Raw genomic sequence first — 115,343 nt, forward strand, 5'->3', positions numbered from 1 at the left:
AAGGGCAGGAGTTTTCCACACTTTGGGTGTGAAATCCACAAAGAAAAAAGAAGCCAAAAAGAAATTACACATAATGATGATGGTCATATATGTATGTTTCTCTTTAAGGCAAGTCTAAAGGCCATCCGTGGTGAAACGTCTCGGACCGGAGGCCGCTCTAAATCCGTGAGCCATCCGTGGTGAAGCGTCTCGGACCGGAGGCCGCTCGACCTAAGAAGATCCTTGAGCCATCCGTGGTGAAACATCTCGGACCGGACGCCACTCGACCTCTTGCTCTGGTCGGCGTGCAACGCCTCGACCTTAGTGTAAGCGGCGGCACGGGTGCGCTTCTATATCCCGCAATTGTTTTACGGCTAAAAAAGGGGTAGTTTAAGTGAGTTAATGGGGTAGTCCGGGGGGGTTCGTGACCGGTAGTCGCGGTACGTGCGTGTAATAAACGGGGAGGATATCAGTACGCAACCGCTATCACAACGAACGAGCGATGATCAGATTCTTCAAAAGGCTACGCTTCCGGCTGGCGAAAAAAAGCAAATTCGGTAAGTACCTGAAGTACGCGGTCGGAGAGATCGTGCTCGTCGTGCTTGGTATTCTGATCGCCCTACAGGTGAACGACTGGAACGAGCGGAGCAAGACCGAAGCCTCGATCGACAACAACCTGGCCGTGCTGGAGCAGAACTTGCGGGAAGACCAGCGACAACTGCAGGACCTGCAACGGGAGATGATCACCAATATGCAAGCCGCGGACTCCACCCTGATGCAGCTGAAAACCCTCATTCCAGTAAATGATCGGATAAAAACGTACCTGATCACCCTGATCCGAGAATTTCAGTTCAGCCCGAATACGAATGCCGTGGAAACCATGACGCAGTCGAGCGAGATTCCTTCCCTGAGTCCTCGGTTGCGCACGGCAATTCTCGACTACTACGCCCTGATCGAAAGAGCCAAGGAGCGGGAGCACATCTCCAACTCCAATATCCAGAACGACTTCCAGCATTACGTGCTCGGTCAGTACCCGCACATCATACAGCGGGACAATCGGGAGGTTTTTATCGCTACGTATTACCAGGATGATCCCCGCCCCGTATCCCCGATAGATACCTCCGAATTCCTCCAGGATGCGAGGATCGAGGCGCTCACGCTCGTGCGCTATTACCAGGTCGTTCACCTCAAGGAGCTCTACGAAGGACTGATCCAGTCAGCAAGCGACATTCTGGATCTCATCGAAGAAAAGCGGAACTAACGCGTGGTAATTCCGGCATCTTCTCACCTGTGCGAAATTCCTTATTTTAGGACAACTGCGGCATACAGGGAGGCGATCGTTGGGATAGTGCAGCACGAGCAATCACGGACTCGGAAACTTACGGTACGGTCCAGTCCGGCCGTTGCGGTGGTGTTTGACGACTATCCGGATAGCGTTCGCCGGCGCATGCGGTCGCTGTGGGAGTTGGTGATCGAAACGGCACGGAAAGTCAAAGGCCTGAACATGCTCGAAGAAACCCTGAAGTGGGGAGAACCGAGTTACCTGACCCGGCGGGGCAGTACGCTACGGATGGACTGGAAGGCGCAGACTCCCCGGCACTACGCCCTGTACTTTAGGTTCACCAGTCGGCTGGTCGTAACCTTCAGAGCGGTTTTTGGAGATACGCTTAGTTTTGGAGGGAACCGTTCGAGCATCTTCCGGCTGGAGGAAAGCCTTCCGAAGGAGGAACTCAGGCATTGCATCCGGGCGGCCCTGACCTACCAAGAAATCAAGAAATTACCCATACTGGGAATGCCAAACCAACTACCATGAAAGCAAGCTCCGAACACCACGCACGCATGGCAAAGATGACCTTCGCCTCGGTGTACCCCCACTACGTCACGAAGGTCGAAAAGAAGGGCAGGACCCGGGAAGAACTGCACCGGGTGATCGAATGGCTCACGGGCTACGGGGAGGACCGGTTGCAAACGATCATCGCCGAGAAGCAAACTTTCGCCACCTTCTTCCGCGATGCCCGGCTGAACCCAAATGCCCACCTGATCCGGGGGGTGATCTGCGGCTACCGGATCGAGGAGATCGATAATCCGCTGACCCAACAAGTGAGGTATCTGGACAAGCTGGTGGACGAACTGGCCAGGGGGCGGAAGATGGACAAGATCCTGCGGGAGGATCCGACGGACGCCACCTGACGACGGAATGAACGGCCACAACAGCACGTACCGACCGGCCGTCCTGGCAGTAATCTTGCTGGGACTATCCGGCGTATGGTCTGTGCACACGAGCGCTCATCCAACGGGAAACCTGGTGGTACTGGGTGAGCACATCTACTGGTCGTACATCGACCCCATCGACGATCCCGATCATCTTGCGTGCATCATGACCTGGACCGAGGGCGCCCCACCCCGGATAATGCTGAGGTCGGAGTTTCCCGCCAGCGACTATCTCCTCGCCCCCCATAACGACGAGCTTTACATCATCGAACGCAGGTTCGTCCACACCGACGAAACTTTCTACTGCAGAATCCTAAAAATGAAGGCCGGGGAATCACCTACGGTACTCTGGGACTGGTTCGCGGACGAGTGGCGCATCGGGGAGGGAGGATTCTTTATGGCTTCCGATCGTCAGATCGTTTTTGCACGATATCCCGGGGTATACACTCTGGAAAAGGGAGGCACACCCGTTCCTTACCCCTTCATTGTGCCGCAACCGATACGGAAGTTGTGGCGGCTAGCGCGGGAGCAGACTTTGTTACTATCCGCAAACGCCTGCTGGTTGGTCGATGCGGAAGGAACCGTTCTCGAGCACTGGTCCGGCCTGGTAGACCCGACGGTAAGCGACGCCACCCTGAACCGCAACGATACCTTCGACGTCGACTATCGCGACGGGGTCCTGCTCCTCGCCTACTGGGGTAAACGGACGTTCGAGGTCATCTTCCCCGATGGACGGCGACGTACCCTTGCCGAAATGAAAGCACCCGACGTTCCCCACTGGGTAGCCTACCGGAGGGAAAGTATGCTGCTGTTTTCCTCCCGACTGGTATTCGACGGGAGCCCGCCCCGCCCCCGCCTGGTGCTCCGCACACCCGATGACGAACGGATCGAAGTGTGGAGGGAGTGAGCCCAGTACAACCGCTACGGATGCCCACCCGAAAAGACGGCTTTTATCCCGACTGACGGGGCACCCGCGACCCCGCAAACCTAATATCGGACCGGCACATTGGGCAGATGGGAGAATCCTTTGTGTTTGTTTAAACAAGTTTGTCCGCGAAAATCCCTACTTTAGGAACGACACCCCCATACAAGTTTAAACTTATTTGCTTTCTCCTGCCCGACTCCGGGTGCCGGGAAGCCCCTCACCGGTTATCCGCGCAGGCGGAACCACAATCACGCTATGATGAAACCGACCATTATTCTTTTATTGCTGTGCCTGCCGTTGCTGACCGCCGCGCAGACCGACGGCGAATACCTCGTATTCGAAAACGTACAGCTAACCCCCGATCCCGCTCACATTACCGAATTCGAGACGGGACTGGCGGCTCACAACAAAAAGTACCACGGTGAGGGTGCCTACGCCGCGCGTACTTACCTGATTGCCAACGGTCCGCGGAGCGCCAGCTACCTGTGGGTAATGGGTCCCTTCCCGTGGAGTTCGCTCGACGACCGGCCGGCCCAGCCGGAAGGCCACGATGCCGACTGGAACGAAAACGTACACGCCTACCTGATGGACGGGGGCGAAGCCAGCTACCTGAAGTTTAATGCTGACCTAAGTCACTTCCCCAAAGACTTCACGCTCAATAAGTTGCTCGTGGATTTCTATGACATCAAGCGTTTCAAATCACGAGACGCCCTGGAATTGATAAAACCCATTCAGCAGGTGATGAAGGAGAAATTTCCGGACGATGCTTACGGCATTTACACCAACGAATTTCCGAGCACTAAAGAGGGCCTGGACCTGGCCTATATCTCGTTCTTCGAAAAGTCGGCCTGGCTGGGCGAAGACCCGGATTTTGCCGCCAAGTACGACGAAGTCCACGGCGAAGGAAGTTTCGAGCAATTTCTGACGGACTGGGAAGCCGTAACCGTTGGCGGGCAGACGGAGCTCTGGACGTTCCTGCCCGAGCTGAGCGGCGTGAGTGGGGAGGTGCCCGCGGCGGAGCGGCAGTAGCAGTGTCCGTATCCCCCCGTCCGAATCCTTATCCGATGACGCCCCATCATCTACTCTTATTACTGTTCCCCCTCATTCTGGCGGGCTGTTCTGCTACATCATCGTCCGCCCCCGCAGTGGAAACCAACCGCGCTACCCCTGCGCCGCCCCTGCTGGTGTTAAGGGCGGACTCCAAACAGGAACAGGCCGCCCTGGGCGAAGCCTTCGTAGGCGTGACCAACGACGGATCGGTGGTCACGGACCTTTACGCCCTACAGACGACCGGAGTCAGCACCGCGCCATTGGTGGAAGCGGTGAAGAAATTTCGGGCCGCGCTGACCGATAAGCAGCGGGCCGCGAGCAGTTTTCCGTTGGAGGACGATGAGTGGCGTCGGTGGACTAACATCGACATAAACTACTACAAGCGCCAGGGCGTCAGCCTCTACGAACTTAGTCCAGCGCAGCGGGAACTGGGCCTGAACATCCTGCGTGCCGGACTGAGCCCGCAGGGCTACCGCAAGACCGAATTCATCCGTAAAATGGAGGGCTACCTTGCCCGCCTAACCGGAGAGTTCGGGATTGTGGGTCCCGATCTGTACTGGTTTACCTTCATGGGTGAACCCAGCGAGACGGAGCCCTGGGGGTGGCAGTTTGACGGTCATCACCTCATCATCAACTACTTCGTGGTCGGCGACCAGGTCGTGATGACGCCTACCTTCCTGGGTTCGGAGCCGAACTACATTGAAGATGGGGAGGGAGCCGGCACCCGCACCTTCGCCGGGGAGGAGGACCTGGGGGTAAAGCTGTATAAATCGCTGGACAAGCGACAACGTGCCGCCGCCACCCTGCACGATCGCAAGGAAGTCAACTACGCCCAGGCCAGCGCCTTTCGGGACAATGCCGTGGTGCCCTACGTGGGCGTGCGCGTATTGACCTTCACTTCCTCCCAGCGGGCTATTCTGGACGAACTGCTGGGGGAGTACATCAATAATATGGACGAGGGGCACGCCCGGGTAAAGATGGTCGAAGTGCAGCAGCACCTTCCTGACACCTGGTTTGCCTGGGTCGGCGACAGGGAAGCTACCGGACCTTTCTACTACCGCATTCAGAGTCCGGTGATCCTGATCGAGTTCGACCACCAACGCCCCATCTTCCTGGAGGGTGACCTGCCTACCCGGGCGCACGTACACACGCTGGTGCGTACGCCGAACGGGAACGATTACGGGAAGGATCTGCTGGGGCAGCATTTGGCGCGGCATCCGCATTAAGCTGTATGCCTTATGCTATCCCTCGATACGCTTGAGCGACGCTTCGCCAAAAACTTATGCCAACACGAGACCTGCAGTGGTCTGGGGAGTGCATTGTATAGGAACGTGTAGCGTCGACTTCAGTCGACCAGCTGCGGGGAAGATTGGGCGGCCCCGCTTCACGATTGACCGTTTCCTTCTGCATTTCTACCTTGTGTCATATTATATCCTAACGCGACGTGAATGATTAGATTGATCCTGATAATTTTGAGTTGTCTACCCGTCAGCGTATTCGCACAGAACCAGCAAATCAGTCACCAGGAGTTATTAGAGCGGTTGGCGATTTATCGGAGTGAACTGCTACGTACAAATAGTAAATCGGTCAGTGACCTAAAGCAGGTTGAAAGAGAATGGGAGGGGATCGGAATTGGCCCGAGAAAATTCGCTGTACTAGCCAGGGATATCGTCCATATGAAGGAGGCCTCTCGCTTGCCGAACTACTACGTGCTTAAAAATATAGTCAAAGTATACGGAAATTATATCCCCGCCGAGGAGATAACCGAAAGTGACGTGGAGGTCATTGCAGCCAATTACCAGCTAATAGATCTGATTACCGTAGACGTATTGGGCGAAAAGCCGCCGTACGTACTAAATAAAAATACGCAACTATACAAAGAGTTGGCCTTTTACGGGATTGAGGCATCCGAAAGAATAGCGGAAATCGGGGCGGGCAATGGGACATTTAGCCTAATCCTGGCTGTGCTCAATAAAGATTTACGGATAGCGGTAAACGAGCTGGATAAGAAGTACCTGGAGTACATAGACCGCAAATTGTCGGCATCCCGGGAGTCGCTCGCCAGGGAGAAAATAACTGTAGTCAGGGGGTCAAAGAAATCAGTCGAGCTGACGGAAGGATCCTACGACAAAATCATCGTCCGAAATTCTTTCCACCACTTTAAGCGGCAAGATGCAATGTTGCAGTCGATACAAGCTGCGCTGACGCCGGAAGGTCTTCTCTACGTAAACGAACCGGTGCAGGAAACGGATCCATACGGAGAAGTGTGTGATGAATTGATGAAGCGGCGCGAAGTTATTGCGGCCATAGAAGCAAATGGCTTTAGACTGGCCGGCGAAGAGCGGGTTGGGGATAGGGTCTTGATGAGGTATACAAAGTCGTAGTCAATAACCGGACTCCGCAGCTACCGGGACAATACTTCTAGTTGGCTGATGACGCCCGCCCCCGTCAGAAAGCTCGGCGATGCCCCATTCGGCGATCACCCATCCGGGCGGGTGTTCGTACTACGCGGCGTGAGTCTCTGGGGGAATGCTGCAGAGGTGAACGTGTAGCGTCGACTTCAGTCGACCAGCTGCGGGGGGCGTCACATTTCGCCCGTCAATAGTATTCTATCGTCCTGACGACCTTATAGAATCTCTTATCATTATAGTTTACGTACTGCTCTACCCAGTTCCCGTAGTCGTCGTAGGTGTATTTAGTACTTTCTTTGAATCGAATACTTTCATCGTCGTTATACTCGATGGTCTGCGTCTCGTCTCCCTGCTCGAACAGCTTCACAATCATACCGGTAACTACGCCTTGTTCCATAGATTGCCAGGTCTCTTTGACAATGATGGATTCGTCGTCGTATTCAGTAACCGTAATTTCACCCGAATTATTAAAGTCAAATTCACCAAGATATAGTGGCAAGCCGTATTCGTTACGTACGGACACTTCGACGCCCAGGGTATCACTTCCTGCTTGAACCACCTGGTACACCGTATCCCCTACGGTGTAGTACGTACCGGTATAGATGGTATCTCCGTCCTCTACTTCCAGTCGCGAGATCAAGTAGTCGTCCTCGTAGTTATAAATTTCGTGTGAGTACGGATTGCCTTCGAATACTAGTTGATTATCCGCATTGTATTTATAGACTATGTATTTAGTTGCACTGCTGTCCAGCAATGGTTCGCCGTACTCGTCAAACTTAAACAGACGTGTACTGCGTACATCATTATCACTCAACATGATATCATCCTCCACGACCTGGCCATCGTACGCAAATGTCCTGGTATAATCCTTGTCCCAGGAATATTTGTGTCCCGGCTGCTTAATGTTGTAGTCCTGATCCGTCTGATATGATTTGTAGACGATCGTCTTGATCGGGCCCTTTAAGTTTTCGTCAACGTGCAGGGATGTATATCCATATTCCTCATTCGTCGAGTTGCTCACATCAGATCGTTCGTCCTGACAGGCAGTGGTTCCAAATACGGATAATAGTACAAGGAGGGTAAAGGTGTTCTTGAGACTGTTCATTGAATGGGTGGGGTTCATTAGGTGAATTAGAGTAGATAGATTAGGCGGGCCGGTAAAGTGTTTTTTGGTTACGGCTCTAGCCAATACTTGATGCTGACACGACGCAAGCTAAAGCTTACTTTTTATTGACTTCAAGGTGATTCCGCTACACCTTCTCCGCACTGAACGGTCCGTATTCGCTTCTGTATATCCTTGCCCCTGTAATATGGCTCTATATATTCCCGAATCTGGTCCGGCATTTTTAATTCTTTTCAAACGCACCTCGGAAGTCGACGCCCCTTACGTTTTTCGCCGTGCTCCGGCACCTACCAGTTTGTCGCATACGGGCCGCTCCCACCCCGCCGCCGCCGAGAATTTTTCCATCTCCATTTTCCCTAAAAGTATCTTTGCGCACCAATCGCCCCCATGCCCCCAAACCGGCTCCTGTGGCTCCTGCCACTATTGCTGATCCTGCACCCCGCCCCCGCCCAGAAGACCGTCGATTCCCAGCAACTGCTCTGGCTGCGCTATAACCTGCGGGCACCCCTGAACGAAGCGTATGCCCTCCGGCTGGAGGTCGAGGAGCGCACCTACTGCTTCCCCTGGCGCCAGCACCAGCTGATCTCGCGCACCCTCCTGGAACGTAAACTCGGCAAGGGTTGGAACGCGGGCGTCGGTCTCACCGCCTTCCGACAATCGCTCCCCCACGACCCGCGGGTACCGGTAAGCAGCGTGCGCAACGAACTACGGCCCATGGTCGAAGTAGCCGGCTACCAGGCCTTCTCCGCGAAGGTTGGCCTCCACCACCGCTACTGGGGCGAACTGCGTTACTTCGAGGCCCCGGAGGGCGGCTTCGCCTTCGCGAACTACCGCTTCCGCTACCGGGCGGAACTGCGCTACCTGCCTACGACCAGGGTACAGGTTCGCGCCTTCGAGGAGATCCTACTCAACGCCGGTAAGCAGGTTGCCCAAAACGTCTTCGACCAGAACCGCTACGGGGCAAGCGTACAGTATTTCCCCACCAAGCGCGTGGGCTTCGAGCTGGGCTACCTCAACTGGTTCCAGCAACGGCCCTCGGGACGGGAATTCTACGACCGCCACATCGTCCGCTTCACCATTCACCACCAATTGCCCCAGAAGGGCGCTTAAGGCACCCCGTATGTCTGAGCTTTTTACCGGACTGACCATCCCCTTTCTCCTGGCCATGTTCCTAGCCGTCAATATGGGCGGCAGCGGCACGGCCCCGGCCTTTTCGGCCGCTTACGGGGCCAGCGTGATCAAGCGGTCCGTTATTCCCGGTCTCTTCGGCGTGATGGTGCTGGCCGGCGCCCTGCTCGCTGGTGAGGAAGTATCGCTCACCCTCGGCAAGGGACTGCTGGAACAGCGCTTCTTCACCCCCTTCATCACCTCCATCATGCTGTTCTCGATCGGCAGCACGCTGCTGGTGTCTAACCTGATCGGGGTGCCGCAGTCGACGAGCCAGTCTACGGTGCTCGCGATCGCCGGGGCCGCCACCGCCCTGGAGGGACTCAATACCCGCAAGCTCTTCTACGAGATCATCCCGATGTGGGTCGTACTGCCCGTCGTCGCCTTCGGTATCATGCTGGTCCTTTCGCTCTTCGTATTCCCCGTACTCAAACGGCGGGTATTCACGGACGACTACGCCCACCTGCGCAACCACCCCCTCCTCAAGGCCTTACTGATTTTCGCTTCGCTGTACGTAGCCTTTTCCATCGGCGCTAACAACGTAGCCAACGCCGCCGCCCCCATCGCCTCCCTTACGGCCAACGAGATCGGCGCGGAGGCCATCGGCAATTTTCTGCCCATCATTATCCTCTCGGTACTCATCGTTGCCCCCTGTTTCGCAATCGGCAGCTCGCTCCTCGGCCATAAGGTGACTCAGACCACGGGCAAGGAGATCGTGGAAGTTGGCCCCTTCGCCGCCACCGTCATTGCCCTTATCGTAGCCAGTTTGCTGCTGTACGCTTCCGTGACCCGGGGCATTCCCACCTCGCTGGTGCAGTTGAACGGAGCGGCCTTCATCGCACTGAGCATCAGCAAACAAGGGTGGCGAAAGACCTTCACTAACCGGACGGTGAAGCTGTTCTTCTCCGTATGGTGCGTAGCACCGGCCATCGCGTACGCCCTCACTTACCTGCTGATCAGCGTGTTAATGTAGTTCCTTACGGTAGCCACCCACTTCCCCCGCTGTTTGTGGGTCAGACTTGCACCTGCGTCCCCGCCAAAATGAAGCGAAGGATGCCTTTGGGCGGGTGCGCGGGTGCGATGCAACGCCATAAGAGCAAACGTCTTGGCACCACCACTCGATGTTTTAACAAGACATTTGCGCGTTTATCATCAGCCGCTACCTATATTAATCGCTGATGCATACGTACGCCGGCCGCCGGTACTCAGTAACCATACTCCTCTGTATAATTTCCTTCCTCCTTTCCGGGCGGGGGGGCACCGGGAGCGATAGCCCGGGCAGGATCTGCGTGTTCACCGAACCGAAGCACAACTACCGGCTGATCGACTACGTGGAGGTACTGCCCGACTCCGCCGGCGACCTGACGATCGATGAGGTGACGCGAGCAACCTTCATGCCCGCCGCCGCCACCGATCTCCCCCCACCGGTGGCGAACCGCTGGTACTGGGGGAAACTGCGCGTCAGCAACCACCTTCCCCGGGCCGAGCGGCAGACGGAATGGGTGCTCTTCTTTTCGGGTACCTGGACGCAACTGGAAGTGTACACCATGGATGCGGAGGGAACGTGGTCAATGGAGCGTAACGGCACCTTTCTCCCCCCGGCGGAAAAGCTCTTCGCGCCCACTACGAAGGGCAACCTGGTCAAACTTACCCTGCCCCCCGGTGAGGTGACCACCCTATACTTTCGGGGGCGGAGCGAGCGGGCCACCCTGGTGCCATCGTTTCATCTCTACCTCCAGACCACGGAGGTGTTTTACGATAAGCTTCTGAAACGTAAGGCCGCGGATGCCCTCTTTATGGGCTTCCTGGGGATGATGTTTCTGTACAATCTGATGCTGTACTTCTTCGGGCGCGACCGCAGCTTCGTGTACTACTCGGGTTACATCCTGATGATGATCGTGTACGCCGGCTACTTCAGCAACGACCTGACGGACTGGTTCGGCGACCACCTGTTTTCCCGGCGGCCGCAGTTCTACGGCTTTTTCAAGTTATCCATTTTTCTGGGACTGATGTGTTACCTGCTGTTCATCCGTACCTTCGTCCATCTGCCCCGCTTACTTCCGGGATGGGATCGTTACTTCCGGGGGCTTGTCTGGCTGGGGGCCCTCATGATGGGAGCGTACGTATGGGTGGCTATCGCCTCCAACTTCAGTTACGCCATGGAGGACCGCATCACGGTCGCCTACATCGTCATCGTTATCGGATCGTGCGTCGGACTGCTGTACCCCCTCTACCGCAAGTGGAACAAGAAGGGGGCCTTCGTTTTCTACGGGATCGCGGCGCTTAGCCTGGGCTGTCTGCTCTCCCTCCTTACGCGGGTGGCGGTGCCCCCCTTCACCCTCTTCTGGCTGAAGGCCGGGGTCATCGTGGAGGTGGCCGTCTTTTCCCTCGGACTGGCTTACCGACAACGCAAGCAGGTGCAGGCGCGCGAGAAGGCCGTGTTCGCTCTCCGGGAAAGCCAACTCATTCGGGAGAAGCAAGAGCTGGAAGCTAGTCGGTTACAGGAACTTACGGATTTCAAAAGTCGCTTCTACACCAACATTACCCATGAATTCCGGACTCCGCTGACCGTCATCATGGGCATCAGCGAACAGATCAGCGGACAGGAAAAGATTCGGGAACTGATCCGGCGTAACAGCAAAAGCCTGTTGAACCTGGTCAATCGTTTACTCGAACTGGGTCGCCTGGAGATGGGCGCGGCCCCCATCAACTGGGTACACGACGACATCATTGCTTACCTGAATTACCTGACGGAGTCTTTCTACTCGGCCGCGGAACAGAAGAATATTCGCTTCGTCTTCTACAGCGAAGTGCGGGAGCTGATGATGGATTTTGACGAGGAAAAGGTGCTACAGATCGTCAATAATCTGCTTTCGAACGCCCTAAAATTCACGCCGCCACGGGGTAAGGTCATCGTCCACGCCAGCACCACGGCCGACGATTCACAAACTTGGTTGAAGATCGTCGTGCGGGACACCGGAATCGGCATCAGCGCCCAGGACGCCGAACACATCTTCGATCGTTACTTCCAGGCAAGCCCGGCGGGATCTTCTTCTCATGCGGGCAGCGGAGTCGGGCTGGCCCTGACCCGTGAACTGGTGGGCGTGCTCGGAGGGACCATCACCGTGGATAGCGCCCCGGGCAGGGGCTCGGAATTTACGGTTCACCTTCCCGTCAACAACGCTCACCAAGCATTACCCGCCGTAGCTACTGCCGATGGCTCCGCCGCGGACCGGCCCGTCCTCCTCATTATTGAAGACAACCGCGACATCGTCACTTATCTGGAAACTATCCTGGGAGAGCGGTATAGTTGTCAGCACGCCGGCGACGGAGATACCGGCACCGAATTGGCCCTGAAACTGATCCCCGATCTGATCGTGTCGGACGTAATGATGCCCGGCAAAGACGGCTACGAAGTGTGTGAAACCCTGAAGGCCGACGAGCGCACCAGCCACATCCCGATAATTCTGCTGACGGCAAAAACGACGCCGGACGCCCGGATCCGGGGGCTCCGGCACGGCGCCGATGCCTACCTGACCAAGCCCTTCGATAAGGAGGAATTGAACATTCGCATCGAAAACCTTATCGAATCACGCCGCCGGTTGCGGGCACGCTACGCCGGTGCGGGCAGCGTGACGGAAGCGACTCCCGGCACCCCCGAATCCCGGGAGGACGTGTTCATCCGCAAGCTGCACGACCTCATTTGCGAGCGCCTGGACGAAGCGGATTTCGGAGTGTCGGAGCTGGCCGCCGCCGCGGGACTCAGCCAGATGCAGCTGTACCGCAAGATCAAAGCGATTACCGGAAAGACACCCTCCCGCTTCATCCGCAGTTTTCGCCTGACCAGGGGAATGGTTCTGTTACGAACCGGCGAGTACACGGTGTCGGAGATCGCTTACCGCGTCGGCTTCAGCGATCCGAGCTATTTTTCCCGGACCTTTCAGCAGGAGTATAAGCACCCGCCTAGCCACTATGCAACTAATTGAAAGTTAGTGCTTTAGCACATATCTTTCGTTTCAGATGTAGGATAACTACAAGACTTTTTCGCCGTAGTAACAAATATGTTCTACCATTTGTCCGAAACGTCGGGTCCTTCCGGCCGGCATAGTGCCAGTTTTGTAAATGCCAAAACGAGCCACTATGAACCACACGACACACATCCTCTTATGCCTCCTTTTCTGGGTTGCCGCCGGCCCGGTGAGCGGTCAAGATTTCTTCCTCCCGGTGTCCACCTCCTCCACACCCGCGCAGGAGGCCTACCGCACCGCCTCCCACCTCGCTTCTAACATTCACTTCGCCGACGCCCGGGAAAAGATTGACGAAGCCCTGGCCGCGGATCCCGACTACTTCATGGCCCTGGTCTACTCCATCCAGGTGCTGGCCGCCAAGAAGGACAAGCCGGCCCTGATCGAACGAGCTCTGGCGATAGACCCCGCCAAGTTCACGCCGGCCGAACGCATCATGCGTGAGTATCTGGTCGCCCTGCGGGACAAGCCGGACGCCAGCCCCGCCGCCAGTATGAAAAAACTGGTGCAGGAGTATCCCACCGTCCCGGAAGCCTTCGAATGGGCGTATCTCCACGCCGCCTATTCAGATAAGGACGATGAAGCCGCCGAACGGTATGCCCTCCGCCTCACCGAGCTGGCCCCCGACTTTCCCCCGGTCTATAACGGACTCGGCTACCTTAAAATGGGACAGGGACTTATGGCCGAGGCGAAGACGTACTTCGACAAGTACCTAGCCCTGGCTCCGGACGAGGCGAATGCCTACGACAGTATGGCGGAATATTACGCCGAAAACAAGGACTATGCCGCATCCGTCCGCTACTACAACCAGGCGGCGGCCATGGGCATGCCGGCGGCTTACGACCGGGTACAGCAGGTGTTTACCGACTGGTGCCAGGCCACCGGCGAATCCGGTGAGCCGGAACCGACCGGCGACCCCGCCCTCGCGCAGAAGCTCGAACACGTGGAGTCCGTCTGGGACCGCATCATTAACCAGGGTCAGATCGGGGAGATCAATCCGGCCAACTTCGCCTCCGACATTCGTATGGTGAGCGAAGCGGGGGACGTCGTCGGCATCGAGGACTTCCGCGCCCACTACCAACACTACCTGACCGGCTTTTCGGATATCGACTTCACGGTGGAGAGTGTCTTCGGTCAGGGGGACCGCCTCGTCAAGCACTGGCGGTTCGCCGGTAAGCACACGGGTGAGTTCTTCGGCGTCCCCCCTACGGGCAAATCGGTCGACGTGGAGGGCGTAACCCTTATCCGCATGCGGAACGGAAAGATCGCCCAGGAACAGGACTTCATGAACGACCTGATCTTCTACGAACAACTCGGCTTGCAACCGCAGACCGGTGACGTAGCCTTGATCCAGGGAGTCTACGACGCCTTCTCCGCGGGCGACATACCTACCGTGCTTCAGGCGCTGGATGCCAAGATCGTCTGGAACGAGGCCGAGGGCAATGCCCTGGCCGACGGCAATCCCTACGTCGGTCCCGATGCCGTACTCAACGGCGTTTTCGCCCGCCTGGGTGCCGAGCACGACTACTTCAAGCTGAAGGACATCAAGCTCCACGCAGTCGACGGCAACCGCGTGCTCGCCACCCTCCGCTACGATGCCCGCCGCAAGGACAGCGGCAAGGTGATCGACGCCCAGGTCGCCCACCTGTGGACGACCAAAAACGGCAAGGTGACCGCCTTCCAGCAGTACGCCGACACCCATCAACTGGCGGAGGCCGCCAAGAAATAAGGCGCGCCGCTCAGACGACCCGCGTGCCACACCCCGCTTTTTTCCTGTACACTATGACTTTTTGGCGAGGGCCCGGCGACCTATCGGTCGTCGGGCTACTCCTTTCCTGCCTACGCTATCGATCATGTACGGCACGTTTGCCGAACTATAACCGGATTGCTCCCGCGCGCCGCCGCCCGCCTACTCATAAAGTGCTAGCTTAGTGCCGCGGTTTCCCACCCAATTTGAACGCCGGCGCGGTACTATATGGATGCAAGTAAGGATTTTCCCCAATTAGAACACCTTAACGAAGAGCAGCTACCCGTACCCCCATGGAAGCTGCACGACTGGACGCACTTCGCGGGGCTCTACGCCGCGGAACACGTAGCGGCGACCGAGTTCGTTATCGGAGCGACCTTCGTCGCCCTCGGCGCCCGAACGATGGATATTTTGGTGGGCCTTCTCATCGGCAATATCCTGGCCGTACTGAGCTGGACCCTGATCACCTCCCCGATCGCCGTCGACACCCGCCTGAGCCTCTACACTTATCTCAACAAGATTGCCGGAGATTCCATGACCCAGCTGTACAACTGGGCCAACATCGTCATCTTCTCCGTCATTTCGGCCGCCATGATCACCGTGTCGGCTACGGCGGTGCGCTTCGCCTTCGACATACCCGCACAGCTCAACTGGTACCCCACCAACCTGTGGTTCGTGCTGATCGTATTCTGCGTGGGGGCCGTCGTGGTGTCGATCGCGATCTACGGTTTCAACGCGGTCTCCGAATTTTCGGGTGTCTGCGCCCCCTGGTTGTTCGTGATGTTCACCAGTGGTGCCATGGTGTTGCTGCCGGCGCTCTCGTTGTCCGTACTGGGCGACACGCTGCCCGGAAGCTTTGCCGACCTCATCACCCTGGGCAATGAATCCATCTGGACGGGGGTCGACAGCAGCGGAGAACCGGGGATCGGTCTGGTCGAGGTGATCGGCTTCGCGTGGGCGGCGAATACCATCACCCACTTCGGGCTGATCGACATGGCGCTCCTGCGCTTCGCCAAGAAGAAGATTTACGGCCTGGCTACCAGCACCGGTATGATGTTCGGGCACTACGTAGCCTGGATCGCGGCCGGCATCATGGGGGCGGGCGCCGCCGTCATTCTCGGCAAAACCATCGTGGAACTGGACCCCGGAGACGTGGCCTATTACGCCCTCGGCTGGTCGGGATTCGTGATCGTGATCGTAGCCGGCTGGACAACGGCCATCACCAATCTGTACCGGGCCGGACTGGCGGCCCAGGCCGTATTCAACCGCCATTCCCGCCGCCGGACCACGCTTACGGTCGGGCTGATCACGATCGGGATCGCCTGCTTTCCGTTCGTGTTCTCTCAGATCCTGCCCCTGCTTACTTACGCCGGCCTGCTGGTCGTACCCGTAGGCGCGATCGTGTTTGCCGAGCACCAGTTGTTTCCCCGCATCGGGATGACCCGTTACTGGCTGTCCTACCGGCAACTGAGCTGGAGCACCCCGGCCGTCGCCGCCTGGGCCCTCGGACTGGTATTCGGTTTCGGACTGAACGCCCTGAACGTGATGTCCTTCTTCTACCTCTTCCTGCCCACCTGGGTCTTCACCATCCTCGTCTACACCTTCCTGGCCGCCCGTTACGGGGCCCGGGAGCGGTATCCCGAAGCCGAAAGGCGGGAAGCCGTGCGCAACGAGAAGATCGCCACCTTCCAGCGGCAGAAAGCCGATCTTACGGCCGTGCCCGTCCGGGATGATTCCGGCCTGTCCAAAGTTCTACGGATCGTATCCCTGCTGGTGCTCCTCATCACCCTCGTGCTGGCCGGCATCGTGCTGTTCGGCAGTCCCACGGAGGGAGACTACGTAGCCAACCGGGATATCTTCTACCGGTACGCCTTCGTGTGTACCTTGGTCTACTTTATCACCGCCTACTGGGCCCTGCGCCGGGAAAAAGCCCTACAAACCCACGCCTGATGGAAACGATTTTCGTCAACCAAGCCAATCTTCCCCGCCTCGCCGAGCGGATCCCCTGCCCTGACTACGATCGCTCATCGCTCACCGCCGGCGTGGTCCACGTCGGCGTGGGAGGGTTTCACCGAGCCCACCAAGCTTACTACCTCCACCGCTTACTCGCGGAGGGAGGAGCCCGCGAATGGGGCATCTGCGGCATCGGACTACGCGGAGCCGACCGGAAGATCCACGATGTCCTCACGGAGCAGGACGGCCTCTACACCCTGATCGTAAAGCACCCCGACGGTAAGGTCGACAGCCAGATCATCGGTTCCGTAATCGACTTTCTGCTCGGCGCGGAAGACCCGGAGCCCGTGATCGCGAAGATGGCCGCCCCCGCTACCCGGATCGTCTCCCTTACGATCACCGAGGGGGGTTACAATTTCAATCCCGCGACCGGCGCCTTCGATTTCGACCATCCGGATATCCGTCACGAACTCGATCACCCCGACCAACCGAAGACCATCTACGGTTTCCTGACCGCCGCCCTCCGCCGGCGGCATGCGGCGGGGCTGCCGGCGTTCACGGTCATGTCCTGCGATAACCTTCAGCATAACGGCGACATCATCCGGGAGATGCTCCTCGCTTTCGCCCGCAGGCAGGATCCCGAACTGGCTACCTGGATCGACGGTGCGGTAAGCTTTCCGAATACCATGGTGGACCGCATCACCCCCGTCACGACCCCCGAAGACATCACATATCTGCAGGAAACTCACGGCATCGCGGACGGGTGGCCCGTCACCTGCGAGCCCTTCATTCAGTGGATCGTGGAGGATAAGTTCGCCAACGGCCGCCCCGCGCTGGAACAAGCGGGCGTGCAGATCGTACCGGACGTGAAGCCCTACGAAAAAATGAAGCTGCGGCTCCTCAACGCGGGGCATTCGGTACTGGGCATTCTGGGAGCCCTGCACGGGTACGCTACCATCAACGCCTGCATGGAGGACGAAACCTTCACCACCTACCTGAGGGCGTTTCTGGACGAGGAGGTTACCCCCGTCCTCGACGCTATTCCCGGCATCGACGTGGAAGAATACAAGGATACGCTGGAGGCCCGCTTCGCTAATCCGAACATCCGCGACAAGGTCAGCCGCATTTGCTCCGAAAGCTCGGCTAAGTTGCCCAAGTTCCTAATCCCGACCCTGGTCGATAATCTGGCGCGCGGCGGGAGTATCCGCTACGCTACCCTGGTACTGGCGGCGTGGTGCTATTACAGCGACCGGCGGGTCGACCAAGACGGCCAGCCCCTCGATATCATCGACGCCATGGAGCAAACGCTGCACGAGTCGGCCCGACGGACCACCACCGATCCCGTGTCCTTCCTCCGGCAGCAGGACCTGTTCGGTGACCTGCTCCACAACGAGCGCTTTGTGTGGGAGTACACCGCGCAGGTCAACGAACTGTACGCCGGAGCGGAGATCAAACAGCGGATGCGGCGGTTGCTAGACATGGGCTCCCGGTAGACGGGGAGCTTTACCTTTAAGCAAGCCCATGGATACCGACAAGAAAAGAACGGCGCGGCGTCGCGTAGACAGTCCGCTGGGACCGGTGGAGATCGCCGCTACGGAAAGTGGTTTGAGCCGTCTCCGCTTCCTGGATGCGGCAACGGACGAAGCGCCGATCGCCTCTCCTCCCCTGGATGATGAGCCGTCAGTGAAGCTAGTGGAACATCTTGATCGTACCGAACGGGAACTCGACGCCTACTTCGCCGGCACCCTTCGTTCCTTTACGGTGCCCCTCGCTCCGGAAGGCACGCCCTTTCAGTCCGCGGTTTGGCGGGCGCTCGGGGCCGTTCCCTTCGGCGGCGTTACGGTTTACGGAGAGATTGCCCGCACCATCGGCAAGCCCCGGGGTAGTCAGGCGGTAGGGCTGGCGAACGGCCGCAATCCCATTGCCATCATCATTCCCTGTCACCGGGTCGTTGGCAAGAACGGTAAGTTGACCGGCTACGCCGGCGGCATCGAGCGGAAGAAGTGGTTACTGCGGCACGAGTCCTCCACCCTCCTCTGAGGGAAGTCGGTAGCAAATTCCGCGTTGGGCGTCCCCTATCCCTGCGCCTCGATGGTTAGCAGATCCTGTGCCCGTGACGCCCGCTCCCGCGCTTCGGCGACGGTATCGCCCAGGGCGGTCAGGTGGCCCATTTTACGGAAGGGTCTTGTCTCGGCCTTGCCGTAGAGGTGAGGATATACTTCGGGGATGGCGAGTACGTCCGTCCAGCCGGCGTAGTGAGTGGGACCGGTGTGGCCGGCTTCTCCCAGCAGGTTGATCATGGCGGCGGGGCGCAGGAGCCGGGGGTCTCCGAGCGGCAAACCGAGGATGGCCCGCAGGTGCTGGGCGTACTGGCTCGTCGCGCAGGCTTCAATCGTGTGGTGACCGCTGTTGTGGGGCCGGGGGGCCACCTCGTTTACCAGCAGTCGTCCGTCCTTGGTCAGGAACAATTCTACGGCCAGCAGGCCGACGATCTCCATCTGTTGCACCACGTCCACGGCCAGTTTGGTAGCCCGGCCGTCCGTATCGCCATCGAGGGCGGCGGGGCAGACCACGAACTCCACCAAGTTGGCGGTCGGGTGAAACTCCATCTCCACGGTGTCGAAGACCTTCACTTCCCCGGTAGAGGAGCGGGCGACGATCACCGCTAATTCTTTATCGATGTCGGCGAGTTGCTCGATGAGGCAGGGTCCGTCGAGCAGTTCATCCTCCACGTTCTCCCGGTAGCGAATGATGCTGACCCCCTGACCGTCGTAGCCCCCGGTGCGGGACTTTTGTACGAAGGGGGGCTTTAAATCGCCCGAGGTCACCGCCCGGATCACCTCCTCCTTACCGCCGAACAGCTGGAAGTCAGTGGTGGGAATACCGTGGTCGGCGTAAAACTGCTTCTGCAGTCCCTTATCCTTGATGAGATCGACGAGGGCGGGTTGGGGGTAGACTTTGACGCCCGTTCGCTCCAGTTCGTGGAGGGCACGGGTATCGATGTGCTCGATCTCGATGGTTACTACGTCGAGGCCGCGGGCGAAGGCCATCACGTCGTCGTAGTCCCGGAAATTACCCCGTTGAAATACGGTGGCGTAGGGCGCGGCCGGATAGTCGGTTGACTGGTCAAGTACGTATACGGGCAGGTGCCAGTCGGCCGCGGCCTGGCAGAGCATCTTGCCCAGTTGGCCGCCGCCCAGGATGCCGAGTTTGGGGAATTTGGACATGGGGCGAAGGTAATACCCCTAGCCGTTAGCCGTTGGACGGTTTAAAACCGTCCAACGGCTAACGGCTAACGGCTAGGGGTAATAGAATTACAACAGCGGAGCGATCACCAGGGCGACCACGCTCATCAATTTCAGCAGGATATTGAGGGAGGGGCCCGACGTATCCTTGAAGGGGTCGCCGACGGTATCTCCGACGACGGCCGCCTTGTGGGGCTCCGAACCCTTGTAGTACAGGGTTCCCTGTACGGAAGCGCCTTCCTCGAACATCTTCTTGGCGTTGTCCCAGGCACCCCCGGCGTTGGACTGGAAGATAGCCATCATGACCCCCGCGGAGGTGACGCCGGCCAGCAGACCTCCCAGCATCTCGGCACCGACGTCGGCTCCGAACAGACGGGGCGCGAAGCCGACGATCACGGGAGTAAGGACGGCGATGAGGCCGGGAGCTACCATCTCCCGGATCGAAGCGGCGGTGGAGATCTCCACGCATTTGGCGTAGTCGGCCTTACCGTCGGCGGCGTCGAAGGTGGCCTTATCGGCGGGGCTCCACAGTTTCTCGTCGTGGCCCGCGCGCTTCATCACTTCGAGAGCGGCCTTGAGTTCGGGGATCTCGTGGAACTGCCGGCGTACTTCCTGGATCATGTCGTTGGCGGCGCGACCTACGGCTTCCATGGAGAAGGCACTGAACAGGAAGGGCAGCATGGCGCCCAGGAACAGGCCGGCCATAACGTAGGGGTTGGCGATGTCGATGGTCGTAATACCGGCCGTCTGCATAAAGGCCGCGAAGAGGGCCAGGGCGGTGAGGGCGGCGGAACCGATGGCGAATCCCTTACCGATGGCGGCGGTCGTATTGCCCACCGCATCGAGCTTATCGGTCCGTTCACGTACGGCGGGCTCCAGGGCGGCCATCTCGGCGATGCCGCCGGCGTTGTCGGAGATCGGTCCGTAAGCGTCGACCGCCAGCTGAATGCCCGTGTTCGACAGCATGCCCACGGCCGCAATGGCAATACCGTAGAGGCCGGCAAAGTAGTAAGCACCAATGATGGCGGTGGCCAGGATCAGAATCGGCACGGCGGTGGAGCGCATACCCACGGCCAGACCGGCAATAATGTTGGTCGCCGACCCGGTGAGGGACTGGTCCACGATGCCCTGTACCGGCTTGGTACCCGTACCGGTGTAGTATTCGGTGATGTAGCCGATGCCGAGGCCCGCGAGCAGGCCCAGGATGATGGCGTAGAACACGCCCATGGAAGTATACGTGAAGATGACTTCGTTACCCTTAGCGTCGACCAGTTGCTTGCCGAGGCCGTCGAAGCTGATCGTCCACTCCGCGGGGAGCATCGTGGTCACGGCGAAAAACGTCAGGACCAGCATGATGGCCGCCGCGATCAGTTCGCCCGTGTTCAGGGCTTTCTGGGGGTCGCCGCCCTCCTTTACGCGTACGAAGAAGGTGCCGATGATGGAAGCCACAATACCAATACCCGCGACTACGAGGGGAAGCAACACGGCATTCAGCCCGCCAATTTCGCTCGTCGAGAATTGCGGCAGGGTGATGAAGGCGGCACCGATTACCATGGTACCGATGATGGAACCGACGTAGGATTCGAAGAGGTCGGCGCCCATACCGGCGACGTCACCCACATTGTCACCCACATTGTCGGCGATGGTCGCCGGGTTGAGGGGGTGATCTTCGGGAATGCCGGCTTCTACCTTACCGACCAGGTCGGCACCGACGTCGGCGGCCTTCGTATAGATGCCACCGCCCACGCGGGCGAAGAGGGCTATGGAAGACGCCCCGAAGCTGAAGCCCGTAAGTACGGTGATGACCCGTACGATGGCAAACTGCGCCTCGACGGTGCCGGCTACCGTGTTCTCCGGTACGAACATCCCCTGGAAAAGGAGAAAAAGCGAACCCAGACCGAGGAGTCCCAGACCGACCACGCCGAGTCCCATGACCGAACCGCCCGCGAAGGCGACGCCGAGGGCCTTACCCAGGCTCTCCCGGGCGGCGTTGGTGGTGCGTACGTTGGCCTTGGTGGCTACCCGCATGCCGATGAACCCGGCCAGGGCGGAACAGACCGCGCCGAGAATAAAACTCACCCCGATCATGTAGCTGGACGTAGCGGCGTCGGCGGTGAACATCAGGATAGCGGCCACGACCACGACGAAGATGGCCAGTACGCGGTACTCGGCCCGCAGGAAAGCCATGGCACCGTCGGCAATGTTTTGTCCGATCCGGACCATGCGCTCGTTGCCCGGGTCCTGCTTACTGACCCAGCTGTACCGAATAGCCATGAAAATGAGGGCCAGGATACCCAGTACGGGTACTGCCGTAAGTATAGTTGAAACCATAAAAGTTTGGAGATTAACTTGTTGTTGAAGAAAGAAGGTTTCTGTCTCCGATGACAAGCGATCTAGATGGCCGCAGGGGGAAGATCAAATGGGCTAACCCTACGCTTCAAAAGTTCGATGATCGAAATGTGGCGCCAAAATAGCGATTATCCACACACTTTTCCTATTGCCCCGCCCGTCGCACAAAGGGTTGCACGATCCGACCGCCCGGCCCGGTGATTTCCAGAAAATAGGTTCCGGCCGGAATATTTCCGACCGACAAGTCAAAGGTGTACAGTCCCGGCGACTGCCGCTCGGTCCGCGGCCGACCGATGGCCCGGCCCGCCGCGTCCAGCAGTTGTAGCCGCATCTCGCCGCCGCGCGTCAGGCCGTACTGTACGTACAGATGCGCACCGGCGGGGTTGGGATATACGGACAGGAGCCGCAGCCCGCCGACCGACCCGACAGCCGTAGACAGTTGCGGCGGATCGGCGGGAGCCGGGGCATCCTGCCGCTGTTTCCGCGCCGCGGGAGCGGTGGCCGGTTGCAGCCGGTGGGTACCCCGGTCGTCGACCAGTCCCGCATCGAAGTGTTCGGGATCCCCCTCCCGCAGGATATCGCTATAGTAATAGTCGGCCTGTACCCGCTCGGGGGTCACGTCGAGCAGGAAGTAGCCGTGACTCATCAGGTCGACGTACTTCATGTGGGGGTTGGGGTTCCCCAAATCAACACCCGGGACGGGAACGAGCGGACGGTTGATCTGCGCGGAAAGCTGGGCGGCCTCCGCGCGACCGATGGTCTCGTCGAAATTGGCCGACGTAATACTCGGCGTCAGGAATTCTACGGCTACGGCGCCCTCCCCGCTCGCTGCATCGTAACCGTCATTGGGCCGGTACCGGGGAATGCTGTCGTAGCCCATCACGCTGGTAAAGGAGATATCGACCGGCGACTTGGTCACCTCGTAAGCTACGCTGGCGTGAAAACTGCCGGTGAGGATAACCACGTCGGCAATCTTTTCGGATGCCAGGAAGTCGATCATCTCCGCCCGCTCGGCCGGGTAGCCGGCCCAGGTGTCCAAAAACAGGCTCTCCGTATCGTTGTAGGACCGGTCCATGGCCACGCCCGCCCATCCGATGTTGAAGGGGGAGAACATGACCTGCTGGCCGATGATCTTCCAGCGGGCGGTGGACTGGCGGAGCTGTTCCTTCAGCCAGGCCTTCTGGGGCGGGCCGAGTAGGGTGCGATCACTGGCGTACAGCGCCGGACTGACCGAATTGTATATCTGCTGATCGCGGGCCTCGATGCGGGTGTCGAGCATGATCAGATCGACCAGGTTTCCGTACCGGATACTGCGGTAAATGCGTTTGCCGCCGGGATCGCGGATCGGTAACCACTCGAAGTAGGCTTGTTTGGCCGCCGCCTTGCGCGCCTGCCAGCTCCCTTCGTTCGGCTGGTGGCCGTGCGCACCGTCGCGGTAGCTGTTGTTGGCGTACTCGTGGTCGTCCCAGACGGTGATCAGGGGGTGCTGTTGGTGCACGCGCAAGGACTGGGGATCCAGACGGTAGGTGCTGTAACGGGCCCGGTACTCGAAGAGGGTGACGACCTCAATGGCCGGGTCCACGGGCCGCTCGTTGATGATGGAATCTCCGTCCACGCCCGGGTTAGCGGATTCGTAAATGTAGTCGCCCAGATGCAGGATCGCATCGAGATCGTTTCGATCAGCGAGATGGCCGTAGGCGTTGAAGTACCCGGCCTGGTAATTGCTGCAACTGACCACCCCGAATCTCAGGTGATTGACGGCACTGCCCGCGGGCGTGGTCTTCGTACGTCCCGTGAGGGAATGCGCCTCCAGCGCCGTAAACCCGTAGTAGTAAGTTGTACCCGGCGCGAGTCCGGTGACGTCGACTTTCACGGTGTAATCACGTTCCGCGGAGGTCGCAAAGGTGCCGGAGCGTACCACCTGCTTGAGCGCGGCATCGGTCGCAACGACCCACTCCACGTCAATGCTTTCCCCGTTCAGTGTTTCTGGAGTGACCCGTGTCCAGATGATCACGCGGTCGTCTAGGGGATCGCCCGAGGCCACCCCGTGGTAAAAGGGCTTCAGTCGCTCCTGCAATACGTCGACTTCGTCAAGGTCCGAGGGGCGGCTGTTGCGGTAGAGTACGGAGCCGTACTCAAAATCAGGGTTCCCTTCTTGTGCGCGTAGGGGCGCTACCGTACCCAGCACGTAAAAACAGCACAGGAGAAGGATATGTGTTTTCATACGTTCGGTATCGGTAAGGGGGAGCGGGTCCTCCGGAGGGCAAAATACGTCGCTTCCGGTCGGGTCATCGCTTAATCAGCGGTTGTACGCTGCTGCCCCCCGCGGAACGAATACGCACGTAGTACGTACCGGCCGGATATTCGTGCAGCCGCACCGCCAGCCCGTATACGCCGGCGATCTGATCGAGTTGCCGGAGCGTCCGCAGCTTTCTCCCCGCGGCATCGAGCAGGGTGATCTCCACCCGCCCGCTCCTGCGCAGGGCATACTGGAGTTGGGCTTCCGCGCCGACCGGGTTTGGCGACAGCGACAGTACGGTCACTTCGTCGGGATCGGTCACCGCGGTGGTCGTACCGGGCGGGTCGGCGGGGGCCGGTGCATCGGACCGGGACTTTGCAGCGGCGGGAGCGACTGCTGACTGCAGCCGGTGGGTGCCGCTGTCACTAAAGTACCCGGCGGCGAAGGATTCCTCGTTGCTCGGTTGCAGGATTGGCCCGTAGAAGTAGTCGGCCTGCACGCCCGTGGGTCGCACGTCGAGCACGTAGTAGCCGTGCTGCGTCAGGTCGGCGTACTTCAGGTGAGGATTGGGGTTTCCCGGCTCGAGCGTATCCACGCGGGGCAGGGGTTGGTTGACTCGCGCCTGTAGCGCCAGCGCGATGGGCAGAGAAACGTTCTCGTCAAAGTTGGCCGCCGAAATACTTGGGGTAGCGAATTCCACGGCCACCGCGCCGCTGCCGGTAGCGGGATCATAGTCGGTAGCCCCGTACACCGGCACCCGCTGGCCGTCCACTTCCCGAAAGGACAAAGCGACCGGCGGATCGGCCACCTCGAAGGCGAGGCTGACGTGAAAGTCTCCCGTAAGCAGGACGACGTTTTCGATCGGCTCGTTTTCAATAAACTGAGTGATTTGGGTCCGCTCCGCCGGATAGCCGTCCCAGATGTCGAGAAATCCGCTTTCCACGAATTCGTAGGGTTGTCCTACCAGGGCTCCGCTCCAGCCTACGTTGAATTCGGAGAAGATCACCTGGTTACCGATCAGTTTCCAGCGGGCGGTGGAGGTCCGCAGTTGGTCCAGTAACCAAGCCTTCTGGGCGGCTCCGAGCATGGTACGATCTTCGGCGTAGAGGGCCGGATCGGTGACGTCGTCCAGCTGGCGGTCGCGGCCCTCCAGGCGGGTATCGAGCATGACCAGGTCGGCGATGTCGCCGTAGGATATCTTGCGGTAGATACTGCGGTTGCCGGTATCCCGGATCGGCATCCACTCGAAGTAGGCCCGCCGGGAGCGGTCCTTACGGTCTTCCCAACTGCCTTCGCTTCCGGATTGGTGATTGCTGGCACCACCGGCATAACTGTCGTTAGCGGATTCGTGGTCGTCCCACACCGCGATGATGGGATGCTGCTGGTGCAGGCGGCGCAGATCGGGGTCGAGGCGGTAAGTCCCGTAGCGGGTACGGTAGTCGAACAGGCTCACGATCTCCCGGTCGGGGGCTACGGTGCGGTCATCCCATACCTCCGCGTTGCCGTACACGAAATTGGCGTACTCGTAGATGTAGTCGCCCAGATGAATCACGGCGTCCAGGTCGTTGCGTTCCGCTAGGCGGGCGTAAGCGTTGAAGTAGCCGGCCTGGTAGTTGCTGCAGCTTACGACCCCGAAGCGAAGATGGTCGGAAGTAGAACCGGTGGGCGTAGTCTTCGTGCGGCCCGTCAGGGAGGGGCGTCCGAGCGCGCGAAATCCGTAGTAGTAGGTGGTGCCGGCGGCCAGTCCGTCCACGTCGACCTTCACCGTGTAGTCGAGGTCGGCGTCGGTAGTAACGGTGCCTTCCCGTACGACTTGTTCCAGTTGGGGATCGGTGGCCATGGTCCAGGCCACTTCCAGGGGTTGGTTTCCGAGGCTGTCGGGGGTCACGCGGGTCCAGATGATCACGCGGTCCGCCAGGGGATCACCCGAGGCTACGCCGTGGTAAAAAGGATAGAGGGCTTCGTCCACCCCCTCTACCGCGGCGCCCCCCAGTTGGCGGTCGTGGGTATAAATCGTTTGGGCGGGTGCGCGGGAGCCGAGTAGAATACCGAGCAGCAAACCAACGTACACCGGGAGCCGCATAGAATAAGAGTTTATGTTCCCCGAAAAGGTACGGCTTCTCGGTCGGGACTCGTCGGGGACGTCGACCGACCCTTGCAAAATTACCGGGCCCCGCCTATATTTGCCGCCCGATACGCTTCGCGAGCGCGCGAAGATTTTTTATAACGAAGGGTGGAGAGATCAGGCTCTGTGAAACCCTGGCAACCACTTTCCCGATGGCTCGGGAAAAAAGGTGCCAAAGCCTGTCCCGCTGTGCGGGAGACTATAAAACCACCGTAATATGCCACATGCCACCTCCGGGAGCGTTCCCGGCACTTCCCCCCTCTTTGCTGACCGCGATAGCCTGCCTGACCTGCTGGCCGCCCTCGTCGAAGAAACCTCCCACTTTTTTACCACCCTCCCCCAGCGCCGCGCCGGTGCGATTCAGCCGTTCGCCGAGCGGCTGCCGCCCACCCAGTTTCGGGGCGGCTTCGCCCGCGCAACCGCCCTGGTCTACGACGAGGAGTTCGGGGAAGGCCGGGGGGCCATCGCCACCCTGCGCCACTGTATTCGCCGCTTCGATGAGTTGATCGTCGCATCCTCTTCCCCCCGCTACCTGGGCTACGCGACCGGCGGCGTCACCCCGGCCGCCCTGGCCGGCGACTGGCTTACCAGCGTGTACGACCAGGACCCCCGGGGACTTACGTGGTTCGGCGATGCCTCCGGCCGCATCGAGTACGATACGATCCTGCACTTGTTGAATTTGCTCGGCCTCTCCGCTAATTTCAACGGGGGGTTCGTCCCTGGGGCTACCACGAGTCATCTCACCGGTCTGGCCACCGCGCGGCAGTGGGCCGGGGCATTGGACAATCACAACGTTGCCCGGAACGGTAGCCGCAAGCCCGTTATCGTTTACGCCGCGACCCCCCATGCTACAGTATCCAAGGCACTCGGCCTGCTCGGACTCGGGACCCGGGCACTGCACCGCATCCCCTCCCTGCCCGGCCGGGAAGCCATCGACGTGACGGAGCTCGCCCGTACCCTGGAAGCCGCCCCCGCCGGACCGATGATCGTGGTCGCTACCGCGGGAACGAATACCGCGGACTTCGACGATATCTACGCGATTCTGGCTCTACGCGAGCGGTTTCGCTTCTGGCTACACGTCGATGCTACCGCCGGGTGCTTCGCCGCGCTGCTCTCGGATACCGACCGTCTGCGGGGCTGGGAGTCCGCCGACAGCATCGCGATCGACAATCACCACTGGTTGAACGTTCCCCACGACAGCGCGACCTGGTTCGTGCGAAAAGAGCACGAAGTGCACCAACTGGTCACCTTCCGTCACGAAGAGGCGCATCACGCACCCCGCTCGCAGGAACACTTCGATTACACTTCGCTGAGCCCGGACGACAGCCGGCGGCTCCGGGCCCTCCCCGTCTGGTTCACCCTGCGGGCGTACGGGCGGCAGGGATACGCGGACATTGCTTCCCGCTGTGTAGCGGCGGCGTCCGCCTTCGGCGAACAGGTGGCGGCTCACCCCCGCCTGCAATTACTGGCGCCGGTACGCCTCAACGTAGTGGCCTTCACCGTCCGAAATGCGGGCGCGAGCGTAATTGACCGCCTCCTGCAGACCATCAACGACAACGGCCGCTACTTCCTTTCCCGTACCGTGGTCGACGGACGGGTGGGCCTGCGGGCCGCCTTCTATCACTGGCAAACCTCCGAACGGGACGTCCGGTGGCTGTATTCGGAAATCCAGTCCACCTTGGCCTCCCTGACTTCCACCGCTCCCGCGCACCCGCCCAAATCATGAATGTACCGCCCCGGTGCCGCTGCCGGCATTCTTTTCTCATCTACTAATCTGACTACTTTATGCACTTCGAAACACTCCAACTACACGCCGGCCAGGAGGTCGACGAACACTCCCGTAGCCGCGCCTTGCCGCTGTACCAGACGTCCAGTTTCACCTTCCGCGACAGTGAGCACGGCGCCAAGCTCTTCGGCCTGCAGGAGTTCGGGAACATCTACACCCGCATCATGAACCCGACCACCGACGTCTTCGAAAAGCGCATTGCGGCGCTCGAGGGCGGCGCGATGGCCCTGGCAACGGCATCGGGACAGAGTGCGCAGTTCCTGGCTATCAACAACCTGGCCTCGGCCGGCGACAACATCGTCAGCAGCGCCCTGCTCTACGGCGGCACCTACAACCAGTTCAAGGTGGCCTTCCAGCGCATCGGCATTGAGGTGCGCTTCGCCGAAAGCACCGACCCGGCCGACTTCGAAAAGCTGATCGACGACCGTACGAAGGCGATCTACACCGAAACGCTGCCCAATCCCAGCTTCCTGGTACCCGACTTCGACGGGCTCAGCGCGCTGGCCGAAAAGCACGACCTGCCCCTGGTGGTCGACAACACCTTCGGCGCGGCCGGCTACCTCTGCCGCCCCATCGAGCACGGTGCCCACATCGTAGTCCAGTCGGCCACCAAATGGATCGGCGGCCACGGCACCAGCATCGGCGGAGTGATCGTCGACAGCGGTAGGTACGACTTCGGTAACGGCAAGTACCCCCAGTTCACCGACCCCAGCCCGGGCTACCACGGCATGGTTTTCAATGATGTCTTCGGCAAGGATGGCCCCTTCGGCAATATCGCCTTCGCGATCCGTGCCCGGGTAGAAGGACTGCGGGATTTCGGCCCGGCCGTGTCTCCCTTCAACGCCTGGATGTTCGTGCAGGGACTGGAGACCCTCAGCCTGCGGGTGGACCGCCACTGCGAAAATGCCCAGGCCCTGGCCGAATGGCTCAGCGGCCACGATAAGGTGGAGAGCGTGAGCTACGCCGGTCTGCCCGATCACCCCGGCCACGCCAACGCCAACAAATACCTGCGCAACGGCTTCGGTGGCGTACTGAATTTCAATGTACGGGGCGGCAAGGAAGACGCGACCAAGGTCGTCGATAACCTGAAGCTCATCAGTCACCTCGCCAATGTCGGAGACGCCAAGACGCTGATCATTCAGCCGGCGGCCACGACCCACCAGCAGCTCAACGAGCACGAGCAACGGGCAGCCGGCGTGGAACCCAACGCTCTACGCATCAGCGTCGGCATCGAGCACATCGACGACATCATGGCCGATCTGGAGCAGGCCCTGGCCCTCCTCTAATCATCGCCGGCGATCTTCCGGGGGGGCACGTCCCTTCCGGGAGATTGCCGGTCATTAAATTAAATAGCGTGACCGCTGCATACTACAAGGATCAGTACTGGGTACTCCACGGTAAGTTACCCATGTTCGGTAAGGGGATGGAGGAGAGCCTCGAGCCAGTGCCCGCCGCCGATTTTCACCGCCCCGTGGGCCACCGGACCATCGCCCAACTGATCGGACACATCGTCGCGTGGCGCAGGAATACCGCCCTGCGGCTGCAAAAGCTGCCCCGCCCGAAGATCGAACTGAACTCCCCCGAGGACTGGCCCGACTACTCCGGGAAATCCAAAACCGACATGCTCCGGGAGCTCGCGGAGACTCACCAACTCATGCGGCAGGCGATAGAAGCATTCGACTATACGACGCTGGAGCACACCCTGCACCCCGACTATTACTACCAAAACCGTCACCTCATCGACGGGGCCATACAACATGACATTTACCACCTCGGACAGATCAATCTGCTCGTCAGTATCCTGCAAGCGAAGTCGCCCGAATCCGCCTAACCATCCGATGCCCCTGACCAAATACCTCTACATCGATCACCCCTTCCGGCTGGAATCCGGGGTGACCCTGCCCTCCGTCACCGCCGCCTACCACACCTCCGGGGAGCTGAACGCGGCGCGGGACAACGTCATCTGGGTCTGCCATGCCCTGACGGCCAACAGCGACTGCCAGGACTGGTGGCCGGGCCTCGTCGGCCGCGGCTGCACCATCGATCCGGAGAAATACTTCATCGTGTGCGTCAACATGCTGGGAAGCAGCTACGGCAGCACCAGCCCCCTGAGCCATAACCCGGAGACAGGCCGCCGGTACGGTCTCGACTTTCCGCTCGTTACCACGAAAGACAACGCCCGCTTTTTCTCCCTCGTAGCCGATTACCTCGGCATTCGCAGGATCCGGTTGCTGATGGGCGGCAGTATGGGCGGACAACACAGTCTGGAGTGGGCCTGTGCCGAGCCTCACCGCTTCGACCTCCTGTGCGTACTGGCCACCAACGCCCGCCATTCGGCCTGGGGGATCGCCTTCAACGAAAGTCAGCGGATGGCACTGCGCGCCGACCCGACCCTCGGAACGGAGGCCCCGCAGGCGGGCAAGGCCGGTCTGGAAGCGGCCCGGGCAATCGCCATGCTTAGCTACCGCCATTACCGCACCTACGTGATGTCGCAATCGGAACCCGACGAGGAGATGTACGACGACTTCCGCGCCAGCAGCTACCAGCGGTACCAGGGCTACAAGTTGTGGAAGCGCTTCGATCCGGTTTGCTACTACGGCCTTTCCCGTGGCATGGATACCCACAACGTGGGTCGGGGCCGCGGCGGCGTAGCTAAGGCCCTGAGCGCGGTAAGCTCCCCCACCCTCGTCATCAGCATCGACACCGATCTCCTCTTCCCCATCGAGGAACAGGGCATCCTGAGCCGCTACATTCCCAACAGCCGGCTTGAGGTGATGCATTCCGACTTCGGCCACGACGGTTTCCTCACCGAATCGGTCAAGATCGGCGAGTTCCTGGCGGATTTCCTCAGCGATCAACTCCGGATCGACGCCACCACCAAGCGGGCCTTTACGGATGGCCTCACGGGCCGCAAGTTCGCGGTACCGGGATCGGAGGAAGTGTAAAGAATCCGGCCTTACTTAGCTACCAAAGTGTCCTCCCGCGGTCCGGGCACCGGAATGCACAGTGCATCGAGTTGTGCCAGCGTACCCAGGAACACGTTCTGGTCGACCCGGCCGACGATACCCGGGGAGCGGGCCCCGTCGGTGTACTGCCAGAATTGGTAGCCGCGTCCGCAGACGGTCACGGGTTCGCGCTCATCGTACCGGGCCAGCCACAGGGGGTAATCGTCGAATTGCCCGGCCAGGTGACGGTTATAGAAATTAAGTCCGGTATACAGAATGGGTTTAACCCCGTAGTGAGCCTCGGCCAGTTCCAGCCACTCCCGCACGTGACGGACCAGTTCGGGGCCGGTGAGGTTGCCCCGGCTTTCCACGTCGAGCACGGGGGGCAGATCGCCGGCCTGCAACTTGACCAGATCGATGTAATTACTCAGCTGGCGTTCGATGCTGGTGTGGGGCAGGAAGAAATGGTAGGCACCCCGGCGGAGTCCGACGCGGCCGGCTTCCATCCAGTTGGCGCGGAAGGCCAGATCGCGGTGGCTCCACCCCTCGGAGGCCTTGATGAAAGCAAAGTGATGGCCGGCACCGGCGACGCTGTCCCAGTCGATCACGCCCTGATAGCGGCTGACGTCGATGCCCTGGATCGGGTAGCGCTCACCGATCTCCTCCCGCTGGCAGGACACCACCAGCGCGGTGACTAAAATGCATAATATGGTGATCGGTCGGCGCAAAACGGAGGTGGGGCGGGGTGCAATGTATCTAAATTACGGAAAATACCGCAAAGCGGGTTTTATTCCGCCGCGAGCACGCCCCGGATGTTCCAGTTGACGCGTTCGCCGTTGATGTCCCGGAAGCCGGCCCACTGGGTAGCGTTCGAAAGCAGGAGCAGATCGCCGTTAGGACTGTAATTCCGGCCGGCGTCGCAACCGACCGAGAAGGGCTCGCCGTCGGCCAGCTCGACCTCCACGGCCAGCCAGATGCCCTCACCGGTGATTTCGATGCCGGGGATGAGGCGGTCTTCGATCCATTCGGTGTTGCTGATGCGGGCGGTGATGTCCTTTCGGTAGAGTTCGGGGCCGGGGGTACGATCGTCGGGCCCCTCCCCGAATACCACGACCCGGGTGGCCAGCGGTACCTGCGTAAGGTAGAAAGTGACCTTTTCCAGCGTGCGGCCGGTGTAGGGCTGGGTTTCGGACGGCGGGAAGTATGCGGCGAAGAGGTTCGTACCGGGCGGAAGCTGGGGCGCGGTCACGTTGGGACCGTCGTAGTTGAGGGTGGTCACTACGGCGGGGTCATCCTCCTTACACCCCAGCCACAGGAGGGGAACGAACAGGAGCAGAATGTACGGCAGGGCGGAAGGTTTCACGGGGCGGGAGTTTGTCCGGTAAGATCGGAGATAAGACGTGGCCGGGAAAGTTCCGGTTGCTTAAGGGGAGGTTAAAACAGTCGTGCGAAAGATGGAACACGGAATTGCGGTCGGCCAGTGTTGCGTTTGCCACCTTTGTGAAAACTCTTACCCCGTACCGTGAAGCTAAACCGGGAGATTCTTCGTCTTGCCCTTCCCAATATACTGAGCAACGTCTCCGTACCGCTCATCTCCAGTTTCGATACGGCGCTGATGGGCAGCCTGGGGGGTACGCACATCGCGGCCGTAGGCTTGGGAAGTATGGCCTTCAATTTCGTGTACTGGAACTTCGGCTTCCTGCGCATGGGCACTACCGGCATCACGGCCCAGGCGTACGGACGGAAGAGCGGTCCCGAGCAGTCCCAGGCCCTCGTGCGGGGGGCGCTGCTCGCGCTGGCGATCGGACTGAGCCTGGTGCTGCTTCAGCGGCCGCTGATCGTCTTCACCGAATGGCTGCTGAATATCCGGGCCGACCAGATCGTCCTGGTGGAAGAGTACTTCTTTATCCGCATCATCGCTGCTCCGGCAGCCCTGCTGCAGATGGTGCTGCTGGGCTGGTTCTTCGGTCGGCAGAACGCCGTGTGGCCGCTTATCCTGACGCTGGTGGTCAACGCGACCAACCTGGCCCTGAGTTACTACCTCGTCGCCGTCTCCGGATGGGGCATCGCCGGCGTCGCCTGGGGAACGGTGGCGGCCCAGTACGGTGGTCTGTTGCTGGGCGGCGGCTTTCTGCTGTATGGCCGCTACCGTGACCGGGATTGGCCGCTCCGCCGTAGCGCACCGCACCCGCGTCCCCGCCCGGATGGTGGTGTTAGTCTGGCCGCTTTCTTCCGCATCAACCGCGACATCTTCATTCGCACCGTCTGCCTCACACTCAGTTTCGCCTTTTTCTATAACCGGGCTAACGCCCTCGACGTAGGCACCGCCACCGTGGCCGCTAACGTCATATTACTTCAACTCGTGAACTGGCTCAGCTACGGCATCGACGGCTTCGCCTTCGCGGCCGAAAGTCTGGTGGGAAAGTACGCCGGTGCCGAACGGCCGGACCAACTGCGCCGCGTCATCCGCCTACTCTTCGCCTGGGGTATGGGCCTGGCCGGTGTATACGCCGCGGTTTACGGACTCGGGGGCTACGGCCTGCTCTCCCTCTTCGCGCCGGAAGCCAGTGCCGGAGACACCCTGGCGGCCGCCTACCATTACCTTCCGATCGTGGTCCTGTTCAGTCTGATGGCAACGCCCTGCTACCTCTTCGACGGTATCTTCGTGGGGCTCACCGCGGCCCGGGCCATGCGACAGACCATGCTCCTGGCCTTCGCCGGCTACCTGATCAGCTACTACCTCCTGGGACAGTACCTGGGCAACTGGGGCCTCTGGGGCAGCCTGCTGTTCTTCATGATACTAAGGGCGGTAATGCAATGGTGGTGGTGGAGGAGGGGGTTGGTATGGTAATCTGGTAGTCTGGTAGTTCGGTAGTTGCTGATGGATTACTACTGTACTACTGTACTATTCTACTAACGTACCAACTACCTTACACCCATGTTCTACTCCTCCATATCCGCTACCCAAACCGCGCTCGCCGCCGGAGAAGTGACGACCGTGCAACTCGTGGAGCGCTATCTGGCTAGTATCGGCGACCAGCGCTACCTGAACATTTACGTGGAAGTCTTCGCGGATGAAGCCCTACAGCAAGCAAAGGAACAAGACGGGCGGCGGCGCGCGGGAGCAAGGCTGGGACGACTGGCCGGCATCGTGCTCAGTATAAAGGACGTGATCTGCTATGTAGGCCACGGGGTCAGCGCGGGTTCCGCCATGCTCGAAGACTTCGTGTCGCCCTACACCGCTACGGCCCTGCAGCGCCTGCTGGACGAGGACGCCATCATCATCGGCCGCACCAACTGCGACGAATTCGCCATGGGCAGCGGCAACGAAAACAGCCACTACGGCCCCACGCGTAATGCCGCGGATCCGGCCCGGGTGCCCGGGGGCAGCAGCGGTGGGGCCGCCGTGTCGGTACAGGCCCGTACCTGCCTGATGGCCGTGGGTTCCAGTACGGGCGGATCGGTCCGGCAGCCGGCTTCTTTCTGCGGACTATACGGCTTCAAGCCCACCTACGGCCGCATCAGCCGCTACGGGCTTATTGCCTACGGAAGTAGCTTCGACCAACTCGGGTTACTCGCCCACGATCCCACTGACATCGCCCTCGGACTGGAAATCATGGCCGGCGCCGATAATTATGACGCCACCGCGCCGAATCGTCCCGTGCCCGCCTACACCCGGGCCGAGAGCGAAGGCAGCAAGCGCATCGCCTACTTTCCCGACGTGCTGAACAGCAAAAAACTGGACGGGTCCATCCGCAAGGCTACGGAGGATGCCCTGCAGGAATTCCGGGACGCTGGCCACACCGTAGAGCCGGTCACCTTTGACTACTTTGACTACGTCGTGCCGACCTATTACGTGCTCACGACGGCGGAGGCAAGCAGCAACCTCAGTCGCTACGACGGTATGCGCTACGGCTACCGCAGCCCGAATGCCGCAACGCTGGAAGAAACGTACAAGCAGAGCCGATCGGAGGGATTCGGCACGGAGGTGCAACGCCGTATTCTACTGGGCACCTTCGTCCTGAGCAGTGGCTACTACGACGCTTTTTACGGGAAGGCACAGCGGGCACGCCGCGTGATTCAGGAGCAGCTACGGGGGATTCTGGCCGACTACGACTTCATCCTGATGCCCGTCTCGCCCAGCCAACCCTGGCCGGTGGGCGAACAGACGGACGATCCCGTCGCCAACTATCTGGCGGATATTTATACCGTACTGGCTAACCTAGCGGGCCTACCGGCCATCGCCATTCCGACCGGAAACGCGGAAGGCAGTCACCTACCCGTCGGCTACCAATTGATGGCCGATCTATGGGAAGAAGAGGCCTTGCTGGCGTTTACCCGCCGCATAAAAAAATAGCGACGCACCCCGGGGGTACGCCGCTATTACAATCTAAGGTTTTAAATATCTACTCCGGAACGGTGAGGGTACCGTTTTCCGCTTTTTGCTGGAGCTGCTCCGTCGGGGTGATGGCAACTTCCACGCGCCGGTTGGCCTGCCGGCCGGCATCGGTATCATTGGTCTGTACGGGACGGGTCTCACCGAATCCTTCGGTGGTCATGCGGGTACGGTCGATGCCCAGGCTGCTCAGGTAGTCAGCTACGCTGGCGGCGCGCTGCTCGCTGAGGCGCTGATTGCTGTTGTCGCTGCCTACGTTATCGGTGTGACCGTCGATCTTGATGTTGGTATCGGGGTACTTTTTAAACACGTCGGCCATCTTCTGCAATTCGATGCGGCTGGCGTCGGTCAGGGAATACTTACCGAAGGCGAAAAGCACGCCGCTGTCGAATGTAATGGTGTAACCGGTAGTCACGGTTTCTCCATCTTCGGTGGTGCTTTCCACCCGGGCTACTTCGGCACCTTCGATCTGCTCGACCTCCTCGGCCTGCTTATCCATGTAGTCACCGATGACCGCTCCGGTCGCGCCGCCGATCACGGATCCGATGATGGCACCCTTCGTACCGCTGCCGTTGTTCTTGCCGATGGCTCCTCCGACAACGCCGCCGACGGCACCACCGATCGCGCCGCCCTTAACGGCTTTGCTTGAGTTACAGCCGGTGCCGAGCACGAGCAGGAGAGCGAGAAAAAGGAGGGGAAAGGATTTGGTTATAGCTTTCATATCAAGTGTGGTTAGGGGTTCTAATCTCCTGCTAAAACACACCGCGCTTACTCCATGTTTGGTCACCTTTCCTTAAGGGGAAGTTATCGTTCGTTGGCGGCCGACCAGATCGGCTACGATGCGGGCCGATAGTAAACATAGGGGCAAACCGCCCCCCGGATGGACGCTGCCACCCAGAAAGTAGAGTCCGGCGATCTCGCGACTGAAGTTGGGGTGCCGCAGAAATGCCGCCATCCGGTTGTTACTGCTGGTGCCGTAGAGGGCCCCCTGGTGGCTGCCGGTGAGTCGTTCGATGTCGGGAGGAGTGACCGTGCGCTCTGTCCTAATGTGTCGTTCAAGCCAAGCAGGCGGGGACGCGGGAGCAAGGTGTTTTCCAAGGGCAGCAACCACGCGCCTCCGCAGTCGGGCCGTCATCGCCTCCCAGTCCTGGCCGGTATCCGCGGGCGCATTGACCATTACGAACCAGTTCTCGTGACCGGGGGGTGCGTCCGCAGCTACCAATTTACTGCTGACGTTGACGTAGATGGTCACGTCGTCGCTCAGGCTGCCATCCTCGAGACGAGAGAATTCCCCGGCGTAGTCCTTGCTGAAAAAGATGTTGTGCAACCCCAGTTCCGGAAACGCTCGGTCGATGCCCCAGTAAAAGATGACGGCGCTGGTGCTTTTCTGTTGGTTCAGGGTGATCTTCGGTTGCCGGGCCCCGGGCAGGAGGCGATCGTAAGCGAGCCAGACGTCCATATTGCAGACGACGGTGTCGTACCGAATTTCCTTGCTATTTACCTGAATACCCCGCACCTGCGTCCCCGCCCGTTCTATCCTATCTACGCGTTGGTTGAAGTGGTAGCGGACGCCCAGCCGCCGTCCCAGTTCGTAGATGCTCGTTGCGATGTCGTACATCCCACCGGCCGGCAGGTAGGCCCCGAAATGGTGCTCGAAGTGGGGGATCATCGACAGGAGGCCGGGTGCCTTGTAGGGGTTGCTGCCGTTGTAGGTGGCGAAGCGATCGAAAAGCTGGACGAGGCGGGGGTCCTTTAGTGCCGCCTCGTGTACCTCGTGCATGCTTTTGAAGAGGTCGAGGCCCGGAATTTTGAGCATGGCGTAGGCCACCTGCGGGTCCAGCCAGGTACTCGCTTTGTGGAGGCTTTTTTCCAGGAAGGTGCGACCGGTGAGTTCGTACTTGCGGGCGGCGGTGTCCATGAACTCCCGCACGGCCCGTTCTGGTACGTCGAAGGTTTCCGCGGCGGAACGTACCAGGTCGGCGGTGGACGCGGGAGCGGTAAATCGGGTACCATCGGGCCACCAGTACCGGCACACCTCGGGCAGGCGGGTATAGTTGAAGTGGTCGCGGGGGTCTTCGCCGGCCAGCACGAAGAGCTCGTCTACGTACTGCGGCATCGTAAAGAGGGAGGGGCCGAAGTCGAAGCGGTAGCCACCGGGCAGGGAAAACTCGGAGAGTTTGCCGCCGGGTCCGTCGCTGGTTTCGTAAACGTCGACGGCGTGGCCGGCGGCGGCAAGCCGAACGGCGGCGGCGAGCCCGGCGATGCCGGCTCCGATAACGGCGGTTTTCATGCTGGGGGAAACCGTAGGGCGTCCAAAGGGTTTATCTTTCTTGCAGTGCGTCCACTCCACCGCTTGCCGCTTCGGCAGTAAGAGGAAAGTCCGGGCAACGTAGGGCACCACGCCGGCTAACGGCCGGGGCTCCTCCTTCGGGCGGGGTACGGAATAGTGCCACAGAAAACAAACCGCCACTCCCGATCCGTCGGGAAGGTAAGGGTGAAAACGTGGGGTAAGAGCCCACGCCGTGCGGCAGCAATGTCGCGTGGGGGTAAACCCCGTGGGTTGAAATACCAAACAGCGTTCCCTTCGCTTCGGCGAGGACGGCCGGCCCGGTCGGAAGCCAGGAACGCGGGTAGGTAGATCGAGCCGGTGAGCAATTGCCGGCCTAGATAAATGGTGGAGCGTCCCGACTTGGTCGGGGCCGACAGAACCCGGCTTACCGGAACGCCCTGCACGGACGGCTCTCTTCCTCGGAAGGGGGCCGTCCGTTTTTTGGGGCATAGAGTTAATCCAACTGTTGGACGATCATCATGCGGCACGGCCGGCCGTCGAGCACGCCGGAGCGGTGCCCCCGTTGGTCGGTGGTGCCCTGGTCCTCGCCGAAGCTCAGCTCCCCGGTCCGCATTTCCACGCGGGTGCCGTCCATGGTTTCGACCCACCAGCCTCCGGAGAGGGGGATGATCCACTGGGGGGCGGGGTTTTCGTGCCAGTCGCCGTCGAAGTCGGCGGGGAGTTCGGAAAAGATGATCCGCGTCTTGCCGGGGGGGAGGAGGTTGTTCCACTGCTCGCCGGAGCCGCCGCCCATGCTCTGGAGGTCGAAATCGGTGAGGTACTTACGTTGCTGGCGGCTGGTGCCCGTGGTGTCGGTGTAGACGTGCCAGTAGGGGATGGCGGGTTTTGGAGACATGGTGGTGGTGTTTTGATGGATGTCGCTGCTGGAAGCAGCGTTGTGCTGGCGCTGCTGGAAGCAGCATTGTACAGCGCTGCCGGAAGCAGCATTGTACGGCGCTGCCGGAAGCAGCATTGTACCAGCGCTGCCGGAGGCAGCATCGTACAGCGCTGCCAGAGGCAGCATCGTACGGGCGCTGCCGGAAGCAGCATCGTACGGCGCTGCTGGAAGCAGCATCGTACTAGAGGAGGGCGGCACCGAAGACGCCGGCCGAATCGCCGAGCTTGGGGCGGAGGAAGCGGGTATCCATGCGGGGGTTGAAGAGGTGATCGACGACCCGGGGTACGCCGAATTCGTAGAGTTCTTCGATGTTGCCGAGGCCGCCGCCGAGCACCACCGCGTCGGGGTCGAGGACGTTGATGATGTTCGCGATGCCCTTGGCGAAGTAGTGGAAGAAGCGCTCCAGGGTGCGGGTAGCGGCCGGGTCGGTACCGGCGCGGTAGCGGGGGACGATCTCGCGCATGGTCAGCGCCCGGCCACTCATACGGAGGTAATAGCGTTCGAGGGAGGGGCCAGCCAGAATTTGCTCGGTGCAGCCGACGCGGCCGCAGTAACAGTAGCCACCCGAAGCGTCGAGGTAGGTGTGGCCCCATTCCCCGCCGATGCCCTGGGCCCCGCCGATGATCTTGCCGTCGACCACCACGCCACCCCCGGTACCCGTGCCGAGGATCACGCCAAAGACGACCCGGGCGTCGGACACCTGTTTAGGAACGCATCCCAACAGGGCCTCGGCTACGGCGAAGCAATTGGCGTCGTTGGCCAGCTTCAGGGGCCGCCCGAGGAGGCGTTCGAGATCGCGGCCCAGGGGCCGGTCATTCAGGACGACGGTATTGCTGTTCTTCATTAGTCCCGTCGGAGGGTCGATGGTGCCGGGGGTACCGATGCCGACGGACTCGGCGGTTACGCCGGTGGCCTTTTCCAGTTCGTTGACGACCCGGGCGATGCGGTTCAGGATATGATCGTAGCCACCCTCCCGCTCGGTGGGGATGCGGAGGCGTTCATGTACGCGTCCGTCGTCGTCCAGGACTACGCCTTCGATCTTGGTTCCTCCCAGGTCGATGCCAAATTTCATTGCTTTCGTTTTTTCTCATTGCTCCCGCGACCCCGCCCCTACGTTCTGGGCAGAAAGCCCTTGCGGACGAGAAGGTAAAGTAAGGGACCGACGATGGGAAAAAGTAATACGGCGTACACTACGCCGTTGCCGAGCCCGGCCTGCTTGCGGACGGCCATGTCTTCCCGGGCAGTACGCAGAATGGGCCGGTAGATGAGCACGGCGAGAACAATGACGGCGAGGGCAACGAGGAGGGTCTTGACGGTCACGGCGGGCGGTTTGGCTATCTGAACCCCGTGGGGGGGTCCTTGTTTCATGTGGCATGACTACACTTAAAGCGGGCGATGTCGCCCCTTCTTTTTCCGGCACCATTCAGGATGGATCCACGCTTTCGCTGGCTGACTTTACGGGAAAACGCCTCGTACTTTTCTTTTATCCTAAGGACGACACTCCGGGCTGTACGGCGGCCGCCTGCAGCCTGCGTGATAGCTATGCCGAACTCCGCGAACGGGGATTCGAACTGCTCGGCGTGAGCCCCGACCCGGCGGAAAAGCACCGGAAATTTGCCGACAAGTACGATCTGCCCATGCCACTGGTGTCCGACGAGGACCACAAGATTATGGATGCCTACGGCGTTTGGGGACCGAAGAAGTTTATGGGGCGGGAGTACGATGGCGTGCACCGCACTACCTTCGTGGTGGACGGTGAGGGTAAGATCGAGCGCGTGATCACGAAGGTGAAAACGAAAACACACGCCGCTCAGCTAATGGAAACCGCTTAATTTGATCTGGTATATTTGGGAAGGTGTACGGGCCGGCTTGCTGCTATCGCTGCTCGTGGGTCCGCTGGTCGTACTCTTGATTCAGCTAAGTCTGCGGCGGGGTACGCTGGCGAGCTTTGCCGCCGCCGCCGGCATCTGGACGAGCGACCTGGCCTTTATCTCCGCCTCCCACTTCGGGCTGGGACGGCTGGAGCGCCTACTCGACTACCAGTACCTCAACGAAATCATCGGCACCGTCGGGGCCATCCTGCTGCTCGGCGTCGGGCTGATCATGTGGTACCGTAAGCCGCCGAGCATCAAGGGTAAGAAGATCCTGCCCGGCCGGCGCGGTTTGCTGAGTGCCTGGGCGCAGGGCTTCGCGGTCAACTCCCTCAATCCCTTTACGGCCTTTTTCTGGTCGACCTTCGTCGTAACCCAGGTCCATAATCGTGACCTGCTCTCCTCCGAGGCCCTGGCTATCTACGGCGGCATTATGGTGACGATCGTGATCGCCGACGCCTGCAAGGTACTGGGTGCCCGTAAGCTGCGGGCCTTCCTCAAGCCGGCCATGATGCTGCGGGCACAGCGGGCGGGTGCCGTGGCGCTCGGTTTGTTCGGGGTACTGCTGGCGGTGCGGGTTTGGTTCTAGCCTACCCGGTCGGCGTTCGCCTTCACGAAGCCCTCCCACCCCGAGAAACGCTTACCACCGCCGATCGCCGAGCGATTCTGGTAGTAGTGGCACATGGCGGCACCGAGCGCGTCGGTAGCATCGGCGAGGTAGCGGCTGGCGTCGAGGGAAAACTCGTTCTCGAGCATGGCGGCCACCTGTTCCTTACTGGCGTTGCCGTTGCCGGTGATGCTCTGTTTGATCTTGCGGGGGGCGTACTCGCTGACCTCGAGGCCCTGTCCGATGGCCGCCGCCATGCACACGCCCTGGGCCCGACCGAGCTTGAGCATGGACTGGGGGTTCTTACCGAAGAAGGGCGACTCGATGGCCATGATGGTGGGGGCGTGCTCGCGGATCACCTGGGTGAGCCGGCGGTGGATGGTCTCCAGCCGGCGGGCGTGATCGCGGAATTGCGCCAGCTTGAGCACGCCGAGTTCGACGACCCGGCGGCTCCGGGGGTGTACCTCGACTACGGCAAACCCGAGTACCACGGTGCCGGGGTCGACACCGATGATCCGGTACACGGACGGTTCGGGAGTGGTTTTAGCGCCCAATGCAAACAATGTTAGAGTGAGTAAATACGCAACGAGGCAACCGTTTGCCGTAGTCTGAAGTACACGAAACCGACCCGGGCATCCGGGCCGAGGCCGCGCCACAAGGTAACGGGAAAAATTCTTGGCCAACAAATTTTTTGGATAAGCCCGCCGGAAAAACGTTTTGGAGCTTATTCATAATCCGGCGTTCACGGTCGCCCGGGGGCCGGACGGAGCGTGGCGGGGAAGTACCTTCGTCGGATGCCTCGCTCTACGACCGTCCGGTGGCTGTTGCGACTGCTCGGTGCCGTCGTACTGGCCGTTTTCGCCTACCAGTTCGTTCGGGTGGGGAAGCAGCTCGACTGGCCGGCCTTTCTGCGGGCCCTGGGCCGGCCGGGCAACTGGCGCTTTCTGGCCGTAGCCGTCGCGTTTATGCCCCTCAACTGGTGGCTGGAGGCCAGGAAGTGGAACGCCTTGCTGCAGCCCTTCGCGGCGTGGCCTTTCGGTCGGGTACTGCGGGCTACCCTGGCGGGCGTAAGCGTAAGCGCGGCTACTCCCAACCGCATCGGGGAGATCGGCGGTCGGATGTTGCTGGCCCGCCGCGGCGAGTGGTCGGCCGTCATTGCCTCCACCCTACTCGGCGGCCTGTGCCAGTGGGTAGCCTTTCTGGGAATCGCCTGGCCCGCGCTCGTGCTGACCGTCTATGCGCTGCCCGGCGTGGCACCCGCCTGGCTCTCTCCGTACTGGTTGCTGCCGGTGGGACCACTGCTGATCCTGCTGGCCGTGGTGGGCGGCAAACCCTTCCTCGTGGGTTTGCTGGACTGGGGGGGGCGGCGCTTCCGGCGGGACGTCAGCGAGCTTCGGGGGCCGCTTTCCCGTATCCGATTTAGCCGAATGCTCGTGGCCAGCGGTTACGCTTGTGCACGATTTGTCGTGTACTGTACACAGCTTTATCTGTTGCTGTGGTTCTTCGGAGTAGAGCTGCCGGTCGTCACCGGACTGGCCGGGATCGCCGCGATCTACCTCGTACAGGCGGGAATCCCGCTGCCGCCGGGCCTCAACTTCGTTACCCGTACGGAACTGGGCCTGCTGTTGTGGGGTACGGGAGGTCCCGACGCGGCCGTCGGGGTCCTGGCAGCATATACCGCGCTTTTCAGCGTTAATGTATTACTGCCTTCCCTACCCGGTTACTGGCTCATCGTCAGAAAAAACAACACCCCATGAATTCCCTGGTCCTGAAATGTACTACCCTGCTGCTGCTCCTGTTGCCGGGGAGTGACGTGACCGACATTGCTTCCCAGTCCACCCCCTCCGCTCCCGCGTCCCCGCCCCTTGCCGACGTATGCTCCATCGACAACAATGCCTTTCAGGCCGGCGAGAAGATCGTGTACAAGTTGTACTACAACTGGAATTTCGTCTGGCTCGCGGCCGGTGAAGTAACCTTTAAGGTTCACGACCTGCCCGATGAGTACCGGGTGACGGTTCGCGGCCGGACCTACCCCAGCTACGAGTGGTTCTACAAGGTGACGGACAACTACGAAAGCTACCTGGATAAGGAAACGCTGCTCCCGAAAATCCACATCAAGGACATCCACGAGGGCGGTTACCAGAAGTATGACCGCACCACCTTTTACCAGGATGAGCAGCGCATCGTGAGCTACCGCGGCAAGACCCGCGATGATACCAAACCGAAATACATGGACGTGGACCCCTGCATGCACGACCTGATCTCGATCATCTACTTCGCGCGCAACCTCGACTACAAGCGCCTGCGGAAGAACGACGAAATTCCCATCAAGATCGTCATGGATCAGGAGATGCACCCCCTGAAGATCCGGTACCTCGGGGCGGAAAAAGACGTGAAGATCAAGGGCAGCGGGCGGTACAACACCCTGCGGTTCAGTCCCCAACTTATCACCGGAGAGTTGTTTAAGGAGGGCGACGAGATGAAGATCTACGTCAGCGACGACCAGAACCGCATCCCCCTGATGATCGAATCGCCGGTCACCGTGGGCAGCGTGAAGGCGGTCCTCAAATCCTACAACGGCCTGCGCTACCCCATGGAGGCGAAAATCGAGTAACATGAACCGGATCCTTCTCACCCTGCTGGTGGCCTTCCTGGCGTTTTTGCTCGGCATTGCCGCCTTTTCCGTCTGGCAAACCCGCCAGCAGGATCAGCGGGTGCACGAGGAGGCCACCATCCTGCTCGAACGCGTGCGCAACGTGATGAAACTCGTGACCGTGGAGGGGGACGTCAGTGAACTGTTTTCGTCCACCTCCTCCCGCAACGTCACGCTTTACCTGCCCCTGCCCTCCAAATTTTCCTTCGATAAGAAGGCGACGGTAGAGGTGCGCGGTACGGTACTGGTGGGCTACGACCTGGAGCAACTGGACGTGAGCGTGGATCCCGACCGCAGGATACTCACCGTACGCAATTTGCCCGAGCCGGAAATCCTGGCAATCGACCACGAGCTGATCTACCGCGACCTCAACGAAAGCTGGTTCAACACCTTCAGCGCCGAGGACTACAGTCGGCTCAACCGGCGCGCCAAGGAGCGCCTGCGGGACGAGGCACTGAGTAGCGAACTAATGGCGCGGGCGCGGGAGCAGGGCAATTCCGTGCTGGAGGGCATTGGGTATCTGGCACGCAGCGCTGGGTATGAGCTGGTGGTGGAGCCCTCCCGTTACCCGTTGGACGGTTTGGAACCCACCCGTTACCCGTTGGACGGTTTAAAACCGTCCAACGGGTAACGGGTGAGCCAGCTATTCCTTCAGCTTGATCTCGATCACGCCATTCCCGCCCTGCAGGCCGTAGCGATTGGTGTCGCTCAGGTTCTTCAGGACGGTGACCCGGGAAATCTCATTGATGTCGACCGTACTGTACACGGAGGCGAAGTTGTTGCCCAGGATAGTGCCGTTGACGACGAAGAGCGGAGTGGAATCGGAACCAAAATTGACGTCTCCCCGGATGCGGACCGTGGCGCTGGGCCCGTTGCCCCGCACGGATACGCCCGCTACCCGGCGTAGGTAAGAGGTGAGGTCATTACCGGTAGCGGCGGCGTCCACCTCCACGGTGGTGTTCCCCTTTCCGTGGCGGATTGCGTGGCCGACACGCTCGGCATCCGTCGTCTCCCGCGGGGTGCCGCAGGACAGGCCGAACAGTAAGACCATACCGAGGAAAAGAAGCGAACGGAGCATATAGAAAGTATCGCGTGATCGAAAGCGGGAGCAGCGATGAAAGATACGGCGTACGGAAGAGAGCACCCGTCAATTAGTTTACCTTTGCGCTCGCAAACCTGCATTCGTAAGCAGGATAAATCCTTCCCCGATGATCAACATCACCCTCCCCGACGGTAGCGTACGTGAATTCGAAGCCGGCAGCAGCGCCATGGACGTAGCCCAGAGCATCAGTGCCGGCCTGGCCCGCAACGTGATCAGTGCCCGCGTCAACGGCACCATCATTGACGCCGACCGCCCCATAGAGCAGGACGCAACCGTGGAGTTGCTGACCTGGAACGATCAGGGCGGCAAGGAGACCTTCTGGCACTCGACGGCCCACCTGATGGCGGAGGCCCTTGAGGAACTCTACCCCGGAGTGAAGCTTGGCATCGGCCCCGCCGTGGAAAACGGATTCTACTACGACATCGATACCGGCGACCGCTCCATCAGCTCGGAAGACCTGCCGCGGATCGAGGAGAAGATGCTCGAACTCGCCCGCCGAAAGGTAGAGTACGTACGTAAGGACATCAGCAAGGCCGACGCGATCGCCTACTTCACCGAAAAGGAGGATCCCTATAAGCTCGAACTGCTCGACCGACTGCAGGACGGCAACATCACTTTTTATACCCAAGGAAACTTCACCGATCTCTGTCGCGGACCCCACATCGCCAACAGCGGCGCCATCAAGGCCATCAAGCTCATGAAAGTGGCCGGTGCCTACTGGCTGGGCGACGAAAAGCGTAAGCAGCTGACCCGCATTTACGGAATCTCCTTTCCCAAGGCCAAGGAGTTGAAGGAGTATCTGGAGATGCTGGAGGAAGCCAAGAAACGCGACCACCGCAAGCTGGGTCAGGAACTGGAATTATTCATGTTCAGCGAAAAGGTAGGTGCCGGTCTGCCCATGTGGCTGCCGAAGGGCACCCAGCTCCGCGAACGACTGGTCAACTACCTGAAGGATCGCCAGGAGAATGCCGGCTACCAGCAGGTGACCACTCCCCACATCGGCAAGAAGGACCTTTACGTGACCAGCGGCCACTGGGACAAGTACGGGGCCGACAGTTTTCAGCCCATCAAGACTCCCCGCGAGGGCGAGGAATTCATGCTGAAGCCGATGAACTGTCCGCACCACTGCGAGATGTACAAGTTCCGTCCCCGCAGCTACCGGGAACTGCCGCTGCGCCTGGCCGAATTCGGCACCGTATACCGCTACGAGCAGACCGGCGAGCTGCACGGGCTGAGTCGGGTGCGCGGATTTACCCAGGACGACGCCCACATTTTCTGCATGCCCGAACAGGTGAAGGGCGAGTTTCTGGCCGTAGTGGATATCGTGCGCGAAGTGCTCGGTATGATCGGCTTCGATGACGTCACCGCCCAGATTTCCCTGCGCGACCCCGCCACCCCCGAAAAGTACATCGGCTCGGAGAAGAACTGGGAGAGTGCCGAGCAAGCCATCATCGATGCCTGTGCCGAAATCGACATGAAAACGGTAAAGGCGTACGGCGAGGCCGCTTTTTACGGTCCGAAGCTCGACTTCATGGTCCGGGATGCCCTCGGCCGCCAGTGGCAGCTCGGTACCGTGCAGGTCGATTACAACCTACCCGACCGCTTCGAACTGGAGTACATCGGCGCCGACAACCAGCCGCACCGGCCCGTGATGATCCACCGCGCGCCCTTCGGCTCCCTGGAACGCTTTACGAGCATCCTGATCGAGCATACGGGGGGCAAGTTTCCGCTGTGGCTCACGCCGGAGCAGATCACCCTCCTGCCCATCAGCGATAAATTTAACGACTACTCCCGGCAGGTACTCGCCGAGCTGGCCAAGCATGACATCCGCGGCTCCGTCGACGACCGCAACGAGACCATCGGCCGCAAGATCCGGGATACGGAGCTGAAGCGGACGCCCTTTATGTTGATCGTTGGCGAGAAGGAAGCGGAAAGTGGTCAGGTAGCCGTACGCGTCCAGGGCGAAGGTGACCGGGGAGCGATGACGGTAGAGGAGTTCGTGGAGTTCTTCCGGGAACAGTTGTAGGCGAAGTCGAGTAGGTCGAGGCGTTGCACGCCGAGGGGAGGCGAGGCATTATGGTTTTTTTTAAACACGGATTTAGACGGATTAGGGCACGGATCCTCACGGATTTCGTGTTTCCATAGGCTAGTGGCAAGCCCGTTCGGAGCAAGCTGCTACGTGCGACAGCCAAATGATCATTTTCACGCCCGTCTCGGACCAGAGGCCGCTCGACCTGAATGGCATGAGGCAGCGGTAGCTAAATTTTCAATTGTACATTGAATATTAAATATTGTAAATCCTCCTTCCGTCTCGGACCGCAGGCCGCTCGACCTGAAGCGCATGAGGCAGCGGCAGCCCAATTTTCAATTGTACATTGAATATTGTAAATCCCTACCTCCCTTCAAACACCCGCCGCTTGCCGTAGTAATTGTAAAAAAACACCACCCCCGTAGCAACTCCCTTAATCAGCCATTCCCGGCTGCCGAATAGGGGGAAGTAGTGAAGTCCGTACACGATCGACGCGTCCAGGAGGAGGCCGCCGAGGCTTACCAGCATACTGAGGGCGAACGCGGAACGCAGCGAACGTCGCAACTCGAACACGAAGTAGCGCTGAAGGAAAAAATTGAGCACTACGCTGCTCGAATACGCCACTACGGTCGCGGGAAGCGGGGGCAGGTAGCGGTGTACGAGCAGGAGGTACAGGCCGTAGTTGATGCCCGTGGCGACGAGACCCGTCAGAGCAAAGGGGATCTTTTCCCGTCCGGAGCGCCAGACTTTACGTACCGTCCGTTTCACCCTTCCTGCGCAATCTCGGCGGCGCGGAGATTGCGGAAGTAGTCGCGAATCTCGATCCAGTTGTCGAAGCGGGGGTAGCCGCCGTCGTCCAGTGCGTTGTGACTGGCGGTGAAGAGCAGGCCCTGTCCGTTGAAGGTATCCAGGTTCTTCACCTTGTCGTCGATCATGTAATCCCCGTGCACGATGCTCTTATTGCCGCAGAAGACGATGCGCTCCCAGTGGACGAAGGGCATATGCTCCTCCAACCACTCCCACTTATCGGTAAAGCAGTGCTTGAATTCGGTGGCGGCGGTGACGATGTACACTTCGTACTGTTCGTACAACTCGCGCACCACCTCCGCCGCATCCTTCATTATCGGGAGGTCGCGGAAGAAACCGGGCTGGTGCAGTTCGTCGCGTAAAGCCCCGATACCGGGCAGGTCGTAAATCTTCTTGCCGTAGTACTCCTGGGGATCGATTCGGCGGCCGTAGTGTTCTTCGAATAGTTGGTGATACCGCTGGTAGTTGTCTACCATGACCTCGTCCATATCGATGCAGATGCGCATGCGCTCGTCGTTCTGAGTTATTGTTCTACCCGCGTGATGCCGATGGGCTTGTCGGGGTCGTAGCCATCGTCCCCCAGTTCTTTGTAGGCCGGTTCCACTTCGTGGTAATCGGGCTTACGGCCGGATCTCATACGGGCCACGCTCACCCGCCCCCGGTTTAGCAGCACGATCAGGGAGGGCAGCAACAGCAACAGCACCACGGTGGCGGCGAGAAGTCCGAAGGCTACGGAAACCGCCATGGGGATCAGGAACTGGGCCTGCCGGCTCTTCTCCAGCAAAAGGGGTGCCAGCCCCGCGAAGGTCGTCAGCGAAGTGAGCAGAATCGGTCGGAAGCGGCTGCGCCCCGCATCGTTGAGGGCGTCCATCATCGACATTCCGCTGCGCAGGTTATCGTTGTAGGTGGAGATGAATACGAGACCGTCGTTGACGATGATGCCCACCAGCGCGATGATGCCCAGTCCGGAAAACATCGAAATGGGCTTACCCATCAGCCAGTGCCCCAGAATGACGCCGATCAACCCGAAGGGCAGTAGTGAAAACAGTACCGCCGCCTGCCCGATGGAACGGAAGGTGAGGGCCACCACGAAGAACATCAGCGCCAGCACGACGGGCAGTACGATCGCGAGGGAGGCCGCCGTCTTTTCCTGGTTGCGCACCTGACCGTCGGAAACCGTTGATACGCCTGGATAATCCGCCAGCACCCGCGGAATGATCTCGTCCGATACCAGGGCGTTCATGTCCGTCACCGACACCCCGTTGTTGGCAACGTCGGCTTCCACCTTCACCTCCCGTTGTCCGTTGGTGTGGTTGATGGCGATGACGCCGCGCTGGGGTTCCAGGTTCACGATCTCCGAGACGGGGTATTCCCCACCGTTCGGTAGCCGGACCCGCATGTTGTTGAGGTCGGCCAGACTACGGCGGCTGTCTTCTCCGTAACGGAGCCATACCCGTACCTCATCCTCTCCCCGTTGGAGCCGCTGGGCTTCGGATCCGAAGAAGGCGGAGCGCACCTGACCGACGATGTCCTGAAGATCCAATCCCAGGTAGCGTGCCTTTTCCTTTAGCGAAATATTGATCTCGCGCAGTCCTTCCTGGTCGTTATCTACTACATCGGTGAGTTCGGCCATTTGCTCGAGCTCCGCCTTGACTTCGGCCGTGGCACGCTCCAGTTCTTCGATGTCACTGCCCACGAGACTTACGCTGACCGGTTTTCCGAAGAACGACCGGCCCCCGTAGCTAAGGATCTCGGCCTCTTCGATGGTGCCTACCTCGTCGCGGATGGCATTCTGGACATCGCGCAGGGCCACGTCGCCGCGATCCTCTCCCGGCAGCAGTGCGATGGTCGCCGAACCCTGGTAAGTGGTAGGACCCACCCTCACTTCGATGCGCTCCACGAGCTCCCGGCCGTCACTAAAGACCTCCTTACTCATACGCTCGTTTACCCGCTCGGCGGCCGCCTGGATACGTTCCAGGATCTCCTGGGTTTTCGTTTCCGGAGTTCCGGCGGGCAACTGCAGGGTCACGGAGACATCGTCTCCCTCGATGATGGGAAAGAAGGTCGTCTTGACGAACCCACCCTGGACCAGTCCGACGCTCAGGAACAATACGGCAAGACAGATCGAGAGCGTCAGGAATTTGAACCGCATCGTCCAGTTCAGCAGGGGCGTGTACATCCGGTCCCGCAGCAGGTTCATCAGGCTATCGAACTTACGCTGCACGTAGTTGGGTTTGGCCCCCTTACTCAGGGCCTTAGAGTGGGCAACGTGGGTAGGTAGGATGATCATACCCTCTACCAGAGAAAACACCAGCGAAAAGATGACGACGATGGCCATTTCCCGGAAGAAGTCACCCAGGGAGCCGTCGATGAAGAAGAAGCTGGAAAAGGCGATCACCGTGGTCAAAATGGCGGCGAAGACCGCCCCGAGAACGTCGTTCGTACCGTCCAGTGCGGCCTTCACCCGCGGCAGTCCCTTTTCGTGGTAGCTGTATATATTCTCGCCGATGACGATGCCGTCGTCGACCAGAATTCCGATCACGATGATCATGCCGAAGAGGGAAATGACGTTGAGGGTCACGTCCAGGGCATTGGCAAAGATGAACATACCCGCGAAGCTGATCGGGATCGAGAGCGCTACCCAGAAAGCCAGTCGCCAGTGCAGGAATACTGCCAGTAGTACGGCCACGATGAAGAATCCCTGAATACCGTTGGTTTGTAGGGTGTTCATACGTTGCCGCAGCGTTACGCTGGCGTCGCTGATCACGGTGGCCTGGATAGTAGGGTTTTCGGCGTTGAACTGCTCGATGTATTCCTTCACCCGGTCGGTAATGGAGAGCATATCTTCTTCCAGCGTATTCTGCACCGTAATGCTGACGCTCGGGGTGCCGTCCAGGTAGGCCCGGTTGGGCTGATCGGCCCAGCGATCGCGTACCGTGGCCACCTGGTGAAGCCGTACGCTTCCACCGTTGGGCGTCGTTTTTACCACGATATCCTTCAGGCCGTCCGCGTAATATTCCTTGTTGCGGGCCCGCAGGAGCAATTCTTCATCCAGTCCCTTCACGGTACCGCCGGTAATGTCGACGTTGGTTCGGCGCACGGCATCGGCGGCTTCCTGAAAGGTGAGGCCGTAGGCCTGGAGGTCCGCCTCCCGGAAGGCAATCTCGATCTCTTCGTCGGGAAAGCCGGAAAGCTCCACCTTCGACAGCCCTTCCATCGCCAGCAGATCGTCCTCCACCTGGCGGGCGGCCACCTTCAGCGCATTCAAGTTGACGTTCTCCCCGGACAGGGCGAAGGTGATGGCCCGACCCAGTTGTTCCTGCTTAAAGATCACGGGCGGCTCCATGCCCACGGGAAAACTGTTGATGCGGTCCACCTCGTTCTTTACGTCCTGCAGGATCAGGTCCGTGTCGTACCCCTTTAGGACCTCCACCGTAATGCGACCGCTGTTTTCCGAGCTGACGCTGGTGTACCGCTCGACGCCCGTGAGCCCCTTCAGGTTCTCCTCGATCTTATTGACGATACCTTCTTCCACTTCCTCGGGACTTGCCCCCGGATAGATGACCTGAATATTGATCACCCGACTCGGAAACTCGGGAAAGAAGGTCGACTTCATCTGCAGCAGACTCAGCCCACCCATGATCAGCAAACCGAACATCAGCAGGTTGGCCGCGACCGGGTACTTGATGAAATAGCTGATGAATGCTTTCATGGAGTGCTTACTTAAGGCTGGTACGCGTTACCGGGGCTTCCTTGGCCGCTGTTTCCACGGCATCTTCCGGGTTACGGTCCTGGATCTTCACCCGCATTCCGTCGAAGGCGCCGGGCACCGTTCCCGTGACCAACTCGGTGCCGTCGGCCAGACCGTCTACGATGGCCGTCCGGCGGTTGAACTTGCGCACCGTGACCGGCTGCCGCTGCAGCAGGGTATCGTCGCGGACCACGTACACTTCCCGCTCGTCGAGCAGCAGGCTGCGGTCGATCTCCACTACGTTTTCCATGGTGCGTGCCGCGGCGGCACCCCGCAGGTACATGCCTTCCCGCAGTTCCTCCCCGCTCACCCCGATGTACACCTGCACGGTCTGGGAGCCCGCGTCGATCTGGTTGCTGATCCGGCGGATCTCGCCGGTCCATTCGCCGTCAATGTCCTCGCTGTGCAACTGCACCTTACCTCCCGTTTGCAGGTAGCTCAGGTCGGAGAGCGGTACGGTCGCGACCAATTCGAAGTAGCCCGTGGCCATGAGTTCGCCCAGCTGTTGCCCGGCGCGTACCACGGCCCCCCGGTCGATCATCACCTGGGTCAGTACGCCCGAGAAGGGAGCGTAAAGGACGTATTTGCTCAGGCGTTCTTCCAGTCCCTTGATGTTGTAGTACTGACTGTAAAGATTCCGTCCGGCAATGAAGAGTTTTTCCCGCTGGTTCACGGCTTCGGGTAGCGCCGGCAGGGGGGCGTCTACGTTGAAGCTGTCGAGGTACCTTTCCCAGGCACCGAAGCTCTCCCCGTAATCGATCTTAAGATCCGGCATAATTTGGGCGATGCTGTTCAGTAGGTTGGCTTTCTGAGCCTGCAGGTTTAGCCGCGCCTCGTCGTCGTCGATGCGTAGGATTACGTGCCCGCGGGGGATGTAGGTTCCCGGTTTTAGCGGCCGCCCCGTTTCCTCTACCGCCCCGCCGACTTCGCTGAACAGGGCAATCTTGTTGTACGCCTGCAGCCGACCCTGTACGTCGAGGGTGGTCGCTACGGCGCCGTTGGTGATCGTGCGGGTATCGACCGCCTTTACCCGCTTGGGAGTATCGCGTTTGGGGGCCTCCTCCTTCAGCGACGAGAGGTACCCCATTCCGAAGTAACCTACCGCAATAATGAAAATGCCCAGCAACGCCTTAAGGAAATTGTTGACGGTCCGTTTTTTCATAGCTTGGTGCTTAGGGGAATAGGATGTTAACCTCCCCCGGTAAATAGTGTTTCGACACTCACCCGTTTTTCCGGGCGGGCGGGGCCGCGGGAGCAACGTACGTTCAGAAGGGCCAAAACGCTTTGGTGATAGCCCCAATGATCACGATCACCAGTAAGCGATACGCCCACACCCCCGCTCGTGGGTCGTTCGCCGCGTAGCGGGCCGTGAGGTAGCCACCTATCGTCTGCCCGACCGCCATGAGCAGCCCCATGGGCCAGTCAATAAGGTCACGCCACGCAAAGATAGCAACCGCGAGAAGGGTATATAGGGAGACGACGATGCCCTTAACGACGTTCGCCTGAATTATTTCATATTTAGCCACCAGTACCATCAGGGCCAGGAAGAAGATGCCCATTCCCATCTGAATGAACCCGCCGTATATCCCCAGGGCAAAAAAGGCCGGAATCATGATCCAGAGCGATAGCTGCTTGCCCGGGTTTCCGGTGGAGATCCACCGTTTCGGGTTGACTACCACCACCACCAGCATCAGGACCAGCAAGTAGCGAAAGACGGTGCGGTAGGTAGCATTATCCATTACGAGACTCAGGTACACGCCTACCACCGCCCCCAGGCTGCTGATCGCTACGATCCGCCACATCTCCCGCCGCTGTCGCGGCGGCAGCTTAAGTCGGCCGGCACGCTGGAAAGCCCAGGTGCCCGCAATACTCTGGGTAGCCACCCCGATCCGGTTGGTAGCATTGGCCACGTCAGCGGGTAGGCCCAGTACCTCCATCAGGATGGTCAGCGTAATGGCCGAACCATTCCCCGAAAGCGTATTGATGCCGCCGGCCAGAAAGGCGCCTACCAGGGCGATGGTATAGTCGACGATCACCGGGTCAGGACGATGTAGTCCAGTAGGAGGGTTTCCAGAAACCGCTCGCTGGAATCACCGCGCTCCGTGCGGCGCACATCCAGCAAACCGGCCAGACGGTCGGCGAGCAACTCCAGCGCGCCCCGGTGCGCTTCGTTGGGATAGCGGCGGTAGCGGAACAGACTTTGCTTAACCACCAGCATGTCCTCCTCCGATAATCGTTGCACCGCCGGAAAGCTGGGCCGGTGTTCATCCCGTTGCCGGATCTGTCGAATCTCCGCCAGGCTAACGGTTTCGCGATTATGGGTCTGAATGACGACGGTGCGCGCCACCAGGTCACCCAACCGCTGTCGGTGCCGCCCCAGTACGATAGAGAGGATGGCCGCCATACCGAAGGTGAATACGACGTCGGGCAGCAGGAAGACCGCGCGGATCAGAAAATCGGCCGGCGTGGGATCCCGCCCGTCGGGCCGAATTACCCGTAACCGCAGAAGCCACTTGCCCGGCGTTTGTCCCCGACCGAGCATTTCCCAGCCGAAGAAATATCCGAGTAGCCAGAAGAGGGGAACCAGGCGGAAGACCACGGCTCCGTCGATTCCTACCCGGTACTGGTCGAGTACGTACAAGACGAATACGTACACCCCCGTCACAATCAGCAGATCGACGCAAAAAGCGCCGATGCGTGCCCCTACCGTTGCCGTCTGGTAGTCGATGCGAACGTTATGCGCGGTATGTACGGAGACGGTTGCCATAGCGGACCCCAAAGTTACTAAACCTTTAAAGGCCAATTGCCGATACACCCCATACTTCGCCGGGCCGTTGTAGATTGGACGTGCCGCCCCCCCCGGCCTACCCCTTTCTCCCATGAGTAAACAGTCTATCTATCTGATCGTCGGTCTTATTCTTACGTCCATCGTAGGGCTGATCATCCTGCAACTTCAGCTTATCCAGACCGGACTCGAAGTAAACAAGGAGAGGTACGACCGCGCCGTACAGAGCGTACTCAAGCAGGTTGCCGATGAAGTGGAGGACGTCGAGGAGGATGAGATCCGCCTCACCCTCAACAACGGCTACGCGGGCGGCGTGCCGGATGCCATGTACGGCGAACTGGTCATCGGCGACCGGTCGGCCGGTTTACTTTCCACGGGCACCATCCGCATCAGTCCCAACTCCTTCCGGCTGCGGGCACAGTTTGCCTCCCGTAATCTGGAGGAACGGATCGACCGCGAATCCATTCACAAGAAACTGACCAAGGAGCTCCGAAACGCGGGTATTGCCGAAGAACTGGAATACGGAATCTACGATACCCGGCAGCAGCGCTTCATTTCCCGTAACGGTCGCCTGCTGTCCCCCGCGGGTTCCGACACGAGCCGTCACCTCGACCTGATGCGCGGCGATTACGTTGTGAGCCTGTTCGACAACGATCCCTCCGCCCCCGGAGAGATACGGGCCTATAGCCCGGATAAGAACAGCGTCGTCTTCAGTTCTCTGTACGGCAATTTCGCGGCCAGCGTCGTCTTCGTCCTCATCATTCTCGGTTGTTTCGTGTACACGATCTACGTGATTCTGCGCCAGAAGAAGGTTTCGGAGATGAAGACCGACTTCATCAATAATATGACGCACGAGTTTAAGACCCCCATTGCCACCATATCCCTGGCTACGGATAGCATCGTGAGTCCGCGGGTAAGCAACGACGCCACCAAGGTGATGCGATTCGCCCGCATCATCAAGCAGGAAAATAAGCGCATGAACGATCAGGTGGAAAAAGTGCTGCAAATGGCCAAGCTCGATAAGTCGCGCCTCAATCTCAACCTGACGGCCGTTGATTTGCATGCCGTTATCCAGAGTGCCGTGGAGTATATCTGCCTGCAGGTGGAACCCCGCGGGGGTACGGTGACCACCGACCTGAGTGCCGATCCTTACGTCGTGGAGGGGGATCTGACCCACCTTTCCAGCCTGGTCAATAATTTATTGGATAACGCGAATAAGTACTCTCCGGAAGCGCCGCGCATCATTGTAAGTACCAGAAACGTCGCTAAGGGTGTGCAGATTTCCGTTACGGATCACGGATTGGGAATGACCCGGGAAGCACGAAAAAACATTTTTGACCGTTTCTACCGGGTACACACCGGCGATCGTCATGACGTTAAGGGCTTCGGTCTCGGACTATCTTACGTAAAAACAATTACCGAAGTACACAATGGCAGCATCGAGGTCAGGAGCGAACTCGGAAAGGGTAGTAGCTTTATCGTCACCTTTCCCTACCGGCAACCCGACTGATGCCGCCGTCGTCTTACCGCTAAACCGCACCTAATTATGAGTGATTTAAACCCTACCGAAGCAAAAATTCTGCTGGTTGAAGACGACCAGAACTTTGGCGATGTACTGCGCTCCTTCCTCGAAGTGCACGATTACGACGTTACCCTGGCCGTCGACGGCGTTGCCGGCCTGGAAGCCTACCGAACCGGTAAGTGGGACCTCTGCATTTTTGACGTTATGATGCCCCGACTGAGTGGTTTCGAACTGGCCAAGAAGGTGCGGGAGACTGACTCGCAAACGCCCATCATTTTCCTGACGGCGAAGGCCATGAAGGACGACGTGCTCAACGGCTTCGAACTCGGTGCCGACGATTACATCACCAAGCCCTTCAACAGTGAGGAATTGCTGGCCCGCATCAACGTAATCCTACGACGCAGCCAGGTAGCCGCCGATCCGAAGGAAGAGCAGACGGACTTCGATTTCGGTCAGTTTCATTTCAACTTTCCCCTGCGTATCCTTACCCACACCGACGATAAGGGGGAGGTGTCGAAGGAAAAACTCAGCCCGAAGGAGGCCCAGTTGCTCAAGCTCTTTGCTATTCACAAGAATAACATCCTGAGCCGCAGCGAAGCCCTGACTAAGATTTGGGGAGAAGACAACTACTTCACCGCCCGCTCGATGGATGTTTTCGTCACCAAACTGCGCAAGTACCTGAAACCGGACCCCGCCATTGAGATCGTAAACATTCACGGAAACGGTTTTCAACTGTTGGTCAGCAGCGAGCAGGAAGGATAAGCTTCCGGCCGCTGTTAAAATCCATTTCTCCGATACAATGGACTTTCAACGGGCAGTTTTTTAGTCAACCCCGCGCGGCATAATGCCGGCCATCGGGTGCACCGAACACCACCTCAGCAGACTCATCAGATAATGGACGGCAATTCCTGCCGTTATAAGATTTAGTTTTTGGGATTATAATTTTCCGGCCGAAGCCTCGCGCTTCGGCCTTTTTTATGCTTACCGCCGAGAACAGCTGCCCTCTCTCCGTCGTTAACCCCCTCTGCAAGGTACAATACGGAATACATATGCGAGAAAATTACCTGCTATCATTTTTCGCTATTCGGTGGCTCTCCGTTCTGTGCTGTACCTGTGCGTTATCGGCCGTATCCTACGGACAATCCGCGACGACCTTCCGCCAACTAATCGACCTGAATCCCGTCTTCGCGAATGCACATACCGGCTTTACCCTGTACGATGTTGCCGGGGATACCCTACTCTACGAATACAATGCCGAGCGGTACTTCGTGCCCGCCAGCAACCTCAAGTTGCTCACCTTCTACGTATCCCACAGGATCCTGGGAAACCGGATGCCCGCAGTATACTATCGCCGCACGGAAGGACGAACCGACGTATGGGGTACGGGCTACCCCCTACTGCTGCACCCGGAATTCGGTGACTACGACGAACTTCATCCCTGGTTAACGGCCCAGCGTGGTCCCCTTATCCTTCACTTTCCGGCTGCCTATGAGCCCCCCCGTTACGGAGCCGGCTGGAGCTGGGACGATTTCAGCTACGGCTACGTTTACGAACGTTCCTCCTTTCCGGTGTACGGCAACCGTCTGTATCTGAATCTTACCCCCCTAGATGCATTTGGTGAGCGAGAGCTTTACGGTTCCCCGCCGGAGGTAGCCACGACCCTGGTGCAGGACAGCCGCCAGGACCGCAGCATCACGCGCCGGGAGGGCAGCAACCAGTTCACGGTAGGGACCTCCTTTTACCATCCCGACAACTTTCCGCTGCAACGGGCGCTCTCCCTTACCCCCGCCTACACTACGGATCTCGTAGGTCAGGCCTTTCCGCAACAGATCGTACGGATGGGCGACCGGCCGCTCCCCCCACGTGGCGAGTATGAACGCCTTGACGTTTCGCTCCCCGATACTGTCTACCGCAAACTGTTGCTGGACAGCGACAATTACCTCGCCGAACAACTGCTCATTCAGTGCGCCGCCGCCCGGTACGGAGTCTCGGATGAAGAACGTATCCTCGATTTCGCGACCGATACCCTCTTTGCCGAACTCGACCTGGGCCGCATGCGCTATGCTGACGGCAGCGGACTGAGCCGGTACAGCCTGGTACAACCCCGCCAACTCGCCCGGATAATTCTGGCTCTGCACCGTGAGGTAGGTCGGGAACGCTTGCTGACCCTCCTCCCCGCCGGGGGCCTCAATGGTACGCTGAAACGGCGGTTCGACAACCGGCCGGAAACCTACGTATGGGCGAAAACCGGATCCCTGAGCGGCGTTGTTTGCGTAAGCGGGCTGGTCCGAACCCGGACGGGGCGGTGGCTCGCCTTCAGCTTCATGCACAACAACGTGGTGAGCGGATCCACGGCCTACTACCGGGAGATGGAACGGATACTGGGGTGGACCTACGACCACCTGTAACTACGGAGACGTACCGACGGCGGCAATATCCGCATCTTTGCGCCCCTAAACGAAGCGATTATGGTATACCTGGAGTTGACGCAGGTTTCTAAGATATACGGGGAGAAGGTCCTCTTCGACCGGGTAGACCTCCAGGTGGCGCAGAACACCAAGGTAGCCCTGGTAGCCAAGAACGGGACGGGTAAGTCGACCCTGCTGCGCGTCGCCGCCGGCATCGATCTTCCCGAAGGCGTCGGATCGGAAGTGTACGTCCATAAGGATGCCCGCATGGCTTACCTCCCGCAGGAGCCCGACTTCGGAGCCAACGACTCCGTTATGGACGCGGTGTTCGATAGTGACAACGCAATGGTTCGTGCCGTTCGCGATTACGAAGAAGCCCTGTCCCGACCGGAATCGCCCCAACTGCTGCAACAAGCGCTCGGACGCATGGACGAGTTGCAGGCCTGGGATATCGAAGCCCGCATCAAGGAAGTCCTGAGTAAGCTCAACATCGAAGACGTCAACCAACGGGTGAGTACCCTCTCCGGTGGCCAGCGCAAACGGGTGGCCCTGGCCAAGCTCATCATTGACGAGCCCGACCTGATCATCATGGACGAACCCACCAACCACCTCGATCTCGATATGATCGAGTGGCTGGAAGAGTGGCTGCAGTCACCCAACCTGACGCTGCTGATGGTTACCCACGATCGCTACTTCCTCGAGCGGGTGTGCAATCGGATCATCGAGTTGGACAACGGAAACATCTATCACTACACCGGAAACTACTCCGATTTTCTCAACAAGAAGGCCAGCCGGGAGGAAACCGAGAGCGCGGAACTGGATAAGGACCGCAAACGCATGAAGCAGGAACTCGAGTGGGTACGGCGCATGCCCAGTGGCCGGGGTACCAAGGCCAAGAGTCGACTTTCCGCCTTCAGCGAACTCAAGAATAAGGTCGGCGGATTCCGGAAGGAGGAGGAGCTTACCATCGAAATCAAGGGACAGCGACTGGGGAGTAAGATCCTGGAGGCCCATAACATCAGCAAATCCTACGGAGACCGGCAACTGGTCAAGGGATTTAGCTACAAATTCCAGAAAGGGGAACGGGCCGGTATCGTCGGCCGTAACGGCGCGGGTAAATCGACACTGCTCCATATGCTCACCAAGGAGTTGGAACCCGATACGGGAAAGGTGGTGCACGGCAGCAACACGCACTTCGGTTACTACACCCAGGACGGAATCAACCTAGCGCAGGATATGCGGGTCATCGACGTGATTCGCGAGATTGCCGAATTCATTCCCCTGGAAAAGGGACTGAAGCTTACCGCCCGTGGCCTGCTGGAACGCTTCATGTTCAGCAGCAAGCAGCAGCAGGTGTACGTCAGTCAGCTCAGTGGAGGGGAGAAGCGGCGCCTCTACCTGCTGACCATCCTGATGAAGAACCCCAACTTCCTCATTCTCGACGAACCTACTAACGATCTGGACATCATGACCCTGAACGTACTGGAGGATTTCCTGATGGATTTCCCCGGTTGCGTGCTGATCGTGAGTCACGATCGCTTTTTCCTCGACAAACTCGCCCACCACCTCTTCATCTTCGAGGGCGACGGAAAAATTCGTGACTGGAACGGACTCTACACCGAGTACCGGGAACACGTAAAGGAAGAAAGCCAGTCACGGCCGGCTCCTCCGTCCACCAACACCGCACCCGCGGCCCCGCCGAAAAATTCCACTCCGGACGCACCGCTGACGCAAGAACAGCGTAAGGCCATCCGGCGGGTGGAGGGTCAGATCGGTAAGCTGGAAGAACGCAAGAAAGGGATCAACGAGCAGTTCGGAAACGCCGCCGCGCTCAGTCCGGAACGCATCGCCGAGCTGGGACGGGAGCTGGCCGAAGTTAATGAAGCCATCGAGGAAAAGGAGCTTGAGTGGATGGAGCTGGTGGGCGAATAGTTATGCACACCCCAGGATTATCCATACGTAAAGTCCCTGTGCGGCAAACAGTTGGAATAACGGCTTTTCCAGCCCCCGGTAGTGGAAAACGGTGGATAACCGGGCGGTTTTCCACAGGATGGTGGGGAATGGCTTCCGAAACGGGTGGTTTATCCACATTTCCACAGCTCCTAACATTCGTACTCCACGCTCTTTCGACCGTTTGGCGGCCGGAATCCCCAGCGGGGTGTAAAAAAGTTATCCCTGACGCCGTGGCGGCACCGAATGTGGAGGAATCCTCCATCCCTTTGATTTCGGGAGTGTTAGCCGGGGAGAAAGTTGTGGATAAGTGGTCGGCAGCGGTGGAAACCGAACTGCGCAAGTTCGCGGCCGATTTATTCTCCCGCTTTCCACACCCCTAATAACGATAAAGGGATTTGAAATTTTAAAAAAGATAATAACTATTAAGGTGATGGGAAAAACCGCAAACGCCGCCGACTTCCGCAACACCCGTCGCGGAAAGACCTATGCCCGGGCGGTGAGGGTCTGGCTGATCATCGGATTGGTCATGGTCCTCGGGCAGATCGTGATCGGCGGGATCACGCGGCTGACGGAATCGGGCCTTTCGATCACCGAATGGAAGCCCCTGAGCGGGGCTATGCCGCCCCTGAACGATACCGACTGGACGGTGGAGTTCCGGAAGTACCAAGCTTCGCCCCAGTACGCTAAGATCTTCGCGGACATCTCCCTGGCCGACTTCAAGTTTATCTACTTCTGGGAATGGTTCCACCGGCAGTGGGCCCGTACCATGGGACTCGTCTTCATCATCGGCTTCGTGGTGTTCTGGCGAAAGCGTTACCTCGACCCGCCCCTGATGCGCCGGTTGGGCATCGTGGTACTGCTGGCGGCCCTGGCGGCGAGTTTCGGGTGGATCATGGTGGCCAGCGGGCTGATCGACCGACCGTGGGTCAATGCCTATAAGCTGACCATCCACCTGGCCCTGGGTATTTCCCTCTTTGCCTACTTGCTGTGGATAACTCTGAAGGTTTTACAGCCTCGCCTCGTCGGTTTTCCACATTCTTCCGTGGAGAAGCTCCTTTGGCCCCTGAATATTCTCCTCATCGTACAGCTTCTGTTGGGGGGCGTGATGAGTGGTGCGAAGGCTGCCCTGCCCTACCCCACCTGGCCGGATATGAACGGGAAATTCATTCCCACCGTGCTCAAGGACGGCAGTGCGTGGACGGTGGAAAACCTCGTTCGCTACGAGGACAGTCTGTTCCAGCCGGCGCTCTTCCAGCTCATGCACCGGATGACCGCTTATGCCCTGATAATCATGGCTTTATACTTCGTATACCGCTGTTCCCGACACATCGCTTCCCGGCCACTTTCCCGGGCGAATACCCTGTTGATAAGCCTGTTGATAACTCAGGTAGCCCTTGGGATAGCGACGGTGGTGTCCAGCATCGGGCAGGTACCCGTCGGACTGGGGGTCGCCCACCAGTTCACGGCAATCGCGGCCGTCTCCGTTGTCGTATACATCAACTACCTGTTCCACCCGGGAAGCAGTTTACGGCCTGTGGAAAAGATGGTGGAGAACTAAGTCTTAAAATATTTGGACCCTATTTAATGGACGGGGGGTGGTCGTTCCAGGCGGCGCGGCGGCGCCCGAGGTACTGGCCGGTGAGAAAGATGGCCAGCAGGAAGTGGAGCAGCGCCGCACGCTGGTCGGGATTGTAGATCGTCTGCACCAGAATCATCAGGTAATGGTAGATGCTGAGGCTAAGGGTGAGCAAAAGAAATACGGCGTCTTGCGTGCGGCGGAGATAGGCGTAGAGGGAGAGGCCGGCGAGGAAGAGGGCCGACAGCCCGTACATTTTCGTCAGCAGATCGTAACTCGGGCCTTCGGAAGTGCCGAAACCCGGCACGAGATCACCCGCCTGGGGATAAAACAGGAACAGCAGGCCGACGACGGCCTCGATCAGGGTATGGAGCAGCAGGATCATAGTTGGGCAACCCGCGCGGCGCGACTTCGGTTTTTTTCTTCGTAAACTGAGGTCCAAATAAGCAAGCCTTATCGCTACTTCATCCTGGAGCCGCGCGCTCGTCTGGTCGCTCATCGCGGCCGCTTTCATCGGTCCCGGTACCATCGCTACCGCCGCCCGGGCCGGGGTTCTCAATGGCTACGGTTACCTACCGATCGTAGCCGTAGCCGCCCTGGCCGGCTACGTGTTCATGGAGATGACGGCCCGCCTGACGATCGTGAGCCAGCGGACCCTGGGGGAGATACTGCGCGACCGCGGAGGTCGCCTCGTGCCCCCCCTTACCTTCGCCGCGGTCCTCTTCGGCTGCATGGCGTACCAGGCCGGTAATCTTCTCGGAGCTCTGGGTGGACTGCAGTTATTATTTCCCGCGCTGCACTGGTGGCTGCTGCCCCTGGCCGGGGCGGTCACCGCGCTCTTATGGTCGGGCAGTACCGCGCGTATCGGACGTGTCATGACCTACGTCGTGGCGGGGATGGGGCTGCTGTTTTTGGTTGCCGCCATCCGGGTCATCTTCGGGGGCGGCGGGGTGGATACGTCTGCGGCCGGCGTGGATCCGGCGGTGCTCTTCGGGTTGATCGGAACGACCATCGTACCGTACAACTTCTTTCTCGCGGCCGGACTGGGCAGTGGTGCGGGACTGGCGGATATGCGGCGCGGCCTGGGCCTTTCCTTTATTATCGGTATGCTCATCACGGCGGCCATCCTGGTGGTCGGTTCGGTCGCTATCACCTTCGTTTCTTTTTCCGATCTGGCGGACACCCTGGAGGGCATTCTGGGATCCTACGGTCGTCTGGCCCTCGGTACGGGCCTCTTCGCGGCGGGCTTCAGCAGCGCGGCGACCGCTCCCCTGGCCGCGGCGGTGGCGGGTCGCGAGCTACTCGGTATAGACGGGGGAAGCCAGCAATTCCGGGGCATCTGGTTGCTGGTGTTGCTGACCGGTCTCGGAGTGGCGCTGCTTCAGCTGGACATCATCGGGGTGATCGTGATTGCTCAGGTCATTAACGGCCTGCTGCTGCCCTTCATCGCCGTGGTGGTCTTCGTACTGGCCAACCGCCGGTCCCTGATGGGTGAGCACGTCAACCGGTGGTGGCAGAACGTGCTGGCCGGTCTGGTGCTCCTATTCATCTGCTACAAAGCCGGTGAACTCATGTGGAACCTGATCGTGCAGTGATCAGCGATTCGTGTAATCCTCCCGGTGGATATTGAGCTTCTTCATGCGGGCGAAGAGGGTCTTGCCGTTGATGTCGAGCAATTTGCCGGCCCCGTTGGGGCCGGTTACCCTACCGTTGGTGTACCGCAGGGCACGAATGATGTGTTGGCGCTGATTTTCCTCGAGGCTTACCATGCGCTCCTTTTCGGATTCATCGATGACTTCGTAGCAACCCCGGATACCGGTGACGTTGCCCCCCCGGAGTACGGACCACATGGTGACGCGCATGAGGGACTGCCGGCCGGCGGCCGTAGATAATACGAAGTTTTCTTCCAGCCGGTGGTAGCCACGGGCCAGATCGACCATGTGGGCGTTCCACTTGGCGGTATGTTCCCGGGAGAGGCGATCAACGATGGCGGCCGGCTTCAGGGTTTCCGGATCCTTGGTCCCCATGATGGCCAGGAGGTTGTCGCTGGCCAGGATGCTTTGATCCTGCAGATTATAGTCAAAGCTGCCGATCCGCTGGGAGTGCTCGACCATTTCGAGCATCTGCCGGTAGCGGGCACTGCTCTGTGCGTCCTTAACCAGGCTGCAAATTAGCTGTTCACTCGTTTCGGTGACGATGTGGGGTACGCTGCGGATTACGACCGGATACCGCGTACCGCTACAATTCTCGTGGTAGGTATAGATTTCGTCGCTACCGTTGGTGATGGTGCGCCGGCAGTGGCTGTCCCATACTTCCTGGGAATAATTCGGGGAGTAGTCGGCGATCCTTTTCTGGATCAGATCGGCAAAATCGTAACCAAGCTTCTGACAGGCCGAAGAATTGGCGTAACGCATCTGCCCTTCGAGATTAGCACACAACAGGTCGGAATTTCCGTTGCCTACCACCCTGTCCGCAAGCGCTAAAATTTGTGGTGGGGTGAGGGGGTACATAAATTCAGGATTGTTGTTTACCACCGTCCGTCGTACGGGAAAGCGAAGTGATCCACCAAAGGCTGTTACCTAACTAATGAAGGATCAAACGACGGCAGGCGGCTATATGTTTGAGTGTCTTAACCTACCACAAATATATGTGTTTCGACATTTTTATGGTTACGTTAGGATAATTCAATAGGAGAACGATCGTAGGCGTTATACTGTGACCCGCTGGTCGTCATGAATTTCGTATTTTGGACATCCGCGGCCACAATTTCCCGCTTATGGCTACCCACAACAACTACGACTTGCTTCTCGGCAAACTGGACGAGTTCATTCGAAAGTATTACATCAATAGTGCGATCCGGGGGCTACTGTACGCTACGGGCCTCATTTTGTTGTCGTTTTTGGTGATCAGCCTTCTGGAATCGCAGTTCTACTTCGGGGGGGGGACCCGAAAATTGTTGTGGTACGGTTTCCTGGTGGTCAGTCTGCTGGCGGTGGGCGCCTGGATCCTTCTCCCCCTCGGCCGCTACTTCCGGCTGGGGTCGACCATCAGTCACGAACGAGCCGCGGAAATTATCGGACGGCACTTTGGCAATGTGAAGGACAAACTCCTGAATGTGCTGCAACTGCGGCGGCAGGCGGGAAGCGGCGGCGACAACGCTCTCCTTCTGGCCTCGATCGATCAGAAATCGGCGGAAATCAGCCCCGTCCCCTTTCGTACGGCCATCGACCTTACGCAGAACCGACGCTACCTCAAGTATGCCTTGCCGCCGCTGCTCATACTTTTAGTCATTCTGTTCGCGGCGCCCAGCCTAATCAAGGACAGTACCGACCGGCTGATCCGCAATTCCGAGCACTTCGAACGCCCCGCCCCCTTTACTTTTCGGGTACCCGGGGACTTGGAGGTGGTGCAGTTCGATAATTTTCCCCTGACCGTGACGATCGAGGGCGATGTGCTTCCGGCCGAGGCATACATCGAAGTAGAGGGTTACCGCTACCGCCTGAACCGCGAAAACGGCAAAACCTTCACCTACGATTTCAATAACGTTCGGGAAGATACCCCCTTCCGCCTGTCGGCCGGCGAGGTGACCAGCACCGATCATACCCTGCGGATCCTTCCCAAACCCAGCATTGCCGGATTCACCGTCCATGCGGAATACCCCGGCTATCTCGGTCGCCGCGACGAGGATCTCTCCAACATCGGGGACCTCACCGTTCCGGTCGGTACCCGACTCCGCTGGTCTTTCGATACCGAGAATACCGATAACATCAACCTGCGCTTCGCCAGCGAGGACACCACGGGACGCTTGCGCCGCGACGGGACCGATCTGTACAGTTTTGATCGCCGGATACTGCGCAACGACCGCTACACTCTGTACGTCGGTAATAGCCGACTTCCCCTGGGTGACTCCGTTACCTACGCCCTGTCCGTAATCCCGGACCAGTATCCACAAATTAGCGTGGAATCCTTCCGGGACAGTACGGAGGCGCAACTGACATTCTTTGTCGGGGAGGCTTCGGATGACCACGGCATCCGGAAGATCGACTTCGTGTACCGTCGCCTGCGGCAGGGGGGAGAGAGCGAGGAGCAGCGCCTGGCCGTCGTCGGTAGTGGATCGGCCGGTAAGCAGATCCGTTACGATCACGTCTTTGACCTGAAAACGGATGTCGAACTCGAACCCGGCGACGAACTGACCTACTACTTCGAGGTATTCGACAACGACGGCGTGAACGGAAGCAAGAGCGCAAAAACACCCGTTATGGTCTACCGGGAACCCACCCGCGAGGAGATGGAGGCCCGGGCGGAAAGCAACGACAACAAGGTTAAGGATCAGCTGAGACAGGCGCTCGACGCGACGCGTGATCTGCAGGACGACACGAAGCGCCTGCGGGAGAAGATGTTGCAGGAGAAGGACGTAGACTGGAAACTGAAGAAGGAGGTGGAAAAACTTGCCGAGCGTCAACGGGAGATCCAGCAAAAGATCGAGGAAGCAAAGCAGGCCTTCGAGGAAAATCAGCAGAACGAAAGCCAGGAGAACGAGCAGGTGCGCCAGAAGGAGCAGAAGCTTCAGGAGATGTTCGAAAAATCGGTCTCGGAGGAACTCCAACAGCTGATGGCGGAAATTCAGCAGTTGATGGAAGAGCTCAATAAGGACCAGACGCTGGAAAAGATGGAGGAAATGGAACTCTCCGACGAAGAAGCCGAAGCCAAGCTGGAACGTATGCTCGAACTGTTCAAACAGCTCGAGGTGGAAAAAGACATGCAGGACGCCATCGAGAAACTCGAAGAACTGGCCCAGGAACAGGAAAAGCTCGCCGAGGAAACGGAAGAAGGGGAAAAGTCCACCGAAGAGCTCCAACAGGAACAACAGCAACTGCAGGAAGATTTCGAAAAACTGCAGGAGAAACTCGACCAGGCCGAGCAGAAGAATGAGGCGCTGGAGCGACCCATGCCGCTAGACACCAAGCAGGAAGAACAGGAAGAGGTCCAACAAGACATGCAGGACGCTCAGCAGAAGATGCAGGAGCAAAAACCCAGTGATGCCGCCAAGAAGCAGCAGGATGCCAGCCAAAAGATGAAAAAGATGGCGCAGCAAATGGAGGAAAACATGCAGAGCATGCAGATGGAATCCAATAAGGAAGATATGGCCGCCATCCGCCAGCTCCTGGAAAACCTCGTGGATTTAAGTTTCGACCAGGAAGCCACTATGGACGAGCTTAACCAAACCACCATCAATACTCCCCGCTACGTGGAACTCGTCCAGCAGCAGTTCCAGATCAACGGCGACTTCGAACTCGTCCAGGATTCCCTTCAGGCCCTGGCCAAGCGGAATTTTCAGATCGAAACCTTCGTGACCGAGAAAGTCACCGAAATCAAGGGCAATCTTTCGGGGACCGTCACCGAACTGGAAGAACGCCGTACCCCCCAGGCCGCCAACCTGCAGCAGCGGGCCATGACCGGGCTCAACGATCTCGCTCTCATGTTGAGTGAGAGCATGGAACAGATGCAACAACAGATGGCCGGCCAGATGCAGGGGCAGCAGCAGTGCCAGAACCCCCAGAATACGGGGCAGGGTAAGGAGGGCGGTAAACCAAGCGAAAATCCCGGCAGCGACGGTCAGAAGAGCATCGGACAGGAGATGCGGGAGATGAAAGAGGGCCTCCAGAAGGGCGAAGGCGGTACCAGTAAGGAATTCGCGGAACTCGCCGCACGCCAGGCTGCCCTACGGCGCGCGCTGGAAGAAAAACAAAAGGAACTCCAGCAGGGCGGGGAGGGCAAGAACGGTCAGCTGCAGGAACTCATCGACGAGATGAACGCCGCCGAGGAAGATCTGGTCAATAAGCGCCTGACCAATGAGTCACTCATGCGGCAACAGGACATCCTTACCCGAATGCTGGAACACGAGCGCGCCGAACGGGAACAGAAGATGGACGAGCAGCGTAAGTCGGAAACGGCCGAGCAGCAGCGGCGCGAACTTCCCCCGAATTTAGAGGAATACATCAGGCAGCGCCGCGCCGAAGTAGAACGTTTTCGACGCGTGACCCCCCAACTCAAACCGTATTACCAGGGCCTGGTCAACGAGTACTTCCGGTCCCTGGGCGCGGAATGAGGCGCCCCCAATTTTCTGCCCCTCAGATCATTGTGAACTATATTGCGGGGCCGTGATGTTATATTTTGGCAGTCTTAGTTAAGCCACCAACCACCGTATATGCTCACACTCGCGTCGGATCCCAGTAATATTACCAAGGTGGAGCAGCTCGTGAAGAAACTTGCCTCCCGCTACCACCTGAATCAAGAGAAACACGATAATCTGCTCATCAGCCTTACCGAAGCCGTAAGCAACGCGATTATTCACGGCAATAAACAGGACCGGTCCAAGACCGTCAGCATCCGTTGTGCTCAGGTCACCGACGGACTCACCATTCGCGTTTCCGACCAGGGCGGCGGGTTCAACTTCCGTAGCCTCCCCGACCCTACCTGTCCGGAGCGCATCTGTGAGTGCGGCGGCCGGGGCGTTTTCCTGATGCACCAACTCTGCGATCGTATGCGGTACACCAACGGCGGATCCACCGTCGAAATGCGCTTCCGACTCTGAGTCCCCAGTCATCGATCGAGTTCCACGCGGAAGGTGGCCGACTGCCCGCTCATCCCCTCCCCGATCTTACCGCCTGGATTCACAAAGTTATCGATCAGCGCGGCGGACGAGCCGGCGAGATCAACTACATTTTTTGTTCTGACGACTACCTGCATCAGGTCAATCTGGATTATCTCCAACACGACACGCTGACCGATATCATCACCTTTCCCTACGGCGAATTTCCCGAGATAACGGGAGATATCTTTATATCCACCGATCGCGTGGCCGATAATGCCGTCGATTTCGGGGAATCCTATACCGACGAACTTCACCGCGTGATGATTCACGGTATCCTGCACCTGTGCGGACAGGCCGACAAGTCCGCGCGGGAGGCTGCGGCAATGCGCTCCCTCGAACAGTGGGCGCTTTCCCTTCGTCCGACGCACCTGATTCGGGCGGGCACGCAGGAGCAATGATTGGGTGCCGACAATCGTAAAACCACCCTTCATACGGTAATCGATTCGCTCGGTAAGCCATGTAAAAATGGCATCTTTACCCTATGAAAGTGCTTAAATTCGGTGGTTCCTCCGTCGGACATCCTGACCGCATTCGCGGTATCGTGGATATACTCAAGAAATACTACGCCTCCGGCGATCACTTTACCGTCGTGTTCTCCGCCTTCGGCGGCGTGACCGACAGCCTCATCGAGATGAGTACACTCGCCGCCCAGGGAGAGGATCGCTACGGGCAACTCTTCGATGCCTTTGCCGATCGCCACCAAGAGGCTATTGAGAGCCTGTTGACCAACGATGCACTCCGTCGGGAAACCGCCCAGCAAATGCGCCGCTCCCACGAGGTGCTCAAGAACCTACTTTACGGCATTTTTTTGGTCCGTGAGGCTTCTCCCCGTACCATGGATTACGTCCTGAGCTTCGGGGAACGTTCTTCGGCGTACATCATTTCCCAGAAGTTGGTGGAAGCCGGGGTGCCAGCGGAGTTTCTGGATGCCCGCCGCATCATCAAGACGGACAAGACCTTCGGAAACGGCAAGGTCAATTTTGAGAAGACTTACCAGAAAATCCGTGAACTTTATTCGGAACACCCTAAGGTTCAGGTAGTTACCGGGTTTATATCCTCCGCGAAGGGAGGGCTGACAACGACGCTCGGGCGGGGTGGTTCAGACTATACCGCTTCCCTCATCGCCGCCGGTTTAGATGCTGATTCCATTGAAATATGGACCGACGTCAGTGGGGTACTGACCGCGGATCCCCGTAGAGTGAAAAAGGCATTTACCATTCCTAAGATGACGTATGCCGAGGCCATGGAAATGTCTCACTTCGGTGCCAAGGTCATTTATCCCCCTACGCTGATGCCCGCGCTGCAGAAGCGTATTCCCCTATACATCAAGAATACTTTCGAGCCGGAGTTCGAAGGCACTAAAGTCAGTGAGGAAAGTAATCCCGAGGGAGCCGCCGTACGGGGCATCAGTTCCATCAACAACGTAGCGCTCTGCACCGTGTCGGGTACCGGTATGTTTGGGGTCCCCGGAATTGCCGGTCGCATCTTCGGCTCACTCGCTACGGCGGGGATTAACGTAATTCTCATTACCCAGGGGTCGAGTGAGCATGCCATCAGTTTTGCCGTACAGCCCAATGCCGCGGATGCCGCTAAGGCCGCCGTGGAGGAGGCATTCACCTTCGAGATCGAACGGGGAGTGGTCAATGCCGTGAAGGTAGAGCGGGAACTGAGCGTAGTAGCCATTATCGGGGAGAACATGCGCTACCAGCCGGGAATCTCCGGACGACTATTCCGGGCCCTCGGAAAGAACGGCATCAACGCGGTAGCCATCGCTCAGGGGTCGAGCGAGTTGAACGTATCCGTAGTGATCGCTAAGGAAGACGAAACTAAGGCCCTGAATTCCCTGCACGAAGCCTTCTTCCTCTCCGACCATAAGACGCTTCACCTCTTTATCGTCGGCGTAGGACTTATCGGCGGTACCCTACTCGGCCAGATCAGGGAGCAGAACGAATACTTACGGGAACGTCGGGGCATGGAAGTTAAGGTCGTCGGCTTAGCTAACTCCAAAAAAATGCTTTTTGACGCTGATGGCATCGACCTGGAGAACTGGCGCGCTACCCTGGAGAATGCCGAGACGGAAATCGATCTGGCCGTTTTTGTCGGGCGCATGCGCGACCTCAATCTGAGCAATAGCATCTTCGTAGATAATACCGCGAATAGTAAGATTGCTTCTTACTACGAGACTATCCTTGACGAGAGCATTAGTATATCTACGCCGAACAAGATCGCGACCTCTTCCGGATACCTCCAGTACCAGCGACTCAAAAACATCGCCGACAAACGGGGCGTCCAGTTTCGGTACGAGACCAATGTCGGTGCGGGCCTTCCCGTCATTTCTACCCTACGTGACCTCATCGATAGCGGTGATCGCATCAATAAGATCGAGGGCGTACTCAGTGGTTCGCTGAGCTTTATCTTCAACAGCATGAATGGATCACGGCCCTTCGCCGAGATCGTGCGGGAGGCTCGCGAGAAAGGGTTTACGGAACCGGATCCGCGGGTAGATTTGTCCGGTAAAGATGTCGCCCGCAAGATTCTCATCCTCGCCCGGGAAACCGGCGTGGCGCTGGACGCGGAAGACATCACGCTGAACGGATTCCTGCCGGACGGAGCGATGGAAGCCAGGTCCGTAGACGACTTTTTTGGAGTGCTCGAATCCGAGGCGGCTTACTTCGACGGCCTGTACCGACAGGCGGATCAGGAGGGCAAGGTCCTACGCATGGTGGCGACACTGGAGGGGGAAAAAGCTTCGGTGGGCATCCAGGCCGTCGGCACGGATAATCCCTTCTTTACCCTAAGTGGCAGCGATAATATGATCGTATTCTATACGGATCGCTACAGCAGTCGGCCACTGGTCGTTCGCGGCCCCGGCGCCGGAGCGGAGGTCACGGCCGCCGGCGTATTCGCGGAAATCATTCAGATCGGAACCCTAAGCTAAGTGAGTATGCGGGAAGTTAGAGTATTTGCTCCGGCGACGGTAGCCAACGTAGCGGTGGGATTTGATATCCTCGGTTTTGCCATCAACCGGCCGGGAGACGAGATCGTCGCCCGCCTGAACGACTCCTTCAGTGGGGTACGCATCGTGGCCATTACCGGTACGGGCGATAAGGTATTGCCGATGGAAGTCGAGAAAAACACGGCTGGTATGGCGGCACTACGCCTACTGCAGCACCTAGGACAGGAAGATCGGGGTATCGAGCTCGAAATCCACAAGAAAATGCCCTTTGGTTCGGGATTGGGTTCCTCGGCGGCGAGTGCGGCCGGGGCTACGGTAGCCGTTAATGAGCTACTGGGTGCCCCACTTACCCGGGAGTCCCTGCTTTACTTTACGGTACTGGGTGAGGAAGTTGCCGACGGTAGCTTTCACGCCGATAACGTGGCGCCCTGCCTGGTGGGGGGAATTACGCTGATCAGATCGAGTGATTCACTAGACGTCCACCACCTTCCCGTACCCGCTAATCTGCACGTGGCCGTGGTTCATCCCGAAATTGAGATACTTACCCGGGATGCCCGCGCGGTGCTCAGCGATACCGTACCGCTGAAAACGGCTATTCAGCAGATGGGGAGTCTGGCAAGCTTCATCACCGCGCTCTACACCAACGATCTCCCCTTACTCGGGCGCTCGCTGAAGGATCACATCATCGAGCCGCAACGTAAGAAGCTGATTACCGGTTTTGACCAGGTGCAGGCCGCCGCGCTTCAACGGGGTGCCCTGGGATGTAGCATCAGTGGTGCCGGACCTAGCGTATTTGCTCTGTGCGACAGCGGCTATCTAGCGCAGGCGGCCGGGCAGGCCATGCAGTCCGTGTTTCAGGATTACGATATTGAAAGTCAACTGTACGTTTCGCCCATCAACCAGCGGGGAGTGGAAGTACTGGAGATCGTCGAATAGGGCTACCCAGCTTGTACCGCTAAATTTTGTGCCATGAAGTTCTATAGTACCAATGATGCAAGCCATAAGGTAGGTATCCGGGAAGCCATCTTTCGCGGACTACCCGCCGATAATGGCCTGTACATGCCCGAGCGCATAACACCCCTTCCGGAATCCTTCTTCCGGGAGTTGTCGTCACTTTCCTTTGCCGACATCGGATTTCGGATTGCCCGTCAACTACTCGGTCAAGAAATACCGGACGAGGATCTGCGGACGATTGTCGATGAAGCCATCAACTTTCCCGCCCCGGTGGTAAAGTTGGACGAGGAGAAGTACGTACTGGAGCTCTTTCACGGACCTTCCCTGGCATTTAAGGACTTTGGGGCCAGATTTATGTCGCGGCTTATGGCGTACTACAATCAGGATAGCGAGAACGACCTCATTATTCTGGTTGCTACCTCCGGGGATACCGGCGGGGCCGTCGCGGCCGGATTTTACGATACCCCCGGCATTCAGGTGGTGATCCTCTATCCGAGCGGTAAAGTGAGCGATCTGCAGGAGAAGCAACTGACGACCCTGGGAAAAAATATTCATGCGCTGGAAGTCGCGGGCACCTTCGACGACTGCCAGGCCATCGTGAAGCAAGCCTTCGTGGATCAGGACTTACGCTCCCAGCTTCGCCTGAGTTCAGCCAACAGCATCAACATATCCCGGCTAATTCCTCAGACCTTCTACTACTTTGAGGCGTACAAACAGGTCGGCCCGGGTCAACCGATTGTCTTCTGCGTACCCAGCGGCAATTTTGGTAACCTGACGGCAGGTCTCATCGCCCAACGCTTAGGTCTTCCCGTACACCACTTTATCGCGGCTACGAACGACAACGACGTCGTCCCTCAATTCCTCGAGCGGGGGGAATACCTGACAAAACCCTCGGTTCCCACTCTCTCCAATGCTATGGATGTGGGGGCACCCAGCAATTTTGCCCGGATGACCAACCTGCACGATCACGTGATGGGACTAGATCACCCCGGGAAGGAAACACACGAAGCTATGCGCCGGGGGATTTCCGGCTACAGCTTTTCGGACGATACAACGGAAGCGGCCGTTCGGGAAGTAGAGCAGCGGTACGGGTACGTCATTGACCCCCACGGCGCAGTGGGTTATCTGGCACTTAAGCGGTGGCAAAAGGACCATCCGGGTACCCGTGGCATCATTTTGGAAACTGCTCATCCCAGCAAATTCAAGCCGGACGTGGAGCGGATTCTCGGTCATTCCATTGACGTTCCGGAACGTCTTGCCCGCTTAGCACAGCAAGAAAAGGTTGCTACAGCGGTTGGTACCGATTACGCCACTGTACGTGCTTACTTGCTAGATAAATTTCGCTAAGACACAAATGTTCCACGTGGAACATGCGATTTACCGCTGCTAAATAATTATGTGCAGTAATGAAATGTTCCACGTGGAACATTCGAAAGGGTGGGTACCGATTACCGTGGCTATCCCCACTTTTACGTGGCTCCTGCGTTCCCGCCCGACACTAAAAGTAGTTGCGTAGACAAGGAATGCGTCGCGAATTAATATCTTAGCGAAAAGTAACAAACCCAGCCAAATGAAAAATATACTCCTCGTGTGGGTGTGCCTGTGTGTGGCGTATCCCCTCTTTGCTCAGCAGGATAATACCCAAAATCCTTTCCGGCAGTTGGGGACCGAACTCCCCACACCAAATGTCTACCGTAATGCGGCCGGCGCACCGGGGCACATGTACTGGCAGCAACAGGCGGACTATTCGATGGATATTCGGCTGGACGACGAGCAACAGCGGATATACGGTACGGAGAAAATCACTTACCACAATAACTCTCCTGACCCCCTGAACTACCTCTGGATCCAGTTGGATCAGAACGTCCGCGCGGTAGACTCAGATACGTATAAGACGTCAACTAACGAACTCGGGGAGCGAATGACCCTGAGTCAACTGTCGCGGTTGGAGCCGGCCTTTCCCGGTGGATTCAACATCGACCACGTAAAGGACGGTAGCGGTAAGGATATGAGCTACTTTATCCAGAAAACGATGATGCGGGTTGAATTGCCGCAGGTGCTCGAACCCGGCTCGACGACCGAACTGGAGATAAAGTTTTGGTACAACATCAATAACCGGATGACTGACGGCGGCGGTCGGTCCGGTTCGGAATACTTCGGGGAAGATGATAACTACCTGTACACCATCGCTCAGTTCTACCCCCGCATGGCGCTCTACACCGATAACAACGGTTGGCAGAACAAGCAATTCCTGGGCCGGGGGGAGTTTGCCCTTACGTTCGGCGATTACGACGTCAAGATTACCGTACCGGCCGATCACTTGGTCGCGGCTACCGGTACGTTGCAGAATGATGGCGACGTACTGACCCGTGAACAACGTAACCGGCTGGAGCGTGCCCGGAAAGAACGCGTGCAACCCGTCATCATCGCTACCCAGGCGGAAGCCATCGAACGGGAAAAGACCAAGGTGAAAAAGGAAAAGACATGGCACTTCAAGGCCGAGAACGTGCGGGACTTTGCCTTCGCCAGCTCCCGTAAATTCATCTGGGATGCCATGGGTGTCGAACAGGAAGACGGTAGCGTGGTCATGGCCATGTCGATGTACCCGAAGGAGGGCAACCCCCTGTGGGAGCGCTTCTCTACTAAGGCGGTAGCCCATACCCTGAAGTGGTACACCCACTACTCTTTCGATTATCCTTATCCCGTAGCCTGGTCGATCAACGCCGCGGAGATCGGCATGGAGTATCCCATGATCTGCTTCAATTTCGGACGCACGGAATCTGACGGGACGTACAGCGATCGTACGAAGTACGGAATGATCGGTGTAATCATTCACGAAGTAGGCCACAACTACTTCCCCATGATCGTCAACAGCGACGAGCGGCAGTGGACCTGGATGGATGAGGGTCTGAATACCTTCCTGCAGTACCTGGCCGAACAACAGTGGGAGCGCGATTATCCCAGTCGCCGTGGACCCGCCAATAAGATTGTCGATTACATGAAGGGCGACAAGCAGTATATCTCGCCCATTATGACGAACTCGGAGTCCATCTGGCAATTCGGCAACAACGCTTACGGTAAGCCCGCTACGGCCCTGAACATCCTGCGGGAAACCGTCATGGGTCGCGAGCAATTCGACTATGCCTTTAAGACGTACGCTAACCGCTGGAAATTTAAGCACCCCGCCCCCGCCGATCTCTTCCGCACTATGGAGGATGCTTCGGCCATTGACCTCGACTGGTTCTGGCGGGGTTGGTTCTACACGGTCGATCACGTAGATATTGCCCTGACTTCCGTACGTCCCTTCCGCATCAATACCATGGATCCCGTGTCCGAGAACACGCAACTGCGGAAGGAGCGGGACGAAGCTCCCCGCAACATCAGCAGCATTCGCAATGAGGAGGCCATCAGCCAGACGTACGATGAGATCGATACCACCCTGCGGGATTACTACACGGATTACGACCCCCTGGAGTCTACCATCCTCGATCAGCGGGAATACGAGCAGTACCTGGCGAATCTGAGTCCGGAGGAGCGCGCAACGCTCGAGGCCGATAAGTACTACTACGAATTGACCTTCGAGAACATCGGTGGTTTGGTCATGCCGATCATCCTGGAATTTACCTTCGCCGATGGATCAACCCAGGTAGAGAAGATTCCCGCCGAAATCTGGCGTATGGGGACTAATGAAGTTACCAAAGTGTTCCCCTTCACGAAAGAGGTTACTTCGGTGGTGCTGGACCCCTTCCTGGAAACGGCGGATACGGATACCAGCAATAACTACTATCCTTCCCGCACCTCGGTGAACCGGTTTGACCTCTACCAGCGCAGAAGCCGGGGAGAAAGCGAGAACCCCATGCAGCGTGACCAGCGGGCCCGTAGTATGGAGCAGCGCACCGAAACCGGTTCTCAACGGTAACTTGCATCCATGAATTACGACAGTCCCTCCCTCACCGTGGTCAGCACGGAGGTGGAACCCGGCGCGATCCGCTGGCGTAGCCCGTCCAATATTGCCCTGGTGAAGTACTGGGGAAAACACGGCGACCAGCTCCCGCGGAATGCATCGGTCAGTTTTACCCTCGACGGAGCAGCAACGGATACGACCCTGCACTATTCCGCCCGGAAGGCGGCGGGTGAAGGTGTGGAGGTGGAGCTGTACTTTCACGGCACAATGAAACCGGACTTCACCGCCCGGACGAAGAAGTACCTCGAACGGCTACTGCCGATCTACCCTTTCCTGCAACAACTATCGCTGCGGATCGAGACCAGTAATAGTTTTCCCCATTCCGCCGGGATTGCCAGTTCCGCATCGGGAATGAGTGCACTGGCGCTTTGCTTGGTAAGTCTGGAAGAGCAACTCTTCGGAACGATGACGGACCGGGATGCCTTCCTTCGTAAGGCCAGCTACCTGGCTCGGCTCGGTTCGGGCAGCGCGAGTCGATCCGTGTACGGTACGGCGGCTCTGTGGGGCGCCGTTAGCGAAGTGGAGTTCAGTAGTGATGAGTATGCACTGCCGGTCGCGGATCGTATCCATCCCGTGTTTCAAACTTACCACGACGACATCCTGCTGATATCGAAGACGGAAAAGTCGGTGAGTAGTCGGGCGGGTCACGGGTTGATGGATCTGAATCCGTACGCCGGGGCACGCTATGCTCAGGCCAACCGAAGGGTGGTGACCATGTTGGATATTTTACGTCGGGGCGACACCGAAAATTTTGGGGAACTCCTTGAGAGTGAGGCACTTACACTCCATGCCTTGATGATGAGTAGCCATCCGTATTACACGCTGATCGAGCCCAATACCCTGCACGTCATCCGTACGTTGCAGCAATTTCGGCGGGAGACGGGGCATCCGGTGCACTTCACCCTCGATGCGGGTCCGAACGTACATCTGCTGTATCCGGATACGGTGGCTTCGGAAGTCCGAAATTTTATCCGTGAGCATTTGCTGTACTTCTGCGAGGATAAGATGTACCTGGCCGATCGGGTGGGAAAAGGCCCCCAGCAACTGCCGGTAAACGAAACGAGTAGTGACTGATCGGTGTTACTCAACCGTGAAGCGATACCTTAAACTCATGATTTGGTCGGTGGGGCTCCTGCTGGCCAATGGCTGTCGACTCGGAAGCCAGGACATACCACCGCGGCTACAGACCTCCTACCCTCCCCTCAACGATCGGCTGGCTAAAATGGTCACCGCGGATTCACTGGCAATCAGTGCTACCGAGGCTTACCATCTTCCCCGTGCCGTGTACGTTGATGCCCGGGAGCAGGTGGAATACGACGTGAGCCATCTTCCGGGAGCCCTGCACCTGGGATTTGACGATCCCGATTACCGGGCACTCGATGCGCTCGATCGTCGTACGCCGCTGGTGATCTACTGTACCGTCGGTTACCGGAGCGAGCGGATGGCGGATGAGCTCCGGGGGCGCGGGTTTACGCGCGTGTACAACCTATACGGTAGCCTGTACGCCTGGAAGTTGGCCGGCTATCCGGTGGTGGACGCCGCGGGGCCCACCGACCGCATTCATACCTATAACCGAAAATGGGGTGCATACTTCCCCGATAGCCTAGCTACTAAAGTTTACTAAACATGACCCTCTACCAGCAAATTCAGGAGTGCGTTTCCTTCATCAAGCAACGGGCTAAGACCCAGCCCCGGATCGGGATCATCCTCGGGACCGGACTAAGCACTCTGGTAGAAGAAATCGAGGTGGAGCGGGAATTCGTGTACGGGCTCCTCCCCTATTTTTCGGTATCGACCGTCGCTACTCACCGCGGTAAGCTCGTGCTCGGTAAGTTGCGCGGCATCCCCGTCGTCGCCATGGCCGGTCGCCTGCATTACTACGAAGGTTACAGTATGCAGCAGCTAACCTTTCCGGTCCGGGTGCTCAAGGCCCTGGGGATTGAACACCTGTTGATCTCTAATGCGTCGGGTAGCGTAAATCCGGATATTTGCGCCGGAGACGTGGTATTCATTCGCGACCACATCAACATGCAGCCGGATAATCCGCTGCGGGGACATAACGACGACCGGCTCGGTCCCCGGTTCCCCGACATGCTACACACCTACGATCGTGCTCTGAACGCTCGTGCGATCAAACTGGCTAAGCGCCACGGACTCAATGCGCACGAGGGAGTTTACCTGGCGCTGGCGGGACCGAACCTGGAGACGCCCGCGGAGTACCGGATGGCAAACATCATCGGTGCGGATCTGATCGGCATGTCTACGGTACCGGAGGTCCTCGTAGCCCGGCATGCGGACCTGCCGGTGTTCGTCGCTTCCGTAGTGAGTAATAAGTGTTTTCCCATTGCCGACATTCAACCGACGACCGTAGAGGACGTCATCGCCACCGTACAGGCGGTGGAACCTAAGTTGCGGTTATTGATCGGGGATATGGTCGAAGAATTGGCCGAAGTGGTGGAAGAAGCCAACGGATCGGCGAACAGTGGTTTAAGCGCTAAAAAAAACGAGTAAATGGGCAACTAACCTAGGTGGTCGCGCCTTTAAAACCAGTTAACCCTGATCGAAACTGAATGAACGGAGCCTTCCGCACCACCTGGAAATCTTTAAGCGCTACCGAGCGTGACGTAGCTACCGCAATGAGCATCGTGTACGAGGAGCGTTCCGTTCTTGATCTCTCCCGCCTGCTGAACAAAATCGGTATGCCCCCGCCCGCCGGGGAGTCGCGTTTTACCCACGCCGCCACCGAGGAAATCGTGCATCAGCTCCACAAAGCGGGGATCCTGGTCAAGCAGAGCGATCACGGCTGGCGAATCAATCCCCAGTACAGCGAGGCCATCATGCGGCAGGCGGGCCGCCGCCCCGACTTCACCGTACTGCTCAACGAGATCCGGCGGGAGCTTCCCTACAAAACGTACTGGCAGCCCAGCAGTCCGCACGCCCTCATGCGGGAGATCCGCATCGCCTTTTATTTGCAAAATGAAGCGGGCTTCGACCGGCTGCAGCGCGAAACCGAGAACTTTTACCCGGACCAGGCGCGCACCGGGGTATTCATCGATCCCCTTTTCGCCGAATTTGACCCCCGGTGGGTAGAGAACCTGCTGCCGGCCTGGCAGGAGATCAATATCCGGAATGCTTTCCGTCGGGCGCTTATCGCCATGGAGCCCCTGGATGACCTCATCGAATTCCTCGAACAGCACGAGCACATCCGCGAACCCCAGTCCGGTCCCCTGCGCGAGTTGCTTGCCGAAGCCTTCGTGCTACAGGGTGCGTGGAGCCGACTACAGTTGTGGGCCGATCTGGAAACCAGCGAATGGCGAAGCTCCGCCAATCACCTCATCTACCACGTGCTGCGCGATGACGACGAGGGGGCGAACGAACTGATCGAGGAAGTACGGAAAGGATACCGCAGGGAATACGAAAATAAGTACCCCGCTCACCTTGCCGGCTACCTGTATCTGCTCTCCCTACTTCGCAATGGTGGCGTAAAGAGCGCCGAAATTATCGGCCATCATCTGGATAATATCGATCCGGTTCAGAACCTGCGGCTGGGCGGTACCTACCTGGTGTTCAAAGCCCTGCACGCCTACCTTCGCAACGATGAGGACGGGCAGACCATCGCTCAGCAGGGCCTCGCCCGCACGGAGGCTAATGCCTTTGCCCTGACCTTCGACGCTTTATACCGCTTATGGACCGACAGCAGCGCGGAAATTCCCGCCGCCGAATATCTCCTGAAGCTCGAGAAACTTCGCGAACGCGCCCAGGATAACGGTTACCAGTGGGTGGAAATGGAACTGACGCGCGTGCTTTCCCTCCGGCATCCGGAGACCGAGGCCCGGGAGGCTTACGCGACCCGCGCTCAACAGCTCAGCGATCAACTCCGCATATATTCCCTGGCCGACGCCATGCCCCGTATCGAGCCCTGGGAACGGGCGCTCGAGGTGCTGGTGGGTATGGGGACGCCGGACCGCGGCAACGATAAGCGGAGTAAGAAAACAAGTCGTTTCGTGTGGTTCGTCGACTTCGATAAGCGAGAACTCGAACCCCGCGAACAGACCCTCAGTAAAAGCGGCAGCTGGTCTAAGGGGCGGAAAGTGGCGCTGAAGCGCGTTAAGCAGGGCGACGTGGAGGGCATGACCCCCCAGGATGTCGCCGTAGCAAAGACCATCGAGGAAGATTACAGCCGGTATCACCCCAACGGCAGCTTTACCATCAACTACGAGGACGCCCTGCTGGCCTTGGTGGGACACCCCAACCTCTACCTGAGCAAGAATTCGGCCATCGGCGTGGAACTGGTGCGGCGTAACCCCCAGTTGCTGATCGAAGAGACCAATAACCGACTTCACCTCCGCTTTGCCCAGGACTTTACCGGCACCGGCGTTCAGGTGGTCAAGGAAACCCCGACCCGTTACCAGGTCATCGAGGTCAACGACGGCCACGACCAGATTCACCGGCAGATCGGCGAGGGCCTGGAAATACCGAAACGGGCCCGTCACCGTCTGCTCGAAGTGGCCCGCAACCTGAGTAAGTTCACGGAAGTACAGAATACGCTCGCCGGAGTCATCGATGACCTCGACGAAACGAAGGCGGATTCCCGCACCTACGTCCATCTGTTGCCCGTCGGAGAGACCTTCAAAGTGGAGTTCTTCGTGCGCCCCATTCCGGAAGAAGATCAGTACTTCAAGCCCGGCCGGGGCCGAAACAAGGTGATCAGCGAAGCGGACGGACAGCGACGTCTCGCCGAGCGCGACCTGGCGCGGGAGATCGAACGGGCGGAGGGCGTGATCATCGACTGCCCTACCCTACAGAAGATCGTACACCGCGACTACGAGTGGCAGATCGATGAGGTAGAAGACTGTCTGAATATCCTACTGGAACTGCAACCCCTGCGGGCCATGGAACGCATCGTCCTGGAGCACCCCCGCGGCGAGCGGATCAAACTGCTGGGTAGTGTTGACTTCGGCGACCTGAGCCTCGGCGTGAAGGAAAAGGCCGGATGGTTCGACGTGGAGGGTACCCTGGCCGTCGATGATCAGCAGGTCATCAGCTTCCGGGAACTGATCGAGAAAGTAAGCGAGAACGAGCAGAGCAACTTCATCCAGCTCAGCGAAGGCCAGTACGTGGCCCTCACCGAACAGCTACGCCGCAAACTGCGGGAAATGGAGGGACTCATGTCCGCCAACGGAGAGGGTATGCAACTGCACCCGCTGGCCGGCGGCATGCTGGACGATATCGCGGATCAGCTGGGCGGATTCGAAGCCGACATGGCCTGGCGGGAGAGCCTACAGCGCATCCAGAGCGTCAACCAGACCATGGCCCGGGTGCCGTCGACCTTCCGCGCCGAACTGCGCCCGTACCAGCTCGACGGTTTCCGTTGGCTCATGCGGCTGGCAGACTGGGGCGTAGGCGCCTGCTTGGCTGACGATATGGGTTTGGGTAAGACCATTCAGGGACTCGCCATGCTGCAGGCGCGCGCCGAAGAGGGGCCCGCCCTGGTTATCGCACCGGCCTCGGTGACCCGCAACTGGATTCGGGAAGCCGCTAAATTCGCGCCCACGCTCAATCCGATTCTGCTCGTCGGCAACGACCGGCAGGAGATCATCGACAACGTAGGTCCTTACGATATGCTGGTCGTGAGCTACGGCCTCCTGCCCTTCGAGGGGGATGCCCTGGCGGCGAAGCGCTTCGGAACCATCATTCTCGATGAGGCCCAGGCCATCAAAAACCGGGGTACGAAGCGGAGTCAGATCGCCATGAAGTTGCAGGGGGACTTCCGGGTAGCCACCACCGGTACGCCCATCGAAAATCACCTTGGGGAACTCTGGAACCTGTTCACCTTCCTCAATCCGGGACTGTTGGGGAGCTTCCAGCGCTTCAACGAGAAGTATACCATTCCCGTTACCCGCAACAACGATAACGAACGCCGGCAACAGCTGCGTCGCCTGATTCAGCCCTTCATCCTGCGGCGGCGCAAGGAAGAGGTGCTCGAAGAGTTACCACCGAAAACGGAGGTTACCCTTACCGTTGAACTGTCGCAGCCGGAACGCGCCTTCTACGAAGCCCTGCGGCAACACGCCCTGGAGAGCATCGACGACAGCGAAGGACCGAACCGCCGCTTCCAGATCCTGGCCGAGCTGATGAAACTGCGACAGGCGGCCTGTCATCCCAAACTGGTCGACCCGAACGTCAATATTTCCAGCAGCAAACTGGAACTCCTGGCCGAAACCGTCCAAGAGTTACGCGAGAATGGGCACAAGGCACTGATATTCAGTCAGTTCGTCCGACATTTGAAAATCGTAGAGAACTGGGCCATCGAAAACGGGGTACCCTACCAGTACCTCGACGGCAGTACTCCCGGACCGAAGCGCGACGATGCCGTGCAGGCGTTCCAGCGGGGAGAGGGAGACATTTTCCTCATCAGTCTGAAGGCCGGGGGAACCGGTCTTACCCTTACGGCGGCGGACTACGTTCTTCACCTCGACCCCTGGTGGAATCCCGCCGTAGAGGATCAGGCTAGCGACCGGGCTCACCGGATCGGTCAGATGCGCCCGGTAACGGTGTACCGCTTCGTGTCCGAGAACACCATCGAGGAAAAAATCGTCAAATTGCACGCCGAAAAGCGCGACCTCGCCGACAGCCTCCTGGCCGGTACCGAGCAAAGCGCCGGACTCAGTGCCGATGACCTGCTAGACCTCATTAAGAATGGATAAATCGATGTATAAGCCCAACCTCCACGTTTACGAAGATGGCCCGTCCGTAGCCCGCGCGTTCGCGGAGCATCTGATGCGGAAGTTGGACGAACGTAAGGATGCCCCACTCTACTGGGCACTGTCGGGTGGATCAACGCCCAAACTACTCTTCCGCCTTCTGGCCGAGGAGTACCGCGACCGCATCGACTGGAGCCGACTCCATTTCTTCTGGGGAGACGATCGGATGGTTCCCTACGACGACCCCGAAAGTAATTACGGCGAAGCCAAAAAGCTACTCTTCGATCATGTACCCGTGGTGGAAGAACAGATCCATCCCGTACCCACCGACCTCGAAGCGGAGGAAGCCGCCCGCGCCTACGGGGAAACCATCGCGAGTCTGCTGCCGCAAAACTCCGACGGAATGCCCATCTTCGACATCAATATGCTCGGGATGGGTGGCGACGGACACACGGCGTCCATCTTTCCAGACAGCATGGACCTCCTGACCGACGAACGAATATGCGCCGTGGCCCGCCATCCCGAAAGCGGCCAGTTGCGTGTGACCCTGACCGGACCGGTCATCAATGCGTCTGACGAGGTGATTTTTCTGATTACGGGTGCCTCCAAGGCACAACGAGTCGGTCAAATCGTTAATCGTGAGCACTCAGCCACCGAATTCCCCGCCGCCCACATCAATCCGCCCTCCGGTCAGCTCCACTGGTATTTGGATGAGGCCGCCGCTGCGGAGGTCAGTTACTAAGCATTATCTTTGCGCCTTAACGTATAGCCCCATGACTTCCAAAAGTGCCGTCTCCGCCGAGACTCAGCCCCACACCACCCAGCGGAATTACTGGATCTTCTTCCTGATCTCCCTCGTGATCTTCTTCCTGATGCTGATCTTCATGAACCAGTGGTTCTGGGTGTCCATGCCGTTCATGCTCACCTTCCTGGTGATGGCCCTGGGGTATATGTAGTTTTAATCCCCTTTATAGCATCTGGCCGTATCGAATTGTCCGCTACCCGAGCGTAGCGGGATCGATTTTATCCCAGTCCTTATCTATAGACGGCGATTAAGGGTGATCGTCAGTACTGCAGATACATCACTTCCTTTTCCTCAAAGAAATCTTCCGCGAACCACTTGCCGATCGGGTATTCCTCCACGTAGGCGCGTTTGGGCAGGGCGGCGAGTTCTTCCTTCAGTCCCCTGCCCTTCAGGGCCAGGATGCCGTTGGGTAAGGCGTTGCGCTGCTTGTCGGTGATGAGGCGCAGGCTCCAGTCGGCCAACTTATCGATCTTGGCGACGGCCCGGGTGACCACGAAGTCATACGCCCGCTTCTTCAGTTCTTCCGCGCGTTGTTGTTCGGCCCGGCAGTTGGTAAGTCCGAGAGCGGAGATTACCTCCTGGCATACCCGAATCTTCTTTGCTGTTCCGTCAATAAGGTGGAAATCAACGTCGGGGAACAGGATAGCCAGTGGAATTCCCGGAAAGCCACCACCGGTGCCCAGGTCCAGCACCCGCGTCCCCGCCCGAAACGAAACGACCTTAGCGATCGCCAGGGAGTGCAGCACGTGGTGTACGTACAAATTGTCGATGTCCTTGCGACTGACGACGTTGATCTTGGCGTTCCAGTCGCGGTACAGATCGCCCAGCGCGGTAAACTGTTCCCGCTGTCGTTCCGAAAGGTCCGGGAAATAATTGAATACGGTTTCTACATCCATCGTTCGCGGTCTTTAGCTGCCGGCCACTACCTCCGCGAAGGCCTGCCATACCGGCTCCTCCGGCAGCGGTGCCGTGAGTTCCATCCGACTTCCGCTCACCGGGTGGTCGAAGGCCAGGGTGTACGCGTGCAGGTCGATCGTTTTGCCTTCGTTACCCCGCTTGAAGCCGTACTTCGTGTCGCCCCGTAGGGGGCATCCCAGGGCACCGAGTTGAGCGCGAATCTGGTGTTTGCGACCGGTGTGCAATTTGATCTCCAGTAGGTGGTACCGATCGCTGCTACCCAGGTAGCGGTAGCTGAGCTCGGCGCGTTTGCCGGACTTATCCGACTGGTCAACGACCTCGGAGGTGTTTCCCTTCCCTTCGCGTATGAAATGTACGAGTGTATCGGCGTCCTTTGGCGGGCGTTCGCCAACGATGGCGAGGTAAGTTTTATCCACCGTCCGCGCCTGAAACTGCTCCGATACGGCGGTCTGGGCGGAAGGTTTTTTGCCGAACACTACGACGCCGGATACCGGTCGGTCGAGGCGGTGGATCGGGTAGAGATCGTGGTGGGCGTAGGCGGCACCGATCTGGAGCAGGTTAGCGCTCTTCTTCTTGTCGGGCACTACGGCCATACCGGCGGGCTTATTGAAAGCGATGAGCTGGTTATCCTTATGGAGGACCCAGTCACCGGGGCGGCCGGGGAAACGTCGGGGAGAGTCGGACATGGGTTGGATTTTGCGCCGGGCGGCTACTTCACTTCTTCGTAATCGATGTAATCGTCCCGCTCTTCTTCTTCCGGCGTGATGTCGATGTTGCGGGGCGGCGGGGGGGGCTGTCGCACCTGCTTTTGCATGTGGGTGTACCAGCGGTAACCGCGGTAGGCGAAGTAGATCAGGGCGATGGTGAAGATGAAATCCATGGAGCAAAGGTACGGTGGTATAACGCTTCGGGAACCCGAATGATCAGGACCACCGGTAGATTCGGTTGATAAGCTGTTTGACCTTATCGGTGTAGGGCGGGTAGGCGGCCGAGAGGTCGAAAAACTTGCGCTCCAGCACCGCCCGTTCGTTACTGAAGTCGACCCAGCCGTGGAAGCCGAAGCTTTTGCCGATGCCGCTGTTGTTGACACCCCCGAAGGGCAGGGCGGGATTAGCACTGCCGAGCAGAAACTCATTTACCAGCGTGCCCCCGGCACTCGTTTCCGCCAGCAGGCGCTTGACGGTACGCCGGTTGTTCGCCTGGATGTAAAAGGCCAGCGGCTTGGGGTGACGGCGTATTTCGGCCAGGGCCTCGTTCAGGTTGTTGAAGGTAAGAATGGGGAGGATCGGCCCGAAGATCTCTTCCTGAAGCACCCGCATGTCGGGGGTCACGTCCGTCAGCACGGTGGGCGCGAAGAACAGAGCGGCGCGGTCGTGGGTGCCACCGGTCACCACCTTGGCGCCCTTCGCTACCGCATCGTCCAGCAACGTTTGCAGGTGGTCGAACTGCTTTTCGTTAACGATGCGCGCCAGATCACCGGATTGCCGGGGGGCGTCGCCGTAGAACTCCCGGATCACTTCGGCCAACCCTTGTACGTAGCGGTCAGCGATGTTGTCGTTGACGAGCAGGTAGTCGGGAGCCGTGCAGGTTTGTCCGGCGTTGAAAAACTTACCCCAGGCCAGGTTGCGGGCGGATTTACTTACGTCTACGTCATCGTCGACCACGCAGGGCGACTTCCCCCCCAGTTCCAGGGTCACGCTAGCCAGATTTTCCGCCGCCGCGGCCATCACCTTCTTACCGATAGCGGGGCTGCCCGTAAAGAAGATGTGGTTGAAGGGCAGGCGGGTGAGCGCGGCTGAGGTTTCGGCTTCCCCGGCGACCACCGCCACTTCGTTTTCGGCAAACAATTGCCCCATCATTTCCTGCAGATAAGCCGTGGTGGCCGGGCTGTGCTCCGAAGGTTTCAGGGTGACCGTACACCCGGCCGCGACGGCGTACAGCAGGGGTACGATGGCCAGATTGAAGGGATAGTTCCAGGGGGATATAATGAGCACGCAACCCTTGGGCTCGTAATAGATGTAGTTTGAGGTGCCGATCATGCTCAGGGGCGTGGCCACCCGGCGGGGCTCCATCCACCGCCGCAGATGCTTCGTGATGTAGTTTACGTGGCCGTAGATCACGCCGACTTCGCTCAGGATGGCTTCCACCTCATGCTTACCCAGATCGGCGTGTAGAGCATCGAGCAGGCGTTGTTTGTTTCCCGCGTCGTCCAGATAAGTCAGGATGCGGCGCAGCTTATCCGATCGCTCGCGGGCCGAGGTGCGAGCGAGGGCGGGGGCTCGTTCCCGTTGTTGCTGCAGGATGTACGCGTAGTCGGTAGTGGTTCGGGCGGTTTGCATGACCATACAAACGGGGCGGCGCGCGCGGGAGTTGTAAATTAATGGAGTGCAGCGCTTTATCCACCATTTGAATCCTTTCCTTCTGCTCAAATCTCCTCCGTGGGGGTTGAGGATTACGGTAGCCATACTTTTGGTTACGTTGCTTCCGGGCGTAGCGGTTACTCAGACCACCTTGGCGGGTACGGTTATCAGTTGCGCGGACGGCACTCCCGTGCCTTACCCCAGCGTGTACCTGCGTGAAGGAAACCGGGGCGTGAGCGGGGATTCTCTCGGCCGGTTCCGGCTGGTCTACGCGCCGGCGGCACCACCCGCAAATTTTATGGTGATTTCGTCTTTGGGATTTGCCACGGATACCGTTTCCGTAAGGAGGTTTTTGTCCGGTGACCGCTCGGTCATCTGTCTGACGCCCGCTCCCGCTGCCCTGCCGGAAGTGTCCCTCACCGGAAAGCGCCTGCGGCGGTTACGTACCCTGGGAAACCGCTCCGAATCCCGGACGATCGTGACGGGCTGGTCCGTAGATCCGCGCTCCGGAGCGGAACGGGGCACGCTAATCAAGGCGGGTAAGAACCCGCGCCTCCTCAAAAGGGTAAACATCCACCTTGCCCGCTCTACCTACGACAGTCTCCGGGTACGGGTCAATCTGTACGCCCTACACGATAAACGGCCGGAAACCGAACCCCTTTATGCGCATTACGCTACCGTGTACCTGACGGAAGGCTGGGTGGGCATTCCCCTGGGGCCCGATCCCCTGCCCCTGAAGGACGACGTGCTCCTTACCCTGGAAATCGTCGAGGCCTGGAGTAAACGGGATAAGAACGTACTCCTGCTGTCTGCCGGTCTCTTCACCCGGGGCCTGTACCACCGGGAACACCGGGGTCAGCCCTGGCGGCGTGCGCGAACGGGACTGAGTATGACGGTGACGGTGTGGGAGTGAATAGGGCAGGGCTATATGATGCACGGCACATATTTCCTAATTAATTATACGTAATGCTGCTATAAATTAAAGATAAAACTATATTTTGACCTGAAAATTAGCTTCAGTGAAAATATCGGACATTCTTAACCAGGTCAACACTTTTGAAAAGAACAATTTTCTTAGAGTTATTGATCAGATTATAGTCGAAAAGCCTAAGAATTACAAGAAAGTTGAGAATATATTGAGCCAGATAGATGGCCAAATTAAGAACGCTGATAACTTAAGTGTCGAAAGTGTTTTTGATTTGGTATCTGATGAATATCAGCAATGCATCTACGAGCAATTTCAAAATACTACGAATCAGCTTGACATTGTAGTTGATATCTTAATTCGCGATGGCAATTCTTTGATGAGTCGTGAATGGCTCCTGAAGCTTTACGACAGGGAACTAAAGTCCATTAGGGCAAAAGTAAAGGACCTATTACATCTTTTAGAAGGTGAGGATAGCGAGAGGGTAAGAGACTATCGGATATACCGAAAATGCGTTGAAGTTGCTTACACAAACGATGAGGGGAATAACCGTGATAAAAAGGTGACTGCAGATGAGCAGTCTATTCTAACGGTATTAGTCGATGAACTTGAACTATCCCACGAAGAAGTGAAACTCATCAATTATTCCGTCGTCCCTATCACGAAATTAGATATCGATGAGCTAATTTCTTTTTTAGTTAAAGCGGGAGTAATTTTTTACTCAAAAAAGAGTCATCAGGTATATGTGCCGGATGAAATTGTAGCAATACTTCGAGTAATTAGGGGAAAGGAAGTGCCTGACAAGATATACATGCGAGTATTGAAAGCATTGAAGCCTAGTTGTGTAAATACGGTCGCTAAAAAGCATAATATACAATATAAGCTTTCACCAGAAGAAAAGTATAAGCAGATTATAGCTGAAGGGGTTAATTTTAAAAAAATGTTGTTGCTGGGTATTCACAAGCCAGGAACCACAAAGACCGAACGCAAAAAAGTGCTTAATGATCTTATAGAAAATAAGCTAAAAATAAAGGACCGTATTCCCGGGGCATCTCTGGAGGACAAAATCTCAAACTTTGTTCAATACCTGAATGAGAAAGACAAGGAGGATAATATTAGTATTTCTCTTCATGGGTATAACAAATTGTTGTCAGATTTACATAGTATAATTCCTAAATTTGATTCTATGGTGCGAAGCGAGTTTGAATTGCAGGAATCAGTTGCTCTCGATTCAAATACATTACTAAGACATGGACTGAAACCCTTGGATATTCTGTACATAATTGATCAAGAAGATATAAAGGGATTTTGTACATTTAAAGGCATATCGACGAGGGGCGATGAAATAGTAAATATATTGGATTCATATAGAGATGTGAAAAATCTTTATTTAGAAAATTATATCTCTATATCAAATAGGGATATCAATACGCTTAAAAGCAATAATATACAGATTAAGGAATCAGAGCTTGGTGTTCAGTACGAATTTCTGACAAAACAGATTTTCATTAATTTTAAATTGGATGTGGATGAGAAGCTTAGGGCTCGACTAAATACCTCAAAGGATAAGATAGATATTCTAATCAATCTGGGAAATGAAGAGATAATAATTGTGGAGTGCAAAACGAAAAAAGACAAAAAATTCTCTACGTATAGCTCCGCGTCTAGACAGATCAAAGCGTATAAATCACTAGCGGAGAAGAACGGATACAAAGTTGTAAAAACATTCATCGTAGCGCCATCTTTTTCTGATGATTTCGTGAATGAATGTGGGCTAGATTATGACCTGAATTTATCGTTAATTACATCCGAATCACTAATTGAAATACATGCAGCATTCCAAGAGTCAAAACTCGATGAATTTCCGTATAAAATATTATTAAGAGACGTTTTGATTGACAGCACTCGGGTTGTGAGATCCATTACCAAATAAGAAATAGCAATCGTTTAGAAGTCTGCGAAGAGTTCCCCTTACTCCAACCCAAACTCCGCATACATCGGAAAGTGATCCGATCCGAAGGCGGGCAGGCGCTCCAATGCCACCAGGCGGAAAGCTTCGCTGACGAAATAATGATCCAGGGGCCAGCGCATGACGGGAGAAGTAGCATCGAAGGAGTTGTACAGTCCCCGGCCGAGGCGAACGTTATGCAGCCCGCTTTCGTGCTCGAACAGCCGGGCGGTCCGCGACCAGGACACGTCGTTGAGGTCGCCGGCGACCAGGGCGGGAAGGGAATTCTGCATCACCAGTTCGGCGACCCGTTCCAGCGCGACCTCCTTTTCCCCCCGGTTGTCCGGGTACTCCTTACTGGGAACGGGCGCCACCGGATGCACTCCGTGAAACCGGAACCGCCGGCCCGCGGGAAGGGTGACGGTCGTGTGGATGGACGGGACATCCTCGTGGTTGAAGAACTTAATGTCCGTGTTCTCCAGGGGGTAACGGGAGTACAGCGCCATGCCGTAGGCGTTGTCCGTAGGATACTCGATCCGGTGGGGATAGTCGGCAGCCAGGGAAGCCAACTGCTCCATCCACCAGGCATTCACTTCCATGACGAGCAGCATATCCGGGTTACGACTCCGGACGATTTCCAGGAATTTCGCGTGTTCGCGGTTGCTGATGAGCACATTGGCAATGATCACGCTCACCGTTTCTTCCGGACTACGCTCAGCCGTCGGTACGGTCACCTCGCCTAAGTAATATGGCGAGAGCCGGGTAAACTGAATGGTCGTGGACACGATAAGTCCGGCAACCAGCGCCACGGCCGGCAGCGACCACCGCTCCTGCAGCAAAGGGAACAAGATCAGGCATCCCAGGCCCAGCAGAAAGTACTGCGGCCGGGGGAAATCGAGCACCTTCGTGTACCAGTACGATACGTCGTGGATCAGCGATAGCAAACCGGCAAGGATCACCAGCGTGCTCACCGCAATGATCAGGTAGTATAAAACCTTACGTAGAGTACCCATGCTTCCGGAACGGGGGGACGGATACGATGTTTGTACGACTACCGCGTAGGGGTCACGCACCCCGCCCAACCCTTACCTTAGGCCCATGAGTAAGGCCGACAAATACACTACGATCCACTACCACAATTATCTGGAACTGGATGCCCTGCTGGAGCTCCAGCGCCCCCGCAGCGTCGCGGCTGGCGTGGATGCCCACGACGAGACGCTGTTCATCATCATGCACCAGGTGTACGAACTCTGGTTTAAGCAGATCCTGACCGAACTCGATTCCGTCCTACTGCTCTTCCGCGAGGAACGGGTGCGGGAGGACAACATGCACACCGTCCTGCTGCGCCTGCGACGCGTGACCACCATCATCGACCTTCTCATCGAGCAGATCAAAGTGATGGAAACGATGACGCCCCTCGACTTTCTTGATTTCCGCGACTACCTCTTCCCCGCCTCGGGCTTTCAGAGCGTACAGTTCCGGATGGTGGAAGCTACCCTCGGGCTGCGGGAAGAAGACCGGCTCACCTACCACGGCAAATCGTATAAGATCGTGTTCGACGAGGCGCAGCAGGGCCGTCTACACCATATCGAGTCCGGGGGCAGCCTCTTCGAACTCATCGAAAAGTGGCTGGAGCGGACGCCCTTCCTCCGCTTCCAGGGCTTCGACTTCCTGGCCGCTTACCGCGCCGCCGTCGATCGCATGATCGATCACGAACGTACGCAGATCGAAAACAGTGGACTCGACGCATCCATGAAGGAAATGCGCCTGCGCATGGTCGGCGACAGCAGTACCTACTTCAAGCACGTCCTGGACCGGGAAGAACACGAACGCATGATCGCAGCCGGGGAGGCCCGGCTGTCCTACGATGCCACCATTGCCGCCCTGCTTATCAATCTCTACCGCGACCAGCCTATACTCAATATCCCCTTCAACCTGCTGACGGAGCTGCTCAACATCGACGAGGGGCTCACCACCTGGCGCTACCGCCACGCCCAGATGGTCATGCGCATGATCGGCAACAAGATTGGCACTGGCGGCTCCTCCGGCCACGACTACCTGGCACGCACCGCAGAACGGCATAAGATCTTCCGCGACCTGCACAACATCAGCTCCCTGCTGATCCCTCGCTCATCGCTCCCCGACCTTCCTCCGGAACTGGAGCGCGGACTAGGCTTCTACTTCCAGGGGGATCCGGCGAACGCCTGAGTCCTAGATCCACCGCCGTACCCGCTGCCGGTAGGCGGCGTATTCCGCTCCGAACTCCCGCTGCAACATGTTCTCCTCAAAGGGGATGTACCAGTAGTTAGCCGCCACGAAAAACAATAGGGGACCAACCACCGGTGACAGAGTGCCCAAGAAGACCCATGCCCCGATCAGGCCCATCAGGAAGCCCAGATAGATCGGATTACGGCTGATGCGGAAGAGCCCGCCCCGCAGCAGCCGGCGGGGCCGGCGGAAGGTGTGGATTTCCGTTCGGAAGTGAAGCAGTTGCAGACCGACGGTCACGATCGTTGCCAGACCGGCCACCATGATCACGACGCCGCTGCCCCGACCCTCGCCGGCCAGCAGGTCCGCCAGCGGCAACCACGCGTTCAGGGCCAGCATGAGCAGAATGCAGGCAAAGACGAAGAAGGGGGGAATAATGCGTTGCACGACGGAGAAGGTTGAACGGAAGCCTACGGAAGATAACGGCTTTCGGCGGGGCTAAACCGGGCCCGGGTCCACGATCTTTTCCATGCACACGCTATTTTCCATATCGCGGTAGGGCCCGTAGTTGATGGGCATCCGGTCAAATCCGTACTTATCGTAGAGCCGCAGGGCCGCCGTTTGCCGCTTCCCGGTCTCCAGTACCAAGCGGTGGTAGCCCAGTTCCCGGGCCCAGGCTTCGAGGGCCCGGAGAACGCTGACGGCGATGCCCCGGCCCCGGGCTCCCGGGGCGGTGTACATGCGTTTCACCTCCAGACTGCGGTCGTCGAAGGGCTTGAGGGCTCCGCAGGCGATGGCTTGTCCGTTTTCTTCCACCACGACGACGTACGGGATCTTATCCGATTTGTTGAACTGGCTGTAGAAGGCATGGTCGTCCTGGTCCGTAACGGCGAGGTCCCGGTCGAGGGCGGTCACCAGACTTTGGTACCCCCCATGGGCGGGCGTGGTGCGGATCAGGTTCATTCAGATTGCAGTCGCTGCCAGAAGTCACGGGCCATGGCCGCCTCGTCGATGTCGGTATATACCCACACCCGGCGTTGGGTGTTCTCCGGCGGGGTCATCACCTCTATTTCGGTGGCTTGCTCGGGTTTAAGCAAAGCCTGGAGGGCGGCCACGTCCCACATGGTCCACCGGCGGGCGTCACTGAAGGTTTCCCAGCGGCGTTTGAGGTGGGCGCCGACGGCCCCGCTGCGGTCGAGCCGGGCGAAGGTCGAATCGCGGTCCCACTGGTACTGGATGGCGGTGGAGGTAGGCATGACGTGCAGCTCCAGTCCTTCGGCGTTCAGCAGGTAATTGGCGGCGTTCAGGTCGCGGCGGATGTTGAATTCGTCCTTGTTCCAGAAGCCGCCTTCGGCGTTGTACTGGAAGCCGAGAACGTAGGCTTTGATCCGCTCCTTAATGTCCGGGGCCAACGCGATCGCCGAGGCGAGGTTGGTGGAGGCACCGATGCACATTACGACCAGTTTCTCCGCTCCCGCGCCACCGCCCCTTGCTTGTTCGATGATAAACTGAGCCGCCGGACTATTGCGGGCTTCGTAGCCGCCCCAGGGCATGCCCATGATGCTGTCCGCGCCGAGGGGATGCGGGAGGTCCGTCCGACCGGCGAGTGCCAGCAACTCCTCGTTCAGCACCTGACTCTGGTATACGGTACTATCCCCCGAATAGTGGTGGAACCACTGGGCGGAACTGAGGCCCAGCCAGTCGACCCTCTTCTCCCCGAAGAGGTAGGCGATGGCGTAGAGATCGTCGATCTCGTTGGCCGTATCGGCGTCGAGAATGAAGCGAACCGGGGTATTGGACTGGGCGACGGCCGGCGGTTTGCAGGCGGCCAGCAGGAGCAGCAAAAGGGGTAGGACACGCATGGACCGAAGCTACTACGTTTTTGCCGATCGGGGGGTGATGCGTACGGTCACCGGCCGGTCCTGGTGCAGGGTGACGAAGGGTTTGGGCTCTAGGTCGGGGAGGGGCCCCGCGGAGGTGATATCGTAGTGCCGCAGCAGGTGCCCCAGTAGCAACTGCATCTCCAGCATGGCGAAGTGGTTGCCGATGCACTGCCGGGGTCCGCCGCCGAAGGGAATAAAGCTGAAGGGGTGGCGCTCCCTTTTGCGGTTGGGGTGCATGCGCGCGGGGCGGAATTCTTCCGGAGCGTCGTAGTAGCGCGGGGAGTGGTGAATGCCGTAAATGAACACGCCGATCGTAACGCCGGCATCGAGGGTAAAGCCGCCGGCTTCGTCGGTGTCGAGGGCGACGCGATCCGTGATCCAGGCCGGGGGGTAAAGCCGCATGCTTTCCTCAATCACCTGGGTCAGGTAGTCCGGATCGGGGGATTGCTGCAGTTGGGCGAGTTCGTGGGGGTGGCGCAGCAGAAGCCAGATGGTCCACGCCAGGGCGTTGGCGCTGGTCTCATAGCCGGCGGCGAACAGGATCAGGATCTCATCGATCAGCCGTTGTTCGTCCATCCCCTCTCCCGTGTCTTCGTAGCGGCTGTCGAGCAGCATTTGGAGCAGGTCGTCCTTTGGGGCGGGACCGCGGGAGCCGTGATTGCGCTGGTGAATGTGGTCCCGGATCAGTTGACGACTTTCCGCCGCGAGGCGCAAGTGACGTGCTTCCTGGCCTAGCCAACGTAGCGGACCCCGCAGGAAGGGCAAACGAATGGGGTAAATGATGTATGCCTGCAGTTTATCCAGGATGTAGTGGAGGCGGCGCGTGTCGGCTTCCCCGAAGCCGTCGGTGAACAGCGCCCGTACGATGATGCGGAAGGCGACCTGCCGCGTAAAGGAGAACAGATCGACGGGGCCGCTTCCGGCTACCCGGGCGCATTCCGTTTCGATCACACCCTGCATCTCACCGGTGAGTGCCGCGAGGCGCTGGCGGTGGAAGCCGGGTTGGATGAGGCGTCGCTGCCGGAGCCAGTCGTCGCCGGAGTTGGTGAGGAGCCCGTATCCCAGATACTTGCCCATCTGGCCGGTCTGTATCTCGCTCTTTTCGTAGTTGCGGTGGTTGCGCTGGAGAACGTGGCGGGCGACCTCGGCGTCGCGGGTGAAGTGAGTAGTTCGTGAGCCGCCGACTTCCTGAATAAAGTTGTCCCCGTAGCGATTCAGCAATTCGGTGAACACGGGTATGGGCCGTCGGGCCAGGCGGAGGAGGTGGCGCAGGGTAACGTGGCGGGGGATGCGGGGGGCGTACAAGGGAGGAGGGAGGGATTTACAATATTCAAATTACAATTTACAATTTGCGGGGATGCTCGCTGCGCTCGTGCACCAGATCGAGTGGCCTCTGGTCCGAGACTTTTTCTAAGCCGACCCTGCCCTACCTGCCCGTCTCGCAGGGTCGCCCTGGAAGAGCTCAACCTCGGTACGCGGAAGGGGCCTTAAGGTCGAGTGGCCTCTGGTCCGAGACTTTTTTGAGCCGACTCTGCCCTACCTGCCCGTGTCGCAGGGTCGCCCTACAAGGGCTCAACCTTGGTACGCGGAAGGGGCCTTAAGGTCGAGAGGCCTCTGGTCCGAGACTCTTGTTAAGCCGACCCTGCCCTAGCTGCCCGTCTCGCAGGGTCGCCCTACAAGGGCTCAACCTTACGTCACCCTAAGGCTGAGGCTTTCTAAGCCGACCTTGTCCTAGCTGCCCGTCTTACAGGGTCGCCCTACAAGGGCTCAACCTTACATCACTCTAAGATTGTAGCTTTTTAAGCCGACCCTGTCCTATCCTGCCCGTCTCGCAGGGTCGCCCTACAAGGGCTCAACCTTACGTCACCCTAAGGCTGAGGCTTTCTAAGCCGACCTTGTCCTAGCTGCCCGTCTTACAGGGTCGCCCTACAAGGGCTCAACCTTACATCACTCTAAGATTGTAGCTTTTTAAGCCGACCCTGTCCTATCCTGCCCGTCTCGCAGGGTCGCCCTAGAAGGGCTCAACCTTACATCACCCTAAGGTTGAGGCTTTCCAAGCCGACCCTGCCCTGCCTGCCCACCTTGCCGGGTCGCCTAGCAGGGATCGACCTTCTTTACCCGGTCAATCAGCACCTTGCTCCCGCGTCCCCGCCTTATCTTGTTGCCCGTCCCAACCCCATCTACCGTATGCCGTATTTGCGACCGCTCCTGTTAGGTTTAATTCTGTGCTTCGTCCTTCCGTTAGCCGCCCAGGAAAAGGAGAAGAAGGAGACGCCGACCATTGCCGAGAAAACGAAATCGATGGAACGGCACGACGGATTTTACCCCTACTACTGGAGTGCCGAAGAGGGGAAAGTATACCTCGAAATAGCCCGCTGGAACGAAGATTTTCTCTACGTCAACAGTCTGGCCGCCGGACTCGGCAGCAACGACATCGGCCTCGACCGTAATCAACTCGGTGATACGCGTGTCGTGTTTTTCCGGCGGGTCGGACCAAAGGTGCTACTCCAACAACGGAACCTGGAATACCGCGCCATTTCCGATAATCCGGCCGAGGCCCGGAGCGTGGAGGAAGCCTTTGCCCAGTCGGTGGTAGAAGGCTTCAAGGTGGTTGCCAAGACCGGAGAAACCGTTCTGATCGACCTCACGCCCCTCCTGCTCAGCGATGCCCACGGCGTGGCGGCCAAACTCAAGCGTGGCAAGGAAGGCACCTACAAAGTAAGCGACGATCGTAGCGCCCTGTACCCGGAAAACACGAAGAACTTTCCCAAAAACACCGAATTCGAGGCGTCCATCACCTTTACCGGTGAGCCGACGGGCAGGAACGTGCGTAGTGTAGCCCCCAATAGCGAAAGCTTCACCCTACGTATGCACCACAGCTTCGTAGAACTGCCCGACGACGGCTATACTCCCCGCGTTTTCGATCCCCGCTCCGGCTACTACGCCCGGGGGTACGCCGACTACGCTACACCGATCGACCAGCCGCTGGTTAAGCGCTTCATCACCCGCCACCGACTGGAGAAAAAGAATCCTACGGCGGCCGTGAGCGAACCGGTGGAGCCGATCGTGTACTACCTCGACCGTGGTGCCCCCGAGCCCGTAAAGAGTGCCCTCCTCGAAGGTGCTCGCTGGTGGAATGAGGCGTACGAGGCCGCCGGATACAAGAACGCCTTCCGGGTCGAGGTCCTGCCCGACGATGCCGACCCGCTCGACGTGCGCTACAACGTGATCAACTGGGTGCACCGCAGCACCCGGGGCTGGAGCTACGGATCCTCCGTCACCGACCCCCGCACCGGCGAGATCATCAAGGGACACGTGCTGCTGGGTAGCCTGCGGGTACGCCAGGATTTCCTCATTGCTCAGGGGCTCATTGAAGCGTACGGCCAGGACGGCACCACTCCCGATCCCCGTCTGGAGGAACTGGCCCTGGCCCGCCTCCGGCAACTGAGCGCCCACGAGGTCGGCCACACCCTCGGCCTGGCCCACAACTTCGCCGCCAGTACCAACGACCGGGCTTCCGTAATGGACTACCCCCACCCCTACGTGACCCTGACCGAAGACGGGGAGATCGACTTTAGCCGGGCCTACGCCACCGGCATTGGCGAGTGGGATAAGCAAACGATCAAGTACGGGTACACGGACTACCCCGATGACGCCGCCGAAACGGCCGGTTTGCGGGAGATTTTGGCGGAAAACGAACGACTGGGCCTGCGCTACATCAGCGATCCCGACGCCCGCCCGCCCGGCAGCAGTCAGCCCGAAGGACACCTCTGGGATAACGGCAGCGACCCCGTAGCCGAAATGAATCGTTTGCTCGAACTGCGGAAGGTCGCCCTACAGCGCTTCAGCGAAAAGAATATCCCCGTGGGTATGCCCCTTTCCGAACTGGAGAGCGTACTGGTGCCGCTTTACCTCATGCACCGCTACCAGGTGGAGGCGGTCTCGAAGATGATCGGCGGATACGCCTACGATTACGGCGTGCGGGAAGCGGGTAAGACACCGGAATACAAACCCACCGCCCCGGCGCTGCAACGGACCGCTACGGAAGTCCTGCTGGCCACCCTGTCTCCGGATGCTCTACGGTTGCCGACGAATCTTTACAAGCTCATTCCCCCACCCGCCTACGGATACGGCCGCAATCGTGAGCTGTTCAATACCCGGAACGGCGGCGGCCTGGACCCTCTGGCCATGGCGCAGTCGGCAGCGGATAATACCCTTTCCTTCCTCCTCCGCGCCGAGCGCCTCGCACGGGTGGTCGAGCAGCGGGCACTGTTTGGGGGGGCTATGCCGTCGCTGACCGACTATCTCGACGGTATTCGCGCCTTCACCACCCGCCAGGTCGCGAACAACACGGGTGACGACTACGCCCGGCAACTCGCTCGGCTAGCCGAGCGACGCCTGGTGCATCACCTCATCCAACTCGCCGCGAATAAAGACATCAGCGATGCCGTGGCGGCGGCTGCCCTCTCTCAGCTCAGAAACTATCAGTTGAAAACCGAAAACGGGGCGACGGATCAGGAATTTTACCTCCACCAATTGGTCCGCAGTTTCCTCGCCAACCCGGATAGCTACGAGCCGGTAGCCGCCCCCGAATTACCTGACGGATCACCGATCGGGGATTGATCCCGGGAGCCGGCACGATCACCGTTTCAAACATTTTGTTAGTAAAACGATTTTCATTATCTTCGCCCTCCGGTACGATGCTGCCTCCGGCGGCGGTGTCCGATGCTGCCTCCGGCAGCGGTGTCCGATGCTGCCTCCGGCAGCGAAAGTACAGTGCGGTCTCCGGCAGCGAAAGTACAGTGCGGTCTCCGACCGCGATGGTAAAAAGCGGTCTCTGACCGCGAGAGTTTAATGCTGCCTCCGGCAGCGAAGTAGTAAGCGGTCCAGCGACCGCGCTAAGTCTTAACCGCAGGAATGGAGAATCAACACGGAACAGAAACGAACGGCGAGGTCACCGGCCTTAAGGGAATGTACGAGGACTACTTCCTCGACTACGCCAGCTACGTCATTCTCGAGCGTGCCGTACCCGCCATCGAGGATGGTCTCAAGCCCGTACAGCGCCGCATTCTTCACGCCCTGAAGGAAATGGACGACGGCCGCTACCACAAGGTCGCCAACGTGATCGGCCAGACGATGCAGTACCACCCCCACGGGGATGCCGCCATTGGCGACGCGCTGGTCAATATGGGGCAGAAGCACCTCCTCATCGACCCCCAGGGCAACTGGGGTAATACCCTGACCGGAGATTCCGCCGCCGCCAGTCGCTACATCGAGGCGCGACTGACCAAATTCGCGCTGGACGTGGTGTTCAATCCCCAGACCACCGAATGGCAGCTGAGCTACGACGGGCGGAAGAACGAGCCGGTCAACCTGCCCATGAAGTTTCCCATGCTCCTTGCCCAGGGAGCGGAGGGCATCGCGGTTGGTCTGAGTACGAAGATCATGCCCCACAACTTCCAGGAGCTGTGTAAGGCCAGCATCAAGATATTGGAGGGGAAGAAGGTGAAGATCTACCCGGACTTCCCCACCGGCGGTACGGTGGACGTGAGCGACTACCAGTCCGGGAAGCGGGGTGGGCGCATTAAGATTCGTGCCACGATCGAAAAGATCGATAACAAATTCATCGCCATCCGCGAGATCCCCTATGGACTGACGACCCAGACCCTGATCGACAGCATCATTAAGGCCAACGATAAGGGTAAGATCAAGATCAAGAAGGTGGTTGATAATACCGCCGCCGAGGTCGAACTGCTGATCGAGCTGGCACCGGGCATCAGCCCCGACGTGACCATTGACGCGCTCTACGCCTTTACCGGCTGTGAGCTTTCGGTGTCGCCCAACGCCTGCGTGATCATCGAAGGCGATAAGCCCCATTTTGTTACCGTTGAGGAAATACTGCAGTATAACACCCAGCAGACTAAGGATTTGCTGCGGCAGGAACTCCTCATCCGGCAAAAAGAGCTGGAGGAGAAGATCCACTTCGCCAACCTGGAGAAGATTTTCATCGAGCAGCGCATCTACCGGGACATCGAGGAAGCGGAAAGTTTCGAACAGGTGCTGGAGCTCATCCGTACCGGCCTGAAGAAGTACGTTCGCGAACCCGAGGAGAAGAAAAAGCGCAACGACCAACGCCTGCTGCTCCTGCGCGACATCAGCGAGGAGGACATCACCCGTCTTACCGAAATTCGCATCAAGCGAATCTCCAAGTACAACAGCTTCAAGGCGGACGAGCTGATGGTGAAGCTCGAAGAAGAACTGGCGCAGGTACGCCACGACCTCGCTCACCTGACGGAGTACACCATCAGTTGGTACCAGGGGCTGCTCGATAAGTACGGTAAGGGGCGCGAACGCAAAACGACCATTTCCACTTTTGAAAAGGTCGAAGTGGCCGCCGTTGCCGCTAACAATACCAAATTGTACGTCAACCGCAAGGAAGGATTCGTAGGGCAGGGCCTTAAGAAGGAAGAGTTCGTATGCGACTGCTCGGACGTGGACGACATCATCGTTTTCCGGCAGGACGGTACCCTGGTCGTGACCCGCATCGCCGACAAAACATTCGTGGGCAAGGATATTATCCACGTCAACGTGTGGAAAAAGGGCGATGAACGCACTACCTACAATATGGTGTACCTGGACGGGAAGACCGGCCGCGCCATGGCCAAGCGATTTAACGTAACGGCCATTACCCGTGACCGCGAGTACGACCTTACCAAGGGCCATAAGGGGTCGAAGCTGCTTTACTTCAGTGCCAACCCGAACGGAGAAGCCGAGATCATCACCGCGCAACTGAGCCAGTCGTCGAAGGCGCGGCAGAAAACCTTCGATTTCGATTTCGCCGATCTTGCCATCAAGAGCCGCGGAGCGGCGGGCAACATCATGACCCGCTACCCCGTCCGTAAGGTCACGCTAAAGGAAGTCGGAAAGAGCACCCTCGGCGCGATGCGCGTATGGATGGACGAAGTGAGCGGCCGACTTAACCTTGACGAGCGCGGACAGTTCCTCGGCGGATTCGATACCGGCGACTTACTCCTGGCGCTCTATAAGGACGGCAGTTACGAGCGGGAAGAACTTGACCTCACCCGTCGCTACGACCCTTCTAACCTCTACTACATCGGAAAGTACGAGGAAGACATGGTTGTCAGCGCGGTGTACTTCGAGGGAGAACGCGGCGTGACGCTGGTGAAGCGGTTTAACATTGAAACCAGCTCCCCGGGACAGGCTTTTAGCTTCCTTACCGACCACAAACAGACCAAACTCTACCTGGCCTCCGTGCATCCCAGTCCGGAGGTGTCCTACGCCTGGCGGGAAAAACGGGAGAAGAAGGAGCGCACCGTCAAGCTGTGGGAGTTTATCGACGTGAAGGGGTGGAAATCACTCGGTAATCGCCTTCACGACGGCAAACTACTCTCCGTGAAGGAACTGAATGACCCCTTTCTCCCGACGGAAGAAGCCCCCGACAATAAGAAGTCTCCCAACGGTACGGCTAAACTGAACGGAAAGGGAGGTAAGGATTCCATTAAACCCGGCGACACGATCGAACTGGATTTCTAGCGGACGTATCTTTACTCCATGGGAAGACAGTCGACCAGACACCGCTACCGTAGTCGGGGGGAAAAGAATCGCCGCGTGGCCCGGGCCGTTCGTTTTGCCCTGCTCGGTCTGCTCATCCTCTTCATCTTTCTACTGATCAAGCACGGGGATGAGTGGTGGGCTTACTACCGCACGTATTTCTACTAAGGTCGGGGCGTTGCACGCCGAGCTACTGGACGATTTCAGATCGAGCGGCCACCGGTCCGGGACGCTTCACCACGGATGGGCACGGATCGAACACGGATGTTAGGTCGAGCGGCTTGTAGCCCGAGACGGGATTTAGGGATGGTTTCACCACGGATGGACACTGATGGCTCACGGATCTTCTTAGGTTGAGTGGCCACCGGTCCGAGACGCTTCACCACGGATGGGCACGGATCAAACACGGAGATGAATGTTGCAAGGTTAAGCGGCCACCGGTCCGGGACGCTTCACCACGGATGGGCACGGATCAAACACGGATGTTAGGTCGAGCGGCTTGTAGCCCGAGACGGGATTTAGGGATGGTTTCACCACGGATGGACACTGATGGCTCACGGATCTTCTTAGGTTGAGTGGCCACCGGTCCGGGACGCTTCACCACGGATGGGCACGGATCAAACACGGAGATGAATGTTGCAAGGTCGAGTGGCCTCCAGTCCGAGACGCTTCACCACGGATGAGCACGGATTAAACACGGAGTCTGCCGGCTCACTCTTCTTTCATGGCCGCCACTACCTTAGCCATGCGCCGGCTGTTCACGCCGAGATCGCTATGCCCCACCCGACTGGCGCTGCGGTAGTCGATCACCTTTCTCTCGGCATCGATCAGAAATTCGACATCATCGATATAGGGAATGGGCCAGGTCCGGAAGGTGTAATGCAGGTAATTGCCGTCCTCCTCGAGGAGCGTAGTGCGCGACATTCCGCCCACCACCCGCTTCAGTTTCTCCCGGACTTCCTGCGCCGTGCCGGTAAAGGGAATAGGATCACGTTTTTTCTTTGTCTGGGTGGATTGCGTACTTACGCAGTTGGGTGAATCGGGACAGGGCTTGAGGGTTCTTTGCGACACGGGATCTTTTGTGGGTGCAAGGGTGCCGTGTCCGGTTTTGTTCGTCGGGTTTTCGGCGAGGTACATAGAAGATACGACCGCGTCGTCGTCGAGCGCCCGGACTTCGGCGGCGAGTTTGAGACCCTCGGCGGTTGTTGTAAAGTGGAGTAGCCCGTAATTGCGCTCGGTGACCAGCGGTCCGATTCGCTTGTCGTTTGTTTCGCGGGCATTCTCGTAGGCATGGGTGAGCCCGCTGGAAGTCATTTCGTAAATAAAGTAGTCGCCTACGCTATCCCTCGTAAATTCCGCGAGGTGGCGGTCGCCGCTGAGCAGCAGGGGAAGAGCGGGACGCACTTCCGCCAGGAGTTCGAGCAGTCGCCTGCGGGCGGTGGGAAAGAGGGCCCACTTTTCGTAGCCGTGATCCGTAGGTAAAACCTGAATACTGCTTGCGATGAGGTGGGCCTTTGCCGTGCTGTTGCGCAGTTCGTCTTCCAGCCAGGTCCACTGCGCCTCCCCGAGGATATCGCCATTCTCATTGGGGCCGTAGCGGTGGCCGGACTGAAGGGGGGGAGCCAGCGCGTCCCGGAAGTAGCGGGTGTCGAGCAGGATCACCCGCACATCGCCGATCGAATAGGCCTGATAAGTGCCCGGGCGGTGGCGTACGTCGGCAGCGGCGGGTACTCCGAGGAAGTCCATCATCAGGGCCTTCGCCTCGTCCTTCGCGACCCACTCCTTGCCGGCGTCGTTTTTGCCGTAGTCGTGGTCGTCCCAGGCACCGTAAATGACCGGGGTGGCCGCTACGAAAGCGGCGTATTCCGGCGACTGGGTGAGCGTGGCGTAATCCGCGGCCATCCGCTCCATATTATCCGTATCGGAGTAGATATTATCGCCCAGCCAGAGCCACGCTACGGGGGTATGGCGACCGATCGTGGTCCAGTATTCCTGCGACTCGTCCTGTCGGTTGCAGCTACCGAAGGCGATGGTGGTGGTGTCTATGGCCGGTTCGACGAAGCCGATAGTCGGAGTCATTTGCTCCGAATTTCCGGCCTGGACGTAGAGGTAGGCCGTGAAGCCCGCCACGAGAAAGATCAATACGTAAAGGGCCGTTTTAAACATACCGCCGCCGGACCAGGTCGATAAATTCGCGGGCCGTTTCCTGGCGATCCTCGTCCGTCCAGTGATGGTGTTGGGCCAGGTCCGCCAGCTGGGGGCGGGCGTTGGCGAAACTGCCCTTCAGGTTGAGCTCCTTCAGGGCCTGGTTTAGTTCGTCGTTGTTGCCGAACAAAGTGTTGGAAAAGAGTACGCGGTTGTTGATGCTGAGGGCGCGGGTGAGGTCATTGACCTTCGGCTGCATACGCCGGTTGGAAAAGCCGTTGGCCTCTACTTCCTTGAACAGGGCATCGACGTCGGGACTCAGGTTCGGTTGGGGCGCGGGTTGCGGCGGGTTGGGGGCGGGGCGGTTGTGCTCCGGCGCGATCTTGGCCGTATGGGTAGCGTAGGCGGGGGCGGGCGGCGGTGGCACGGGTGCTTCGGGCACCGGCGGCGGCGCCGGCGGGGTTTCCTTTACCGGCTCCGGCGCGGGCTTAACTTCCGGCTCCGGCGCGGGGGGCGTGGGAGTCGGCGGCGGTGCGGGGGGCGTGGTTTTCTCCAGTTCCTTCCGTACACGCTGCTGGGACTCCCCGGCATTGAGGTACAGATCGTAAAGTTCGCGGAGGTAGCCAAGCATCAGGTCGCGCTCCAGGGTGGAGGGGCCGCTCTCATCCTTGTCCAGTTGTAAACTGTGGTGCAGTGCGGTGATGCGGCTAAGAATGCGATCTGCTTTGGACGGAGACATAGGCTGGCTTAATTTTGATACCTTCGACCGCCAAAATACGGCGGTCCTCATGTTTTTAGAACCTCACTTCAGCGGTCAACGCAGCGGCTGGTTGGAAGTTATCTGCGGCTCGATGTTTTCGGGCAAAACGGAGGAACTGATCCGCCGCCTTAAACGGGCGCGCATTGCCGGGCAGAAGGTGGCTGTCTTCAAGCCGAGCGTCGACACCCGCTATGCCGAGGAAAGCGTAGTATCCCACGATAGTAACAGCTTCGTGGCCACTCCCATTGCCCGGTCGGCCAGCCTGCTCGACGTGCCCGACGAAGTTACCGTCATCGGACTCGACGAGGCCCAGTTCTTCGACGAGGAGGTCGTCAAGCACACCCAGGAGCTCGCCCACCGGGGCAAGCGGCTCATCATCGCCGGCCTCGATATGGACTTTCGGGGCAAGCCCTTCGGACCGATGTGCGATCTGCTCGCCGTAGCGGAGTACATCACGAAGGTACACGCTATCTGTTCCCACTGCGGTAATCTGGCGACCCACTCCTACCGCCTTACTCCGGATACGGATACGGTGGTTCTGGGCGAAAAGGATCTCTACGAGGCCCGCTGCCGCCGCTGCTTCCGCATGGGAAATATGCTCGATCTGCGGTAAGGCTTCCTAGCGCGGAATTTCCAGTTCTTCCAGGATCTCCCGGATCACGTCGCGGGTGTCGAAGCCCTCCATCTCCCGCTCCGGCGTAAGGATGATGCGATGGTTGAGGGCGGGGAAGGCGACCAGTTGAATATCGTCGGGGGTCACGAAATCCCGACCGTCCAGGGCCGCCACCGCTTTGGCCAGTCGGAGAATCGCCAGCGAGGCCCGGGGTGAGGCCCCCAGGTACAGAGCGGGATGCGTCCGGGTACGGTACACCAGCGCGGCAATGTAGTCGAGCAATTCGTCGCGGATGAAGATGCGCTCGACTACGCCCCGGTACCGGGCCACCATTTCTTTCGACAGCACGGTTTGGACCTCCGTCTGCCGTCGTTGCCGGAAATCGCTGCGGAAGCGGTGCAGGATCTCCCGCTCGTCTTCCTGCCCCGGGTACTCCACGACGATCCGCACGAGAAAGCGGTCGAGCTGGGCTTCCGGCAGGCGGTAGGTGCCCTCCTGGTCGACGGGGTTTTGGGTGGCAATTACGAAAAAGGGGTCGGGCAGTGCGTGGGTGGTGCCGTCGATGGTCACCTGTTGCTCGGCCATGACCTCAAAAAGAGCCGACTGAGTCTTGGCTGGCGCCCGGTTAATCTCGTCGATGAGAATAAGGTTGCCAAATACGGGCCCCGGATGAAACACGAAACGGGCTCCGGATGCCTGCAGTACGGTGGTTCCCGTTACGTCACTCGGCATTAGGTCGGGGGTGAACTGGATCCGACGGTAGTCGGCGTCCACCGTTTTAGCGATCAGGCGGGCGGTTAGGGTCTTGGCGATCCCGGGGACCCCTTCCACCAGCGCGTGCCCTCCGGCCAGCAGGGAAACGATGAGTAGGTCGATGAGGTCGCGCTGCCCCACGATGAGTTTGCTCACCTCCGACCGGATCCGTCCGGCGGCTTCGTGCAGACCTTCCAGATCGACGCGGTCCTCGGGCGGCAGGGTATGACTGGACTGCTCTTCACCGGTCGGGTCGGTTAGGGCCTCCGGGCTGGCCTTCAGTTCGTTGCCGGCATTTCGGGCGGGGTCGCGGGTGCTGGGTTCTTCCATAAAGCAAACACTAAAGGTAATAACTTAGACATCGCGCTCACCCGCCCGGCTCACGGAGTGCCGTTGGCCAGCTCCCGCGCTACGCCGCCCGCTTTTTCCGGAAAACGCTGCGCGAAGATCGGGCCGTGGGTATGAAAAATAGTCAGGGTAATCGCGGGGAGGTCCAATTCCTCCAGGCCGATAAACTCACGGAGAGCCGATTCGGAAAAGCCGGTCAGGGCTTCCACTTCCGGGTAGGTCAGGGTATGCGGGAGAAGCGCCGTCCGCACCCCGGGAGCCGTATGGAACAACGCCCGGCTGTATTCGTAGATGCCGAGGTGCAGGTACTTGTCCGGTTCCACCACCGAGCGCACGAAGTAGTTGAGGGTGTAAATGATGACGCCGTCCGGGGGGTACAACTCGGATGAGTGTAGCCGGTCGTGCTCGGGGGTCGGGAACAGGTGGGGATAAAACACGACGTTCTCGAAGCCCGGAATGAGGAATTCCTCCCAGTAAAAGGTTACCGTCGCCGCCGATGCCGCGACCATGAGGCGAACGTCGGGGGGGATGTTCTCGATGGCCATGCCCGTATACTCCGTCGCTTCCCGGATCAGGAAGGCGCGCCGCCGAAAATCACGTTTTCCCGCAAGGTCAAGCGTACGGTAAAGGGGAAACCGCTCCAGGATCGGCGCCATGTCGGTCGGCAGGTCCGGCGGGTTACGCTTCCAGTACCACCACCGAATCTGGGGGGAGAGAGTGTACACGCCCGCGGCGGCGATGGCGGGCAGCAGCATGAGCCAGGTGTAGGTGTCGCCCGTCTGCCAGGTGAGTACCGCTCCGAGCAGAATGAGGCAGAGGGCGGCGAGGTAAGTGGCGCGGACGGGATCCATAGGGAGGTGACGAAAGTGAGGGGCGAAAGGTTCAATTTCTACACGGGACGGCGGCGGGATGTTGACGGGAAAGCCTTATATTACTTTCACCCCGGAAAGCCGCAAATTCAACTGTCATGATGAACGAAGAAGTGCGGACGATCATGTCGACGGATGTAGTAACCGCCTACCCCTTTCAGTCCGTCGGAGATGCAGCAAAGATCATGCTGCGCAACCAACTCCAGCAATTGCCGGTGGTCGATAGTACGGGACGTCTCCTCGGCCTGATCACCTCCTACGACATGTGGCGCGACTGCCGCCGCAACCGACACAGCGAAAATCGCGCCGTCAGTGAGGTCATGAACGTGCACGTCGTGAAGCTGGCCCCGAAGGATAAGGTCGGTACGGCCGCCGAACTCTTTATGGACCGCCGTTTCAAGACCCTGCCCGTCGTAAATCTCGATGGCAAACTGAAGGGCGTAGTCACGGCCTTCGACGTGATCCGCTACAGCCTGAAGCGCGAATACCGCGAACCGATCCTGTACCGGGAGGTCCTGCTGTAGCGCCGCCTCCAAACCGTGAGTTTACCTGACGCCCCGGCCGACATCGTCCCTATACGACGTTGATCTCACCGGCGCGGAACATCTGGCCCATCTTCTCGTAGGACCCGTCTTCCAGTTTGCCACGCACGGCCTTAAAGGCATCAATGGTCGTCTGGATATCCTCCGCGGTATGCTCGGCCGTGGGAATGAGTCGCAGGATCAACTGGCCCTTCGGGATCACCGGGGGCAGCACGACGGAACAGAAGATGTTGTAGTTCTCCCGCATGTCGTAAATAAGGGCACCGGCCTCGTAGGGGCTACCCTTCATGTATACGGGCGTAACGCAGGCACCGGTATTGCCGATGTCGAAACCGGCCTCGCGGAGTCCGTCCTGTAGGTGATTGACGTTCTTCCACAGTTTTTCGCGCAGTTCGGGTTGCTCGCGCAGTAGTTTCAGGCGGGCCAGGGCCCCCTTGACCATCGGCATACAGAGGCTCTTGGCGAAAACCTGGCTGCGGAGGTTGTAGCGCATGAACTCGATGATATCCCGGTCGGCACTTACGAAAGCACCGAAGCCCGACATCGCCTTCGCGAAGGTGCTGAAGTATACGTCGATCTGATCCTGTACGCCCTGCGCTTCGCCGGCGCCGGCGCCCGTTTCACCCATCGTACCGAAGCCGTGGGCGTCGTCGACCAGGAGGCGGAAGCCGTACTTCTCCTTGTATTCGCAGATCTCTTTAAGGATACCTTGCTCGCCGCGCATGCCGAATACGCCTTCGGTAATGACGAGAATGCCGGAGTCGCGCTTCTCCGCTTCTTTCTTAGCTTGCTCCATGCGCACGACGAAGTGCTCGATGTCGTTGTGCTTGAAGGCATATTTGGGGCCCTGGTGCATGCGGATACCGTCCATGATACAGGCGTGATCGTCGCGGTCGTACACCACCACGTCGTGACGGGTGAGGCAGGCGTCGACGACCGACATGATGCCCTGGTAGCCGAAGTTGAGTAGCAGGGCCGCTTCCTTCTGGGTGAAATCGGCGAGCTCCTGCTCGAGTTGCAGGTGGGCATCGGTCTCGCCGCTCATGATCCGGGCGCCCATGGGGTAAGCCAGTCCGTACTCGGCGGCGGATTCCGCGTCGGCCTTGCGTACGTCGGGGTGGTTCGTGATGCCGAGGTAGGAGTTGATGCTCCAGATGATACACTCCTTTCCGCGAAAGGTCATACGCGGCCCGAGCTCTCCCTCTAGTTTGGGGAAGGAAAAGTAGCCGTGGGCTACGTCCTGGTACTGCCCGAGGGGGCCCTTGAATTCGCGGAACTTGTCGAAGAGGTCTTTCATGCGTCAGGGTTGCGTTTAGCGGGGGCAAAGATAAGACCTGACGGGAATTATCCGTTAGACCGTGCTTTAGTTCACTTTACCGGGGCGGCGTGGCCCGTGTAGCGACGACTTGAGTCGTCCGGCTGTACGACCTTATCGAGGCGGTGAAGCAGTGTAGCGACGACTTGAGTCGTCCGGCTGTACGACCTTATCGGGGCGGTGGTGCCCGTGTAGCGACGACTTGATTCGTCCGGCTGTACGACTTCATCGGGGCGGTGGGGCAGTGTAGTGACGACTTGAGTCGTCCGGCTGTACGACCTTATCGGGGCGGCGAGGCACGTGTAGCGACGACTTGAGTCGTCCGGCTGTACGACCTTGCCGGGCCGGCGGGGCAGTGTAGCGACGACTTGAGTCGTCCGGCTGCATGACTTTACCGGGGCGGCGGTGCCCGTGTAGCGATGACTTGAGTCGTCCGGCTGTATAACCTACGCGAGCTACGGAAACGCGGTTACTGCTTCAATCGGGTGCCTATTAGTGGCCTATGCGACTGAATGGGAGGGACTGTCGGTAAAGGTGGGGGTTAGGGGCGGCGAGGCGTTGGGGGCAGCGTAACGGCTGAAGCATTCGCTACACGGAGGCAGCGAAACGGCTGAAGCCGTCGCTACAGATTTACTCCAGCACGACGAAACTGCCCGAATACCGCTGCACCACACCATCCAAAAAAGCGATGTCGGCTACATAGACGTAAGTACCTACCGGTGCCGGCCGTCCCCCAATCGTTCCGTCCCAGCCACCGCTTTCGTCGTTCACTGCCAGGTTCGATCCCGTGAAGACCTCGGCCCCCCACCGGCTATAGATGCGCAAATTGACGATTCCGAGCACATTGGGCGATTTACCGAATACGGCAAAGCGGTCGTTGTGACCATCGCCGTTCGGAGAGATCGCGTTCGGGATGTACACCAACCGGTCGGCCGTCACCTGCAGGGTAATGGAGTCGCTGGCTACGCATCCGTCATCGGAGGTAGCCTGTAAACCGACGGTGACCGTCCGGGGGGGGAGTACCACGACCGCGGAGCAAAGCGAATCGCAGACGATCAGGCCCTCCGGACTCCACCGGTACCCGACGATGGGCTGCGTACCGCTGACGAAGAGTTCCGTGGAATCGCCCAGCACCAGCGTCCGGTCAGCCCCCAGGTCGACGGTGAAGGGAAACGGACTGCGCAGACGAACCGTGTCTTCGGTCGTACAGCCGTACCGGTCCTCGAGTCGGTAGGCGTAGGCTCCCTCCCCCAGGGAATCGATGGGTACGGTGAGCTCCGCCGGACGGCCACCGAAAGTATAGCCGTAGGGTGAACGGCCGCCCCCGATGCTGTCCAGCACGACCCTGCCGTCGGTGGTGTACGAACAACTTGGATCGGCGACCGAGAAGTAACCGGTCAGTCCCGGATCGGCTACAACCGTCAAATCCAGGCGGACGATGCTGTCGCAGCCCAGGGAGGAACGTAGGCTATCCACGTACACGCCACTGCTATCGTAGACGGAGGTGCCGACGGTCACCGTCAGTCCGGCGCAGATCGTATCCACTACCGTGTAGCGCTTGGGTACGACGTTCACCACCTTGGTATTCGAGACGATCCGGCACTTGCTGCTCTCCAGATTGGCGGCACTATTAGCCAGGAGATAGCGGTAGTAATAGCGTCCGCTGCTCAGTTCCCGGTGTCGGTAGGTGCGATCGCGTTCGCCCGGCAGGTCCGACCAGGTGCCGCCCCCGTCGTCGCTGCGTTGCCACTGCAGGGCCGGCGTGGGAAATTGGTCGCCATTGATGGTCGCGCGTAGGTCGATGGGGTTGCCGTCTTCGCAGATGTTGGCGACCTCCAGGGGCAGGATCAGGGCCTCGGGACCGCAGGCGCGGAAGCTGATGTTGTCGAGGGCCAGGTCATTTCCCTGTCCGCCGGGGGCGTTGTTCCGGAGCGCGAGGGTCACGGAGGTTTGGCCGGGCAGGGTGGTAAAGGTAAAGCCGTAAGTATGCCACCGCTCGTCCTCGGGAATGTTGCCGGTGGTGAAGTACTCCTGATTATCGATCAGAAAGGATACGTTGGGCAGGATGATGTTGCTGCCCCGCTGCAGAATATTGCTGATGTCGGCGGAGAATTGATAGAGCGTATTCTCGCAGAGACTGTCGACGACCTGTTCGTAGAACAGCCCCGGTTCGAAACTGGCGTTTACGATCATCATGTAACCGTTCGGATCGCTGCTGTTATCTCCGAAGCGTCTCCAGGACCCGAAAGACTGTTGCCAGCGGCCCATATCGTTGGTTATCGTGTAGAAACCGTCGTTTGGTGGCGGGCTGGTCTGGTAGCGAAATCCCGGAGCAATGCCGGGATCGGTGGCCGGTATGTTGGCTGCCCCACTGCCGAAATCACCGTCCGTGAAGATGTTTTCCCCCAGATTCCCGCTGCACTGTTGGGCTACCAGGCACCGACCGAACACTAGAAGCAGAACGATGGAAATCGAGGTACGCATGTAGGCAATGGTATCAGTCGGTGCAGCGGCTAAGGTAGTTATTGTGCGCGAGGGTTGCGATAAGCGGCGATCGGTGTCATCACAAATTTTACCTTAAGGAGCAATAGTGCGTGTGACCCGCCGTTACACAAAAGTAGGGACGGAGTTTGCCTAATCTAACTTTTCCCCGTCATCGGATTGAATCATTCGATGACCGTCCGTTCTTGCGCTATCGTTGTATCACTCACCGCGCCGTCCGGTAATTATTTTCCGGAGCGCAGCCCGCCGATTCCCAGAAACTTAATCTTTTGCCCCTTGCGAAAGTAGTATTACCGACACGCCTAACAAACTGAATCAACTGCCCGGCTTAGCGGTCTTGAGCCACGACCGTCACGGGAGGTTGAACTTACTCATGAGAAACTCAACCTTACCCCTGACCCTGGGCCTGCTGATGCTGTGCCCCCTCCCCGGCTACGCGCAGTGCAGTCCGGGAATCATCACTAAGGCTCACACAAACACCGTATACGACGCCCTCCTCGACCCGGATGGCGACGGCTACATTACGGAATCCGGGGCCGTCTTCACGAGCGGTACTACGGAAATGGCCGAATTTGAGACTATTCCAAACAGCACGTCGGGATGGTTCGAAGTTCCGGACGTCAGTGAAGTGGATTCGGACATTACCCCCAACTGTGGTAACCCCGATCTCATTCAGGACGCGGACGGTGGCGACTACGCTTTCTTCAACATCATCGACCCCACGCCGGGCATCCCCACCAGCGGCGATGAGTACATTCTGCTCCGCTTCCGGTTGGCCCAGCCGCCCCAGGGTAATTTCGGGTACAATTTCTTGGTAGATACGGATGCTTCTTTCGGGGCGGGCGTGGACACGAACAGTACCTGTGGCAATGCTGGCTTTGAGCGGGAAGTGCAGTTCGCGAATAAGGGGGGCAAGCAGGGGGTTAGCGTTTACGACGTCGACGGCGCTACGGCGTTGGGTGCGGCAATCTGCAACCAGTGCGTTAGCGTGGCGGACGTGCAAAATGCCTGCGCCGCATCCTCCGGCAATTGCGGTACTTCCGATCCCCAATTCGTCACCGTGCCCCTGCCCCTGGTTCATCTCGGGGTGCCATCCAACATCGATCCGCTTGATCTTTACATCATGGTAGCCACGGCGAGCTCGGGCAACGCCACCAGCGTCCTGGGCGGCGGCAACGTTACGGACCTGGGATCGCTGAACGACAAAGAAGACGGCTGTGGCTGCGCGGCCCAGAGCGGCTGTGCTCAATTTGACTGTCAATCCTCTTGCATCCAGCAGGTATACGCCAGCCTACCGGTCACCTTCACCCAATTCGAGGCCGAGGTATTTCCGGCGGACGTCCGGCTCCAGTGGGACATCACCACCGACGCCCGGAATGGCCACTTCTACCTGGAGCACAGTACGGACGGGGTGCACTTCTCGACCCTGCGGCACTTCATCGGCAACCAGTTCACCCGCCAGTCCGGCGGCTACAATTACGTCCACCGTTCCCCCGCCGCGGGATTGAATTACTACCGCGTAAAACAGATCGATTTCGACGGGTTCTACCGCTACAGCCCCATCGCCTCCATAAATTTCGGGCCGGAACGCACCTTGGACTTCGCCCTGGTCCCCAGCCTACACGCCGGTGGCCCCCTGGAACTGGAGATTTTCCACGCCAGCCCGGAGACGGCCGTCGTACTGTCCGTCTTTGACCTCTCCGGCCGGGTAGTCCTGCAGCAGGATAGCGCCGGCGACCGTATGATCGCGCTGAACGTAGATTCCCTTAATCCCGGAGCCTACCTCGTCCGCGTCCACGACGGTATTGACTTCGCTACCCGCCGTTTCCTCAAACTGTAGCGGCGGCGCGCGGGAGCAGAACCAACTCGCTAAAGCGGACGGTACGGGTATATGAGGATAACCGCCCGGGTACCAGACAGATGCTCTCCGGACGCCCAACGGTTTGCCTACCGGAGGGGATTGCTTCCCGCAAAAACACGGCACCCGCGTTCCCGCCAAAAAAGGGAATACCCGCCGAATGCCAAACGTTGAAGCGCAATTCGGGCGCGTGGTTTATTTTACCCCAAACCCCGAACGATGATCCGCCCCTACCTCCTCGCCGAAACCAACTGGAAACACCTCACAGACGCCACCGTAGACCTCGCTATCCTCCCCTGGGGAGCCACCGAGGCGCACAATTACCACCTGCCCTACGGCACGGACAACATCGAAGCCGACGGCATAGCCACGGAGGCCGCCCGCCTCGCGTGGGAACGGGGAGCCAAGATCATGGTGCTGCCGACCATCCCCTTCGGCATCAATACCGGACAGTCGGACATCTTTCTGGACATCAACCTCAACCCCAGCACGCAATTGGCCATTCTGCGCGACGTTGCCGCCACGCTGAACCGACAGGGGGTGAAGAAGCTGCTGGTCTTCAACAGCCACGGCGGCAACAGCTTCAAGGTGCTGCTGAAGGAACTCGGACTGGAGTACCCCGACATGTTCTTCTGCACCTCCGACTGGTTCCGCTCGCTCGACAAGACAAAGTACTTCGAGGAGGGAGGCGACCACGCCGACGAGATGGAAACGAGCCTCGTCATGCACCTGCGCCCGGAGCTCGTCTTACCCCTGGACGAGGCGGGCCCGGGAGACGAACGGAAGCACCGGATCCATGCTTTCACCGAAGGGTGGGTATCGGCCGAGCGCCGCTGGTCGCAGGTGACGGACGATACCGGTATCGGCGACCCCCGCAAAGCTACCCGCGAGAAGGGGGAGCGCTACTTTCGGGACGTGACCGCTAAATTCGCCGACCTGTTCGTCGAGTTGACCGCCCTGGACATCGACGATATGTACGCCTAGTTTCTCCCTACTGCAGTTAGATTGCTCAGTTTCCACCGCACGCCCATGCCCGTTACCCTCCGACCCGCCACCGCCGCCGACGTACCCGCCATTGCCGCCCTGCACGCCCGGAGCTGGCGGGAGAACTATACGGAGGCCATGTCCGCCAAATACCTCACGGAGGAAGCTCCCACGGAGCGACTAGCCGAGTGGACCCGCCGCTTCGCCGGGGATACGGATCGTATGCGGGTCAGCGTAGCGGAGGTGGCCGGGGAGCTGGTCGGCTTCTGCTGCATCCTGCTCGATCATCACGAAACGGACGGCTCCCTGCTCGATAACCTCCACGTCCGGGCCGATCACCAGGGTAGCGGACTCGGAAAGCGGCTCATGAGGGCCGCCGCGCAACAGGTGGTCCGGGATAGCGGATCCGACCGAATGTACCTCTGGGTGCTCGCGACCAACACGCGCGCTCTGGCGGTATACCAACGACTGGGGGGCAGGGTCGGGCGCACGGAAACCCACCTTATGCCCGGGACGGAGCCGCCCGGCACCACGGCGATCAGCGTCCACTACAGCGCCCGGGAGCTGGCCGGTCCGGATAGCTGATCACCGCCCGAACCCCACCGGCTGCCGGGCGGTTCCACTGGCGTCAGCACCTGATTGGTATCACCTAAATTCAGTCACTATGGCAAAGGATCACGGACCCAGCATCAAGGATGACGAGAAGTACGAAGCCCTGCGGGACGAGGGGATGAGCAAGCAGAAAGCGGCCCGCATCGCCAACACCCCCGATGCAAGCGAGCGGGGCGGCCGTGCCTCCCGTTACGAAGACCGCACGAAACGGGAGCTCTACGAG

The 115,343-nt window shown here is 58.9% G+C and carries 95 protein-coding genes, 1 other RNA gene and 1 riboswitch (1 of these 97 running past the window's edge); of the genes, 59 read left to right on the plus strand and 37 right to left on the minus strand.

All coding sequences use genetic code 11. The annotated features are described in order from the left end of the window. The first annotated feature begins 481 nt into the window (after positions 1-481). The 8 genes from NMA52_RS15375 (at position 482) to NMA52_RS19230 (ending at position 6,717) form a co-directional block, all read left to right on the plus strand. Positions 482-1,240: a DUF6090 family protein gene (locus tag NMA52_RS15375; RefSeq protein ID WP_254828587.1), complete on the plus strand. Its 759-nt coding sequence runs from the start codon at positions 482-484 to the stop codon at positions 1,238-1,240. A gap of 87 nt (positions 1,241-1,327) precedes the next feature. After that, entirely contained in the window at positions 1,328-1,792 is a 465-nt protein-coding gene (locus NMA52_RS15380) for a DUF1801 domain-containing protein (RefSeq protein WP_254828588.1), read from the plus strand. After that, entirely contained in the window at positions 1,789-2,169 is a 381-nt protein-coding gene (locus tag NMA52_RS15385) for a DUF2200 domain-containing protein (protein WP_254828589.1), read from the plus strand. The genes NMA52_RS15380 and NMA52_RS15385 overlap by 4 nt, the downstream gene beginning before the upstream one ends. 82 nt (positions 2,170-2,251) lie before the next feature. Further along, on the plus strand, positions 2,252-3,097 hold the full coding sequence (locus tag NMA52_RS15390) for a hypothetical protein (protein ID WP_254828590.1): 846 nt from the start codon (positions 2,252-2,254) through the stop codon (positions 3,095-3,097). Positions 3,098-3,370: 273 nt separating this feature from the next. Beyond that, positions 3,371-4,144 (plus strand): hypothetical protein, encoded by a 774-nt coding sequence (locus NMA52_RS15395; protein WP_254828591.1) that lies wholly within the window; start codon positions 3,371-3,373, stop codon positions 4,142-4,144. 35 nt (positions 4,145-4,179) lie between these two features. Then, entirely contained in the window at positions 4,180-5,391 is a 1,212-nt protein-coding gene (locus tag NMA52_RS15400; RefSeq protein ID WP_254828592.1) for a DUF3500 domain-containing protein, read from the plus strand. Positions 5,392-5,613: 222 nt separating this feature from the next. Then, positions 5,614-6,549 (plus strand): bifunctional 2-polyprenyl-6-hydroxyphenol methylase/3-demethylubiquinol 3-O-methyltransferase UbiG, encoded by a 936-nt coding sequence (locus NMA52_RS15405; protein WP_254828593.1) that lies wholly within the window; start codon positions 5,614-5,616, stop codon positions 6,547-6,549. Positions 6,550-6,552: 3 nt separating this feature from the next. Then, positions 6,553-6,717: a DUF4256 domain-containing protein gene (locus tag NMA52_RS19230; protein ID WP_371930979.1), complete on the plus strand. Its 165-nt coding sequence runs from the start codon at positions 6,553-6,555 to the stop codon at positions 6,715-6,717. A 46-nt stretch (positions 6,718-6,763) separates the two neighbouring features. Here NMA52_RS19230 and NMA52_RS15410 read toward each other — a convergent pair whose 3' ends face one another. Continuing rightward, complete coding sequence (locus NMA52_RS15410) at positions 6,764-7,681, minus strand: hypothetical protein (protein ID WP_254828594.1); 918 nt, start codon at positions 7,679-7,681, stop codon at positions 6,764-6,766. A gap of 405 nt (positions 7,682-8,086) precedes the next feature. Between NMA52_RS15410 and NMA52_RS15415 the strand changes: the two genes are divergently transcribed. The 7 genes from NMA52_RS15415 (at position 8,087) to NMA52_RS15445 (ending at position 18,631) form a co-directional block, all read left to right on the plus strand. Further along, positions 8,087-8,809, plus strand: coding sequence for a DUF2490 domain-containing protein (locus NMA52_RS15415; RefSeq protein WP_254828595.1), 723 nt, complete (start codon positions 8,087-8,089; stop codon positions 8,807-8,809). Positions 8,810-8,819: 10 nt separating this feature from the next. Then, complete coding sequence (locus NMA52_RS15420) at positions 8,820-9,839, plus strand: inorganic phosphate transporter (protein ID WP_254828596.1); 1,020 nt, start codon at positions 8,820-8,822, stop codon at positions 9,837-9,839. 205 nt (positions 9,840-10,044) lie between these two features. Beyond that, positions 10,045-12,852 (plus strand): ATP-binding protein, encoded by a 2,808-nt coding sequence (locus tag NMA52_RS15425; RefSeq protein WP_254828597.1) that lies wholly within the window; start codon positions 10,045-10,047, stop codon positions 12,850-12,852. Positions 12,853-13,006: 154 nt separating this feature from the next. Continuing rightward, the gene (locus NMA52_RS15430) at positions 13,007-14,620 is read left to right on the plus strand and encodes a nuclear transport factor 2 family protein (RefSeq protein ID WP_254828598.1); all 1,614 of its coding nucleotides are present in this window, start codon (positions 13,007-13,009) and stop codon (positions 14,618-14,620) included. Positions 14,621-14,866: 246 nt separating this feature from the next. Continuing rightward, on the plus strand, positions 14,867-16,588 hold the full coding sequence (locus NMA52_RS15435; RefSeq protein ID WP_254828599.1) for a cytosine permease: 1,722 nt from the start codon (positions 14,867-14,869) through the stop codon (positions 16,586-16,588). Continuing rightward, positions 16,588-18,084, plus strand: a complete 1,497-nt coding sequence (locus tag NMA52_RS15440; RefSeq protein WP_254828600.1) for a mannitol dehydrogenase family protein — start codon at positions 16,588-16,590, stop codon at positions 18,082-18,084. The genes NMA52_RS15435 and NMA52_RS15440 overlap by 1 nt, the downstream gene beginning before the upstream one ends. 28 nt (positions 18,085-18,112) lie before the next feature. Beyond that, complete coding sequence (locus NMA52_RS15445) at positions 18,113-18,631, plus strand: methylated-DNA--[protein]-cysteine S-methyltransferase (protein ID WP_254828601.1); 519 nt, start codon at positions 18,113-18,115, stop codon at positions 18,629-18,631. 35 nt (positions 18,632-18,666) lie between these two features. Here NMA52_RS15445 and NMA52_RS15450 read toward each other — a convergent pair whose 3' ends face one another. The 4 genes from NMA52_RS15450 to NMA52_RS15465 form a co-directional block, all read right to left on the minus strand. After that, positions 18,667-19,818 (minus strand): 5-(carboxyamino)imidazole ribonucleotide synthase, encoded by a 1,152-nt coding sequence (locus NMA52_RS15450; protein WP_254828602.1) that lies wholly within the window; start codon positions 19,816-19,818, stop codon positions 18,667-18,669. Positions 19,819-19,905: 87 nt separating this feature from the next. Then, positions 19,906-22,167, minus strand: a complete 2,262-nt coding sequence (locus NMA52_RS15455; RefSeq protein WP_254828603.1) for a sodium-translocating pyrophosphatase — start codon at positions 22,165-22,167, stop codon at positions 19,906-19,908. Positions 22,168-22,330: 163 nt separating this feature from the next. Then, positions 22,331-24,409, minus strand: a complete 2,079-nt coding sequence (locus NMA52_RS15460) for an alkaline phosphatase D family protein (RefSeq protein WP_254828604.1) — start codon at positions 24,407-24,409, stop codon at positions 22,331-22,333. 64 nt (positions 24,410-24,473) lie between these two features. After that, positions 24,474-26,507 carry an alkaline phosphatase D family protein gene (locus NMA52_RS15465; RefSeq protein WP_254828605.1) on the minus strand — a complete coding sequence of 678 codons (2,034 nt, stop codon included), beginning with the start codon at positions 26,505-26,507 and terminating at the stop codon, positions 24,474-24,476. Between the two features lie 135 nt (positions 26,508-26,642). Continuing rightward, a riboswitch (SAM riboswitch) is annotated at positions 26,643-26,757 on the plus strand. A gap of 9 nt (positions 26,758-26,766) precedes the next feature. On the opposite strand from NMA52_RS15465, the gene NMA52_RS15470 reads away from it, so the two are divergent. The 4 genes from NMA52_RS15470 (at position 26,767) to metX (ending at position 31,280) form a co-directional block, all read left to right on the plus strand. Then, positions 26,767-28,275 (plus strand): pyridoxal-dependent decarboxylase, encoded by a 1,509-nt coding sequence (locus tag NMA52_RS15470; RefSeq protein WP_254828606.1) that lies wholly within the window; start codon positions 26,767-26,769, stop codon positions 28,273-28,275. Positions 28,276-28,334: 59 nt separating this feature from the next. Beyond that, positions 28,335-29,621 (plus strand): O-acetylhomoserine aminocarboxypropyltransferase/cysteine synthase family protein, encoded by a 1,287-nt coding sequence (locus NMA52_RS15475; protein ID WP_254828607.1) that lies wholly within the window; start codon positions 28,335-28,337, stop codon positions 29,619-29,621. A gap of 68 nt (positions 29,622-29,689) precedes the next feature. Further along, positions 29,690-30,166: a DinB family protein gene (locus NMA52_RS15480; protein WP_254828608.1), complete on the plus strand. Its 477-nt coding sequence runs from the start codon at positions 29,690-29,692 to the stop codon at positions 30,164-30,166. Positions 30,167-30,173: 7 nt separating this feature from the next. Then, the gene (gene metX / locus NMA52_RS15485; RefSeq protein ID WP_254828609.1) at positions 30,174-31,280 is read left to right on the plus strand and encodes a homoserine O-acetyltransferase; all 1,107 of its coding nucleotides are present in this window, start codon (positions 30,174-30,176) and stop codon (positions 31,278-31,280) included. Positions 31,281-31,291: 11 nt separating this feature from the next. On the opposite strand, the gene NMA52_RS15490 is transcribed toward metX, so the two are convergent. Further along, complete coding sequence (locus tag NMA52_RS15490) at positions 31,292-32,008, minus strand: glycoside hydrolase family 25 protein (RefSeq protein WP_254828610.1); 717 nt, start codon at positions 32,006-32,008, stop codon at positions 31,292-31,294. A 59-nt stretch (positions 32,009-32,067) separates the two neighbouring features. Then, a complete protein-coding gene (locus NMA52_RS15495) occupies positions 32,068-32,643 on the minus strand; it encodes a hypothetical protein (protein ID WP_254828611.1) in 576 nt (191 codons plus the stop codon). A 159-nt stretch (positions 32,644-32,802) separates the two neighbouring features. On the opposite strand from NMA52_RS15495, the gene NMA52_RS15500 reads away from it, so the two are divergent. After that, positions 32,803-34,131, plus strand: a complete 1,329-nt coding sequence (locus tag NMA52_RS15500) for an MATE family efflux transporter (protein ID WP_254828612.1) — start codon at positions 32,803-32,805, stop codon at positions 34,129-34,131. Between the two features lie 87 nt (positions 34,132-34,218). Next, a complete protein-coding gene (gene gatA, locus NMA52_RS15505) occupies positions 34,219-35,637 on the plus strand; it encodes an Asp-tRNA(Asn)/Glu-tRNA(Gln) amidotransferase subunit GatA (protein WP_254828613.1) in 1,419 nt (472 codons plus the stop codon). 49 nt (positions 35,638-35,686) lie between these two features. Here gatA and NMA52_RS15510 read toward each other — a convergent pair whose 3' ends face one another. Further along, positions 35,687-36,397, minus strand: coding sequence for an OmpA family protein (locus tag NMA52_RS15510; RefSeq protein ID WP_254828614.1), 711 nt, complete (start codon positions 36,395-36,397; stop codon positions 35,687-35,689). Between the two features lie 72 nt (positions 36,398-36,469). Further along, a complete protein-coding gene (gene crtD / locus NMA52_RS15515) occupies positions 36,470-37,966 on the minus strand; it encodes a 1-hydroxycarotenoid 3,4-desaturase CrtD (protein ID WP_254828615.1) in 1,497 nt (498 codons plus the stop codon). 43 nt (positions 37,967-38,009) lie between these two features. On the opposite strand from crtD, the gene rnpB reads away from it, so the two are divergent. Beyond that, an RNA gene (rnpB, locus tag NMA52_RS15520) (RNase P RNA component class A) lies at positions 38,010-38,410 on the plus strand. Between the two features lie 49 nt (positions 38,411-38,459). Here the strand turns inward: rnpB and NMA52_RS15525 are convergent. From NMA52_RS15525 to NMA52_RS15535, 3 genes are all read right to left on the minus strand, one after another. Further along, positions 38,460-38,861, minus strand: coding sequence for a cupin domain-containing protein (locus NMA52_RS15525; protein ID WP_254828616.1), 402 nt, complete (start codon positions 38,859-38,861; stop codon positions 38,460-38,462). Between the two features lie 223 nt (positions 38,862-39,084). Beyond that, positions 39,085-39,975, minus strand: coding sequence for an ROK family protein (locus tag NMA52_RS15530; RefSeq protein ID WP_254828617.1), 891 nt, complete (start codon positions 39,973-39,975; stop codon positions 39,085-39,087). A gap of 38 nt (positions 39,976-40,013) precedes the next feature. Continuing rightward, positions 40,014-40,271 carry a hypothetical protein gene (locus NMA52_RS15535; protein WP_254828618.1) on the minus strand — a complete coding sequence of 86 codons (258 nt, stop codon included), beginning with the start codon at positions 40,269-40,271 and terminating at the stop codon, positions 40,014-40,016. 5 nt (positions 40,272-40,276) lie between these two features. On the opposite strand from NMA52_RS15535, the gene bcp reads away from it, so the two are divergent. Together bcp and NMA52_RS15545 are read left to right on the plus strand one after the other, a co-directional pair. Then, positions 40,277-40,735 carry a thioredoxin-dependent thiol peroxidase gene (gene bcp, locus NMA52_RS15540; protein ID WP_254828619.1) on the plus strand — a complete coding sequence of 153 codons (459 nt, stop codon included), beginning with the start codon at positions 40,277-40,279 and terminating at the stop codon, positions 40,733-40,735. A gap of 1 nt (position 40,736) precedes the next feature. Beyond that, entirely contained in the window at positions 40,737-41,363 is a 627-nt protein-coding gene (locus NMA52_RS15545) for a LysE family translocator (protein ID WP_254828620.1), read from the plus strand. Here NMA52_RS15545 and ruvC read toward each other — a convergent pair. Then, positions 41,360-41,935 carry a crossover junction endodeoxyribonuclease RuvC gene (gene ruvC, locus NMA52_RS15550; protein ID WP_254828621.1) on the minus strand — a complete coding sequence of 192 codons (576 nt, stop codon included), beginning with the start codon at positions 41,933-41,935 and terminating at the stop codon, positions 41,360-41,362. The genes NMA52_RS15545 and ruvC overlap by 4 nt on opposite strands. A gap of 240 nt (positions 41,936-42,175) precedes the next feature. On the opposite strand from ruvC, the gene NMA52_RS15555 reads away from it, so the two are divergent. From NMA52_RS15555 to NMA52_RS15565, 3 genes are read left to right on the plus strand one after another with little or no spacing between them, the layout of a single operon-like run. Continuing rightward, entirely contained in the window at positions 42,176-43,138 is a 963-nt protein-coding gene (locus NMA52_RS15555; RefSeq protein WP_254828622.1) for a lysylphosphatidylglycerol synthase transmembrane domain-containing protein, read from the plus strand. Continuing rightward, positions 43,135-43,995, plus strand: a complete 861-nt coding sequence (locus NMA52_RS15560) for a DUF3108 domain-containing protein (protein WP_254828623.1) — start codon at positions 43,135-43,137, stop codon at positions 43,993-43,995. Before NMA52_RS15555 ends, NMA52_RS15560 begins: the two co-directional genes overlap by 4 nt. 1 nt (position 43,996) lies before the next feature. Next, complete coding sequence (locus tag NMA52_RS15565) at positions 43,997-44,665, plus strand: DUF4230 domain-containing protein (RefSeq protein ID WP_254828624.1); 669 nt, start codon at positions 43,997-43,999, stop codon at positions 44,663-44,665. Between the two features lie 12 nt (positions 44,666-44,677). On the opposite strand, the gene NMA52_RS15570 is transcribed toward NMA52_RS15565, so the two are convergent. Beyond that, positions 44,678-45,112 carry a TonB-dependent receptor plug domain-containing protein gene (locus NMA52_RS15570; RefSeq protein WP_254828625.1) on the minus strand — a complete coding sequence of 145 codons (435 nt, stop codon included), beginning with the start codon at positions 45,110-45,112 and terminating at the stop codon, positions 44,678-44,680. Between the two features lie 130 nt (positions 45,113-45,242). On the opposite strand from NMA52_RS15570, the gene thrS reads away from it, so the two are divergent. Next, positions 45,243-47,162 (plus strand): threonine--tRNA ligase, encoded by a 1,920-nt coding sequence (gene thrS, locus NMA52_RS15575; RefSeq protein WP_254828626.1) that lies wholly within the window; start codon positions 45,243-45,245, stop codon positions 47,160-47,162. Positions 47,163-47,528: 366 nt separating this feature from the next. Here thrS and NMA52_RS15580 read toward each other — a convergent pair whose 3' ends face one another. From NMA52_RS15580 to NMA52_RS15605, 6 genes are all read right to left on the minus strand, one after another. Then, on the minus strand, positions 47,529-47,933 hold the full coding sequence (locus NMA52_RS15580) for a GtrA family protein (protein WP_254828627.1): 405 nt from the start codon (positions 47,931-47,933) through the stop codon (positions 47,529-47,531). After that, a complete protein-coding gene (locus NMA52_RS15585) occupies positions 47,930-48,478 on the minus strand; it encodes a 5'(3')-deoxyribonucleotidase (protein WP_254828628.1) in 549 nt (182 codons plus the stop codon). The genes NMA52_RS15580 and NMA52_RS15585 overlap by 4 nt, the downstream gene beginning before the upstream one ends. Positions 48,479-48,495: 17 nt before the next feature. Beyond that, positions 48,496-51,684: an efflux RND transporter permease subunit gene (locus NMA52_RS15590; RefSeq protein WP_254828629.1), complete on the minus strand. Its 3,189-nt coding sequence runs from the start codon at positions 51,682-51,684 to the stop codon at positions 48,496-48,498. A gap of 7 nt (positions 51,685-51,691) precedes the next feature. Next, entirely contained in the window at positions 51,692-52,885 is a 1,194-nt protein-coding gene (locus NMA52_RS15595; RefSeq protein ID WP_254828630.1) for an efflux RND transporter periplasmic adaptor subunit, read from the minus strand. A gap of 103 nt (positions 52,886-52,988) precedes the next feature. Next, positions 52,989-53,759 carry a TSUP family transporter gene (locus NMA52_RS15600; protein WP_254828631.1) on the minus strand — a complete coding sequence of 257 codons (771 nt, stop codon included), beginning with the start codon at positions 53,757-53,759 and terminating at the stop codon, positions 52,989-52,991. Further along, entirely contained in the window at positions 53,756-54,490 is a 735-nt protein-coding gene (locus NMA52_RS15605; RefSeq protein WP_254828632.1) for an RDD family protein, read from the minus strand. Before NMA52_RS15605 ends, NMA52_RS15600 begins: the two co-directional genes overlap by 4 nt. A 112-nt stretch (positions 54,491-54,602) precedes the next feature. Here NMA52_RS15605 and NMA52_RS15610 point away from each other — a divergent pair, with 112 nt between their 5' ends. The 5 genes from NMA52_RS15610 to NMA52_RS15630 all read left to right on the plus strand — a co-directional run bounded on the left by NMA52_RS15610 (position 54,603) and on the right by NMA52_RS15630 (position 61,949). Next, positions 54,603-56,018 carry a sensor histidine kinase KdpD gene (locus tag NMA52_RS15610; protein ID WP_254828633.1) on the plus strand — a complete coding sequence of 472 codons (1,416 nt, stop codon included), beginning with the start codon at positions 54,603-54,605 and terminating at the stop codon, positions 56,016-56,018. A 36-nt stretch (positions 56,019-56,054) separates the two neighbouring features. After that, the gene (locus tag NMA52_RS15615) at positions 56,055-56,792 is read left to right on the plus strand and encodes a response regulator transcription factor (protein ID WP_254828634.1); all 738 of its coding nucleotides are present in this window, start codon (positions 56,055-56,057) and stop codon (positions 56,790-56,792) included. A 287-nt stretch (positions 56,793-57,079) separates the two neighbouring features. Then, positions 57,080-58,438, plus strand: coding sequence for a D-alanyl-D-alanine carboxypeptidase/D-alanyl-D-alanine-endopeptidase (locus NMA52_RS15620; protein WP_254828635.1), 1,359 nt, complete (start codon positions 57,080-57,082; stop codon positions 58,436-58,438). A 60-nt stretch (positions 58,439-58,498) separates the two neighbouring features. Beyond that, positions 58,499-60,370, plus strand: coding sequence for an ABC-F family ATP-binding cassette domain-containing protein (locus tag NMA52_RS15625; RefSeq protein WP_254828636.1), 1,872 nt, complete (start codon positions 58,499-58,501; stop codon positions 60,368-60,370). Positions 60,371-60,821: 451 nt separating this feature from the next. After that, positions 60,822-61,949 (plus strand): COX15/CtaA family protein, encoded by a 1,128-nt coding sequence (locus NMA52_RS15630; RefSeq protein WP_254828637.1) that lies wholly within the window; start codon positions 60,822-60,824, stop codon positions 61,947-61,949. 19 nt (positions 61,950-61,968) lie between these two features. Here the strand turns inward: NMA52_RS15630 and NMA52_RS15635 are convergent, their stop codons facing one another. Next, complete coding sequence (locus NMA52_RS15635; protein WP_254828638.1) at positions 61,969-62,352, minus strand: hypothetical protein; 384 nt, start codon at positions 62,350-62,352, stop codon at positions 61,969-61,971. 142 nt (positions 62,353-62,494) lie between these two features. Between NMA52_RS15635 and NMA52_RS15640 the strand changes: the two genes are divergently transcribed. Next, the gene (locus NMA52_RS15640; RefSeq protein WP_371930980.1) at positions 62,495-63,562 is read left to right on the plus strand and encodes an NRAMP family divalent metal transporter; all 1,068 of its coding nucleotides are present in this window, start codon (positions 62,495-62,497) and stop codon (positions 63,560-63,562) included. Here the strand turns inward: NMA52_RS15640 and NMA52_RS15645 are convergent, their stop codons facing one another. Beyond that, positions 63,563-64,477 (minus strand): PAS domain S-box protein, encoded by a 915-nt coding sequence (locus NMA52_RS15645; protein WP_256534328.1) that lies wholly within the window; start codon positions 64,475-64,477, stop codon positions 63,563-63,565. It lies immediately after the preceding gene. Positions 64,478-64,743: 266 nt separating this feature from the next. On the opposite strand from NMA52_RS15645, the gene NMA52_RS15650 reads away from it, so the two are divergent. The 13 genes from NMA52_RS15650 (at position 64,744) to NMA52_RS15710 (ending at position 84,156) form a co-directional block, all read left to right on the plus strand. Continuing rightward, the gene (locus NMA52_RS15650; protein WP_254828640.1) at positions 64,744-68,076 is read left to right on the plus strand and encodes a DUF4175 family protein; all 3,333 of its coding nucleotides are present in this window, start codon (positions 64,744-64,746) and stop codon (positions 68,074-68,076) included. Positions 68,077-68,175: 99 nt separating this feature from the next. Further along, positions 68,176-68,562 (plus strand): ATP-binding protein, encoded by a 387-nt coding sequence (locus tag NMA52_RS15655; RefSeq protein ID WP_254828641.1) that lies wholly within the window; start codon positions 68,176-68,178, stop codon positions 68,560-68,562. Next, positions 68,466-69,020, plus strand: coding sequence for an rRNA maturation RNase YbeY (gene ybeY / locus NMA52_RS15660; RefSeq protein ID WP_254828642.1), 555 nt, complete (start codon positions 68,466-68,468; stop codon positions 69,018-69,020). Before NMA52_RS15655 ends, ybeY begins: the two co-directional genes overlap by 97 nt. Before the next feature lie 83 nt (positions 69,021-69,103). Further along, positions 69,104-71,560 carry a bifunctional aspartate kinase/homoserine dehydrogenase I gene (gene thrA, locus NMA52_RS15665; protein WP_254828643.1) on the plus strand — a complete coding sequence of 819 codons (2,457 nt, stop codon included), beginning with the start codon at positions 69,104-69,106 and terminating at the stop codon, positions 71,558-71,560. A 6-nt stretch (positions 71,561-71,566) separates the two neighbouring features. Further along, positions 71,567-72,514: a homoserine kinase gene (locus NMA52_RS15670; RefSeq protein ID WP_254828644.1), complete on the plus strand. Its 948-nt coding sequence runs from the start codon at positions 71,567-71,569 to the stop codon at positions 72,512-72,514. A gap of 33 nt (positions 72,515-72,547) precedes the next feature. After that, a complete protein-coding gene (gene thrC, locus NMA52_RS15675; protein WP_254828645.1) occupies positions 72,548-73,879 on the plus strand; it encodes a threonine synthase in 1,332 nt (443 codons plus the stop codon). A 223-nt stretch (positions 73,880-74,102) separates the two neighbouring features. After that, positions 74,103-76,451 carry a M1 family metallopeptidase gene (locus NMA52_RS15680; RefSeq protein WP_254828646.1) on the plus strand — a complete coding sequence of 783 codons (2,349 nt, stop codon included), beginning with the start codon at positions 74,103-74,105 and terminating at the stop codon, positions 76,449-76,451. Between the two features lie 9 nt (positions 76,452-76,460). Further along, positions 76,461-77,570 (plus strand): diphosphomevalonate/mevalonate 3,5-bisphosphate decarboxylase family protein, encoded by a 1,110-nt coding sequence (locus NMA52_RS15685; RefSeq protein WP_254828647.1) that lies wholly within the window; start codon positions 76,461-76,463, stop codon positions 77,568-77,570. Between the two features lie 37 nt (positions 77,571-77,607). Continuing rightward, on the plus strand, positions 77,608-78,120 hold the full coding sequence (locus NMA52_RS15690; RefSeq protein WP_254828648.1) for a rhodanese-like domain-containing protein: 513 nt from the start codon (positions 77,608-77,610) through the stop codon (positions 78,118-78,120). Between the two features lie 2 nt (positions 78,121-78,122). Next, a complete protein-coding gene (locus tag NMA52_RS15695; RefSeq protein WP_254828649.1) occupies positions 78,123-79,007 on the plus strand; it encodes a purine-nucleoside phosphorylase in 885 nt (294 codons plus the stop codon). A gap of 59 nt (positions 79,008-79,066) precedes the next feature. Beyond that, positions 79,067-83,203 carry a DEAD/DEAH box helicase gene (locus NMA52_RS15700; protein WP_254828650.1) on the plus strand — a complete coding sequence of 1,379 codons (4,137 nt, stop codon included), beginning with the start codon at positions 79,067-79,069 and terminating at the stop codon, positions 83,201-83,203. Continuing rightward, complete coding sequence (gene pgl / locus NMA52_RS15705) at positions 83,196-83,942, plus strand: 6-phosphogluconolactonase (protein ID WP_254828651.1); 747 nt, start codon at positions 83,196-83,198, stop codon at positions 83,940-83,942. Before NMA52_RS15700 ends, pgl begins: the two co-directional genes overlap by 8 nt. 31 nt (positions 83,943-83,973) lie before the next feature. After that, positions 83,974-84,156, plus strand: a complete 183-nt coding sequence (locus tag NMA52_RS15710; RefSeq protein ID WP_254828652.1) for a hypothetical protein — start codon at positions 83,974-83,976, stop codon at positions 84,154-84,156. Between the two features lie 109 nt (positions 84,157-84,265). On the opposite strand, the gene rsmG is transcribed toward NMA52_RS15710, so the two are convergent. Genes rsmG through NMA52_RS15730 form a run of 4 tightly spaced genes read right to left on the minus strand, consistent with a single transcriptional unit; the run spans position 84,266 to position 87,262 of the window. Next, positions 84,266-84,901: a 16S rRNA (guanine(527)-N(7))-methyltransferase RsmG gene (rsmG, locus tag NMA52_RS15715; RefSeq protein ID WP_254828653.1), complete on the minus strand. Its 636-nt coding sequence runs from the start codon at positions 84,899-84,901 to the stop codon at positions 84,266-84,268. 12 nt (positions 84,902-84,913) lie between these two features. Then, the gene (locus tag NMA52_RS15720; protein ID WP_254828654.1) at positions 84,914-85,609 is read right to left on the minus strand and encodes an RluA family pseudouridine synthase; all 696 of its coding nucleotides are present in this window, start codon (positions 85,607-85,609) and stop codon (positions 84,914-84,916) included. 23 nt (positions 85,610-85,632) lie between these two features. Then, on the minus strand, positions 85,633-85,803 hold the full coding sequence (locus tag NMA52_RS15725; RefSeq protein WP_254828655.1) for a hypothetical protein: 171 nt from the start codon (positions 85,801-85,803) through the stop codon (positions 85,633-85,635). Between the two features lie 43 nt (positions 85,804-85,846). Beyond that, positions 85,847-87,262, minus strand: a complete 1,416-nt coding sequence (locus tag NMA52_RS15730; protein ID WP_254828656.1) for an aldehyde dehydrogenase family protein — start codon at positions 87,260-87,262, stop codon at positions 85,847-85,849. Positions 87,263-87,434: 172 nt separating this feature from the next. Between NMA52_RS15730 and NMA52_RS15735 the strand changes: the two genes are divergently transcribed. Beyond that, a complete protein-coding gene (locus tag NMA52_RS15735) occupies positions 87,435-88,196 on the plus strand; it encodes a carboxypeptidase-like regulatory domain-containing protein (RefSeq protein WP_254828657.1) in 762 nt (253 codons plus the stop codon). A gap of 106 nt (positions 88,197-88,302) precedes the next feature. Continuing rightward, positions 88,303-90,141, plus strand: coding sequence for a hypothetical protein (locus NMA52_RS15740; protein WP_254828658.1), 1,839 nt, complete (start codon positions 88,303-88,305; stop codon positions 90,139-90,141). A 38-nt stretch (positions 90,142-90,179) separates the two neighbouring features. Here the strand turns inward: NMA52_RS15740 and NMA52_RS15745 are convergent, their stop codons facing one another. Further along, the gene (locus tag NMA52_RS15745) at positions 90,180-91,169 is read right to left on the minus strand and encodes an endonuclease/exonuclease/phosphatase family protein (protein WP_254828659.1); all 990 of its coding nucleotides are present in this window, start codon (positions 91,167-91,169) and stop codon (positions 90,180-90,182) included. A gap of 85 nt (positions 91,170-91,254) precedes the next feature. On the opposite strand from NMA52_RS15745, the gene NMA52_RS15750 reads away from it, so the two are divergent. After that, a complete protein-coding gene (locus tag NMA52_RS15750; RefSeq protein ID WP_254828660.1) occupies positions 91,255-92,364 on the plus strand; it encodes a tryptophan 2,3-dioxygenase family protein in 1,110 nt (369 codons plus the stop codon). A gap of 3 nt (positions 92,365-92,367) precedes the next feature. Here NMA52_RS15750 and NMA52_RS15755 read toward each other — a convergent pair whose 3' ends face one another. Genes NMA52_RS15755 through NMA52_RS15770 form a run of 4 tightly spaced genes read right to left on the minus strand, consistent with a single transcriptional unit; the run spans position 92,368 to position 95,552 of the window. Continuing rightward, positions 92,368-92,811 carry a methyltransferase gene (locus NMA52_RS15755; protein WP_254828661.1) on the minus strand — a complete coding sequence of 148 codons (444 nt, stop codon included), beginning with the start codon at positions 92,809-92,811 and terminating at the stop codon, positions 92,368-92,370. A 51-nt stretch (positions 92,812-92,862) separates the two neighbouring features. Then, complete coding sequence (locus tag NMA52_RS15760; RefSeq protein WP_254828662.1) at positions 92,863-93,327, minus strand: GNAT family N-acetyltransferase; 465 nt, start codon at positions 93,325-93,327, stop codon at positions 92,863-92,865. Then, the gene (locus tag NMA52_RS15765; protein WP_254828663.1) at positions 93,324-94,226 is read right to left on the minus strand and encodes a nucleoside hydrolase; all 903 of its coding nucleotides are present in this window, start codon (positions 94,224-94,226) and stop codon (positions 93,324-93,326) included. Before NMA52_RS15765 ends, NMA52_RS15760 begins: the two co-directional genes overlap by 4 nt. 12 nt (positions 94,227-94,238) lie before the next feature. Beyond that, on the minus strand, positions 94,239-95,552 hold the full coding sequence (locus tag NMA52_RS15770) for a cytochrome P450 (RefSeq protein WP_254828664.1): 1,314 nt from the start codon (positions 95,550-95,552) through the stop codon (positions 94,239-94,241). Between the two features lie 882 nt (positions 95,553-96,434). On the opposite strand from NMA52_RS15770, the gene NMA52_RS15775 reads away from it, so the two are divergent. The 3 genes from NMA52_RS15775 (at position 96,435) to NMA52_RS15785 (ending at position 101,987) form a co-directional block, all read left to right on the plus strand. Next, positions 96,435-98,870, plus strand: coding sequence for a zinc-dependent metalloprotease (locus tag NMA52_RS15775; protein WP_254828665.1), 2,436 nt, complete (start codon positions 96,435-96,437; stop codon positions 98,868-98,870). 294 nt (positions 98,871-99,164) lie between these two features. Further along, on the plus strand, positions 99,165-101,801 hold the full coding sequence (locus NMA52_RS15780; protein ID WP_254828666.1) for a DNA gyrase/topoisomerase IV subunit A: 2,637 nt from the start codon (positions 99,165-99,167) through the stop codon (positions 101,799-101,801). Positions 101,802-101,819: 18 nt separating this feature from the next. Continuing rightward, on the plus strand, positions 101,820-101,987 hold the full coding sequence (locus tag NMA52_RS15785; protein ID WP_254828667.1) for a hypothetical protein: 168 nt from the start codon (positions 101,820-101,822) through the stop codon (positions 101,985-101,987). A gap of 543 nt (positions 101,988-102,530) precedes the next feature. Here NMA52_RS15785 and NMA52_RS15790 read toward each other — a convergent pair. Next, positions 102,531-103,985, minus strand: coding sequence for a DUF1499 domain-containing protein (locus tag NMA52_RS15790; protein WP_254828668.1), 1,455 nt, complete (start codon positions 103,983-103,985; stop codon positions 102,531-102,533). Continuing rightward, complete coding sequence (locus NMA52_RS15795; RefSeq protein ID WP_254828669.1) at positions 103,978-104,703, minus strand: hypothetical protein; 726 nt, start codon at positions 104,701-104,703, stop codon at positions 103,978-103,980. Before NMA52_RS15795 ends, NMA52_RS15790 begins: the two co-directional genes overlap by 8 nt. Before the next feature lie 49 nt (positions 104,704-104,752). Between NMA52_RS15795 and NMA52_RS15800 the strand changes: the two genes are divergently transcribed. Beyond that, positions 104,753-105,337 carry a thymidine kinase gene (locus tag NMA52_RS15800; RefSeq protein ID WP_254828670.1) on the plus strand — a complete coding sequence of 195 codons (585 nt, stop codon included), beginning with the start codon at positions 104,753-104,755 and terminating at the stop codon, positions 105,335-105,337. A 6-nt stretch (positions 105,338-105,343) separates the two neighbouring features. Here the strand turns inward: NMA52_RS15800 and NMA52_RS15805 are convergent, their stop codons facing one another. Both NMA52_RS15805 and NMA52_RS15810 read right to left on the minus strand, forming a co-directional pair. Further along, complete coding sequence (locus NMA52_RS15805) at positions 105,344-106,420, minus strand: MoxR family ATPase (protein WP_254828671.1); 1,077 nt, start codon at positions 106,418-106,420, stop codon at positions 105,344-105,346. 50 nt (positions 106,421-106,470) lie between these two features. Continuing rightward, complete coding sequence (locus tag NMA52_RS15810) at positions 106,471-107,289, minus strand: zinc-dependent peptidase (protein ID WP_254828672.1); 819 nt, start codon at positions 107,287-107,289, stop codon at positions 106,471-106,473. A gap of 116 nt (positions 107,290-107,405) precedes the next feature. Here NMA52_RS15810 and NMA52_RS15815 point away from each other — a divergent pair, with 116 nt between their 5' ends. Continuing rightward, positions 107,406-107,831, plus strand: a complete 426-nt coding sequence (locus NMA52_RS15815; protein WP_254828673.1) for an HPP family protein — start codon at positions 107,406-107,408, stop codon at positions 107,829-107,831. A gap of 49 nt (positions 107,832-107,880) precedes the next feature. Here the strand turns inward: NMA52_RS15815 and NMA52_RS15820 are convergent, their stop codons facing one another. After that, positions 107,881-109,146: a pyridoxal phosphate-dependent aminotransferase family protein gene (locus NMA52_RS15820; protein WP_254828674.1), complete on the minus strand. Its 1,266-nt coding sequence runs from the start codon at positions 109,144-109,146 to the stop codon at positions 107,881-107,883. 648 nt (positions 109,147-109,794) lie between these two features. After that, positions 109,795-111,648 (minus strand): gliding motility-associated C-terminal domain-containing protein, encoded by a 1,854-nt coding sequence (locus NMA52_RS15825; RefSeq protein ID WP_254828675.1) that lies wholly within the window; start codon positions 111,646-111,648, stop codon positions 109,795-109,797. Positions 111,649-112,039: 391 nt separating this feature from the next. On the opposite strand from NMA52_RS15825, the gene NMA52_RS15830 reads away from it, so the two are divergent. From NMA52_RS15830 to NMA52_RS15845, 4 genes are all read left to right on the plus strand, one after another. Then, complete coding sequence (locus NMA52_RS15830; RefSeq protein ID WP_254828676.1) at positions 112,040-113,506, plus strand: T9SS type A sorting domain-containing protein; 1,467 nt, start codon at positions 112,040-112,042, stop codon at positions 113,504-113,506. A 240-nt stretch (positions 113,507-113,746) separates the two neighbouring features. Next, positions 113,747-114,508, plus strand: a complete 762-nt coding sequence (locus NMA52_RS15835; RefSeq protein WP_371930981.1) for a creatininase family protein — start codon at positions 113,747-113,749, stop codon at positions 114,506-114,508. A gap of 45 nt (positions 114,509-114,553) precedes the next feature. Next, on the plus strand, positions 114,554-115,093 hold the full coding sequence (locus NMA52_RS15840) for a GNAT family N-acetyltransferase (RefSeq protein WP_254828678.1): 540 nt from the start codon (positions 114,554-114,556) through the stop codon (positions 115,091-115,093). A gap of 79 nt (positions 115,094-115,172) precedes the next feature. Further along, positions 115,173-115,343 carry the 5' portion of a Rho termination factor N-terminal domain-containing protein gene (locus NMA52_RS15845; RefSeq protein WP_254828679.1) on the plus strand. The gene runs 78 nt beyond the window's last position, so 171 of the gene's 249 nt are visible here — the first part of the coding sequence; it begins with the start codon at positions 115,173-115,175; its stop codon lies beyond the right edge, outside the window.

The sequence above is a fragment of the Lewinella sp. JB7 genome (assembly GCF_024297185.1).
In the GTDB taxonomy this organism is placed as follows: domain Bacteria; phylum Bacteroidota; class Bacteroidia; order Chitinophagales; family Saprospiraceae; genus Neolewinella.

Coding starts and splice junctions, on each gene's coding strand:
- NMA52_RS15775 (WP_254828665.1), top strand. CDS start 96,435: ATGCCGTATTTGCGACCGCTCCTGTTAGGTTTAATTCTGTGCTTCGTC.
- NMA52_RS15475 (WP_254828607.1), top strand. CDS start 28,335: ATGCACTTCGAAACACTCCAACTACACGCCGGCCAGGAGGTCGACGAA.
- NMA52_RS15625 (WP_254828636.1), top strand. CDS start 58,499: ATGGTATACCTGGAGTTGACGCAGGTTTCTAAGATATACGGGGAGAAG.
- NMA52_RS15595 (WP_254828630.1), bottom strand. CDS start 52,885: ATGAAAAAACGGACCGTCAACAATTTCCTTAAGGCGTTGCTGGGCATT.
- NMA52_RS15450 (WP_254828602.1), bottom strand. CDS start 19,818: ATGTCCAAATTCCCCAAACTCGGCATCCTGGGCGGCGGCCAACTGGGC.
- NMA52_RS15400 (WP_254828592.1), top strand. CDS start 4,180: ATGACGCCCCATCATCTACTCTTATTACTGTTCCCCCTCATTCTGGCG.
- NMA52_RS15460 (WP_254828604.1), bottom strand. CDS start 24,409: ATGAAAACACATATCCTTCTCCTGTGCTGTTTTTACGTGCTGGGTACG.
- pgl (WP_254828651.1), top strand. CDS start 83,196: ATGGATAAATCGATGTATAAGCCCAACCTCCACGTTTACGAAGATGGC.
- NMA52_RS15410 (WP_254828594.1), bottom strand. CDS start 7,681: ATGAACAGTCTCAAGAACACCTTTACCCTCCTTGTACTATTATCCGTA.
- NMA52_RS15790 (WP_254828668.1), bottom strand. CDS start 103,985: ATGTTTAAAACGGCCCTTTACGTATTGATCTTTCTCGTGGCGGGCTTC.
- NMA52_RS15645 (WP_256534328.1), bottom strand. CDS start 64,477: ATGTACCCCCTCACCCCACCACAAATTTTAGCGCTTGCGGACAGGGTG.
- NMA52_RS15815 (WP_254828673.1), top strand. CDS start 107,406: ATGATGAACGAAGAAGTGCGGACGATCATGTCGACGGATGTAGTAACC.
- crtD (WP_254828615.1), bottom strand. CDS start 37,966: ATGAAAACCGCCGTTATCGGAGCCGGCATCGCCGGGCTCGCCGCCGCC.
- metX (WP_254828609.1), top strand. CDS start 30,174: ATGCCCCTGACCAAATACCTCTACATCGATCACCCCTTCCGGCTGGAA.
- NMA52_RS15585 (WP_254828628.1), bottom strand. CDS start 48,478: ATGCGCATCTGCATCGATATGGACGAGGTCATGGTAGACAACTACCAG.
- NMA52_RS15405 (WP_254828593.1), top strand. CDS start 5,614: ATGATTAGATTGATCCTGATAATTTTGAGTTGTCTACCCGTCAGCGTA.
- NMA52_RS15810 (WP_254828672.1), bottom strand. CDS start 107,289: ATGGATCCCGTCCGCGCCACTTACCTCGCCGCCCTCTGCCTCATTCTG.
- NMA52_RS15535 (WP_254828618.1), bottom strand. CDS start 40,271: ATGAAACAAGGACCCCCCCACGGGGTTCAGATAGCCAAACCGCCCGCC.
- NMA52_RS15445 (WP_254828601.1), top strand. CDS start 18,113: ATGGATACCGACAAGAAAAGAACGGCGCGGCGTCGCGTAGACAGTCCG.
- gatA (WP_254828613.1), top strand. CDS start 34,219: ATGTTCTACTCCTCCATATCCGCTACCCAAACCGCGCTCGCCGCCGGA.
- NMA52_RS15635 (WP_254828638.1), bottom strand. CDS start 62,352: ATGATCCTGCTGCTCCATACCCTGATCGAGGCCGTCGTCGGCCTGCTG.
- NMA52_RS15650 (WP_254828640.1), top strand. CDS start 64,744: ATGGCTACCCACAACAACTACGACTTGCTTCTCGGCAAACTGGACGAG.
- NMA52_RS15590 (WP_254828629.1), bottom strand. CDS start 51,684: ATGAAAGCATTCATCAGCTATTTCATCAAGTACCCGGTCGCGGCCAAC.
- NMA52_RS15510 (WP_254828614.1), bottom strand. CDS start 36,397: ATGAAAGCTATAACCAAATCCTTTCCCCTCCTTTTTCTCGCTCTCCTG.
- NMA52_RS15655 (WP_254828641.1), top strand. CDS start 68,176: ATGCTCACACTCGCGTCGGATCCCAGTAATATTACCAAGGTGGAGCAG.
- NMA52_RS15695 (WP_254828649.1), top strand. CDS start 78,123: ATGACCCTCTACCAGCAAATTCAGGAGTGCGTTTCCTTCATCAAGCAA.
- NMA52_RS15615 (WP_254828634.1), top strand. CDS start 56,055: ATGAGTGATTTAAACCCTACCGAAGCAAAAATTCTGCTGGTTGAAGAC.
- NMA52_RS15750 (WP_254828660.1), top strand. CDS start 91,255: ATGAGTAAGGCCGACAAATACACTACGATCCACTACCACAATTATCTG.
- NMA52_RS15555 (WP_254828622.1), top strand. CDS start 42,176: ATGCCTCGCTCTACGACCGTCCGGTGGCTGTTGCGACTGCTCGGTGCC.
- thrS (WP_254828626.1), top strand. CDS start 45,243: ATGATCAACATCACCCTCCCCGACGGTAGCGTACGTGAATTCGAAGCC.
- NMA52_RS15800 (WP_254828670.1), top strand. CDS start 104,753: ATGTTTTTAGAACCTCACTTCAGCGGTCAACGCAGCGGCTGGTTGGAA.
- NMA52_RS15375 (WP_254828587.1), top strand. CDS start 482: ATGATCAGATTCTTCAAAAGGCTACGCTTCCGGCTGGCGAAAAAAAGC.
- NMA52_RS15820 (WP_254828674.1), bottom strand. CDS start 109,146: ATGAAAGACCTCTTCGACAAGTTCCGCGAATTCAAGGGCCCCCTCGGG.
- NMA52_RS15725 (WP_254828655.1), bottom strand. CDS start 85,803: ATGGATTTCATCTTCACCATCGCCCTGATCTACTTCGCCTACCGCGGT.
- NMA52_RS15530 (WP_254828617.1), bottom strand. CDS start 39,975: ATGAAATTTGGCATCGACCTGGGAGGAACCAAGATCGAAGGCGTAGTC.
- NMA52_RS15435 (WP_254828599.1), top strand. CDS start 14,867: ATGGATGCAAGTAAGGATTTTCCCCAATTAGAACACCTTAACGAAGAG.
- NMA52_RS15630 (WP_254828637.1), top strand. CDS start 60,822: ATGGGAAAAACCGCAAACGCCGCCGACTTCCGCAACACCCGTCGCGGA.
- NMA52_RS15720 (WP_254828654.1), bottom strand. CDS start 85,609: ATGTCCGACTCTCCCCGACGTTTCCCCGGCCGCCCCGGTGACTGGGTC.
- NMA52_RS15465 (WP_254828605.1), bottom strand. CDS start 26,507: ATGCGGCTCCCGGTGTACGTTGGTTTGCTGCTCGGTATTCTACTCGGC.
- NMA52_RS15560 (WP_254828623.1), top strand. CDS start 43,135: ATGAATTCCCTGGTCCTGAAATGTACTACCCTGCTGCTGCTCCTGTTG.
- NMA52_RS15670 (WP_254828644.1), top strand. CDS start 71,567: ATGCGGGAAGTTAGAGTATTTGCTCCGGCGACGGTAGCCAACGTAGCG.
- NMA52_RS15710 (WP_254828652.1), top strand. CDS start 83,974: ATGACTTCCAAAAGTGCCGTCTCCGCCGAGACTCAGCCCCACACCACC.
- NMA52_RS15455 (WP_254828603.1), bottom strand. CDS start 22,167: ATGGTTTCAACTATACTTACGGCAGTACCCGTACTGGGTATCCTGGCC.
- rsmG (WP_254828653.1), bottom strand. CDS start 84,901: ATGGATGTAGAAACCGTATTCAATTATTTCCCGGACCTTTCGGAACGA.
- bcp (WP_254828619.1), top strand. CDS start 40,277: ATGACTACACTTAAAGCGGGCGATGTCGCCCCTTCTTTTTCCGGCACC.
- NMA52_RS15795 (WP_254828669.1), bottom strand. CDS start 104,703: ATGTCTCCGTCCAAAGCAGATCGCATTCTTAGCCGCATCACCGCACTG.
- NMA52_RS15760 (WP_254828662.1), bottom strand. CDS start 93,327: ATGAACCTGATCCGCACCACGCCCGCCCATGGGGGGTACCAAAGTCTG.
- NMA52_RS15690 (WP_254828648.1), top strand. CDS start 77,608: ATGATTTGGTCGGTGGGGCTCCTGCTGGCCAATGGCTGTCGACTCGGA.
- NMA52_RS15840 (WP_254828678.1), top strand. CDS start 114,554: ATGCCCGTTACCCTCCGACCCGCCACCGCCGCCGACGTACCCGCCATT.
- NMA52_RS15830 (WP_254828676.1), top strand. CDS start 112,040: ATGAGAAACTCAACCTTACCCCTGACCCTGGGCCTGCTGATGCTGTGC.
- NMA52_RS15605 (WP_254828632.1), bottom strand. CDS start 54,490: ATGGCAACCGTCTCCGTACATACCGCGCATAACGTTCGCATCGACTAC.
- NMA52_RS15785 (WP_254828667.1), top strand. CDS start 101,820: ATGGGAAGACAGTCGACCAGACACCGCTACCGTAGTCGGGGGGAAAAG.
- NMA52_RS15570 (WP_254828625.1), bottom strand. CDS start 45,112: ATGCTCCGTTCGCTTCTTTTCCTCGGTATGGTCTTACTGTTCGGCCTG.
- thrA (WP_254828643.1), top strand. CDS start 69,104: ATGAAAGTGCTTAAATTCGGTGGTTCCTCCGTCGGACATCCTGACCGC.
- NMA52_RS15565 (WP_254828624.1), top strand. CDS start 43,997: ATGAACCGGATCCTTCTCACCCTGCTGGTGGCCTTCCTGGCGTTTTTG.
- NMA52_RS15525 (WP_254828616.1), bottom strand. CDS start 38,861: ATGTCTCCAAAACCCGCCATCCCCTACTGGCACGTCTACACCGACACC.
- NMA52_RS15440 (WP_254828600.1), top strand. CDS start 16,588: ATGGAAACGATTTTCGTCAACCAAGCCAATCTTCCCCGCCTCGCCGAG.
- NMA52_RS15805 (WP_254828671.1), bottom strand. CDS start 106,420: ATGGAAGAACCCAGCACCCGCGACCCCGCCCGAAATGCCGGCAACGAA.
- NMA52_RS15395 (WP_254828591.1), top strand. CDS start 3,371: ATGATGAAACCGACCATTATTCTTTTATTGCTGTGCCTGCCGTTGCTG.
- NMA52_RS15745 (WP_254828659.1), bottom strand. CDS start 91,169: ATGGGTACTCTACGTAAGGTTTTATACTACCTGATCATTGCGGTGAGC.
- NMA52_RS15425 (WP_254828597.1), top strand. CDS start 10,045: ATGCATACGTACGCCGGCCGCCGGTACTCAGTAACCATACTCCTCTGT.
- NMA52_RS15415 (WP_254828595.1), top strand. CDS start 8,087: ATGCCCCCAAACCGGCTCCTGTGGCTCCTGCCACTATTGCTGATCCTG.
- NMA52_RS15780 (WP_254828666.1), top strand. CDS start 99,165: ATGGAGAATCAACACGGAACAGAAACGAACGGCGAGGTCACCGGCCTT.
- NMA52_RS15765 (WP_254828663.1), bottom strand. CDS start 94,226: ATGCGTGTCCTACCCCTTTTGCTGCTCCTGCTGGCCGCCTGCAAACCG.
- thrC (WP_254828645.1), top strand. CDS start 72,548: ATGAAGTTCTATAGTACCAATGATGCAAGCCATAAGGTAGGTATCCGG.
- NMA52_RS15385 (WP_254828589.1), top strand. CDS start 1,789: ATGAAAGCAAGCTCCGAACACCACGCACGCATGGCAAAGATGACCTTC.
- NMA52_RS15470 (WP_254828606.1), top strand. CDS start 26,767: ATGCCACATGCCACCTCCGGGAGCGTTCCCGGCACTTCCCCCCTCTTT.
- NMA52_RS15680 (WP_254828646.1), top strand. CDS start 74,103: ATGAAAAATATACTCCTCGTGTGGGTGTGCCTGTGTGTGGCGTATCCC.
- NMA52_RS15825 (WP_254828675.1), bottom strand. CDS start 111,648: ATGCGTACCTCGATTTCCATCGTTCTGCTTCTAGTGTTCGGTCGGTGC.
- NMA52_RS15700 (WP_254828650.1), top strand. CDS start 79,067: ATGAACGGAGCCTTCCGCACCACCTGGAAATCTTTAAGCGCTACCGAG.
- NMA52_RS15685 (WP_254828647.1), top strand. CDS start 76,461: ATGAATTACGACAGTCCCTCCCTCACCGTGGTCAGCACGGAGGTGGAA.
- NMA52_RS15420 (WP_254828596.1), top strand. CDS start 8,820: ATGTCTGAGCTTTTTACCGGACTGACCATCCCCTTTCTCCTGGCCATG.
- NMA52_RS15430 (WP_254828598.1), top strand. CDS start 13,007: ATGAACCACACGACACACATCCTCTTATGCCTCCTTTTCTGGGTTGCC.
- NMA52_RS15620 (WP_254828635.1), top strand. CDS start 57,080: ATGCGAGAAAATTACCTGCTATCATTTTTCGCTATTCGGTGGCTCTCC.
- NMA52_RS15730 (WP_254828656.1), bottom strand. CDS start 87,262: ATGCAAACCGCCCGAACCACTACCGACTACGCGTACATCCTGCAGCAA.
- NMA52_RS15610 (WP_254828633.1), top strand. CDS start 54,603: ATGAGTAAACAGTCTATCTATCTGATCGTCGGTCTTATTCTTACGTCC.